Origin of the sequence: Microcoleus sp. FACHB-672, assembly GCF_014695725.1 — a bacterium.
GTDB lineage: Bacteria > Cyanobacteriota > Cyanobacteriia > Cyanobacteriales > Oscillatoriaceae > FACHB-68.
Genome location: NZ_JACJOU010000026.1, coordinates 1 through 115,343 on the forward strand (window position 1 = coordinate 1; position 115,343 = coordinate 115,343).

The 115,343-nt window shown below is 46.2% G+C and carries 85 protein-coding genes and 2 pseudogenes (1 of these 87 running past the window's edge); 41 read left to right on the top strand and 46 right to left on the bottom strand.

What is annotated here, in order from left to right:
- Positions 1 to 112, bottom strand: a pseudogene (locus H6F56_RS20170) (photosystem II D2 protein (photosystem q(a) protein)); the annotation flags it as partial.
- Between the two features lie 334 nt (positions 113 to 446).
- Here H6F56_RS20170 and H6F56_RS20175 point away from each other — a divergent pair.
- The 3 genes from H6F56_RS20175 (at position 447) to nblS (ending at position 3,629) form a co-directional block, all read left to right on the top strand.
- Positions 447 to 719, top strand: coding sequence for a hypothetical protein (locus tag H6F56_RS20175; protein ID WP_190671759.1), 273 nt, complete (start codon positions 447 to 449; stop codon positions 717 to 719).
- Positions 716 to 1,417, top strand: a complete 702-nt coding sequence (locus H6F56_RS20180; protein ID WP_190671762.1) for an ABC transporter ATP-binding protein — start codon at positions 716 to 718, stop codon at positions 1,415 to 1,417. The genes H6F56_RS20175 and H6F56_RS20180 overlap by 4 nt, the downstream gene beginning before the upstream one ends.
- Before the next feature lie 202 nt (positions 1,418 to 1,619).
- Positions 1,620 to 3,629, top strand: a complete 2,010-nt coding sequence (gene nblS / locus H6F56_RS20185) for a two-component system sensor histidine kinase NblS (protein WP_190671766.1) — start codon at positions 1,620 to 1,622, stop codon at positions 3,627 to 3,629.
- A 13-nt stretch (positions 3,630 to 3,642) separates the two neighbouring features.
- On the opposite strand, the gene H6F56_RS20190 is transcribed toward nblS, so the two are convergent.
- A complete protein-coding gene (locus tag H6F56_RS20190; RefSeq protein ID WP_190671768.1) occupies positions 3,643 to 4,002 on the bottom strand; it encodes a zinc ribbon domain-containing protein in 360 nt (119 codons plus the stop codon).
- 135 nt (positions 4,003 to 4,137) lie between these two features.
- Here H6F56_RS20190 and H6F56_RS20195 point away from each other — a divergent pair, with 135 nt between their 5' ends.
- A complete protein-coding gene (locus H6F56_RS20195) occupies positions 4,138 to 4,461 on the top strand; it encodes a phasin family protein (protein ID WP_190671769.1) in 324 nt (107 codons plus the stop codon).
- A 156-nt stretch (positions 4,462 to 4,617) separates the two neighbouring features.
- Here the strand turns inward: H6F56_RS20195 and H6F56_RS20200 are convergent, their stop codons facing one another.
- Complete coding sequence (locus H6F56_RS20200; protein WP_190671771.1) at positions 4,618 to 6,363, bottom strand: serine/threonine-protein kinase; 1,746 nt, start codon at positions 6,361 to 6,363, stop codon at positions 4,618 to 4,620.
- Positions 6,364 to 6,816: 453 nt separating this feature from the next.
- Here H6F56_RS20200 and H6F56_RS20205 point away from each other — a divergent pair, with 453 nt between their 5' ends.
- A complete protein-coding gene (locus H6F56_RS20205) occupies positions 6,817 to 7,890 on the top strand; it encodes a radical SAM protein (protein ID WP_190671773.1) in 1,074 nt (357 codons plus the stop codon).
- Positions 7,891 to 8,113: 223 nt separating this feature from the next.
- Here H6F56_RS20205 and H6F56_RS20210 read toward each other — a convergent pair whose 3' ends face one another.
- Both H6F56_RS20210 and H6F56_RS20215 read right to left on the bottom strand, forming a co-directional pair.
- Positions 8,114 to 8,659: a GIY-YIG nuclease family protein gene (locus H6F56_RS20210; RefSeq protein ID WP_190671775.1), complete on the bottom strand. Its 546-nt coding sequence runs from the start codon at positions 8,657 to 8,659 to the stop codon at positions 8,114 to 8,116.
- A gap of 102 nt (positions 8,660 to 8,761) precedes the next feature.
- Positions 8,762 to 9,085, bottom strand: coding sequence for a hypothetical protein (locus tag H6F56_RS20215; RefSeq protein WP_190671777.1), 324 nt, complete (start codon positions 9,083 to 9,085; stop codon positions 8,762 to 8,764).
- 235 nt (positions 9,086 to 9,320) lie between these two features.
- On the opposite strand from H6F56_RS20215, the gene H6F56_RS20220 reads away from it, so the two are divergent.
- Together H6F56_RS20220 and H6F56_RS20225 are read left to right on the top strand one after the other, a co-directional pair.
- A complete protein-coding gene (locus tag H6F56_RS20220) occupies positions 9,321 to 11,735 on the top strand; it encodes a GH116 family glycosyl hydrolase (protein WP_190671778.1) in 2,415 nt (804 codons plus the stop codon).
- 1,144 nt (positions 11,736 to 12,879) lie between these two features.
- A complete protein-coding gene (locus H6F56_RS20225; RefSeq protein WP_190671780.1) occupies positions 12,880 to 13,242 on the top strand; it encodes a HetP family heterocyst commitment protein in 363 nt (120 codons plus the stop codon).
- A gap of 171 nt (positions 13,243 to 13,413) precedes the next feature.
- Here the strand turns inward: H6F56_RS20225 and H6F56_RS20230 are convergent, their stop codons facing one another.
- On the bottom strand, positions 13,414 to 13,581 hold the full coding sequence (locus H6F56_RS20230; protein ID WP_190671785.1) for a hypothetical protein: 168 nt from the start codon (positions 13,579 to 13,581) through the stop codon (positions 13,414 to 13,416).
- Between the two features lie 718 nt (positions 13,582 to 14,299).
- Between H6F56_RS20230 and H6F56_RS20235 the strand changes: the two genes are divergently transcribed.
- Positions 14,300 to 17,182: a zinc-dependent metalloprotease gene (locus tag H6F56_RS20235; protein ID WP_242032100.1), complete on the top strand. Its 2,883-nt coding sequence runs from the start codon at positions 14,300 to 14,302 to the stop codon at positions 17,180 to 17,182.
- A gap of 74 nt (positions 17,183 to 17,256) precedes the next feature.
- Here the strand turns inward: H6F56_RS20235 and H6F56_RS20240 are convergent, their stop codons facing one another.
- The 3 genes from H6F56_RS20240 to H6F56_RS20250 all read right to left on the bottom strand — a co-directional run bounded on the left by H6F56_RS20240 (position 17,257) and on the right by H6F56_RS20250 (position 22,081).
- Positions 17,257 to 18,171: a hypothetical protein gene (locus tag H6F56_RS20240; protein ID WP_190671788.1), complete on the bottom strand. Its 915-nt coding sequence runs from the start codon at positions 18,169 to 18,171 to the stop codon at positions 17,257 to 17,259.
- A 688-nt stretch (positions 18,172 to 18,859) separates the two neighbouring features.
- Positions 18,860 to 20,278, bottom strand: coding sequence for a M16 family metallopeptidase (locus H6F56_RS20245; RefSeq protein WP_242032105.1), 1,419 nt, complete (start codon positions 20,276 to 20,278; stop codon positions 18,860 to 18,862).
- 219 nt (positions 20,279 to 20,497) lie between these two features.
- Entirely contained in the window at positions 20,498 to 22,081 is a 1,584-nt protein-coding gene (locus tag H6F56_RS20250; RefSeq protein ID WP_190671791.1) for a M16 family metallopeptidase, read from the bottom strand.
- A gap of 169 nt (positions 22,082 to 22,250) precedes the next feature.
- Between H6F56_RS20250 and H6F56_RS20255 the strand changes: the two genes are divergently transcribed.
- Together H6F56_RS20255 and H6F56_RS20260 are read left to right on the top strand one after the other, a co-directional pair.
- Positions 22,251 to 22,868: a TetR/AcrR family transcriptional regulator gene (locus tag H6F56_RS20255; RefSeq protein WP_190671794.1), complete on the top strand. Its 618-nt coding sequence runs from the start codon at positions 22,251 to 22,253 to the stop codon at positions 22,866 to 22,868.
- 175 nt (positions 22,869 to 23,043) lie between these two features.
- Entirely contained in the window at positions 23,044 to 27,561 is a 4,518-nt protein-coding gene (locus H6F56_RS20260; RefSeq protein WP_190671797.1) for a beta strand repeat-containing protein, read from the top strand.
- Positions 27,562 to 27,594: 33 nt separating this feature from the next.
- Here the strand turns inward: H6F56_RS20260 and H6F56_RS20265 are convergent, their stop codons facing one another.
- Positions 27,595 to 30,162: a tetratricopeptide repeat protein gene (locus tag H6F56_RS20265; protein ID WP_199313108.1), complete on the bottom strand. Its 2,568-nt coding sequence runs from the start codon at positions 30,160 to 30,162 to the stop codon at positions 27,595 to 27,597.
- A gap of 89 nt (positions 30,163 to 30,251) precedes the next feature.
- Between H6F56_RS20265 and H6F56_RS20270 the strand changes: the two genes are divergently transcribed.
- Entirely contained in the window at positions 30,252 to 30,437 is a 186-nt protein-coding gene (locus H6F56_RS20270; protein WP_190671800.1) for a hypothetical protein, read from the top strand.
- Positions 30,438 to 30,440: 3 nt separating this feature from the next.
- On the opposite strand, the gene H6F56_RS20275 is transcribed toward H6F56_RS20270, so the two are convergent.
- Together H6F56_RS20275 and H6F56_RS20280 are read right to left on the bottom strand one after the other, a co-directional pair.
- Complete coding sequence (locus H6F56_RS20275; RefSeq protein WP_206753419.1) at positions 30,441 to 30,584, bottom strand: hypothetical protein; 144 nt, start codon at positions 30,582 to 30,584, stop codon at positions 30,441 to 30,443.
- Positions 30,581 to 31,015 carry a DUF4332 domain-containing protein gene (locus tag H6F56_RS20280; RefSeq protein ID WP_190671807.1) on the bottom strand — a complete coding sequence of 145 codons (435 nt, stop codon included), beginning with the start codon at positions 31,013 to 31,015 and terminating at the stop codon, positions 30,581 to 30,583. Before H6F56_RS20280 ends, H6F56_RS20275 begins: the two co-directional genes overlap by 4 nt.
- Before the next feature lie 69 nt (positions 31,016 to 31,084).
- Here H6F56_RS20280 and H6F56_RS20285 point away from each other — a divergent pair, with 69 nt between their 5' ends.
- The gene (locus H6F56_RS20285; RefSeq protein ID WP_190671810.1) at positions 31,085 to 32,467 is read left to right on the top strand and encodes an aminopeptidase P family protein; all 1,383 of its coding nucleotides are present in this window, start codon (positions 31,085 to 31,087) and stop codon (positions 32,465 to 32,467) included.
- 224 nt (positions 32,468 to 32,691) lie between these two features.
- Here the strand turns inward: H6F56_RS20285 and H6F56_RS20290 are convergent, their stop codons facing one another.
- The 6 genes from H6F56_RS20290 to H6F56_RS20315 form a co-directional block, all read right to left on the bottom strand.
- Positions 32,692 to 33,324, bottom strand: a complete 633-nt coding sequence (locus tag H6F56_RS20290; RefSeq protein WP_190671813.1) for a Uma2 family endonuclease — start codon at positions 33,322 to 33,324, stop codon at positions 32,692 to 32,694.
- A gap of 180 nt (positions 33,325 to 33,504) precedes the next feature.
- Positions 33,505 to 34,551, bottom strand: a complete 1,047-nt coding sequence (locus tag H6F56_RS20295) for a pentapeptide repeat-containing protein (RefSeq protein ID WP_190671817.1) — start codon at positions 34,549 to 34,551, stop codon at positions 33,505 to 33,507.
- Positions 34,552 to 34,590: 39 nt separating this feature from the next.
- On the bottom strand, positions 34,591 to 35,838 hold the full coding sequence (locus tag H6F56_RS20300) for a pentapeptide repeat-containing protein (protein ID WP_242032101.1): 1,248 nt from the start codon (positions 35,836 to 35,838) through the stop codon (positions 34,591 to 34,593).
- Positions 35,839 to 36,135: 297 nt separating this feature from the next.
- On the bottom strand, positions 36,136 to 36,279 hold the full coding sequence (locus H6F56_RS20305) for a hypothetical protein (RefSeq protein ID WP_190671821.1): 144 nt from the start codon (positions 36,277 to 36,279) through the stop codon (positions 36,136 to 36,138).
- A 48-nt stretch (positions 36,280 to 36,327) separates the two neighbouring features.
- Positions 36,328 to 36,522: a hypothetical protein gene (locus H6F56_RS20310; RefSeq protein ID WP_190671825.1), complete on the bottom strand. Its 195-nt coding sequence runs from the start codon at positions 36,520 to 36,522 to the stop codon at positions 36,328 to 36,330.
- Between the two features lie 288 nt (positions 36,523 to 36,810).
- Positions 36,811 to 38,400, bottom strand: coding sequence for a glycoside hydrolase family 57 protein (locus H6F56_RS20315; protein ID WP_190671828.1), 1,590 nt, complete (start codon positions 38,398 to 38,400; stop codon positions 36,811 to 36,813).
- A 323-nt stretch (positions 38,401 to 38,723) separates the two neighbouring features.
- On the opposite strand from H6F56_RS20315, the gene H6F56_RS20320 reads away from it, so the two are divergent.
- Positions 38,724 to 40,004 (top strand): hypothetical protein, encoded by a 1,281-nt coding sequence (locus H6F56_RS20320; protein ID WP_199313110.1) that lies wholly within the window; start codon positions 38,724 to 38,726, stop codon positions 40,002 to 40,004.
- Positions 40,005 to 40,220: 216 nt separating this feature from the next.
- Positions 40,221 to 40,424, top strand: coding sequence for a hypothetical protein (locus tag H6F56_RS20325; protein WP_190671832.1), 204 nt, complete (start codon positions 40,221 to 40,223; stop codon positions 40,422 to 40,424).
- Positions 40,425 to 40,944: 520 nt separating this feature from the next.
- Here the strand turns inward: H6F56_RS20325 and H6F56_RS20330 are convergent.
- The 3 genes from H6F56_RS20330 to H6F56_RS20340 all read right to left on the bottom strand — a co-directional run bounded on the left by H6F56_RS20330 (position 40,945) and on the right by H6F56_RS20340 (position 46,872).
- On the bottom strand, positions 40,945 to 41,127 hold the full coding sequence (locus tag H6F56_RS20330; protein WP_190671835.1) for a hypothetical protein: 183 nt from the start codon (positions 41,125 to 41,127) through the stop codon (positions 40,945 to 40,947).
- Between the two features lie 224 nt (positions 41,128 to 41,351).
- Positions 41,352 to 44,525, bottom strand: coding sequence for a CHAT domain-containing protein (locus H6F56_RS20335; protein WP_190671839.1), 3,174 nt, complete (start codon positions 44,523 to 44,525; stop codon positions 41,352 to 41,354).
- 154 nt (positions 44,526 to 44,679) lie between these two features.
- The gene (locus tag H6F56_RS20340; protein WP_190671842.1) at positions 44,680 to 46,872 is read right to left on the bottom strand and encodes a caspase family protein; all 2,193 of its coding nucleotides are present in this window, start codon (positions 46,870 to 46,872) and stop codon (positions 44,680 to 44,682) included.
- Between the two features lie 186 nt (positions 46,873 to 47,058).
- Between H6F56_RS20340 and H6F56_RS20345 the strand changes: the two genes are divergently transcribed.
- Complete coding sequence (locus H6F56_RS20345) at positions 47,059 to 48,015, top strand: potassium channel family protein (RefSeq protein ID WP_190671845.1); 957 nt, start codon at positions 47,059 to 47,061, stop codon at positions 48,013 to 48,015.
- Between the two features lie 68 nt (positions 48,016 to 48,083).
- Here H6F56_RS20345 and H6F56_RS20350 read toward each other — a convergent pair whose 3' ends face one another.
- A complete protein-coding gene (locus tag H6F56_RS20350; protein WP_190671848.1) occupies positions 48,084 to 51,080 on the bottom strand; it encodes a VIT domain-containing protein in 2,997 nt (998 codons plus the stop codon).
- 538 nt (positions 51,081 to 51,618) lie between these two features.
- Between H6F56_RS20350 and H6F56_RS20355 the strand changes: the two genes are divergently transcribed.
- Together H6F56_RS20355 and chrA are read left to right on the top strand one after the other, a co-directional pair.
- Positions 51,619 to 52,425, top strand: coding sequence for a pentapeptide repeat-containing protein (locus tag H6F56_RS20355; RefSeq protein ID WP_190671851.1), 807 nt, complete (start codon positions 51,619 to 51,621; stop codon positions 52,423 to 52,425).
- Positions 52,426 to 52,590: 165 nt separating this feature from the next.
- Positions 52,591 to 53,799 carry a chromate efflux transporter gene (gene chrA / locus H6F56_RS20360; RefSeq protein ID WP_190671855.1) on the top strand — a complete coding sequence of 403 codons (1,209 nt, stop codon included), beginning with the start codon at positions 52,591 to 52,593 and terminating at the stop codon, positions 53,797 to 53,799.
- A gap of 61 nt (positions 53,800 to 53,860) precedes the next feature.
- On the opposite strand, the gene H6F56_RS20365 is transcribed toward chrA, so the two are convergent.
- From H6F56_RS20365 to lepA, 3 genes are all read right to left on the bottom strand, one after another.
- Entirely contained in the window at positions 53,861 to 55,255 is a 1,395-nt protein-coding gene (locus H6F56_RS20365; protein ID WP_190671858.1) for a UDP-glucose dehydrogenase family protein, read from the bottom strand.
- A gap of 199 nt (positions 55,256 to 55,454) precedes the next feature.
- Positions 55,455 to 56,387 carry a UDP-glucuronic acid decarboxylase family protein gene (locus tag H6F56_RS20370; protein WP_190671862.1) on the bottom strand — a complete coding sequence of 311 codons (933 nt, stop codon included), beginning with the start codon at positions 56,385 to 56,387 and terminating at the stop codon, positions 55,455 to 55,457.
- A 428-nt stretch (positions 56,388 to 56,815) separates the two neighbouring features.
- Positions 56,816 to 58,627, bottom strand: a complete 1,812-nt coding sequence (lepA, locus tag H6F56_RS20375) for a translation elongation factor 4 (protein ID WP_190671865.1) — start codon at positions 58,625 to 58,627, stop codon at positions 56,816 to 56,818.
- Positions 58,628 to 58,935: 308 nt separating this feature from the next.
- On the opposite strand from lepA, the gene H6F56_RS20380 reads away from it, so the two are divergent.
- From H6F56_RS20380 to H6F56_RS20390, 4 genes are all read left to right on the top strand, one after another.
- Positions 58,936 to 59,166, top strand: a complete 231-nt coding sequence (locus tag H6F56_RS20380) for a type II toxin-antitoxin system CcdA family antitoxin (protein ID WP_190672253.1) — start codon at positions 58,936 to 58,938, stop codon at positions 59,164 to 59,166.
- Positions 59,167 to 59,186: 20 nt separating this feature from the next.
- On the top strand, positions 59,187 to 59,312 hold the full coding sequence (locus H6F56_RS26965) for a hypothetical protein (protein ID WP_255513761.1): 126 nt from the start codon (positions 59,187 to 59,189) through the stop codon (positions 59,310 to 59,312).
- A gap of 407 nt (positions 59,313 to 59,719) precedes the next feature.
- The gene (locus tag H6F56_RS20385; protein ID WP_190672255.1) at positions 59,720 to 61,546 is read left to right on the top strand and encodes an ATP-binding protein; all 1,827 of its coding nucleotides are present in this window, start codon (positions 59,720 to 59,722) and stop codon (positions 61,544 to 61,546) included.
- A 180-nt stretch (positions 61,547 to 61,726) separates the two neighbouring features.
- Positions 61,727 to 62,290: an FKBP-type peptidyl-prolyl cis-trans isomerase gene (locus H6F56_RS20390; RefSeq protein ID WP_190671868.1), complete on the top strand. Its 564-nt coding sequence runs from the start codon at positions 61,727 to 61,729 to the stop codon at positions 62,288 to 62,290.
- A 35-nt stretch (positions 62,291 to 62,325) separates the two neighbouring features.
- Here the strand turns inward: H6F56_RS20390 and H6F56_RS27385 are convergent, their stop codons facing one another.
- Positions 62,326 to 62,439 (bottom strand): DnaB-like helicase C-terminal domain-containing protein, encoded by a 114-nt coding sequence (locus tag H6F56_RS27385; protein WP_416361003.1) that lies wholly within the window; start codon positions 62,437 to 62,439, stop codon positions 62,326 to 62,328.
- A 109-nt stretch (positions 62,440 to 62,548) separates the two neighbouring features.
- On the opposite strand from H6F56_RS27385, the gene H6F56_RS20400 reads away from it, so the two are divergent.
- Positions 62,549 to 62,863: an FKBP-type peptidyl-prolyl cis-trans isomerase gene (locus H6F56_RS20400; RefSeq protein ID WP_309236593.1), complete on the top strand. Its 315-nt coding sequence runs from the start codon at positions 62,549 to 62,551 to the stop codon at positions 62,861 to 62,863.
- A gap of 35 nt (positions 62,864 to 62,898) precedes the next feature.
- Here H6F56_RS20400 and H6F56_RS20405 read toward each other — a convergent pair whose 3' ends face one another.
- The 3 genes from H6F56_RS20405 to gloB form a co-directional block, all read right to left on the bottom strand.
- Positions 62,899 to 65,553: a replicative DNA helicase gene (locus H6F56_RS20405; RefSeq protein WP_190672257.1), complete on the bottom strand. Its 2,655-nt coding sequence runs from the start codon at positions 65,551 to 65,553 to the stop codon at positions 62,899 to 62,901.
- Between the two features lie 107 nt (positions 65,554 to 65,660).
- Positions 65,661 to 66,119 carry a 50S ribosomal protein L9 gene (rplI, locus tag H6F56_RS20410; protein ID WP_190671871.1) on the bottom strand — a complete coding sequence of 153 codons (459 nt, stop codon included), beginning with the start codon at positions 66,117 to 66,119 and terminating at the stop codon, positions 65,661 to 65,663.
- A 174-nt stretch (positions 66,120 to 66,293) separates the two neighbouring features.
- Positions 66,294 to 67,067: a hydroxyacylglutathione hydrolase gene (gene gloB / locus H6F56_RS20415; RefSeq protein WP_190672259.1), complete on the bottom strand. Its 774-nt coding sequence runs from the start codon at positions 67,065 to 67,067 to the stop codon at positions 66,294 to 66,296.
- Positions 67,068 to 67,217: 150 nt separating this feature from the next.
- Between gloB and H6F56_RS20420 the strand changes: the two genes are divergently transcribed.
- From H6F56_RS20420 to H6F56_RS20435, 4 genes are all read left to right on the top strand, one after another.
- Complete coding sequence (locus H6F56_RS20420) at positions 67,218 to 67,424, top strand: hypothetical protein (RefSeq protein ID WP_190671874.1); 207 nt, start codon at positions 67,218 to 67,220, stop codon at positions 67,422 to 67,424.
- Positions 67,425 to 67,505: 81 nt separating this feature from the next.
- Positions 67,506 to 68,858 (top strand): glycosyltransferase, encoded by a 1,353-nt coding sequence (locus tag H6F56_RS20425; protein ID WP_190671878.1) that lies wholly within the window; start codon positions 67,506 to 67,508, stop codon positions 68,856 to 68,858.
- 99 nt (positions 68,859 to 68,957) lie between these two features.
- Positions 68,958 to 70,121, top strand: coding sequence for a glycosyltransferase family 4 protein (locus tag H6F56_RS20430; RefSeq protein ID WP_190671880.1), 1,164 nt, complete (start codon positions 68,958 to 68,960; stop codon positions 70,119 to 70,121).
- A 182-nt stretch (positions 70,122 to 70,303) separates the two neighbouring features.
- Positions 70,304 to 72,304 carry an ABC transporter ATP-binding protein gene (locus H6F56_RS20435; RefSeq protein WP_190671883.1) on the top strand — a complete coding sequence of 667 codons (2,001 nt, stop codon included), beginning with the start codon at positions 70,304 to 70,306 and terminating at the stop codon, positions 72,302 to 72,304.
- Positions 72,305 to 72,438: 134 nt separating this feature from the next.
- On the opposite strand, the gene H6F56_RS20440 is transcribed toward H6F56_RS20435, so the two are convergent.
- From H6F56_RS20440 to H6F56_RS20450, 3 genes are all read right to left on the bottom strand, one after another.
- The gene (locus H6F56_RS20440; RefSeq protein WP_190671886.1) at positions 72,439 to 73,440 is read right to left on the bottom strand and encodes a glycosyltransferase family 10 domain-containing protein; all 1,002 of its coding nucleotides are present in this window, start codon (positions 73,438 to 73,440) and stop codon (positions 72,439 to 72,441) included.
- 266 nt (positions 73,441 to 73,706) lie between these two features.
- On the bottom strand, positions 73,707 to 74,078 hold the full coding sequence (locus tag H6F56_RS20445; protein WP_190671889.1) for a hypothetical protein: 372 nt from the start codon (positions 74,076 to 74,078) through the stop codon (positions 73,707 to 73,709).
- 88 nt (positions 74,079 to 74,166) lie between these two features.
- Positions 74,167 to 75,894, bottom strand: coding sequence for an AarF/ABC1/UbiB kinase family protein (locus tag H6F56_RS20450; RefSeq protein WP_309236594.1), 1,728 nt, complete (start codon positions 75,892 to 75,894; stop codon positions 74,167 to 74,169).
- Positions 75,895 to 76,417: 523 nt separating this feature from the next.
- Between H6F56_RS20450 and H6F56_RS20455 the strand changes: the two genes are divergently transcribed.
- Together H6F56_RS20455 and H6F56_RS20460 are read left to right on the top strand one after the other, a co-directional pair.
- The gene (locus tag H6F56_RS20455) at positions 76,418 to 76,807 is read left to right on the top strand and encodes a hypothetical protein (protein ID WP_199313149.1); all 390 of its coding nucleotides are present in this window, start codon (positions 76,418 to 76,420) and stop codon (positions 76,805 to 76,807) included.
- A 2-nt stretch (positions 76,808 to 76,809) separates the two neighbouring features.
- Positions 76,810 to 77,151, top strand: a complete 342-nt coding sequence (locus tag H6F56_RS20460) for a hypothetical protein (RefSeq protein ID WP_190671892.1) — start codon at positions 76,810 to 76,812, stop codon at positions 77,149 to 77,151.
- A gap of 352 nt (positions 77,152 to 77,503) precedes the next feature.
- On the opposite strand, the gene H6F56_RS20465 is transcribed toward H6F56_RS20460, so the two are convergent.
- The 3 genes from H6F56_RS20465 to H6F56_RS20475 form a co-directional block, all read right to left on the bottom strand.
- Positions 77,504 to 78,013 (bottom strand): phycobilisome protein, encoded by a 510-nt coding sequence (locus H6F56_RS20465; RefSeq protein WP_190671895.1) that lies wholly within the window; start codon positions 78,011 to 78,013, stop codon positions 77,504 to 77,506.
- Between the two features lie 239 nt (positions 78,014 to 78,252).
- Positions 78,253 to 80,118, bottom strand: coding sequence for a serine/threonine-protein kinase (locus H6F56_RS20470; protein WP_309236595.1), 1,866 nt, complete (start codon positions 80,116 to 80,118; stop codon positions 78,253 to 78,255).
- Between the two features lie 247 nt (positions 80,119 to 80,365).
- On the bottom strand, positions 80,366 to 82,615 hold the full coding sequence (locus H6F56_RS20475; RefSeq protein WP_190671901.1) for a GumC family protein: 2,250 nt from the start codon (positions 82,613 to 82,615) through the stop codon (positions 80,366 to 80,368).
- A gap of 1,055 nt (positions 82,616 to 83,670) precedes the next feature.
- Here H6F56_RS20475 and H6F56_RS20480 point away from each other — a divergent pair.
- The 6 genes and pseudogenes from H6F56_RS20480 (at position 83,671) to H6F56_RS20500 (ending at position 92,667) form a co-directional block, all read left to right on the top strand.
- Entirely contained in the window at positions 83,671 to 85,131 is a 1,461-nt protein-coding gene (locus H6F56_RS20480) for a polysaccharide biosynthesis/export family protein (protein WP_190671905.1), read from the top strand.
- A 186-nt stretch (positions 85,132 to 85,317) separates the two neighbouring features.
- Positions 85,318 to 86,718: an O-antigen ligase family protein gene (locus H6F56_RS20485; protein WP_190671909.1), complete on the top strand. Its 1,401-nt coding sequence runs from the start codon at positions 85,318 to 85,320 to the stop codon at positions 86,716 to 86,718.
- Between the two features lie 256 nt (positions 86,719 to 86,974).
- On the top strand, positions 86,975 to 90,691 hold the full coding sequence (locus H6F56_RS20490; protein WP_199313112.1) for a glycoside hydrolase family 2 TIM barrel-domain containing protein: 3,717 nt from the start codon (positions 86,975 to 86,977) through the stop codon (positions 90,689 to 90,691).
- A 31-nt stretch (positions 90,692 to 90,722) separates the two neighbouring features.
- Complete coding sequence (locus H6F56_RS20495) at positions 90,723 to 90,875, top strand: hypothetical protein (protein WP_190671915.1); 153 nt, start codon at positions 90,723 to 90,725, stop codon at positions 90,873 to 90,875.
- 22 nt (positions 90,876 to 90,897) lie between these two features.
- Positions 90,898 to 91,049 (top strand): annotated as a pseudogene (locus H6F56_RS27390) (DUF6753 family protein).
- A gap of 100 nt (positions 91,050 to 91,149) precedes the next feature.
- Positions 91,150 to 92,667, top strand: coding sequence for a hypothetical protein (locus tag H6F56_RS20500; RefSeq protein ID WP_190671918.1), 1,518 nt, complete (start codon positions 91,150 to 91,152; stop codon positions 92,665 to 92,667).
- Positions 92,668 to 92,928: 261 nt separating this feature from the next.
- Here the strand turns inward: H6F56_RS20500 and H6F56_RS20505 are convergent, their stop codons facing one another.
- Complete coding sequence (locus tag H6F56_RS20505; RefSeq protein ID WP_190671922.1) at positions 92,929 to 93,531, bottom strand: hypothetical protein; 603 nt, start codon at positions 93,529 to 93,531, stop codon at positions 92,929 to 92,931.
- 199 nt (positions 93,532 to 93,730) lie between these two features.
- On the opposite strand from H6F56_RS20505, the gene H6F56_RS20510 reads away from it, so the two are divergent.
- Positions 93,731 to 94,213, top strand: a complete 483-nt coding sequence (locus tag H6F56_RS20510; RefSeq protein WP_190671925.1) for a 2Fe-2S iron-sulfur cluster-binding protein — start codon at positions 93,731 to 93,733, stop codon at positions 94,211 to 94,213.
- 81 nt (positions 94,214 to 94,294) lie between these two features.
- Positions 94,295 to 94,759 (top strand): phycobilisome protein, encoded by a 465-nt coding sequence (locus H6F56_RS20515; protein WP_190671928.1) that lies wholly within the window; start codon positions 94,295 to 94,297, stop codon positions 94,757 to 94,759.
- 194 nt (positions 94,760 to 94,953) lie between these two features.
- Here H6F56_RS20515 and H6F56_RS20520 read toward each other — a convergent pair whose 3' ends face one another.
- The 4 genes from H6F56_RS20520 to H6F56_RS20535 all read right to left on the bottom strand — a co-directional run bounded on the left by H6F56_RS20520 (position 94,954) and on the right by H6F56_RS20535 (position 97,343).
- Positions 94,954 to 95,610 (bottom strand): V4R domain-containing protein, encoded by a 657-nt coding sequence (locus tag H6F56_RS20520; RefSeq protein WP_190671930.1) that lies wholly within the window; start codon positions 95,608 to 95,610, stop codon positions 94,954 to 94,956.
- Between the two features lie 78 nt (positions 95,611 to 95,688).
- Positions 95,689 to 96,159 (bottom strand): phycobilisome protein, encoded by a 471-nt coding sequence (locus H6F56_RS20525; protein WP_190671933.1) that lies wholly within the window; start codon positions 96,157 to 96,159, stop codon positions 95,689 to 95,691.
- A 105-nt stretch (positions 96,160 to 96,264) separates the two neighbouring features.
- Complete coding sequence (locus tag H6F56_RS20530) at positions 96,265 to 96,615, bottom strand: hypothetical protein (RefSeq protein ID WP_242032102.1); 351 nt, start codon at positions 96,613 to 96,615, stop codon at positions 96,265 to 96,267.
- On the bottom strand, positions 96,612 to 97,343 hold the full coding sequence (locus H6F56_RS20535) for a V4R domain-containing protein (protein WP_190671936.1): 732 nt from the start codon (positions 97,341 to 97,343) through the stop codon (positions 96,612 to 96,614). The genes H6F56_RS20530 and H6F56_RS20535 overlap by 4 nt, the downstream gene beginning before the upstream one ends.
- A gap of 359 nt (positions 97,344 to 97,702) precedes the next feature.
- Between H6F56_RS20535 and H6F56_RS20540 the strand changes: the two genes are divergently transcribed.
- Positions 97,703 to 99,547, top strand: coding sequence for a caspase family protein (locus H6F56_RS20540; protein ID WP_190672271.1), 1,845 nt, complete (start codon positions 97,703 to 97,705; stop codon positions 99,545 to 99,547).
- A gap of 84 nt (positions 99,548 to 99,631) precedes the next feature.
- Here the strand turns inward: H6F56_RS20540 and H6F56_RS20545 are convergent, their stop codons facing one another.
- From H6F56_RS20545 to H6F56_RS20565, 5 genes are all read right to left on the bottom strand, one after another.
- On the bottom strand, positions 99,632 to 102,154 hold the full coding sequence (locus H6F56_RS20545) for an ATP-binding protein (RefSeq protein ID WP_190671939.1): 2,523 nt from the start codon (positions 102,152 to 102,154) through the stop codon (positions 99,632 to 99,634).
- Positions 102,155 to 102,626: 472 nt separating this feature from the next.
- Entirely contained in the window at positions 102,627 to 105,071 is a 2,445-nt protein-coding gene (locus H6F56_RS20550) for a GAF domain-containing protein (RefSeq protein WP_190671942.1), read from the bottom strand.
- A 243-nt stretch (positions 105,072 to 105,314) separates the two neighbouring features.
- Entirely contained in the window at positions 105,315 to 105,485 is a 171-nt protein-coding gene (locus H6F56_RS20555) for a hypothetical protein (RefSeq protein ID WP_206753420.1), read from the bottom strand.
- A 596-nt stretch (positions 105,486 to 106,081) separates the two neighbouring features.
- Positions 106,082 to 108,934, bottom strand: coding sequence for a GAF domain-containing protein (locus tag H6F56_RS20560; protein WP_190671948.1), 2,853 nt, complete (start codon positions 108,932 to 108,934; stop codon positions 106,082 to 106,084).
- A gap of 496 nt (positions 108,935 to 109,430) precedes the next feature.
- Positions 109,431 to 109,889 (bottom strand): NADAR family protein, encoded by a 459-nt coding sequence (locus H6F56_RS20565; protein ID WP_190671950.1) that lies wholly within the window; start codon positions 109,887 to 109,889, stop codon positions 109,431 to 109,433.
- Positions 109,890 to 110,116: 227 nt separating this feature from the next.
- Here H6F56_RS20565 and H6F56_RS20570 point away from each other — a divergent pair, with 227 nt between their 5' ends.
- The 4 genes from H6F56_RS20570 (at position 110,117) to H6F56_RS20585 (ending at position 114,387) form a co-directional block, all read left to right on the top strand.
- Positions 110,117 to 110,803 (top strand): DUF4129 domain-containing protein, encoded by a 687-nt coding sequence (locus tag H6F56_RS20570; protein WP_190671953.1) that lies wholly within the window; start codon positions 110,117 to 110,119, stop codon positions 110,801 to 110,803.
- A complete protein-coding gene (locus H6F56_RS20575; protein ID WP_190671956.1) occupies positions 110,770 to 111,996 on the top strand; it encodes a DUF4350 domain-containing protein in 1,227 nt (408 codons plus the stop codon). The genes H6F56_RS20570 and H6F56_RS20575 overlap by 34 nt, the downstream gene beginning before the upstream one ends.
- A gap of 97 nt (positions 111,997 to 112,093) precedes the next feature.
- On the top strand, positions 112,094 to 113,044 hold the full coding sequence (locus tag H6F56_RS20580) for an AAA family ATPase (RefSeq protein ID WP_190671959.1): 951 nt from the start codon (positions 112,094 to 112,096) through the stop codon (positions 113,042 to 113,044).
- A 17-nt stretch (positions 113,045 to 113,061) separates the two neighbouring features.
- Positions 113,062 to 114,387: a DUF58 domain-containing protein gene (locus tag H6F56_RS20585; protein ID WP_190671962.1), complete on the top strand. Its 1,326-nt coding sequence runs from the start codon at positions 113,062 to 113,064 to the stop codon at positions 114,385 to 114,387.
- A 140-nt stretch (positions 114,388 to 114,527) separates the two neighbouring features.
- Here H6F56_RS20585 and H6F56_RS20590 read toward each other — a convergent pair whose 3' ends face one another.
- Positions 114,528 to 115,343, bottom strand: the 3' portion of a protein-coding gene (locus tag H6F56_RS20590) for a stage II sporulation protein M (RefSeq protein WP_190671965.1). 141 nt of this gene lie beyond the right edge of the window; only the last 816 of its 957 coding nucleotides appear in the window; its start codon lies beyond the right edge, outside the window; its stop codon occupies positions 114,528 to 114,530.

Below are 115,343 nucleotides of genomic sequence, written 5' to 3' on the forward strand. Positions count from 1 at the left end.
ATAACAACAGGCCCGACCAGCCGATGAATACGAAGCGATCACGCTTGAGCCAGTCATCGAGGACGTCAAACCATCCTCTCTCTGCTGGGGCGCGTCCGACTGCTATGGTCATTACGCGAATCTCCAATGGGGATATAAGTACAGCGGTTGTCCGTTTGCTCGCTTGACTTGGACACGTGTCTGGTTCTATCAGAAAACCAGTCGCAACCAAAGTGAACTTTACGTTTCTTTACCGTGCTTCTCATTATAAAAGTAAGTTTCCTAATTTTGCACCCCTGACTTGAGATTATTTGCGTCAAAGTTCAGCATCTGCCTTAGGGAGGTTTTATATCTAAAGTCGAAATTAAAATTAAGTTACTGCGGATGAGGGATGGGTGCCGACGCAGCGGAAAGACGATAAAACTGAGATACTAAGAATTGGTACTCCACTTAACTTTTGATGCCTCATGTTCATCATTGACTTGTCTTTAAAGCTCACCCCCATGCCGATCTCGGTGCAACGTAAGTCAGCTGAGGACGCCGAGGCTGTGTACCAGCAAGTTCTCGAAGCGATGCGAACCGGCAACCCTCAAATATTAGAACTGACCTGCGAACAGGTGCCTGAGAAAAAAATCAGCCTACTCAGCAGTGAAATTTGTTCGGTTCAGATGTATCAGAAATCCAGTACAGCCGCCGCTTCAGGCAGAGCACCCGGTTTTGCAGGTATCTTGGGCGAATGAGCGCAGGTGCTGAGGGGGCTGCCGGCAACATGGCCATTACAGTACGGCATCTGTGCTTTAAATGGCCAAAAGGAGAGGAGGTTCTCAAAACCTGTTCCCTGGATGTACCCAAAGGCGAATTTTGGATGCTTTTAGGCACCAACGGCAGTGGGAAATCAACGTTGTTGAGATTGCTTGCCGGCCTGTTGCTTCCTCAAACTGGCAAAATTGGCATCGCAGGGCCGGTCGGTTTTGTCTTCCAAAACCCAGATCATCAGCTAGTGATGCCCAGTGTAGGCGCAGATGTGGCTTTTGGGCTGGTGGAGGAAAAGCTATCCCTGGAACAGATCCAAAGGCGGGTGGCAGAGGCGTTGACTGCAGTGAATTTACAGATGCTGCAACGACGCCCTATTTACGCCCTGAGTGGTGGCCAAAAACAGCGAGTGGCAATTGCCGGCGCAATCGCACGGCATTGCGAAGTCTTATTATTAGATGAACCCACCGCTTTACTCGATCCGGACAGCCAGCTAGACCTAGTGGCCCAAGTGCGGGCTTTAGTGAAAAGCCGGGGATTAACCGCCCTTTGGGTCACACACCGGCTTGATGAGCTGAACTATTGTGATGGAGCCTTCCTGCTAGAAAATGGCCAAGTCGTTGATCGTGGCGATCCGGGCCGGCTAAAGCAGCGCCTGATGCAAACTCAGATAGAAGAGGCTTAGGAGTTGATTCAGAATTCCTCAGCTATCGCCAGTGAAACCCTCGCACGATCTGCCGGCAGATCGTGCGACAATAAAGCGATACCTATATAATTTCGGTGAATCTGGGAAATAACCTCAGAGATAGCACCTTTTCCCGTTGAGGGAATAGATAACGACTTCGCACTTTTGCCCATATTCCTATTCTTTCGTTTGCAGACTTACCTTGCTGGCCCAACTGAAACGAATTAGAGAAATCATTGATCGTTGGTGGTCGGAATTCACACTGCGAACCCGACTGATGGCTGCCGCAACCTTAGTGTTTTCCTTAGTGATGAGCGGCCTAACCTTCTGGGCTGTCAATACCATTCAGCACGATGCCCGTCTGAATGACACCCGCTTTGGGAGCGATTTAGGTCTGCTTCTGGCTGCGAATGTTGCCCCACTGATCGCAGAAAACAATCGCACCGAAGTTGCCAAATTTTCTCACCGATTTTACAGCAGCACCTCTAGTGTGCGCTATATGCTTTACGCCGACGACGAAGGCAATATCTTCCTCGGAATTCCCTTTTCCGAAACAGAAGTGCAAAACTCCTTAACGATTCGCCGGCGAATTCAATTGCCAGAAAACTACGCAACCAATTCAGAACGCCCCCTCGTGCGGCAGCACCGGACGCCGGACGGAGAGGTGACAGATATCTTTGTTCCTCTCACCCATGAGGGCAATTATCTCGGAGTTTTGGCGATTGGGATTAACCCTAATCCCACTTTAGCCAGGTACTCGAATCTGACGCGAGATTTCACAATAGCGGTATTTGTGTCGATCTGGGTGATGGTAATTTTAGGGGCAGTGTTTAACGCACTCACGATCACTAAACCGATTAAAGAACTGCTCAAAGGAGTGACAAACATTACCGCCGGCAACTTCAAGCAGCGAATTGATTTGCCTTTAGGGGGAGAACTTGGCGAACTGATTGTCAGCTTTAATGAAATGGCAGAGCGGCTGGAGCGTTATGAAGAGCAAAATATTGAAGAGCTGACCGCTGAAAAGGCCAAATTAGAAACCTTGGTTTCCACCATTGCAGATGGAGCGGTGCTGCTTGACACGAACTTACAAGTCATTTTAGTGAATCCCACAGCACGGCGGATTTTTGGCTGGGAAGGTCAAAATTTAGCCGGCGAAAATATTCTGCATCACTTGCCCATGTCGGTGCAAGTAGAACTGACACGACCCCTGTATAAAATTGTCAGAGGCGAACGTGAGGGGGCGGAGTTTCGCATTACCCTTTCTGAACCGACAGAACGCACCGTCCGCATTTTGCTGACAACGGTTCTCGATCAGTACCGCGAAAGCATTAAAGGTATTGCGATGACCGTGCAAGATATTACTCGGGAGGTAGAACTGAATGAGGCAAAGAGCCAGTTTATCAGCAATGTCTCCCACGAACTGAGAACTCCCCTGTTTAACATCAAATCTTTTATCGAAACCCTGCATGAGTTTGGGGAGGATTTAAGTGAGGAACAGCGCCGGGAGTTTTTGGAAACGGCAAATAACGAAACCGATCGGCTCACCCGCCTGGTTAACGATGTTTTGGATCTCTCACGGCTGGAATCTTGCCGGATCTATCACTTAGAAGCGGTTGATATCGCCCAGCCGGTGGAACAGACCCTGCGTACCTACCAGCTAAATGCACGGGATAAAGGAATTGAACTGATCCAAGAGATTCAGCCTGATTTGCCTCAAGTGTTGGGTCATTACGATTTGCTGCTGCAAGTCTTTGCTAATTTGGTCGGCAATGCTTTGAAATTCACTGAAACCGGCGGGCGGGTGGCTATTCGCGCTTATGTGCTAGATGGGCCATCGCCCAATGCTCATTTCTTGCCGGCAGCCGATGAAGAACATAAGACAAACGACAAAGCGCAAATCGTGCGAATTGAAATTTCGGATACCGGCATCGGCATTGATCCAGAAGATCAAGAAGCAATTTTTGATCGCTTCTTCCGGGTAGAAAATCGGGTTCACACCTTAGAAGGCACGGGTTTGGGTTTATCCATTGTCAGAAATATTATTGACAAACACCACACAACTGTAAACTTGGTGAGTGAAGTGGGCGTAGGAACAACTTTCTGGTTTGATCTCAACGTGTTTCAAGAAGCCGCCGCGCCGGTGGAAAAAGTGCGAGTCGAGCCGGCATCTGAAGTAGACGCGAATTCTGCCATTGCCAGGGTGCTTTAACAATTCGCTGAAATTAACGACGAGCCAGCGCTAGCGCTAAACTGACGATCCCTAACGCCAGTAACAGCAGCCAAGCTGAATTGCGCTGTAGCCATGCTGTTACCGACCCCTGTTGGCTGCCGGCATAACGATTGACAGGCATTTCTAAGGGCATAGAACGGTCATGGTAGAGGGTGCAAGTCTTGGCGTAGGGGCGTTGCGGGAATGTGCAGGTGTCGTCGTCGTGATAAATGCAACTGTCACAGAGAAATTCATCTTTGCCGGCCCGATACAAGGGGATACCAGGGTGGCCATAAGCTTTCAGAGGAGTGCGGCAGTTGGGACAGGCAACAGCTTGGGCTTCAACGGATTGATGGCAGCGGGGACATAGCATTGATAATACAAAGGAAATCTCGCTTCCTTGATATTTTGACAGAATAGAAATATGGCTGGCAGGGTTGAGATTTTACCCGAAGGCTTGATGGCCGCATTTTAGCTGCCCTTTTTGATTAAGCGATAGGAAGACAGCATGAATAGCAACGATCTGCTCAAGCAACTGCTCATGATTGGTATCGGTACGACCTCCTTAGTGACAGAAAAAATCCGGGAAGTAAGTGAGGAGTGGGTAAAAGACGGCAAACTCAATTCCGATCAAGCCAAGAAGTTTGCTGACGATCTGATGCAGCAGCTCAAATCAGACCCCGGAAATTGGGAGGTGCAGATGCAGCGACAGTTGCGGAATGCGCTGCAAGATTTAGGGGTTCCTCGTCAATCAGAAATGGATGAGCTGCGGGGACGCCTTGACCGGCTAGAACGTCAGGTGCGTGATCTGGAAAACAAGCTCTGGCGTTAAGTTGTTTAAGCTTGATCGGGCTTCTCCATCTGAAGCCCAATCCATGATTATGGCCTCACAGGAAACCGCCTCTATTGCAAATAAACACAGATCGAGCATTGCTGTTCATCTGTGTTTATTCGTGAACGCATCTAAAAATGTCCGTTGGGCCGAAGTTTAATGTAAATCTTCTTCCCAAACAGCAATATAGATGCGGTCGCTCTCATTTCGCTGAATTACGCCTTCCAAGCCGCCGCTGGCAAAGGAATATTGACTCCACTGACGCTGCTGCACGCGTTGCAGTGCTTGTTGAACATCCTCACTCGCCCTGCCGCCGGTCATCCCATTTAACGTTGCCAGCATTTGCTCTGGTGGGATTGACTGGGCAAAGGAAACTTCTGTTTGGCGCAACCGGCGAGAATCCCGGTCAACAATAAAGCCTAAACCAATCTGATTTGGCTCCAACTCATAGAGAACCGATTCAGTATTGGGCCAATAGCCAGTGGCGACTCTAGTGGGTGTGCCGAAAGTTTGCGTCACTGCCCGTTCTGGTGTCCCTGGCGAAAATCCGGGCACACGAACATCACCGGCAGCAATATTCGTAGGATTTTCTGCTCTAGGTGGAGTGGCTGCGGGGGGACGAGACGGTGCCGGTGCAGGTATTTGTTCGACCGGCGTCGGGGAAGCGGAGGGGGCGGCTGTCGGAAATTCAGAGGGTTCAGGGTCTGGCTGTTCGGCTGCCGGCGGCACCGATGGAGAGTCTGCGGGTGTTGGTGTTACAGATGCCGGTGGCACCGATTGAGTGGGAGAGGGAACTGAACGAGTAGGGACAGGTGTCGGTGAACGAGTGGCAACAGGTGCCGGCGGATTGGGAACCGATGCCGGTCGGGACTGTTGGGCAACCGGATCGTTCGGTGCCGGGGATCGCAGCGCATTACGGATCAGTGCAATCGCAACGGCAACAGATGTTCCAAGTAAACCGCCAATAATCAGCGCTTTTAACCACGCATTATTAGAAGCAGCGGGGCGTGGGGCAGGAGGACGAACAACGCCTCCGGGCGACACTGCTACCGTCTCGCTTGATGACAATGCTGATTCAGGGGCAGCTTGCAGCGCCGCTTGCATTTCTTGGGCCGTGGTGTAGCGCTGGGAGGAATGAGAGTGAATTGCCTTATCCAGCACAGTAGCCAAAGCAGGACTAATATTGGGAGCATTATGACGCCAAATAATCTCACCCGTTTGCGGATCGCTTTGCAACTGTTGGGGAGTTTTGCCGGTGAGCAGATAAATCCCTGTCAGCCCCAGACTATATAGATCGCTGGAATAAGTCGGTCTGCCGGCAGCTTGCTCAGAAGGCATAAAACCAGGCGTTCCCACAACCACTGACTGAGTGGGATTACCTTGAGTATTGAGGGCAGTGGCCATAGATTCCTTCACCGCGCCGAAATCAATCAACACCGGCAAGCCATCCCGCTGCCGCATGATGATGTTATCCGGCTTAATATCCCGATGCACCATCCGGTTGCGATGCACATAATCCAAAACCGGCAAAATCTTTACAAGGATTTCCCTAACAGCATTTTCGTTGACGCGGCCTTCTGCGGCCACCTTTTGCGTCAGGGTTTGACCCTCGATGAATTCCTGCACTAAGAAAAATTTGCCCGCTTCCTCAAAGTAGGCATACAACCGGGGAATTTGGTTGTTGCCCTCGCCCAGAGTTTCCAGAATGGCCGCTTCTCGCTTAAATCGCTCTTGCACCAGCTGGTACATCTGGGGATCGTTAATGATCGGTTTGAGCTGCTTAATCACACACCGGCGTGCGGAAGGCGTGTGAGTGTCTTCGGCCAAAAAGGTTTCGCCAAAGCCGCCGGTGGCCAGCGACCGAAGAATGCGATAGCGATTGCCTATCAGGGTCGAACTCATAGAAATTTGGGTAGCCTATGCCTCAATTGTAGAGACATTTAGCTTACACCCATTGCAACCTTAAAAAATTGAATTCCAGAAATGAGACTATTTAAATAAGCGGCCTCATCCATAAAACCTTTTTCTCATAAGTTCTTGCAATAGCAAAACAAGTCAGGCAGCGAGCAATTGTTAAGATTAAAAAAGATATGCCAAAACGGCAACAAATTTAATTGTTTTTACGCTAATCTCTTGAGTCAAGAGTTTAATTAAACCTAAAATACATCGGCGAATTAATTCGCTGGCTTTCTGTTTTGTAACCTGCTAAAAATTCTGAATGGCATTAGCGCCGACGCGGCATAAGCTGGAATCGGCGAGAGCGCTTTGCTATCAATTTCTCATTGCGTAATTGCAATGCGTGGAGAATTAGCGGGTAGGAATTTTGTCATAAATTACATTCGAGAGGGATGACTTATGAACCCGTTAACATTGTCTAAACTGGCGGTCAAACATACTCAAAATGCAGTGGCAGAATCGGTTTACCGAAATACTGGCTACGACACTACCAAGCCAGTCACTTTTTACGGAATTATTAATGAGCATTGCAATGTGAAATGCCGGCAGTGTGAATATTGGCGGCTCAAGAATTACAAAAACGAAATGAGCATCGAAGAATGGAAAAATGCCCTATTGAGCATCAAAGCCTTTGTGGGTGAGTTTTCTATAAACTTTAGTGGTGGCGAACCTTTTATTAAAAAAGGATTTATAGATTTGCTTGCCTTTTGCGGCGAGAATGGCATCCACAGCGGCGTGACAACGAACGGCTCGTGCATGACGAAGGAAAATGCAGAGAAAACTGTAGCAGCGCGGCCTTTTAATGTCAATTTTTCAGTCGATGGCCCTAATGCAGAACTTCATGATTACCTTCGCGGTTATCCAGGACTATTTGCCAAGCTTTCTAACGGTATTAAATATCTGCGCGAAGAGTGTGACAAACAGGGCGTGAAGTTTCCGATTACTGTCAAACCGACGATTAATAAATTAAATTTCCGTTTGTTGCCTGATATCGTTGAGTGGGCAGAAAAAATGGGAGTTACAACTGTAAACTTCCAGCCGGTTAATCGGTGGACACAAGAAACTTATGAAGAACTGTGGGTTGAACAAGAAGATCAAGAAGAATTCGCCAAAGTTATTGAGCGCCTGATTGAAATGAAGAAAAACGGCGCACCCATTATGAATAGTGATGAAATCTTGCGCCTCATGCTACCCCATTTCCGTGAAGAAAAAGCGCCGGCGGAAAATATGCCTTGTCGGGTGGGACTTCGCAATTACTGGATTGAAACTGATGGAAATGTGAAATTGTGTAATGACTATCCCGTAATTGGCAATGTCAAAAACGAAAGTGCCAAAGAAATATGGTATGGCGAAAAAGCGCAGAACATTCGCCAGCAAACTTTGGCTTGTGGGAAACTTTGCCTGATTACCTGCGTCTCACAAAAAACTCTTATGGACAAAGTTAAGATGGGGCTGAAACTTCTGCATAACTGAGAAAAAAGCAGATTTTTGGAAAGTTGGCCGGTTCAAGACTCTTCACTTCTTGCAAAAACTATAAAAAATCACAGAAAAGAAGCACATCAAATGTTGATGTTTATCTGTGGTGAATAAAAATAATTTTTGCAAGAAGAGCAAGCAAAACTCAGGATTCGTTGATCAATCCAACCTGCGAGGTTTAAAAAGTTAAGCAAGAGAAAGAAAAATTGATAAATTGCTGCTACTTTAAATCGAGCAAACCGCTGTCTTTGAGTTTGGGGTTAAAGCGAACTTCTGTTTGCAAGCCACGGGTTGCAAGGGAAGCTAGAATGCCGGCTTCAACCCGTCTAGCGGCTTTTTTCAACACTTTTGACTGCTCCATTTCCTGACCGGCAGCCTTTTCGTAACTCGCCTGTTCTTCAGAAGTCATCAGGCTTTTCACATCAATCGGCTGAGTCCATTTCACTTCATCAGCTCCATTGCCTGCCGGTGTGCCCCCATTTTCAGCTATCCAAGATTCACGGATATTTTCTAAAATGGTGCGGCTAGGCCGGTCAATGGTTTGAACTTTCAGCCAGTAACAATTCTGGGGTTGGCGGACAAAGTGTTGTTTGAGGCTGAGATAAACATCACGCGAATAACCAACAAATTGCAGCACTTTTTCTGAATCAAAAATTGCGTAAACCCCAACTTTACCCTGCAAATTTTCGGGTAGTAGTCCAGCGCTATCAACGTAGGAAATGTATTCTAAACTCTGTAGAGAGGGAATGTCTGTTTCAGTGGTCATATTAATTGCTGAGTGCTGAGTTTGGAGTTTTCAGTTGGAGTAAAGTTGAAAAAGGCTTTTTTTCAAGAAGGGCCGGCATTAGGGGAATTGGATAAAGTTTTTCTATTTAATTTTGCGGTAAATCGCACAAAGCCGACTGGGTTTAAATATTTTAGCGGTGAACATAAAGTTAGGCGGAACGTTGATGATGATGTAATCTTCTGATTTGTGGTATGACTCGAATTCTGCCGGCATCCCTTTGGGGGTAGCCAAACTATAGGGAACGGGCTGAAAAAGTAATTCCGTAAATTCTATTTGTTCGCATTGCCCTTGTTGGGCGATTTGGTTGATAAAGGCTTCACCCGTTAATAAGTTAAACAGAGTTTGTTTTGCCGCAGGTTCAAGGGTAAAGCTGCTATCAAAGTTTTGAACGATTTTAAGAGCCATTTTCGGGATACTAACGAATTTGCAAGGGTGGGTTATAAAAGCGCAAAGGCAAAAATTGCCACTTCGATCAGCCTATTGGATTGTGTGCCCCCTGTCAGCTACAGGAGGAGGCGGAAAAGATTAAGAATTTTAAACGTAATAAAAGTGAATGTGGGTTGCCGGCAGTTCGGCAGAAACTCGGATGTTTCGCTTTTCGGTTGCCCCGACAATGCCGGTGAGCGGTAAAATCGAGGACATGATCGATCCAACTCCTCGTACCAAAATTCCTCCCTATACCTGGAATCGTCCCATTGGCCTCGGATGGGACAAGCCTTACACTGTTCGCTACGCCAGCAATCTTGATGATGGCCCTTGGCATGGAATGCCTTTGGGCGGCTTTGGTGCCGGCTGTATAGGCCGGTCTTCCCGTGGGGATTTTAATCTCTGGCATCTCGATGGGGGAGAACATATTTTTAACAATTTACCGGCTTGCCAGTTTAGCGTTTTTGAGGAAGCAGCCGGCAAAAAGCAAGCATTTGCCCTGTGTACCGAACCCCCGGCAGATGGTAGTCTTCCGGCGTGGCAGTGGTATCCCAAGACAAGAGGGGGAGACGGGGAGACGGGAACCGGCACTTACCATGCGCTTTATCCCCAAAGCTGGTTTGTTTATGAAGGGGTCTTTAAGGCAGAACTGACGTGTGAGCAATTTTCGCCAGTTTGGCCTGGTAATTACCAGGAAAGCAGTTATCCCCTGGCTATTTTTGAATGGACTGCCTACAATCCGACGGATGAACCAATCGTCGTCAGCATTATGCTCACTTGGCAGAATATGGTGGGTTGGTTTACCAATGCGATTAAATCGCCCCCGGTACAGGTGCGGGATGATGGCAGTCCAGTTTACGACTATCAGTCACGCTGGGGAGAAAGTGCCGGCAGTTTTAATCGCTGGGTTGAAGATCATTTCCGAGTTGGCTGCTTAATGAGCCGGCTGAGCACGAATGAGCAACCCGTGGAAGGGGAAGGACAGTTGGCGATCGCCACCGTGACTAACCCGGCTGTGGAAGTGTTTTACAATTCTCGCTGGCAATGTGCCGGCACCGGCGAGGACGTGTGGAGATACTTCGCCGATGATGGTTCCCTCTCTGATCAGGATAACGAAACACCGGCAGCCGAGGGAGAGCAAATTGGAGTCGCCCTTGCCGTTCGCTTTACCCTAAGACCTGGTAAAACCCGGAAAATTCCCTTTATCCTTGCATGGGACTTGCCGGTAACTGAATTTGGTTCAGGTGCCTGGTATTACCGGCGCTACACCGACTTTTTTGGCCGGCATGGCAAAAATGCTTGGTCAATGGTTCGCACCGCCCTCAAGCATTCAGACACTTGGAAAGAGAATATTCAAGCTTGGCAAAAACCGATTCTGGAACGCGAAGATTTGCCAGATTGGTTCAAAATGGCGTTGTTTAATGAGCTTTACGCCCTAACAGGCGGCGGGACGCTCTGGAGTGGCGCAGATGAACGCGACCCCAAAGGTCAGTTTGCGGTGCTTGAATGTATCGATTATCGCTGGTATGAAAGCTTGGATGTGCGGCTATACGGCTCGTTTGCGTTGCTGATGCTATGGCCAGAGTTAGAAAAATCTGTGCTGCAAGCGTTTGCCCGCGCGATTCCTGCCGGCGACGATACCCCGCGCATTATTGGCTATAACCAAGCGGCAGCAGTTCGTAAAATAGCCGGTGCTACCCCCCACGATCTCGGTGCACCGAATGAACATCCGTGGGAGCAAACGAATTATACGAGCTACCAAGACTGTAACCTGTGGAAAGATTTACCCTGCGATTTTGTCTTGCAGGTCTATCGGGATTTTCTACTTACAGGTGGCAGCGATATTGAATTTCTCACCGACTGCTGGCCGGCTGTGGTTGAAACTCTCGCCTATCTTAAGACGTTTGATAAGGACGGCGATGGCATTCCAGAAAATGCCGGTGCGCCGGATCAGACGTTTGATGATTGGCAGTTGCAAGGTGTTAGCGCTTACTGCGGCGGTTTGTGGTTAGCGGCCCTTGAGGCAGCCATTGCAATTGGCAAAGTTCTGATGAATCAACCTTTATCGCCAACTCCTCAAGAAACCGTTGCCACTTATCAAAGTTGGCTCGCTCAAGCCAAACCGATCTACCAAGAAAAACTCTGGAATGGCGAGTATTATCGGATCGACAGTGAAAGCGGTTCCCAGGTGGTGATGGCAGACCAATTGTGTGGCCAGTTTTACGCTCAATTGTTGGGACTGCCAGATATTGTGCCCCGTGATTGCGCCCTCACTGCCTTAAGAACGGTTTATGACGCCTGCTTTCTCAAGTTCCACGATGGCAAAATTGGGGCAGCAAATGGGGTGCTGCCTGATGGATCGCCGGTGAACCCCAAAGCCACTCATCCATTGGAAGTGTGGACCGGCATTAACTTTGGCATTGCAGCGTTTCTGGTGCAAATGGGAATGAAAGAGGAGGCATTTGCCCTCAGCGAAGCCGTGGTGCGGCAAATTTATGACAACGGGTTGCAATTTCGCACGCCTGAAGCGATCACTGCCGTTGGGACGTTCCGCGCTAGCCATTATCTCCGTGCTATGGCGATTTGGTCTATTTATGGGGTGATGACAAACTTTGGGAGTTCTCACTAAAAAGTTTGCTGTAAACAGTGCAAATTCGGTTAATTCCTTAATTATTTAGTGCAGTGATGAAAGCTGAAAACCTTTAATTAAGGGGGGTTCAGCTTTTAATTTTTTATGCAAATTTAGAATTGATGAGCCGGCTTCAGTAATCTTTTTTCTTTAACAGGCGTTTCTAAAATCTGCCTCAGAGAAGCTGTGATCCGTATTAACCCTTATATGAAGATTCTCTTAAAATTTAATTAAATAATGTTTAAGGTTTAATTAAATACTGCTGAGCTTAAAGTGATAATCTCCAGAAACATTTTTCCCCTAACGCTTTAAGCCTGGAATTGCGTTTTAAAAGCTATGGTTGATCGCTGCTTCGATCAAGCGATTCGCTTAGTTTAAAGATATTATGTGTAAAATCGAGAGAAATTAAAGTTTCAGTAAAATTCTCAAGCTATCTCAAGTTCGTGCTTGAGACGCCCTAAGCTTGAAGCAAGATCAATCAATCTGCTCAATCAGGATTGCGCTTGCGTGTCCTAGATTTGGTAATTAAAGCTTAAAAGGCTCTAGGTGAGGCACACTTGAGATAAATTACACTAGCCGGTGCAACGCTTAATCGCGGTTTGGAAGCCGGCTCAGAGGGTAAATAGAGCTGTCTGGGGTTTGCCGTACTCACCGCAGCACTGATGAAGGCTTTGTATGTCCTTCCAAGCGAGCGAGTCTGTATAAGGGGGTTATTGCTGAGTACGACTTTATACAAGCTTTAAAATCTTAAGGCACAAGCCAAGTCAAGCCACACAAGTTTAAAGAATCAGTAAACTTCACCTTTTACCCTTGCCATTCCTACTAAATATCTGCGTAAATTTAACAGTAGTGGATCTACATAAAACCTTCCTGATATGACGGTGCATTTACCAAAGGCTCTCAGTAGGATTTCAAGTTTACTTCGTTTGGCCGTACTAGAGCGTGATATCGGCAAGGCACTCAGTCAGTTTTCCGAGCAAATGTATCAAGGACAACAGCTTTTTCTGAGCAAGCGGGCATCAATATTGTAAATCTCATAGTCCACCGCCTTGCTGATATCCTAGCGAAATCTCTCAAGCAGCAGCAACCGAGTTGCAATCATTAGATAAAACTCAATTAAACTTACCTATCAGGAGCCACAATCATGTATCAACCATCTTCTTATTCAAATTCTAAAATTAATCGGACAATGAGTGCTGAGCAATTGGAAGAGATTATTGATTCCATCTTAGCCGGCAAGTATTCTTGGGCCTGTGTGTTACTGCTGCGCTTTGCCGGTTATAATCCTCTCCACTACATCCCTTACAGAACTTACAACCGGCTGGTAAAGGACAATTCCTCCGTTAGCAGAAACGGTGACAGCAACGTCGCTTCAATTGATGCCGGTTCTAGAAGCACAGCAACCTGTGCCGCAATATCCTCTTCACGCAAAGCCAAAGTTGACTACCTAGAAGTGGTTAGCTCACAACCCGCTCAAGTTTGCAATACCCATTTAGATGCCGGCTGATTCACTACGAAATTAAAAATATTAAAGCTTGAGGGTTTCAATTGGCTCAACCCATTCTCATGCCCACTTCCCACAGGCGCTTTTCCAAAAAGCGTCTCTATTTTTTTGCAAGTATTTTTTAATAAGCTTTTTTTTGAATATCGCGGTTTTTAATCGTATTAGAGAAAAATATTAGATTCCCACCCCAAAACAAGTAGGGAGCGAAATCTTAACCAGCAGCATCCCATTTCTGCCAATTTGTCGTGCCGACACCTTACCCTCATGGGCGGGAGCATCTTGCTCCCCCGAACAATATTTCGGCAAATCTGGGATGCACCCAGTATATAAACTGCTAGGCATTTAATTTTTCTGCCCGGATTGAGAGAGAGAGGGTGCAGAGGCAAAGGGGAAATTTTGTTCAGGGAAGGATGCCATTTGCTCAACTTCTAGCTTTTTGTGGAAGTTGAGAATTTTGCTGTAGTTTAAGTGACTTTATAGATTTAATAATCATAAAGAATTAATATTGCAACTTATTTAAAAGATTGAAATTAATAGCAAACTATCTTAAACAAATTTCAATAATAATCAGTAGTTTCTCTGAGAGTGGCTGGACAAAACATTCTTGATTTTACCTGTTTAAGCCGGCAGAACATCTCAGGAGCAACAAGTGCATTCAGTAAATATACGAGAACAAGTCATAATTTTGCAAGCGAGAGACTGTCCCCGGCATCATCCGATTCTGCTTATCCAAACCTTTATGGCTCAAGGTCTCCGGCTCACATAGAGCAGTTAGAGCCTAATTAAATTAAAAAGCTTATCATCACGTAAAGATTGACGTTCAATCCTTTATTTACCTGGCAAAATCTTATAAGAGGACGTAGCTTGGTATTAAGACTGAATATGCTGACGCACTTGTGCCGGTGCATCATCAAATAACCACCATCTGCTGAACCTGAAAGCCAAAGAGCAGCGGCTTCTTGCAAAAACGCCTTTTGCTGTGTCAGCTCGTTTTGCTCTGCTATGTCAGTTGAATGCACAGCCATTACCAACAGGATGACCCCGCCAGATGCAGAGGATTATGACAAAGTTGAGAGCCACTCGAACCCGAACCAAGCCATCTCGGGTGGATAAGATGAAAAAATTATGGAAATTCTGTCTATTTCTGCTGCATGGCCTGTTTTTAGCAATTCTCCTGCATGGCCTGTTTTTAGGAATCGCGCCCTTAGCACGCACTCAAACAGTGCCGGCTGCTGGGTTGGCATCCCAGCCGTCGGCTTGGGCGACTTTGGCGCAGAAAGTAGAATCTGGCACATCTAAAGAGAAACAGAAAAGTAGTGCCCTTTCCGATCTGCCGGCAGTTGAATCACTTGTCGCAGATGCAGAAAAATTGGAGGGACTATTCACCCTCTATAACAACCAAGACACGGGTGAAGTCTTCGCCGAAATTAGCCAAGAACAGCTTGATAAAAACTTTCTGTGCACCGTCACCATCGAATCGGGTATTGGGGAACGCGGTATTTATAGCGGGATGCCGGTCGGAGATTACCTGTTTTACTTCCGCCGCGTCAATAAAAATTTGCATTTTGTGATCCGTAACGTCAATTTCCGCACAGATCCCGATGATCCGCAAAGACGTTCCCTAGAGAGATCGTTTAGCGACTCCGTTCTCTACTCTCTGGAAATTAAAGGCTTCGATGCTGATCGCAACACCTTATTGGTGGATATGGGTGAGTTGTTGCTGGGAGACTTTCCGGGTTTAAGTTCTATCTTTCAGTGGGTTTTAGGTACGCCTTACGAACTTGATGCCGAGAAATCTTATTTCGGCAGTGCTAACTCTTTCCCGATGAACGTCGAGATCGAGTCGGTTTACAGTTTTTCCGTTACTGAGGGAGAAGAAAATGCCTATTTACCCAGCTTGCCAGATAGCCGTGCGTTTACCCTGCGCCTGCATTACAGCTTATCTCAGCTTAATGATACTAACGGCTACCGTCCGCGCTTAGCCGATGATCGAGTTGGCTATTTTATGACTGTTTACAAGGATTTTTCTAACGACTACAACAAAGATCCTTTTGTGCGTTATATCAACCGCTGGCATTTGGAAAAGCAGAATCCCAGCGCTTTAATTTCTCCGCCAAAAGAACCTATTGTGTTTTGGATAGATAACGCGGTGCCGGTGGAATATCGCGACTCTATTCGGGAGGGGGTGCTGCTGTGGAATAAAGCGTTTGAGAAAGCGGGATACCAAAATGCGATAGACGTGCGGCAGATGCCGGATGAGGCTGAGTGGGACCCGGCTGATGTGCGTTACAACACAATCCGCTGGATTAATTCTCTGGATGGTGCGTTTGCCATGGGTCCTTCGCGGGTTAACCCGCTTACCGGCCAAATATTGGACGCAGATATTATCGTAGATGCAAATTTCGTGCGAGCCATCAAGCGAGAGTATGGCACGCTTGTTGAACAAAACCCATCAAGCAGTTCTTCTTTGTTTTCTGGGGTTGCCGGCAACTCTGAGTTGTGTGCGTTTAATACAATTGCCCGCTATCTTCCTAACAAAGAAGGTAAAACCGGCACACCCAATCAAGCGCAAGAGATGGCTGTATTAGGCCGGCTCATGCAAAGTCACGATCTCTGCTATGGGATGCAATCTGCCGATCAGTTTTCCGTCGGGGCAATGTCGCTGTCGTTAATGAATAACCTCAGTCCTGACAGTTCGCAGATGAAAGAGTATGTGCATCAATTTGTGCGTTCGCTCATCGCCCATGAAGTCGGACATACCTTGGGGTTGAGACACAATTTCCACGCCAGTACGATGTTGATGCCTCAAGATTTGAATAACACCACTATTACCCAAAGCAAGGGGTTAGCGTCGTCTGTGATGGACTACTTGCCGGTCAATTTGGCACCCATTGGCGTAGAGCAAGGAGATTACTATCCAGCGGTGGTTGGCCCTTATGATGAGTGGGCGATCCAGTATGGCTACCAAACCGGCCCAGGGACAGCCCCACAAGATGAGGTGCGGTTCCTCGAAAAAATTGCCCAGCGTGCGCCTAACTCGGACTTGGCTTACGCCACGGACGAGGACATCTGGTTTGACGATATTAATCCCTTTGCTCACCCATTCGATCTCAGTGGAGACGTGCTGCTTTACTCGCAGCAGCAAATGGATAATGCCCGCTATATGTGGCAGCGTCTGGAAAAACGTTATTTGCCCAAGGGCGAGAGTTACAATGAGCTGCGCGTGTTGTTTAACACGGTGTTTGACTACTATTTCCAGCAGGCTTATTTTGTCTCGCAATATGTAGGGGGGCAGTCGTTCACCCGCAACCATGCCGGAGATCCCAACGGACGTGCTCCATTTATGCCGGTGCCGGCAGCCAAGCAGCGTCAGGCGCTAGCCACGTTGCAAACGTATGTCTTTAATGACAATGCGTTTAATTTTTCTCCAGAACTGCTCAATAATTTAGCACCGTCGCGCTGGGTTCATTGGGGTAACTACGCCCCGGTTTTCCGCTTAGATTATCCGATTTACGAGGAAATTTCTTTTCTACAGCGGGTGGTACTGCGAGTGCTAATGCATCCCCAACGTTTAGCACGTCTGCGGGATGCTGAAATTAAGGCGCAACCGGGAGTCTCGTTAACACTGCCGGAACTGTTTGACACGTTGCAGCAAGGTGTGTGGACAGAGGTAATGGTAGAGGGGATGCCGGTGGAGATTTCCAGCCTTCGCCGGTCTCTGCAGCGGGAATACTTGGATATTCTGACGCAGATGGTACTCCGCCAGTCGGAAACCCCTCAAGATGCCCGAACCCTGGCGTGGTATAAATTGCGGCAGTTGCGTGAATCGCTGGATACCACCCTTGCCAAGGGCGCGAAATTTGACACTTACACGCAAGCGCACTTAGAAGAAACTCGCGATCGCATTACCAAAACATTGGATGCTCAGCTACAGAGTAGTTAAATAGAGCAGGGGGCATTGGGAGTTGGGAATTTTCTATGTTTTCCCCTCTTCCCTAGCCCCTCGTTTCTAGTCCCTTAGAAGTTAAAACCTACCCCGAACTGACCCTCTATATCAACGTCATCCAGAAATAGGAAGTTCACCATTCCGGTTAAAGTTAAGTCTTCGGTAAACAGGTAATCCGCACCGCCAGTGAGCATGAAATCAAATTCAGTGTCTTCCTCACTGTCAATGGAAAGGGCAACGCCTGCGCCACCAAAAAAGCCTAACCTATCTGCCGGTTCTCCGGTATCAAGGGTTGGCTGCTTGAACTCGACGGTAGCCGGCACGCGAAGGTCTAAGATGCCATTGCTAAATGCAACTGAGGGACGCGCAGATACGCTAAACGCTTGCTCTCGAAATGGCAAGTCAAACAGTCTGATTTTGCTGAGAACGACTAAGTCCAGGATGTCTTCGTTGTCGCCAATGTTACCGCCAATCCCGATGAAGTTGTTTCCGGGAATTCTTGTCCGTGTTTCAATCTGGGCAATGGCATCGGGGGCCTTTTCAGTGAAACCGGCCCGTTGTGTATTCACCGGCGCTGGGTTTAAATCAGCCGCAGCAGTTGAGTACGAACGATCCAACACGGGTTCAGTTGAGATCCGGTGAGTCGGGATTGTGGATGCCGGCACAGTAACGTTGCCGGTGAACGAGTCAGCCTCAGACACAGGCGCTGGGGCGGTGTCTGTTAAGACTGTTAAGCTTTCCTCAACTTCTGCTTTTGGCTCAATTGCGCTCTTTTGAGTTCGCGCTTGCTTGTTCTTTAAGGACTCAGATACTTGCTCCCATCGGCTTGCTGCCGGCTCTTGCAGGGATTCTTCTGCAACCGGCGCTTTAACAGACAGTACCGCCGCGCCACTCCTTTCTGCCGCAGCTGGCAAGCTGCCAAACATGACGCTTAAGGCGGTGAAAGTTACGATGGAAGACACACGCCTATTAATTATTTGTTTCACGGTCACTCCTCTTTTCTGATTGATGGCTCAATTCGATGTTGCGCTGTTTTACATCTAATTGGTATAGCCTTTAGGCTTAATCTATCCCAAGGTAGATTTCTGCCTGTTTGCTAAATCACAATAGCTTACTGCTATTTTGAACCAATAATCTGCCACAACTCAAGTAGTTAGGACACTAAAAAAATAAAGGAGGGAGAGAGAAGGAGAGAGGCAGAGGGGGAGAGGGGGAGAAACAATTATTTAGAGCAATGCAAATTGCTAGCAATCGGTAAAGCGCTAACACATAATTAAGTTTCAGCACTTTACACGGGCTTTAAGTTCTTGCATAAGGACAGAATTTAATATAAAGTTAGGGATTAGCTTTTAATTAGCAAAATAAACGGTTAACAAATGAGGGTGAGCGCAGGCTGAGGATTGATCGCAAGTACGAGTTGCCGGCGCTCAGACTGTCGGGACGAGTGCAAGTTTCGCTGACGCCCCTACCCAGATGAATTTAACTGGGAATCAAGATAATTTTGCAGTAGAAAGCGAGTTCTAGTAGAAACAAAAAAGGTTGAGCTTTTTGCTCAACCCCTAGAAAAAAACTAATTTCTGAAACCGGCAACTTTTCCAGTTATCTGGATGATAGCCAAGAAAAAATTAAATTCTTTAATGCCTCAGTTGCCGGCTTAGACAGGTAAACCGACAGCTAACTCTGTGGTTCGGGAATCGTAATATCAATCCCTGTCACCTTCGTCCCATTCCCTAAACTTGTCAGAGACGGTTGAATCGCCTCGGCATTTCCCACCACCAAAGTCACGAGGTTTTCAGGCTTCAGGTAAGTTTGAGCAACCCGCTGCACATCTGCAATGGTTGTGGCTTCAACAGCCCGCCGGTATTGGAAGATAAAATCTTCTGGGTAGCCATAATACTCGTATCGCATCAGGCGCGATAGAGTCTGCACAGGATCGGCAAAATTGAAAATAAAGGAATTGAGGGTCGATTCCTTGGCATAAGCCAGTTCTGCGGGAGTCACCGGCTCAGTGCGGATGCGCTCAAGTTCGCCCATAATTGCCTTAATGAATGGCACTGTGGCATCAGAGCGAGTTTGACCGGCAGCGACAAACACGCCGGGGTAATCATAACGGGGACTCCAAAAGCCATAAACCGTATAAGCCAAACCTTGACGGGAACGAATTTGGTTAAACAGCCGGCCACCAAAGCCATTGAGAACATCGTTGAGCACACTTAAGGCGGCATAGTCGGGACTGTTGAGCTGCCCCCCTAAGTGGCCCATCTGCACATAACTCTGAGTCAGTTGGGGTTGATCCACCAAAAAGACGCCACCTTTATTTGCCTGAGACACCGGCGGCAGCGCCGGCACTTGCAGTTGTGGATTAGCCGGCCAATTGCCAAACTGTTTTTCGACCAGCGCTTGCATTTGCTTGGTGTCAAAATCACCGACAATACCCAAAATCATATTGTTGGGATGGAAATATTGGCGGTGAAACTGAACGAGATCGTCGCGGGTAATTTTATTGATGGTGGCATACTCGCTGGTGCGAGCGTAAGGGCTGGTTTGCCCGTAAATTAGTTTTTGGAATTCACGACCGGCAATTTCATCGGGATCGTCGTTGCGCCTTGCAATTCCGCCCTGGCGTTGTTTTTTCGCCAAATCCAACTTGTCGGGGGCGAACACCGGCTGGCGGATCACCTCCGCGAATAGCCCAAACACTTCATTCAAATCTTCACTTAAGGCGCTAAAGCTGGCACTGGCTGTACTGCTATCTACTCCAGTTTCCACAGAAGCCGCCCGTTGCTCTAACAGCCGGTTTAGCTCATCGGGTGTATGCTGTGTCGTGCCGCCGATCCGCATTACTTGGCCCATCACTTCCGCCAGACCAACTTTTTCTGCCGGCTCAAAGCGATCGCCGGTGCGAAATAGCGCTGTACCGCTGACTAGAGGTAGTTCGCGATCCTCCATTAAGAATACAGTCATGCCATTGTTCAGCTCGTAGCGCGTATAATCTGGCACCTGAATTTCTGGCAGTGGCGGAAACTGCAATTCTGTGTAATGTTTGGCTGCCTGCGCCGTTGCCGGCAAGCGAAACACCATCACGAACAGCATCGCCACCACAAGCAGCCACGCCCATCTACTAGCCTTTTTGCGCTTCATCAACCCAAAGCCTTGCATACTTAATATTTCTCCTGTTTCCTGATTATTTGGGGAATGGGGCATTGGGAATGGGGAATGGGGCATGGGGCATTGATTGTTAATTCTCCCACTCTCCTACTCTCCCCCTCTCCCACTCTCCACTCACCCACTCAGCACTCAGCACTTAAAATCCTATTTCGGCAGCAAACGCCCAACGGTGCGGTTTTCAGGCCGGAAGGTGGTTTGGGCGACTCGCTGAATATCTGCCGGCGTGATGGCGGCAATGGCTTCCAGTTCTTTGAATAGGTTGCGCCACGAGCCGGTTTTAGCCTCATATTCCAACAGCAATTCAGCCATGCCTTCGTTGGAATCGAGTGATCGCAACACGCTAGCACGGGCTTGAGTTTTGACGCGATCCAGGTCTTCAGCAGACACCGGCTCGGTTTTCAGTCGCTCGATTTCTTCGCTCAATGCGGCTGCGACTTCGTCTACTGTGTGATTTGGGGCGGTTAGGGCGTAAAACAACATTAAGTTGGGGTACTTCTCACCGGGAAACCCACTGAAACCTTGCGCGTTTAACGCTAACTGCTTTTCTTCGACCAGGGACTTATAAAGTCGAGAGGTGCGCCCATCGCTTAGCAAGGAGCCGATCATTTCATAAATGACATGATCCGGGTGATTCATGGCAGGCCGATGGTAGCCTTCCAAATACCAAGGTTGAGATTGCAGTTGCAAGGTTACTTCCTGGGTTTGGGTTTGGGCAGGTTCCACAAGCTCAACATCGGGAGGTGCCGGCATTGCTTTGTAGCGACCAAAATAAACCTGTGCTAGCCGTTGCACTTCGGCTGAATCGACATCCCCCACAATAGCAATCGTGATATTGCTGGGGACGTAGTAAGTGTTATAAAACTGCTGAACATCCTCGCGCGTCAGGTTTTGGAGGTCTTTCAGGTAGCCGATGACGGGGCGTTTGTAGGGATGTACTTGGTAAGCTTTATCGAGAAATGCTTCGATCATCTGCCCGATGGGCGAGTTGTCGGTACGCAGACGCCGTTCTTCGATAACGACTTGCTTTTCTTTATAAAATTCCCGAAAGACGGGGTCGAGAAATCGCTCCGACTCTAGCGACATCCACAGTTCTAGCTTATTGGACGGGAAACTGTAGAAGTAGCGTGTAGCATCTGTGGAAGTTGTGGCATTGAGTCCGACGCCACCGGCTTGTTCCACAATTTGACCAAGTTCATTTTGCTTGCTAATGCTATTAGCTTGCGCCTCGACTTTCTCAAATTCTGCCTGAAGTTTTGTGACTTCGGCTTCTTTACCGGCTGCTTTTGCGGCTCGAATCTGCTTCGCTAATTGATCGAGCGTATCAAGCAGTGGCTTTTCCGCTTGGTAGTTTTGTGTGCCGATGCGGGTTGTGCCTTTAAAGGCTAAATGCTCTAAAAAGTGTGCAACGCCGGTTTTCCCTTCTGGCTCATTGGCACCGCCGACATCAGCGTAGGTGAGAAAGGAAACCACCGGCGCTTGATGTCTTTCTAGGACAATAAATTTCATCCCGTTATCGAGCGTAAATTCATTCACCCGCTCAATTACGCGATCTAAATAAGGCTGGATCGATTGAGCCTGTGTGCTAGTTTGCGGGGTACGAGCGAAAGCCGGTGCCGGTGGCATCCCCCACCACAGCAGCACCATTGCCACAATTATGGCTATAATGCGCTGCCACCCACTCTTGGGTTGCCGGTTGCGAGACGACTCAAATGGATCGATTGGACTCATAGAATACAAATTCACACGCTGCTATTCTTAGGATAAGGAATTTCAGATGGCCTGGTTTATTTAAAAAATAGCCTTCAAGCTTAACGAACTATGAAAGTTTTGGCTATTCACGAGCTAAGCATAGGAGAATAACGCTACAGATACTCAGTCTCTCTATTAATAGATTTTTATGCGCTTGTTTAACCGGCAACCTCCGTCCGAAGCTCAAACGCGCACCCGCATCTTGCAATCAGCGCAGCGGTTGTTCGCTAATAAAGGTTACGAGGGCACCACAACCCGCGATTTGGCTGCTGACGCGGGGGTGGCTGAAGGCACCTTATTTCGCCATTTTTCTAATAAAAAAGCGATTTTGGTAGAAGTTGCCACTCAGGGATGGGTAGATATTCTTACTGATTTGCTCACGGAATTGAGCGAAATGGGCAGTTATAAAGCCGTAGGACAGGTGATGCGCCGGCGAATGTTGCATCTGCGAGATAATGCGGACATGATGCGGGTGTGTTTTCTGGAGGCTCAGTTTCATCCAGATTTACGGGAGCGCATTCAAGCAGAAGTGATTGGTAAAATGACGGACGTTGCAGAAGCGTTTTTTCAAACTGCAATGGATCGGGGTGTTTACCGGCAGAGTAATCCCCGGATTGTCGCACAAGTTTTTCTGGGAATGTTTGCCGTTGCAGGATTTAGTCAAAGTACGCTCCTAGAGGAAGATGCTTCTCCTCAAGCTTTGTTAGAGATGGCAGAAGTTTTGGCTGATATTTTCCTCAATGGTGTTTTAAATAAGGGTGAATAGCGGCACTAAGGTTAGGGGTTAGGGTGCCGGTTAAATTTTCTCTGGCGGTATTTATAAAAGCCACAAAGTAGAGTCAGGCAAATGCCGCGATGACGTAAGTCTAGACGGCTGAGCTTGCTTCTGTTTAAATAGATCCAAATTTGAATAAAAAACCCAAGCTATTTACGGAGGTATTATGGCTACTTTTAGCGTGACAAATATTAATGATACTGGTGCCGGCTCCCTCAGACAGGCGATTATAGATGCGAATATTACAGCCGGCGCGGATACGATTACGTTTAATATTGCCGGTGCCGGTGTGCAAACGATTCAGCCGGCAACTGCACTGCCAACGATTACAGATGCCGTTGTTATTGATGCAACGACGCAACCGGGATATACCGGCACGCCTTTAATTGAAATTAATGGCACGACTGCAGCGGGATTAGATGATGGTATCTTGCAAATCACTGCCGGCAACAGTACCGTGCGGGGATTGATTATCAATCGTGCCGGATTTAGTAATGCTGCAATTTTAATCAGTAGCAATGGTGGCAATGTTATTGAAAATAATTACCTAGGAACGGATGCTGCCGGCACCCTTTCTGGTGGAGATAGTGGTTCAGGAATTTTCATTCAAGATTCTCCCGATAACATTATTCGAGCTAACTTAATTTCTGGAAATACCAATACCTCTGCTGTGGGAATTCGTATTTTTGGGACAACGGCTACCAATAACCAAATTCAGGGTAATTTAATTGGAACGGATGCTAATGGAACCGCTGATCTAGGGAATGCCGGCAGTGGGATTGTTATCTCTAATGCTTCTAATAATATTATTGGCGGAACGACGGCGGCAACCCGTAACATTATTTCGGGAAACGATTCTGGCATTCAAATAATCGGCGTAACTGCTACGGGAAATCAAATCCTTGGCAATTATATTGGCACGGATATTACGGGCACTATTGCGCTACGAAATGTTTTTAGCGGAATTGGGATCTCCAATGCACCTAATAATATCATTGGCGGAAGTCCGGCGGCTTCTCGGAATCTAATTTCTGGCAATGGTTCAAGTGGAATTTATTTGGGAGATGGCAGCACCGGCACTCAAATTATTGGCAACTATATTGGCACCAATGTTACGGGTGATGCTGCTTTAGGAAATGGAGGATTATCGGGGGTAAGAATTGAAACTGCCGATAATGTGATTCAAAACAACTTGGTTGCCGGTAACACCTCCGATGGAATTCTCATTGGTAATAGCAGCGCCACTAACAACCGCGTTATTGGCAATTTAGTTGGGACAAATGCAAGCGGGACTGCTGCGATTGGTAATGGTGAAGTTGGAGTTTTTATTGTCCAAGGTGCAGCCAATAATATTATTGGTGGGGTAACTGCGGCTGAGCGTAATATTATTTCAGGTAATAATAGTTGGGGCGTTGGATTTCAGACAAATGCCACGAATAATCAACTGCTTGGCAATTTCATTGGCGTTGATATTAATGGCACGGCTGCTTTAGGAAATGGCAGTGATGGAGTCAGCGTATTTTCTGCACCTAATAATATTATTGGCGGAACTGTTGCGGGTTCTCGCAATATTATTTCAGGGAATGGTGCTTCAGGAATTGAGCTACCCTTGGCATCACCTAACACATTAATTGCCGGCAATTATATTGGCACGGATGTCACCGGCACCGTTACGATTGGTAATGAAGACAATGGTATTACTGTAGAGCAGTATGCAATTAATACCACAATTGGAGGAACGACTCCTGAAAGTCGCAATCTTATTTCTGGAAATAAAGGCAATGGGATTTCTTTAGATTCTCGTGATAATCAAGTTTTAGGAAATTATGTTGGCACTCAAGCAGATGGCATTAGTGCGCTAGGGAATGCTAACAGAGGTATTCACATTTCTTCTTTAGCGGGAAATAACCTCATTGGCGGCACAGCAGCCGGCGCAGGAAATGTGATTGCTTTTAATGGCAATGATGGGGTTTTCATTGGAGGGAGTGTCAATAACGGTATTTTAGGGAATACGTTTTTCTCCAATGGACAGTTAGGAATCGATCTGAATAGTCCATCGATTAATGATGCCGGCACCACTGCAAATGATGTGGGGGATGCCGACACCGGCAATAATAACTTACAGAATTTCCCGGTGATTACTTCGGCTGTTTCTAATGGGAATAATATTACCATTACCGGCTCTCTCAACAGCACAGCGAATACCGCATTTCGAGTTGAGTTTTTTGCCAATACAGCCTTAGATACTACTACCTTTGGCGAAGGGGAACGATTTCTTGGCTTTGTTAATGTCACAACCGATGCTGCCGGCAATGCCAGTTTTACTCAAAGTTTTACCACTGCCATTCCTGCCGGCCAGTTTATCACGGCAACTGCAACCGATCCGAATAATAATACCTCGGAATTTTCCGGTGGCGTTGCTGTGATTATTCCCAGCCTGACTATTAATGATGTCACCGTAGCTGAGGGAAATGCCGGCACCACGAATGCCACGTTTACGGTTACCTTAAATAGCGCGATTAATCAAACAGTAATGGTTGATTATGCGACGGCGAATGATACGGCAATTACGGGTGAAGATTATACGGCAACAACCGGAACGTTAACCTTTACGGCTGGAGAAACAACCCAAACAATTACGGTTCCTGTTAATGGCAATACGAGTGATCAATTAGATCGTCGCTTTTTTGTAAATTTATCAAATGCTACCATTGCCACGATTGCAGATAATCAAGGCATTGGTAATATTACCGATGACGATCCGACTCCGGCAATTTCGATTAATAATGTCACGGTGACAGAAGGAGATGCCGGCACAACGAATGCTATTTTTAACGTGGTTTTAAATAGCGCTTCTAGTCAAGTTATTACCCTTAACTATACGACGACGGATGATAGTGCAATTGCCGGCAGCGACTATACCACCACATCGGGAACGTTAACCTTTGCTGCCGGAGAAACAATAAAAACGATTATTGTGCCGATTTTGGGTAATACAGAAGATGAATCAGAAGAAAGCTTTTTTGTCAATCTTTCTAATGCTACCAACGGCATATTCACGACGAATTTAGGGACTGGTACGATTGCTAATGACGATACGCCGATTCCAACACCAACACCGATTCCAACGCCAACACCAACGCCGGTTCCAACACCAACCCCGATTCCAACGCCTACACCAACGCCGGTTCCAACGCCTAGACCAATAATACCAATTCTAGCATCTACACCAATACCTATGGCTACACAACCTATTGATCAAGAGTGCAATTGTCCCATAGTCACTATTCCTAACCCGATTACTCTACCGCTCGGTAATACATCTGAGACGATTTTTACCGCACCGCAAAGTGGCGATGTGGGGAGTGACACACTCCAGGGAAGCGCGAGTAATGATAGCATTGTCGGCGACAGTGGCAATGATTTTGTTTTGGGTGAAGCGGGTAACGATCACTTAATTGGTGGAGACGGAAACGATAGCCTACAAGGCGGTTTGGGAAGTAATGTTCCTGTGGGAAATGAACTTGATCGTGACTCGATTGAAGGGAACGCTGGCAATGATTCTTTGTTTGGTAATGAAGGTCAAGATACCATTTTTGGCGGCAACGGTGAGGATCTGATCTGGGGAGGTAAAGATAACGACTGGTTATGGGGTGAAGACGGTTATGATACCCTCTATGGAAATTTAGGAAACGATTTTATTTTTGGAGGTAAAGGGAATAGTGATTCTGTCGGAGATATTCTTGAACAGGATTTAATCTATGGTCAAGATGGTAACGATTATCTCAATGGCAATGAAGGCAATGATATTGTTGACGGTGGCAATGGTAATGACTGGATTCATGGGGGAAAAGATGACGATTTGATCGTGGGTGATCTTGACAATGATACTCTGTTCGGTGACATGGGAAATGATATCTTGCGTGGCCGAGGTGAGGCATCGGAATTCAATGATCCGGAAGGACGAGATTGGTTATTTGGCGGCAGTGGGGATGATTTTCTCGATGGCTACGAGGGGGATGATAGCCTTTTTGGCGGCGAAGGCAATGATACCCTGCGTGGCGAAGCTAGTAACATACCTGGCGCTCCAAATAGTGATCTGCTGATGGGAGAAGCCGGCAATGATCTCATATTCGGTGACACCGGAAATGATACGTTGTGTGGGGATGAAGGAGATGATACTTTAGTTGGCAAGAATGACAACAATCTGCTCAACTTATCCCCACTCACTGAACAAGATGATCTTTGTGGCGGCGCAGGGAATGATTTATTGGTTGCTAATGAGGGAATTGATACGCTGAATGGCGGAGATGGAAATGATTCTCTCTATGGAGGGAAACATAATGATACTCTCTATGGAAGTACCGGCAATGATTGGTTATCGGGTGATTTAGGGAAGGATTGGATAGCCGGCGGTTCGGGAAATGATAATTTTGTTTTCTCAGCTACAATTGCCGATCTTGAGACGGCTATTGAGTTTGGTCAAGATATGAGTGGCGATATAATAGCTGATTTTATTCAAGGTGAGGATAGAATTGCTTTAGCTGCCGGTTTAACGTTTGCTCAACTCACTCTTTCTGCAAGTGGGAATGATACCTTGGTGAAAGTTGGGGATGTGTCATTAGTAACCATTCAAGGAATCGCCTCAACTGCAATCAGTGCCGGTGATTTTATCTCAATTTAATTTGTATCAAGTGGGGTGCGTGACTTACGAACCCTACTCCTGTAAGCTTTTTAAAAATTCAATATTTTCTCTGACAGTAACAGTATACGGATGCTCTAATCGTAATCGGCTCTCAAAAATCTCTAGGGCTTCTTTGTATAAAGTTTCGGCTTTGGCGTAGCATCGTTGTGACTGGTAAAGGTCGGCCAAGTTGTTGAGACCTATGGCTAAAGATGGATGGTTTTCTGGCAAGCTTTGGCGGTCGATTTCCAAGACTTGCTGGTATAAAGGTTCCGCTTCGCTGTAGCGTCCTTGTTCGCGGTAAAGGATGGCTAAGTTGTTGAGGTGGGAGGCTAATTGTGGATGGTTTTCTGGCAAGCTGCGATGGACGATTTCCAGTGCTTGCTTGTATAAAGGTTCGGCTTCGCTATAGCGTCCTTGTTCGCGATAAAGTTCGGCTAAGTTGTTGAGGTGGGTGGCTAAAGATGGATGGTTTTCTGGCAAGCTGCGGCGAACGATTTTCAGCGCTTGCTTGTATAAAGGTTCCGCTTCGGCGTAGCGTCGTTGTGACTCGTAAAGGATGGCTAAGTTGTTGAGACCTATGGCTAAAGATGGATGGTTTTCTGGCAAGCTTTGGCGGTCGATTTCTAAGACTTGCTGGTATAAAGGTTCGGCTTCGCTGTAGCGTCCTTGTACACGGTAAAGTTCGGCTAAGTTATTGAGGCCGATAGCTACATCTGGATGTTCGGAACCCAAGCGATGTTGTATCACTGTTACACACTGCTTTTTCCAAAATTCTGCCGGCTCATACAATGCCTGACCTTCATAAAACTGGCCTAAACCAATAAACGGCCATCTTAAATCCTCATCCTCTAGATAGTCAAACAGGTGGGAAGCAGCGGCTTCCAGATGGGGAATGGCAGGACTGAAAAAGGCTACCTCATCGCGGGTAATTCGCTCAGGAATTCGTTCTGCCACACCCGCCAATGCGGTTACAAAGGCTTGTTTTAATCGTTGAGAAATTCCCTGACACGACTCAACTTGATCGAATTCTTCTAGCTTAAACAGGCAATATTCCCGAATCAAAGGATGTAGCCGATACATTCCCGCATTTGTGCGTTCCAATAAATGCAAATTCACCAAACTCTCATCTCGCGTTTCTTCTAACTCATCTGCCTCCGCATCTGGCAAACAGTTTTCTACCAACCACCAGGGAATCGCAGCTGGGGCAAACACCCCCAACAAACACGCCAACTGCTTCGCCGCTTCATCCAATTCTTGCCAACTTAAATCAATGGCAGCCTGTACGCCGAGAGAAGCTGTCATATCGGCTTCCGATTTAGGCTTTTGTAGGGCAGGTTGTTGCAAGCGCTTCTCTTCTAAACGCCGCAGCATTTCCGCCAGAGATAAATCCGGCTTGCGCCGCAGATATCGCCCCACCAATTCCAACCCCAAGGGCAAATATCCCAGCCACGCACACAAGTTTTCTGCTTCCCCCAATTGCTGTTGAATGCGTTCATCTCCCACCAGCAAGGTTAATAACGCCATCGCCTGATCTGGGCTAAGTACATCCAGCGTCAAAGTTTGCACCTTTGCCCCCAACTGCGCCCGCGTGGTGAGCAACACTTTAAAGCGGGGTGGCATGACATCAACACAATCTTTTACTGCGTTGTAATTAGAAACATCATCAAAAATCACCAGCACATTTCCCGGCAGACATTGCTGGAAGCAATACTCAACTTTACGAATCAAAGTATCGAGTTGATCGGGTATCGCAAAATTAGGAAAATAAGCGATAGCAAATTCCACCCACTGCGCCCTCACATCCCCGGCTTTTGCCGAGAACCAATAAACCCCACCCGGATAATCATCAAGATGGCGGCGAGCATATTGCAGGGCGAGTTCAGTTTTCCCTACTCCCCCCATGCCAGAAATTGCAGAGATCGCGACTCGACTTTCCTGCTGCAACAACTCGCGGATCTTGTCTAATTCTTCTTCCCGCCCAATAAATTCCTCTGGGTTAACAATACCTTTTTGCCCCAAATTGTTGAGAGGAGTGGCAGCAGAAAGATTAACAGTTGGCGGATTTGTGGGAAGCGGTGACGATTTTGCAGCCGCTTTCTTGGATTTTTCAGGACGTTTGGCTTCCCACTCAATATCAAACTGCCTGAGATTCTCTGCTTTATCTTTGTGCCACAGTTTCAGCGTAAAATGCCACTCTTCTGATCCTTGGGTGGCGCTGCGGTTATCTTCCAAAATTCCCAAGAAATCTTCTAAACGGTTGATTGCTTCCCGAACTTGGGCGGCAGTTAATTTGCCTTCGTAACTATCCTTTAGCGTCAATTCTTCCAGACATCTGCGCTTTCCCCGGATCACAACCTGCGTCTCGCACTGCCAGGTATGCTGAATGGATATTTTATCCTCATATTCATTATTGGCGTAAGCCAGTAAGGCTTCAAACAGACGCTTCACCCGTGCTTTGACTTCTTCACCGTAGGAACGCCGCGCCATAGAATAATTGGGGATTAAAGATTGGGGATTGGGGACTTGCAACACTACAAAGTTTGGGGATACCCTAAACCATTCATCTACCCCAAACTGCTGATTTCTCTGATTATACACAGCTTTTCAGAGTGGCAAGTGAGCAGTTGCTTTGCCTCACTACCCCAAAAATATCGTGAAATTCAACAACGAGAAAGAGGTTGAATTCCATGAACCCGCAACAACGCAAACCCAAATTTTCCCCGCACCAAATCTTTAGTGCCATTCTGATAATTAAATGTGCAATCGGTGTGGGTGCCGGCTACATTAATCCCGATTTAGGCACTGCAGTAGGTGTAGGAATGACAATTGTTGATATCGTTACTTACAAGGATAAAAATAATAAAGATGAATAATGCTTAATCTAAGGGTGCCGGCAGCGTGCCGGTATCCCTCCAAACTGTTATTTGAGGGAGCAAGATGCTCCCACTCCCCCAATCTTTTTGTAAATTTGTAGCGCCGGCAAGATGCCGGGTTCCTTTTCCCTTTCCCTCAATTCTCACAGTAATTTCGCCTGTTGAATCCACTGCGCCACTTCTTCAACAGAGGGACAAAGATCGCGGCGTTGCAGGGTTGCCACTTGCAGGCGCAGAATTTGTTGATGTAATCTGTGAGTCGGCGTTTGCGCTAATTGCGTCACAGAAGCGATGCCGGCGTGCAGCAAAAGTCCGCAATACCGGCAGCCAACGCTAGGAATGCGAGCGAGATTTGCCAGCGCCACCCATTTATTAACATATTGAATGTGAATTTGCAATTGATTTGCCAGCGCTAACCGGCTTGCAGGAGTGCCGGCTTTTTTAATCAGTTGTGCTGTGGTGGTAATGCCGCATTCTTCAAGTTGAGATTGATTTTGAGCGCTCAATCCCGGCAATTGATCAATGGGCCAATTCCGCCCTTGGCTCGCACTTTGATGAGTTTGCTTAGAAGTTTTCATAAAATTTTTGACTAAATGACCTATCTAAAATCTACAATCTAAAATACCCAATCTGTCATTGACATTATTATGCACATTCCTAAAGATTTCTCTATGGCACCGGCACTACGTCGCCGCCGGCAGCAGTTAGCCAAATTAATTGATTTTCCGGTTATTCTTTGGTCAGGACGCAGTTGTTCCCGCAATTTTCCCGCCAATACTTATCCTTTTCGCGCCAGCAGTCACTTTCTTTATTTTGCCGGCTTGCCAATAGAAAATGCCGCAATTCGCTTAGAAGCCGGTAAATTAGAACTGTTTATGGATGATGCGCCGACTGATAGTGCGCTATGGCATGGAGAAATGCCCAAACGTGATGAAATTGCTGCCGTTATTGGTGCAGATGCCGCATTTCCCATGACAGAATTGCCATCCCGCGCTAATGATGCCGGCACCATTGCTGTGCAAAATATGGCAACCCAACAGCAACAGTCTCAAGTATTAAATCGGCCTATTTTTCCTGCCAATTCTCCCGAAGGAATTGATTTAGAATTAACCAAAGCAATCATCTCTCTGCGCCTCACTCATGATGATGCTGCCTTAGCCGAATTGCGACAAGCCGGTGTTGTCACAGTGGAAGCGCACAAAGCCGGAATGAGAGCAACACAGACGGCCAAAATAGAAGCCGGTGTTCGTTCTGCAATGGAGAGCCATATTATATCACAGAATATGGGCTGTTCTTATTCCAGCATTGTCACTGTCTGCGGAGAAGTTTTGCACAATGATCAATATCACCACCCCCTACAACCGGGCGATTTAATGTTAGCAGATGTCGGCGCAGAAACAACTTTAGGCTGGGCAGCCGATGTCACTCGCACCTGGCCGGTTTCCGGCAAATTTTCCCCTACCCAGCGCGATATTTACGACATAGTTTTAGCCGCCCATGATGCCTGTATTGAAAAGATCCGCCCTGGCGTAGATTACCGGCATATACATCTCCTTGCTTGCCAAATTATCGCCCAAGGATTAGTCGATTTAGGGATTTTGCGCGGTTCCGCTGAATATTTAGTAGAAATGGATGTTCACGCCTTATTTTTCCCCCACGGAATCGGACATTTACTCGGTTTAGATGTCCACGATATGGAAGATTTGGGAGATTTGGCCGGTTACGAAGAAGATCGAGTCAGAAGTCATCGCTTTGGCTTAGGCTATCTCCGCTTAAATCGCCTGTTGAGTGCGGGAATGTTAGTTACGATTGAGCCAGGATTTTATCAAGTGCCGGCGATTTTAAATGATCCAACTTTACGCTCAAAACATCAGAATCTTGTGAATTGGGATAAGTTAGAAAAATTCGCCGATGTGCGCGGAATTCGGATAGAAGATGATGTGTTAGTCACACAAAAAGGCACTGAAATTTTGACAGCAGCTTTGCCGAATAAAGCCGAAGAAGTTGAGGATTTGATTGGAGCCAATTGACTTGATTAATTCAGAAAAATAACTTTAATTGGGTTGAAGAAAATAAAGTTATTTTTCCCTTCATGATTAGACAACAAACTTATAAAATCTAAAAAATATGATCCAAGTATAACCTAAGCAATTTGCCAAACAAGGCCCAATCTTCTCAGAACTCACAATCTCCCAAAGAGACGGCTACATTAGGATAAAGCTAAAAATCCTAAAAATTGACTTAACACTCCTACTCATTCCTGAATTTGACTCTTCACCCACTTGCGAAATGCCTGGATCAATTCTAAATAGTCTGTTGTTTCTGCTTCCTCTAAAAATCTGGAGATTTCCCCAACCGGCACATTAGGAAAGGCTAAACTCTGCCGGCTAGTAATATACTCCTGATTTTGTAAGATATTAATACTGAAAGCATTACCATCATATCGCCAAATTTCTAAGACTCCCATATCTGCATAGACTTGAAAGCGATTTTGAGAACTACTCGTAATATCAACTTCAATCACTAAATCTGGTGGCGGATCTTGATTTAAGTCAATTCTCTTTTTGCCTTTAACTGCGCTGATGTTCTGGATGTAGAAACATTCAGCGGGTTCGGCACCACTAATTTCAGGATATTTAAAAGTCGTAGAACCAAGAGGTTCAATTTTAACTTCTAATTCTTCAGCTAATGTTTCAACAAATCGACCTACTATTTTTTTGTAACGTTCATGTTCAGGGGACGGAACCATAATTTCAAGTGTGCCACGATTATAGGTGAGGCGCAAACGCCGGCTACTCAATTCAGTTAGCAGAGTTTCATAAGTTTTCCAACTGATATCTGATAGTTCAATTCTTTGTTCGGGTGGAGTGAGGGTGGTGCCGATCATAGTATTAATTTAAGTTAGTTTTATTAAAGGCTCACAAGAAAAACTTCAGCTAGATTCAGCGATAAACCTGGGAAACAAGGCAATAGTCATAGCTAGACAATCCGTGAAAGATTGAGAAGAGAATCTTTAACCCATAGTTTAACACCGGCATCCCAAGGCCATTGCAGCCCGAACACAAAATTACTCTTCAAAAATTGCGCCACGTTGGCTTAATTCTCGCTTCATTTCCTCAGAAACTCCTGAATTGCCGGCAAAGCGAGTTTTTTCCAGCCTTGCATTTGTGAAATTCACCCGCGTTAAATCAGCACCACTCAAATCAGCGCCGGCAAGATTCACCCCCGTCAGATCCGCATCCTTTAAATTAGCACCAAGCAAATGAGCACCGGCAAGATTTGCACGGCTTAAATAAGCACTGCTTAAATTTGCCTCATTCATCTGTGCGCCGGTAAGATTGGCGCTACTAAGATTTGTACGAAGATCAGCCCCAATTAAATTAGCCAAACTCAGATCCGCACTGGCAAGATTTGCATTTACCAATTGAGCATCCGATAAATTCGCCCCGCTTAAATTCGCGCCGGCAAGATCAGCTAATGTTAACTTCGCACCTGTTAAATTCGCACCCATTAAGTTAGCCCCACACAAATCGGCATAGTGCAAATTAAAACCGCTCAAATCAGCGCCGGCAAGATCCTCAGCCGCATTCAACCCCAAACTTTCCGCCAGCGCCACGAAATCCGTTTCTGTCCCTGCTAAAAACAACTCCCGTGCAATTTCTAGCTGCGCTTGATGACACTCCCTCGCCGGCTCATCCTCTCCCAAAGCCTGGTAAGTTAATCTTAGATTTCCCAGCGTTTGCCCCTCATCAAGCCGGTTTTGCATTTCCCGCGCCATTTCCAGCCGCCGCTGTTGGTATTCCATACCAGCGGCGAACTCTCCAAACGCATAAAAAGCATTTCCTAGGTTCAACAGCGCATTCGCCTCTCCGCGCCTGTCTTGAATTTCCAGGGCGATCTCCAGATGCCGGTGATAACAAGCGATCGCTTCTGTCAAATTTCCGACAGCCTGGTAAGCCGCCCCCAAATTTCCCATCGCCGCCCCTTCCTTACGGCGATCAGGAATGTTTTGATAGGCTGCCAGTGCTTGTTGCCAAGACTGTAATGCAGCTTCAAACTCTCCTGTTTGATATTGTGAAATCCCTTGTTTCAGCAATACATCGGCTTCATTCATATCTCACAAACACCCTAATAAAATCAGCAGTATCCCAATTTATAAATCCTCAAAAATCGCACCACGTTCTTGCAATGTTTCCTGCATTTGTCTGGAAATTCCAGAATCATTGCGAAATCTTGCCCCTTCTACATTGGCACCGGCAAGCTCAACATCGGCAAAATTTGTTAACACCAATCCCGCATGATTTAAATCAGCATCCGTCAGATTTGCCCCGCTAAGATTCGCCCCACTCAAATTTGCATTGCTCAAACTTGCCTCCCTCAAATTTGCGCCGGCAAGATTCGCCCCGCTCAAATTTGCTAAAGCTAACCCACACAGATGCAAATCCGCATTCATGATGTTTGCATCACTCAACAAAGCACCGCTGAGATCGGCACCGGCAAGATTTGCCCCGCTTAAATTTGCACTGCACAGATCCGCATCATTGAGCAGCGCGCCCCGCAGGTTTGCCCCAACAAGATTTGCCCCACTCAAATCCACACCCACTAAGGTTACGCCTAGCAAATTTGCACCGGCAAAATCTTCAGCGGGATTGAGTTCCGCCAGTTTTGCCAACTCTAAAAAATCATTGGTTTGAGTTGCAACAATCTTGTCAATAACTTCTGCAAGTTCAGCCGGCGCGATGGCAGAATCTTCACTGCCGTTACTACTCCAAGATGACTGTTCTTGCAGCGAAGTATATTGCAGCGCCGCCACCCGAATGAGAGAAGGCTTGAGGTTAAACTCAACAATTGCCCCTGTCAATTTTTTTTCTAAAATAGAAAGTTTGTTTGGGCTGATTTCAGGGGGCCACAATCCCTCAATTTCAGTAATTTGTGTATCTGCCGGCAACACATCAAAGATCGCTTGCACTTGGCAAGGCAAACTGGTGACTTGCAACGTTCCCAAATGGAAATTCTTGAGAGAACCTTGGAGCACAGCTTGGCTAGATGGAATCGCAAATATCCAGCTGGGTTCTGTCTCACCGCCGCCGGTGATCACCTGACACTGGCAGGGATTGGGCTTTTCCTCTGCCGGCTCGTCTATCAGCGTTACCAGGTCACTGCCGGCTTCCGGCTGCGACTCTTGCAGCATTTTGCAGTTTTCGAGCTTCAGTCTTAGCCGGCCCCGGAGCAGGCCAAATTTGAAGCGCCCCTCCAACACCGACTGCCACGATTCATCGAAGTTGAGGGTTACCGATAAGTCAATTTGCTCGGTGCCAGCTGAGCCGGTTTTTCTAGGGATGCCGGTTAAATTCATTGATAAGCAGTCTGGCTGAGGCATGGAGGAGAGAAGTTCTTGCATCGCCCATTCAAAATTTGTCTTTAGGACATCTTAGATATCCAAATTTAGCTTAATCCAAAAGCAGCCTCACACTTGATATGGACTGTGATCAGCTAGATCGTGAATTCTTGAAGACAAAAAAATTTAAGGGCGCTTCCTGCTGGAGAAGACGCCCTCGATTGGTTTTGTTATTCAATTGATCTGGGTGATTTAATTGTTTTTTTAGCTAGATGCATCAGCCGGCTGCCCGATCAAGATGCAAACCTAGGAGGCAAAATCCAAGCAACGATCCTACAACTGCATTACAGCAATTACAGCTTACTCAACAGCAGGCAGATTGTTGACTTGAGTTGCATCGAGTCCAACTTCTGCTGCTGAGCGCGAAAGCATCGACTGCTGCCGGTTTTTGATTTGGTGCTGGTGACGCATCATCAGGGCGCGAGCTTGATCTTGAGTAGACATTTTAAATTCCTCCGGTGTAGTCAATGTAATGCAATAAAGAGATAAAAATTAGCTCATCGTCGAATGAGAGCGGTCGTAGGAAACAGAGAAGCTGGAGTGAGGTTTGCCTTGAATGTTGCTCCAGTAGTCATCGGCTTCGAGTCCAACTTCTGCCGCTGCACGGGAGAGCATCGACTGCTGCCGGTTCTTGATCTGGTGGTGGTGACGCATCATCAACGCACGCGCTTGATCTTGAGTGGACATTCTCGGTTCCTCCTGATTTCCTGATAAAAAGATGGGCTTGTTTGCCTTCTCTATTTAAGATATCAGCAAATTCTGTATAAATTTTTACAGAATGTGTTTTTGCAACAAAACTTAATATTTTCTCAGGAAAGGGTAGGCAAACATGAAAGAGGCTCCCTCGCTGGTATTGAGGAAGCCTGAGCTTTTGAGTCCTGAGCTTTTGAGTCCTGAGTCCTAGTTTTGAGCGGGGGAGAGTGGAAGAACACTTAAATTTTCCCAATTCCCCATGCCCCATGCCCCATGCCCTTCTTACAAAGGCCGGTAAACGCGGTAGTTGATTTTGGGGAAGATATTGTCGATTTCTTCGACTTTTTCTAGCCAGCCGCTATCAATCTTGCCCATCTTGATTTCGTCGTAGAGCTTATTGAAGCGCATCAGGTGTGAACGCGTCCGGCGCACGGCATAGGGCACCATCGTGCCGGTTCGCATAATAAAGGCCCAGTCAGAAGATTGTGCTAGCAAGACTTCCCGCGCTGCTTGGTTAAGTGCTCGCCACTCCAGCTCATCTGCCGGCTCAAGCTTGCCCAGCTCAATCATCCGTTCTGCGGCTTTGTGCAAATGGGGATAAACCCAGGCATTGGTGTCATTGAGCCAGTATTCATGGAAACCCTTATAACCCCAACTCGATTGGGAAGGACGGGCGACTTGCTGAGCGGGGTTCTCGCGCAGGTAATCGGCCAAGTGGGTCATGCTGTATGTCCCTTGGTCATACCAACTCTTGCGGAACAGGTAATTGATAAACGAAGGGCCTTCGTACCACCAGTGACCGAATAATTCAGCGTCGTAGGGGGAAACGATGATGGGGGGACGCTGCATGATGCCGTGCAGGTGTTGCACTTGGCGTTCGCGGTTGAACATGAAGTTGCCGGCGTGTTCAGCAGTCTTTTCCCTTGCCCAGTAAGGATCGTAAAGCGCTTTATCTCCTAGACCTAGCCCTCGGCCTGTGATCTTGTGGTATTTGATGCCAACGTTCTTCCGCTGGCCGTTGGGCATGATGTAGGGTTTGATGTAATCGTATTCCGCTTCCCAACCCAAGTCTTTGTAAAATTCCCGATATTCTGCGGCACCGGGATAGCCGACTTCAGATGACCAAACTTGTTGTGAGGATTCATGATCGCGACCGAAGGCAGCGACGCCACACTCAGTATAGATGGGGGCGTAGGTGCCAAAGCGTGGGCGAGGACGTGCATATAGGATGCCGTGGCCATCAGTGAGGAAGTAACGCAAGCCGGCATCGGCAAGCATCCGTTCTAGCCCCTCATAGTAGGCGCATTCCGGCAGCCAAATTCCTCTAGGAGGCCGGCCAAAGTTTTCTTCGTAGTGTTCGCAGGCAACTTGAATTTGCGACCAAACTGCCTGGGGATACATTTTCATCAGCGGCAGGTAGCCGTGGGTTGCCCCGCAGGTGATGATTTCTAGATTGTTAGTGTCTGAGAACTGCTTGAAGGCGCTAACAAGATCGCCTTTATGATGCTCCCAATACTCGCGAGTTTCGTGAAACTCTGTGGCGTAGTGCTCGGCAAGGTAGCGGATATGGCCATTATGTTTGTTATGTTCGACTTCCTTCTCGGCCAGTTCTTCAAGTTGGGCCAAGTGTTTGTCGTAGCGTTCTTGTAGCAGTGGATCACGCAGCATCGACACCAATGGCGGTGTCATGCTCATGGTTATTTTGAAGTCAATGCCGTCTTGCTTTAATCCTTCAAATACTCGCAGTAAAGGGATGTAGGTTTCTGTGATGGCTTCATATAGCCATTCTTCTTCTAATACATAATCACTTTCAGGGTGTCGGACAAAGGGAAGATGGGCGTGTAAAACAAGGGCGAGGTAGCCAATAGCCATAAATTACTCAAGGATCGTGGTTAAATGCAGAACCGATTAGGAGCCGGGGGATTTTACAATATTTAAAGATTTTAAGATGAAAGGGGAACTAAAGAGCCATCACCGGCTGAAATTTCAGCTAAAAAATGTTTCCTAAGATAGATGACTCACTCTTAAATTGTGAGTGTTGTCAGCGAGGGATTTCCATCTATCAAATCAGGGGATAGCTAATAATATAAAATCCGATCAATTAATGTAATTTAGAAAACACAAAGCTGAGATCCTTCCCAACTAATGCTTGTAGCCATGAGACCAAATGTAAAACACACTCATCCAAAATTGATATGAGCGATAACCAGCATCCAGCATTTGAGCCAAATCAACCGGCAAACTCACCGGCAGATGATGAGATTCCCAATCGTAACAAGCCGGCAGACGAGTCTCGCAAAATTACTGAGGTGCCGGCAGATTCATCTTCAGATGAAAAAAACTCGGTTTGGGAGTCTGTCACGGAGAAAGTAACCGGCGTTGGAGGCGCAATCGGCAATAAAGCATCCCAGGCGGGTAAGGCGGTGGTGCAAACGGCTGCAAACGTAGGAGAAGCCATTGGAAATAAGGCATCTCAAGCGGGTAAGGCGGTTGCAAATGCGGGAGAAGCCGCTGCCAAACAAACACAACAGATGTTCTCTCAAGCGGCGCAAGGTGCCGGGGTTGCGGTTGCTTTTGTGGGAGATAACCCACTGTTGCGATATGCCACTCAGGTGTTGCAGGTGGATTGGTTGGTGAGAATTGTGGATCGCGTGGATGTGGTGAAAGCGCAGGAGGCAGTGCAACAGCTCAAGCAAAAACATCCGAATCAATCACCGAGTCAGATTGCCCATCATTTGATGCTGGAGAAGTCGTTTTATGCCGGCGGCATTGGATTGGTGACGAGTTTGGTGCCTGGGGTGGCGGCGGCAACCTTGGGGGTTGATTTAATGACAACGACGCTATTACAAGCGGAAATGGTGTATCAAATCGCTGCAGCTTATGGGATGGAGTTACAAGATCCGGCACGTAAGGGGGAAGTTTTGGCAATTTTCGGGCTGGCGCTAGGCGGATCACGGGCGATTAAAGCCGGCTTGGGGTTGTTGCGGACATTACCGGCAGCCGGTGCGGCAATTGGTGCGAGTGCGAATGCGGTGATGTTGTATTCACTGGGATATGCGGCGTGCCGGTTCTACGAAGCCAAGCAAAACCCACTGACTTCTAAAGAAACCATCTCGGAAACTCAGGCGGAGAGCGAGAAATATCAAGAGGTGGCGCTAGCGCAACAAGCGATTATGGATGGCATTTTGGCCCACCTGATTTTAGCCGGCAATCCGGGGAAATCTCCCGAAGACATTGTGCCGGAATTGCAACCGCTAAACCTCAGTCCCGCTTCCCTAGCGGTCATTTCTACCAATTTGCAATCCCCTCAACCTTTAGAGGCACTGCTTGAGCGGCTTAATCGTGATTTTGCGGTGGCGCTGCTAGGGCAGTGCGCCAAAATCGTTAAACTCGATCAAATTACTTCGCCGGCAGAAGCTGAAGTCATCGCCACCATTACAACAAAATTAAATACCAAAATTGATGCAATCCAGTAACTACACGGATGCGAAGCCTTGCGTAGAGATGAGCACAATAAGGAAGAGTGAAGAGTTAAGTTTGAAATGTGAAGGGTTAAGCAATTTCTCCTTGGCCCCAGCAAGCGTACTCCTCTTTCTTTCGCCTCTGTGCTGCACTACCGACTACCTAATCGGCAATCAGCGATGAGGAATATTTAATAAACGTAAGGATAACCTTAGTATTGCGGTAGTCCTATGCAAACTCAAGCGCATTTACCCGAATCTAGTCTCGAACAAGTCATCAAGAAAATTTTTACGTCTTACCGGATTACACGCGCCGATCAACAATTATTTATGAAGACGCTGCTATCCAAGGACACACTCACAGCACAAGAGCAACAGCAGATTGATCGTGTGTTCGACGCCTTACGCAGAGGGTTGCTCAGAGTTGTCGATTAAATGTGCCGATTTCTATTAAATTGTCAGCGCTTAAATTTGCTGGAAAGTTTAAGGAATTTGTAAAAGAGTTGGTTGTTTTCCCTAGGGCTGCGTTGAATTTTTAGGGAAATATTTTTGAGGCTGCAAGTAAACGATTATGGTTTCTTTTTGAATCGAGTACGATTGCAGCCGGCACTCTTATTTTTTTCTTAGTACGTTTGAGCGCCAAGTGTTAGATCGACGTTAAATAGACTTGATAATTTTTTTAACCGCAGGTGAAACTGGAATGTGCTTTGCTGCTCATTAAAGTTCCACCTGCCGACGTAGATAAACGCAGATGATAGTGCACAGTGCCGGCAGGCATATACAGATATCAAGATAAAATGTATGACATTAATCATACAAAGTAAAAAGTAACTTTAAGCTTAATCAACCAAGATTCACACAAAAAACTAGGGGCAAATGTATGGATAGCCCCTTGAAAACATTAGAACCAGCTAAGAAGCGAACTCAACAGCTTTTTAGGCAACTGTAGTATCCCTCAATAGCAGCGATATTTATAGACTGATATTGTTAACGACAGCAAAAGCGCTGTCCACATCCACTGTGGAATGCCCTCTAAAACCCCAAACACTTCCGGGAGTACAAGACATAACACTGCCATAATGTAAGCCGTTGCGATAGTGGCAATCACAGGGGTGAAAATGCTAAGAACTTCTCTCATCGTTGATTAACTCTCCTTCTGCTATGGTGTTGGGCAGCGCTCTCGCCAGTCTCTTGCGGTTTTCTATTTCACGTCCTCTTTTCGATAATGTCAACAATTTTACATAAAAATCCATACTGGGTGTGGCAATTTCTAGTCTGGCTGTGTTAAATTTGGCAATTTGCCACCTAGGCTAGTGGCACCAAACTCGGTTAAGGAAGAAGAAATTGAAGGTGAAATCGGCCTTATAATGCCTCACCGATCAGGGTAAAAGCAGCCCAGTCTTTGGGATTGGGGTATTGTTGCATTGTGGTAAGCATGGCGCTGCGGAGGGCTTGGGCTTTGTCCTGCTTTTGCAGCAGATTCCGGTAAAATTCAGTCATTAAGGATGCGGTTGGGGCGTCTGGAACCGCCCACAGAGAGACAATCGTGCTAGGCACACCGGCAGCAATCAAAGCCCGAGATAATCCAATAACCCCATCGCCGGTGATCCGTCCCCCAGCCGTATCACAAGCACTGAGGACGACTAAATCAGCATTAAGTTTCAATTGGAGAATTTCACCGGCACTGAGCAAACCCGTATCCCCCTTGGAAGGGGCGAGTGCGATTGCCCCCGGTACGCCCGATCCTTGAAAATCATCCAGTAAGCCGTGGGTTGCTAAATGAATCAGCCGTGCCGCAGGCATTTGCTTCGTAATCGCCTCCTTCGTGGCAGCAGCGCCGGTGATTGCTTGAGTGTTGAGCATTTGAGCAATTGCCAAGGCTTCCCGTTCTGCCCCTGGTAAACTCGATAACTGCTGGGGCCGATCTCCTGGTTTTAACGAAATACTTGGCATCGTGGGATTGCCGACAACCAGCGTATTTGTCCCTGAAATTTGTTGCCGTTGTCGGTGGGTTAAATCCAGCACTTGAATTGCCGGCGCTACGACTATTGTGTGTTTTTCAATGAGGTATTTGCCGGCTTGATCTTGTAGCGCGGAGAAAGGAACCAGAAATAGTTGTTTTTGTGGGATAAATGTTACACGGGCTTCTGGATCTGCCGGCAAAAGATCCGCAATCGGTGAAATAAGTAACTGATGGAGTTGTTGCAGCCGATTTGCTTGCTCAGTTTCACTCACTCTCGCAATGGTTCCCAAGCCGCGACCCCGAACACCTATAGACTCTCGGCTGTTAGTAACAAGTTGGGAAAGAGACGTATTTTGTTGTTGCCATAGCGGTTTGAGATCGCTTCGACGAAATGCCACCTCACCTGTTGGCTTAATCACCCAAATAAATAATTCTGATTCTTGATAACTTTGTTTATTTTTAACGTTGAAATCATCATTAATAATTGAATATTCCACAAGCGTCGCATTTTGCTGCTTAGCTATTTGTTTAATTTGCTCGATATTCGGCGGCGCAATTTGATCAGCAGTTTCAGGAGATAGCCGGCCTGCCAGTAATTCTACAAATGCTCTAGCTCGCCCCCGCTCTGCCATTTCTAACGCTTCTTCGGGTTTGTTTTGAGCGATTAAAACTTGTTCTAAAGTCGTGTAAGTATTTCTTTGGGTTTCAAAGATTGACACTTTAAACGCATCATTATCTTTTAAACCGGCTCTGAGAGATTCTAAAACTTGAATGCCGGCAAGCAGCGTTTTTTCGGCTTCAGGTAAATTTCCTGATCGAAAGAGGGACAGCCCTAAATTATTTAGAATAGACCCTTCTGAAATCGGATTTTTAATCTCCCTGACAATCTCCAAACTCTGCCGATCATATTCTATAGCTTTCTGATAATCATTTAAGAAATGATAAGCCAATCCCATATTTCCTAGCGCCTTTGCTTCCCCCAGCCGGTTACCAACTTCTCGCGCCACCGCCAAATGTTGCTTATAGTAATTAATAGCTTGGGCGTACTCACTCTGGTCATCGTAAACAAGACCGATCTGTCCCAAAGCCGTCCCCTCTGCGCTGCGATTGCCAATTTCTTTAGCAATCGCCAATTGTTCCTCGTGGTAATCAATCGCTTTAGCATACTCGCCTATCTTGCGGTAAACAATTCCCAAATTTCCCAGCGCGGTTCCCTGCCCATTGCGATCGCCAATTTCCTTAGCAATCGCTAAGTGTTGGTTGTACTTTTCAATTGCTTTGGCATAGTCTCCCACTTCAAAATAGACTGTTCCGAGATTGCCCAGCACTGTTGCCTCTTCCTGGCGAGCGCTTAGGGATTGCATAATTGATAAAGTCTGCTCGTATTGTTCAATTGCCTTGGCATACTCGCCCAACTCCTGGTAAGCAATTGCCAAATTTCCCAGAACAGTGCCCTCACTAGAAGGATTGCGGATTTCTCGCGCAATGATCAAACTCTGCTGATATAAATTAATCGCTTGAGTCACATCACCTTGATCGTGGTAAACCGTTCCCAACAAGTTGAGTGTCGTTGCCTCACCACTGCGATAGCCAATTTCTCGCGAGATATCTAAAGTCTGCCGGTAAAATTCTATTGCCTTGGGATAGTTGCTTTGTGCTTTGTAGGTGCGTCCTAAATTTCCCAAAGCGTTCGCTTCTCCCAGCCGATGTTTAATAAATTGAAAGATCGCTAAACTTTGCTCATACATTTCAATCGCCTTGGGATAATTGCTTAGTGCATAGTAATCATCGCCTAAGTTTGATAAAATGATAGCTTCTCCTCTCTGATTGCCAATTTCTCGCATAATTATGAGCGTCTGCTCGTTATTTTCAATTGCTTTGGTATAATTGCCAAAATTCTTGTAAACAACTGCAAGACTGCCCAACGCATTCGCTTCGCCCTGGCGATCTTTGACTTCTCGTGCAAATGCTAAACTTTGCTCGTACGCCTCAAGGGCTTTGACATAGTCTCCCAAAGCTTTGTATACATTTCCCAAATCATTAAGTGCCGATCCCTCACCCGATTTATCTCCAAGCTTTCGGGCCAGCGCTAAATCTTGCTCGTGATACTCCATCGCCTTTTCATAATTGCCCAAATCCTTGTAAGCAATTCCTAAATTTCCAAGAGCGTATAGTTGCCCCTTTGGGTCATTGATTTCTTGGGCAATGGCTAAACTTTGCTGATAATATTCAATTGCTTTATTGTAGTTATTAATACTGTAGTAAGCAGCTCCGAGGTTACCTACAGCCCATCCCTCTCCTTGTCGGTTTTTAAGTTGCCGATAGATAGTTAGGGCTTGCTGCCAAGATTCAATCGCCGCTTCAACTTGATTAGCTTTTAACTGCTGAGTACCTTGCTCCAGAAGTTGTGATGCTTCTGCTTCACGGTTATTAGGAATTTGTGCTAAAATTATACCATTTTGAAGTTTTAAATGGGAATTTTGGGTTAATTGAGCGCTCAGCGATTCAGGAGTGAGCGTAAGAGTAGATAGAAGAGTGATGATGGCACTACAAACTATTTTTTGGGGTTGCATACAAAAGTTAATCTTTAAGGGTTAAAAGCAAAGTAGTCATGAAAAATCGCGTAAAAACCTTAAACTCTCAATTTATTTTAGACACACCATAACTCATCTGTTGGCCGTTAGGCATATACAGATTAATTTGTTTTTTCGTAGAGAAATTTATGGTTTAAACGACTTCAAAAGTGATTGAGAGTGCTGCCATTTGGGTTGTATCGATGCCACGAACGGCAGGATTAATTGCCGCCGGCAGACCGCGAGTGGTTTCTCCTAAGTCATCCAATAAATCGCCCATTACTTCTGTCGGCTGATTTAAAGCTACAGGGCCGCGATCTACTCCTGTTTGGGAGGATAATTGGCGCAATGCTTGAAGTGCTTTTCGTAGAGGAAAACTACTGGCAACAATCAACACTTCAGTCATCCCCTTGGGTTCCTGGGTAATCAGTTTAAATCCATCTTTATTTGCATCGGGAATTGCCAGAGTTTGGCCGGCACTCACCCGCGTTACGTCATCAGATGCTGTCCACTGATTGGGGAAAACAACTGAGATTTCACCGCTAGAATCAATCACCAATACACTGAGATAAAGATCGCGCGATTCTTTATTCTCGATCTGAAATTGAATCGGGGTTTGTAGTGGTAATTGCGTAACAGTTGACGTAACTTTTGGCTGAACTCTGGTTTGTCCCCCACCCCGCGCCGTGAATGACTGCGCTAAAACTTGGCTTTGATTTTCTGGTGTCATGGAGACAACTAAATTCAGCCGCGAGGAATTACTATTAAGGGTGAGTTTGACAATTCGGGCAGCGAGGAGTGATTTGAGTTTAGCTTGCAACCGGCTCACCGCAGCACTCACCGACTCACCGGCAGCCCCAAAGGAACCAGGAATCACTTCTAAACTGGGGGAAAATAAGCCAATACTGTCAATGGCTGGAAGATTGGGAATTTGCCTGGACTGTAACTCTTGGCGATAGGTGCCGGTCATTCGTCCTAAAATGTAGTCCACCTCTTTTTGTTGCACCGGCACGACTTCAATCCGTCTGATCGCGTCGATGGCTTGTTTGGCGCTGCCGGCATCGTTACCGATAGACAAATCCAAACCGATACGGAGACTGACATCGGCGGGAATTCCCCGTGCACGTTCCTGCAAGAGTGATCCCGCTTGGGCGTTTTGCAGCAATTTTCCTCGCCCAATTAATCCATTTCGAGATTCTAGCTGTACCAATCCTTGTTCGCCACCACGGGCGTCCATCACAGTGAGAACTGCCCCTTTTCCAAATGCGGCAAGGCTTTGAGGATCGAGTCCTCCCAGCCATAATGTGGCTTGATCGCCGCTAACGTTGGTGACAACTGCTTCCGCCGGCTGCGTTTGTCGGTTGATAAAATACAGGGGTTTGTTATCGTTACCGCTTGCCGGTTTAACTTCAAAAATCGGTTCTTGCCGGCTGAAGGAAAGCTGTGTGGTACTGCGGGCAATATTCGGAACCGCACTAGCCAACACTTCTGTGCCGGTTTGCTGCCAAAGATATTGCGTCATTAAATAAGTAAATGCGCCGGCGAAAAAGTCGCTAAACGGCGCATCAGCGGCTAATTGATTGCGTTTTGTAGAGGCAATTACTGCCCCTTTTGCTACGCCGGCGCGACGCTGTTTGATAAATTCTTCTGGAGAAAGATTCAGTCGTGAAAGCCATTGTTGCTGATATTCAAACTCAGCCGGACTGGCTTCGAGTTGTCTGCCGCCATTACGGGATCTCACCCGGAAATTCCCCCGTGTCCCCCCGCCAGAGTAGCAGCTATCGAGCACTGCCGTCACATTTTCTGTTTGCAATGCCGACATTAATAAAAATAGCGTGTGCCCCATAATGTCTTGCACGGCACCGCCTTTCACGGGATAATCGGGCGGCAGTTTACTATCTGCCGGCACAAAGGTACTATTCAACCCATCGGGATAATCTTTATCTGGATCGACAACTTGAGAACCGTGTCCGGAGTAGTGAAATACCACCACATCTCCCGGTTTGGCTTGTTTAATTAAATGTTCTTCAAACGCCTCTAAAATGCTGGTTCGTGTGGCTTGCGCGTCTGTTAGCGTCAGGATATCCTTCGGCTTAAAACCAAATCGGTAGGTCAACAGTTGACGCTGTAATTCTACATCTGTGACGCAGCCTTGTAAATGTGAAAACCCGGCATCTTCAGCATATTGATTAATTCCCACTAGCAAGGCAAGTTTTCGCGGGGTGCTTTGAGCCAGCAATTGACCCATTTTGTCGCCTTGCTGCTGTATATCTAGCTGGCTTAAGCCTAAACTTGTGAGAAAAGAGCCGGTGAATTGCAAAAACTGACGGCGGTTGATGCGGGACATCGTTCCTCCTCAGGAATTTCGATTTCAGATTTTCGACACACCCATTTGAAATTTTGAATTTAAGGAGTTTTATTAAGTATTAATACTGAGTTAGGATTATTTTAGATTTAACCGGGATTTATAATTGCTGATTTTTGGTGTTTAACTGATTAACTTTTGCTTTTATTTAATAGCAGAATTTAAAACATGAGTCAAGAAATTAAGAGTAGAGTTTATAAAATTTTAGAATCATCCGATTCTGAGGACTGGCTGAGCCGGTTCGATGATATTAGCGTAACTGTGCTAGTAATTTTAGATGTGACTGATTTTGTTTTGGCGACTTCTCAAGAAATTTACTCCAAGTATGAGGTATTTTTATCAAATATTGAATTAATTGCCGTTATCTATTTTACAATTTTGTATATTTTGCAGCTTTGGTCATGCACAGCAGATGCTAGATACTCACATCGTTTTTGGGGAAGATTGCAATATGCCGTGAGTCCTTTAGTAGTAATCGACTTAATGGCGATTATTCCTTTTTTCTTGCGCGTGATGTTTCCCCATGTGCAATTAATCGAATCAACAGAAATTTTGCGATTGTTGCGATTATTAAAATTAATTAGATATTCAGCCTCTCTACAAACTATTTTAAAAGTTATCAACGGCAAAAAAGACGAATTAATTATGACGGTTGTGGCGGTAATTATTTTGTTAATATTTGCATCTAGTATCATGTTTCTGGTAGAAAATGAAGCGCAACCAGAAGCATTTCCCAGCATTTCAGCGGCGATGTGGTGGGCAGTGGTGACATTAACAACGGTGGGGTATGGAGATATTTACCCGGTGACGCCGGTGGGAAAATTATTTGGTGCAGCACTTGCTTTTATTGGAATTGGATTGTTTGCGCTGCCGGCAGGGATTATTGCTTCAGGGTTTTCTGAAGAAATTCAAAAAAGAAAGCGTCCTGAACTTGATGCACAACCGTGGACAACCGAACAGCAACAGGCAATGACAACCCATATTGAACAATCAGCAGAGTTGATGAAATTCTGCATAGAGACAGCGAAGAAAAAGTTTGGCGATAGTTTTGAGAATGAAGAAGTTATCCGAGACTTAGCTATTTCCCTGTATAAGGAAGCGGTGGGTAAGTTTAAGATTTTTTGAAGCCGGCATTAGGGCATTTAATACCGGCTTCAAAAGCAAGGAACTTAGCGAACTTTTCAATTAGTTAGTTAATCAACAGGAAATTTACTCCGACGACGCTTCCGAGAATAACCAATTCCTAACAAAAGAAATCCCGCCGCCATACCCAAAACTTGGCTGGGTTCCGGCACATCCGCATTTGCCGGCAATGAACCCGAACTTAATTGTTTGTTCATCCTTTTCGGAATTACAACCGGCACAACCTCTTGCCGTTTAGGATTCTTGGAATCAACTCGCACCTCTTCAGACACCGCGACAAATGCTGTGTATTGAGATAGCAACCGATAGGCAAGTGCAGTATCCGTAACTGCCTTAACACCGGCAAGATTTTCAGCGCCATACATTTGATTCATTAAATCTTTAATTCGTGCCCTTCCCCACAGTTGTGAAATTGCAGAATTGCCACTCACTTGATCGAAATTCACATTGAGAATCTTCTCATAACGCTGACCTCCTGCGATAGTGCCGGTGATGCGAATTTGCCCATTTTTGCGGTCTTGTTTACGCCCAAATAAGACTAAAGGTTGACTTGCAAATAAATCTGCTGCCTTGAGGGGATAAATTTCTGCCGGCTTCCCAGAACCGACCCAAGTTATTTCAATATTTGTTAAAACCGGATTGTTAATTTCTCGGAAAAACTTCTGTGCGACAGCCTTGCCAGATTCATGGGGAGGCACAATTTCAGCCGTTCCTCGTCCCAACTCTGCCAGCCGGTTAATTAAAAACCGATTCGTTGAAGAACCTACACCAAAACTGTACAGCCGGTTTCCAGCTTTTAGTCGCTTCTGAACTTCTGCAATTACTTGAAAGTCATTGCCAATCAATCCGTCTGTCAACAAAACCACGCTTCGCAAGCGTCCTTTAGGTGCCGGTGGAAAATCTAGAACCTTATTCATTCCATTCATTAACTCACTGCCACCATTTGCACTCAAACCATTAACATAAGCAATTGCTTTCTGACGGTTTGACGGCGTATTTGGTAAAGGGTTAGAGGACAGTTGCGTTGTGGTACTGGCAAAATCTATAATCGTAAACGTGTCTTCAGGATTGAGACCATTAATAAACTGCCGCATCAATTCCTGAGATTGCTGAATAGCCGCACCCGCTTGAGATCCAGATGTATCCATCAAGAACACAACATCTTTAGGCACAATCTGATTCGGATCGTACTTCACGGCTGGAATTAAATAAGTTGCAAAATGACCGCCTTTTTCATCCGATTGAGTTAATACCGTCGCCTGAGTGGAAGCACCGGCAACTTTGTAACGCAGAATCAAATCTTTATTGGGAATCGTCTTTTCCCCAGCAAGTTTCACCTCCATCGTTGAACCGGCACGTTGAATCGCCATTTGATGGGAAGGTGAACGTACTTCAGTAATTGGAACGCCGGCATCAATATCCACTGTGACATTAATATCTTGCCCAGAACGAGTTGCAGAAATCGGTGGATTCAGTTTCGCGGCATCTGCTACACTGTTTCCAGGAATATAACGCGGCCCTACTACCATTGGGAAGACAAATTCATAGTCGCCTCCCTCAAACTTTAAACTTTCGGTGTAGCGAATCGTAACATCAATTTTTTCACCGGGTTTAATATTCGCCAAAGATTGGGTAAAAATATTATCCCGTTCTTGTTCAAGCAAGCCTGCAGTTTTTCCCTGCTGTTTCGCTTGCCGATAAATTTGCTTGGCTTCTTCGCGCTTTTTAATTAAGCCACGAATCACGCGATTTCCCACCCGAATTTCCATATCATCCACCGCCGCCTCATCTGGCAGGGGAAAGGTATAAATCGCTTCTAAAGGTTCTTTGTAGGGATTAGCAAATGTCTGCGTCACTTCAACGCGCGACACATTGCCAGAAATTTTGGCTTTCACTTCTGTGTGTTGCAAGGGAAATGTTTTTTGCTGATTATCCGCAGTAAATAAGCCTGCCGACTGTGGAGGTGCTATTGGCTTCACCGGCACGTTATATTCTTGCGATACTGGGCTATTGTAATAAGTTGGCTGCGGCGGGAATAATGTATTCAATAGATTCATGCCGGCAGTCCATCCCACGACGATAACCGTACCCCCTAGCAGCACCTTATTCTTTGTCTTTGACAGCGCTGAGGGGGTAGCATTTAAATCGGTGAGAATTTCAGTCGTTGATTCGTAGCGCCGCTTCGTTGCACTTTGCAGCATTTTGTCAAGAACTTTCCCTAACTGAGGACTCACCGGCTTCCTCAAATAATCTCGCCAAACCCAACGATCTTCTCCACTATCAAACAAATCAAAGGGTGCAACTTGAGTCATTAAGTGGATGCAAGTGACACCCAAGCTGTAGATATCACTAGCAAAAATTGCCTTGCCTTTGGTTTGTTCTGGCGCTGTGTAGGCAGCAGAACCGATCATCGTGCCGGTTTTCGCCAAAGCCGTCTCCGTAGCCAATTTTGCCGCCCCAAAATCAACTAAAACCAGCTTGCTATCTGCCTGTCGGCGAATAATATTTTCTGGCTTTATATCTCGGTGAATAATTTGGTGATTGTGAACAAACCCCAACACCGGCAGCAAATCATTTAACAGTTGACGAATTTTAGTTTCGTTAAAAGATCCTTCCTCTGCTAATTCTTGCGCCAAATTGCAACCGGCAATCCACTCCTGCACAAGATACTGATGCCCGTTTCGCTCAAAATACCCCAACATTTGCGGAATTTGCGGATAGTTACCCAGTTGTTTGAGTCGCTGTGCTTCTTCACGAAAGAGTTCTGAAGCTTTCTGAGTATTGCCGGTTTGCTGAGGAAAAAACTGCTTGATCGCGCATCGCTTTTGTGCCGGCTGCAATTCATCCACAGCCAGAAAAGTGCGCCCAAATCCCCCAGCACCGATAGGTTCAATTGCCCGATATTGCCCTTGCAGCAGTAATTGAGCGCCGCAACTGTTACAAATTTCGTCAGAGGAAAAGTTTTGCGGATGTTGACAGTTGGGATTGAGGCAGTAGCACCCATCGAAGTTGGCGGTGGGTTTTTTTTGAGGAGTGAATTGACTCATAAACGCCTGATTTTTAAGACTTAATGGAGTTGCCAGGGTGGCACATGAGGTGCCCAAGCGAGGAAGCTTGAATAGCCGCTACAGTTTTCGCGAGGTGAAATACGGATAAGCGGCTTGATCAGAGCAAAAAAAGCTGCCGGTGGGGGTTGCTAAGCTTCAGACAATGCCGGTTAACCAGCGATCAAGAGCCGGCGCGTCTTTTAAAGCAGCATAATTGACGTGATTCTAGCTAATCTTTCTTGAGAGGGATTGACACAGATCACTTTTCACTCAAAAGACTGAATGCACCACCCCTGTAAGCCTAGGGTTTAAACGCCTAGCCGTTGAGTGTAGAGGTGTGCCGGCAAATACTAGGCGTTTGGGCAGGGATCTGTTATTTTTTGGGATAATATTCGTTGAGTTATTTCGATTCAGCGAAGTAATTTGATTGCTGCGGTTGCTGGGATTGAACATCACAGGTAGCAAGAGCGCTTTCACAACTGTCGATCCCAGGTTTCTGAATTGAAGAAATTAGGGTGCTGTCATCAAGGCAAAGAACATGGCTGGGAATCCCGCACACGTCAAACGGTTGCTAGAAACGAAACAATGTCAGGGAGGCGATCTCAGGGATGCCAACCTGAGCCGGTTCAATCTCAGTGGTGCCGACCTCAGCGGTGCCAAGTTGATGTTTGCCAATCTCAATAATGCCAAGCTCAGCAAGGCCAATTTGAGTGGTGCCGATTTAAGTTTTGCTAACTTGGTGGCTGCCGATCTCGTGAGTGCTGATTTAAGCGGTTTAGACGCCAAGGGAATTAATCTGTTTGAGTCTCATCTCAACAGTGCCAACCTCAGCGGTGCTGACTTAAGAGTGGCAAATCTGGTTAACTGCGATCTCAGTGATGCCAACTTAAGCGGATCAGATATGGGAGGGGCGAATTTAATCGGCACCCAGATGACGAGAGCCAACCTAAGTGGGGCAAACTTGGGAGGGACAAATATGGGGAAAGCGAATTTAGTTGCAGCGAACTTGCTAAATGCCAACCTCAGTGATGCGCGGTTAGTGGAAGTTGATCTGAGTGATGCTAACCTCAGCGGTGCTAACTTGAGTAGCGCCAACCTGTTGAATGCCAACCTCAGCGGCGCAAATCTTAGTGGTGCCAATTTGAATGGTGCAAACTTGGCAAATGCAAAGCTGGACGGTGCAATTGGACTTGAGAGCGACAGCCCAAATATAAGGCGACCAAATGTGGAGACAACAGCAAGTGCGCCGCCGGTGGGAATGTCTTACTTGAGTTTGCCTCATGCAGGGCCGTATTATTCTGATTCCCCAGGTTCTGCCGGCAAGCCACGCTTCGGTACGCCCTAGAAATCGATTTTTCTTAGTCGTAAATTGCCGGTTAGCACTATTAGTTTGCCTAACGTGTAAACGTCCCTGTGCTGGAACTTGTACAAGTTCTTATACGAGTTCACCAAATTCTTGATAAAAATAATGCCTCCAGAATAAAACCCTATCCCGTGACCGAGGCAACTAATGGATTCTTCAGCCCCACACCGGCTGACTCAATTAGCCAAAGTGTTCTTCAAGCTCGGCGCAATCGGATTTGGTGGCCCTGCGGCTCACATCGCCATGATGGAGGATGAGGTTGTCCACCGGCACAAGTGGCTGACGCGAGAGCAATTTCTCGATCTTGTCGGTGCAACAAACTTGATTCCCGGCCCGAACTCTACAGAAATGGCGATTCATGTGGGATACATCTACGCCGGCTGGTTGGGGTTAATTGTCGCCGGCATCTGTTTTATCGGGCCGGCAGTTGTGATCACCGGCGCATTTGCCTGGGCTTATGTCGTGTTTGGCCAACTGCCGCAAGTCTCGCCTTTGCTCTATGGCATCAAGCCGGCAGTCCTCGCCATCATCTTGGGCGCTATCTGGAAACTGGGAAAAACCGCTGTTAAAAACCGCAAACTCCTGCTGATCGCGGTTGCAGTTACGGTTGCCTTATTTTTAGGGCTAAATGAGGTGATTGCCCTGTTACTCGGAGGCTTACTGGGAATGCTTTGGCTGCGTTTATCCCAAGGACACAACGACGGAACCGGCACGGGATTTAACGGATGGCTGATTGGCGTTTCCTTCCATCCTTTACTCTCCCAAATTTCTACCGCTTCCCCGCTTGCCTCGCCTACTGCCCCGACTTTGTGGCAACTTGGATTATTTTTCCTAAAAGTCGGCTCAGTTTTATTTGGCAGCGGCTATGTGCTGATAGCCTTTCTAGAAGAGGGATTAGTCGGGCAAGGCTGGCTAACTCAACAGCAGCTACTGGATGCCATTGCTATTGGCCAATTCACACCAGGGCCGGTGTCATCAACCGCTACATTTATTGGTTATGTGATTGCCGGCTGGCCTGGAGCCGTGGTGGCCACACTGGGCATTTTCCTGCCTTCGTTTCTGTTTGTTGCTGCATTAAACCCCTTGCTCCCGCGTCTACGTTCCAGTCCTTGGGCTTCAGCATTTTTAGATGCGGTGAATGTTAGTGCTATCGCCCTGATGGCGGCAGTGACTGTGCAACTCGCCAGAGGCATCCTGATCGTCTCAACCGGCACTCAACTCAACATTGATTGGTCGGCACTCTTCATTGCAATCATTGCTGCCGTTGCTGCCATTCGCTTTCGCCTCACCACCATCTGGCTAGTCTTAGGGGGCGCATTGATGGGCTGGCTTGCCAATTTTATCTTGAGCAACTGATCGGAGAGGAAGGGCCAGGAAACGACTTCCTAGCCCCTAACCCCTAGTCCCTAACCTCTAATTACCGGCCAATGCCAACGTAACGGAAGCCGGCTTTTTCCACCGCCTCCCGATCAAGGAAATTGCGGCCATCAATGATCACGCGGTTGTTCATCAGCTTAGCCATTTTTTCATAGTCAAGCGTGCGGAACTGCTGCCATTCCGTCACCACCAGCAGGGCATCGCAGCCATCGGCCAGCCGTTCTGGATCAGTTTCTACAAGCACGCCAGATAGACCATGACGAATGCCGGTTTGAGACACAATCGGGTCATAAGCTTTCACTTTTGCCCCCAGCCGGTTTAATTGCTCAATCACGTTGAGTGCCGGCGCATCGCGCATATCATCCGTATCGGGTTTGAAGGTCAGACCTAACAAACCTACGGTTTTACCCTTGAGGATTTTAAGTTCGTGCTGAAGTTTTTCAATGGCGAGTAACCGCTGACGCTGGTTGACGCTGACTGCAGCTTTGAGAAGTTGAGCCTCATAGTTGTAGTCATCAGCAGTGTGAATTAACGCGGAAACATCTTTAGGAAAGCAGGAACCGCCCCAACCAATGCCGGCATTCAAAAATTTGCTGCCAATTCGGGAGTCCAGACCGATTCCTTTCGCAATCTGCACCACATCTGCACCGACGCGGTCACAAATATTAGCAATTTCATTGATAAAGCTGATTTTGGTTGCCAAGAACGCATTTGCAGCGTACTTGATCATCTCAGCAGAACTAATATCGGTGACAACCACCGGCACCGGCTGCAACGACTGATCTTCAGCAAACTTACGCTCAATGATCGGCGTGTAAAGTTCCTGCATCATTGAGATGGCTTTGGGGCTGTTGCTTCCCAAAACGATCCGATCTGGGTTAAAGGTGTCGTAAACTGCTGAGCCTTCGCGCAAAAACTCTGGATTACTGACAACGTCAAACTTAACACCGCTCTCAACGGCAACCTCTTCATTTGTTGTGCCGCCACCGACTCCCACCAGCGTCTTCTGACGTTCGGCGAGGCCATCAAGCACAATCATTCGCACCCAGTCACCTGAACCGATGGGCACGGTTGATTTATTCACGATTACCTTATATCCGCCATCTAGGTGGGCACCAATGCCACGGGCAACGGCTTCGACATAGCGGGTATCGCTTTCGCCCGTTGCCAGTGCCGGCGTCCCCACCGCCACAAACAAGATCTCACCGTGAGCCACCCCGGCTGCCAAATCTGAGGTAAATTCCAGATTCCCAGTCTGATAGGCTGCCTGCATAATCTCTGTCAGTCCCGGTTCAAAGATTGGCGACTGCCCAGACTTTAGCAGAATAACTTTTTGTTCGTTGTTGTCTACGCACACGACATGATGCCCAATATGGGCCAAGCAAGCGCCGGTTACTAAGCCAACATATCCAGTACCAATGACACAAACACGCATAATCGTAGATCCTCAAAAATAAAGGTTTGGGGTTTGGGGAAAGAAAAGTAAGAGGTGGGCAGCGTGAACCCAGTTAATTGTGCCCAGACAAGCGGCAGAAATTGCGCCGGTGTGAAATTTGTTTGAGCGCTTTTTTGTTCTGCCTTCTCTCTTTACTTCTTGTGCCTGTTCGCCACAGTGTTATTTAATGCAAAGGTTGCTAGTTTGAAGTGACACGGTCGCGGAAGTCCTGCACCGTCATCTTTAAACCTTCTGCTAGAGGCACTGTGGGCTGCCACGACAGCCAAGTTTTAGCTAGGGTAATATTCGGCTGCCGCTGCTTGGGGTCGTCTTCGGGCAAGGGTTTAAATATAATTTCTGCCTCTGGATTGACCATGTGCTGGATTTTCTGAGCCAATTCTAAGATAGTGTATTCATCCGGGTTACCCAGATTGATCGGCCCGATGTGTTCGCCATTCATCAACCGAATCAGCCCTTCCACTAAATCAGAAACGTAGCAGAAACTGCGAGTTTGCGAGCCATCGCCATAAACGGTTAGGGGAATTCCTTTTAAGGACTGCACGATAAAGTTGCTCACAACTCGACCGTCATTTTCTAACATCCGAGTTCCGTAGGTATTAAAGATGCGAGCCACTCGAATGTCAACGCCATTTTGCCGATGATAGTCAAATGCTAGGGTTTCGGCAACCCGCTTGCCTTCGTCATAACAGCTGCGAATGCCGATGGGGTTAACGTTGCCGCGATAGTCTTCTGTTTGCGGGTGAACTTCTGGATCTCCATACACTTCCGAGGTGGAAGCTAGCAGAATTCGTGCTTTGACACGCTTTGCCAGTCCCAGCATATTCATGGTTCCCAAGACATTCGTTTTGATAGTCTTGACGGGATTGTACTGGTAATGCACCGGCGACGCAGGGCAAGCCAAATGGTAAATCTGATCTGCCTCTAACCGAATCGGTTCGGTGATGTCATGCCGGATGAGTTCAAAGTAGGGATGATTGAACCATTTCAAGATGTTGCGCTTGTGCCCTGTATAGAAGTTATCCAAACAGATCACTTCGTGGCCATCGGCCATCAATCGGTCGATGAGATGGGAACCAATAAACCCAGCGCCACCTGTAACCAAAATTCTCATCGTTTCCTACTCCCGCTCTGTTGATATAAAATCCGGTTGAACACTCTGAATCTTGTCTGCTCCTTAAACAAGCTGAAAATTTGAGTATGCTTAGTTTTCAGCCGTAATTATCAGCGTGATTGATCGCGCCTTGACACCCTAAAACCCTGAACTACAAAATTTAAACTCGATTAGGTCTGAAATCGCGCCTAAAGGAATTATTCCCCTGTTGCTGCGCGTTCTATCTTCTGTGTTCCTAGAGTTTTTGGCATTCCAGTCTTGAATCAAGGCAGGGTAACTCGCTGCAAGTGAATAAGGCTTTGCTACAAAAGGCGTCCTCAAAACCAAATCAACTAGCAAGTTAACAAAAACTGCGGCTGAAGCGGGACTTCAGCACGCAGAATTTATCAAATCTTTAACTCTCTAGGGGCGCGCCAAACACTTTAGCGTTAGCCCTGATCCAGCTTAAGCACTGCCATGAAAGCTTCTTGGGGTACATCCACGGTTCCCACTGACTTCATCCGCTTTTTACCTTTTGCTTGCTTCTGTAGCAGTTTTTTCTTCCGGCTGATGTCACCGCCGTAACATTTTGCTAACACGTCTTTGCGAATGGCGGGGATTTGTTCGCTAGCGATCACCCGACTGCCGATGGTGGCTTGAATCGGAACTTTAAACTGATGGCGAGGAATCAGTTCTTTAAGTTTTTCGACCATTGCCCGCCCGACGTTATAAGCTTTGTCACGGTGGACAATCATCGCCAAGGCATCCACGGGATCGTTGTTAATCAGGATATCGAGCTTGACGAGGGGATTTTCGCGGTAGCCAATTAGGTGATATTCCATGCTGGCATAACCACGCGAACGGGACTTCATTTGATCAAAAAAGTCCGTTACCACTTCTGCCAAAGGCAATTCATAAATTAATGTGGTTCGCCCTTGGGTCAGATATTTCATATCTTTAAAAACGCCGCGCCGGTTTTGAGACAGTTCCATCAGGGCACCGACGTAGGTTTCCGGGGTAATCATCTCCACCTTGACAAAAGGTTCTTCGATTTTTTCCCGGTGGTTGGGATCTGGCAAGTGGCTGGGATTATCGATATCAATGATTTCGCCACTGTTGGTTGTCACCCGAAACACCACAGAAGGCGCGGTGACAATCAAATTCAGATTGTATTCCCGCTCTAAGCGCTCTTGCACAATTTCCATGTGCAGCAAGCCTAAGAAGCCACAGCGGAAACCAAATCCCATTGCACTCGATGTTTCCGGTTCGTAGTGTAGGGAAGCATCATTTAATTTCAGCTTTTCTAGAGCTTCGCGCAAGTCGGGAAATTGGTCGGCATCAATGGGAAATAATCCACAAAACACCATCGGTTTGGCTTCGGTGTAACCGGGAAGTGGTTCAGATGCCGGCACTTTCGCCAAGGTAATCGTATCACCGACACGGGCATCTTCTACGGCCTTGATCGCAGCACCCAGATACCCCACCTCACCGGCATGAAGTTCATTGACTTGGACTTGTGTGGGGGAAAGCACACCCAATTCGTCAATTTCGTACTCTTTACCCGATGCCATCAGACGGACGCGATCCCCTTTTTTCACCGTGCCATCCATGACACGGAAATAGACAATTACGCCGCGATAAGCATCGTAGTAGCTATCAAAAATCAGCGCCCGCAAAGGTTGAGAGACGGTATCTTTGGGTGCCGGCACCAAATGGACAATGGACTCTAGAATTTCATCAATCCCAATGCCTTCTTTCGCAGAAGTATGAATCGCACCAGAGCAATCTAAGCCAATAATTTCTTCGATTTCTCCCTTAACTCGTTCTGGTTCAGCGCCTGGTAAGTCAATTTTATTGAGAACCGGGATAATTTCTAGGTTATGGTCTAGGGCAAGATAGACGTTCGCCAAAGTTTGCGCCTCAACACCTTGGGACGCATCTACCACTAAAAGCGCTCCTTCGCAAGCGGCCAGACTTCTTGACACCTCATAGGAAAAGTCTACATGGCCGGGAGTGTCAATTAAATTCAGGACGTACTGCTGGCCATCCTTGGCTGTGTAATTCATCCGGGCCGCTTGCAGCTTGATAGTGATGCCGCGTTCCCGTTCGAGTTCCATGTTGTCGAGGAACTGTTCCTTCATCTGCCGGACATCGACTGTGCCGGTGGTTTGCAGAAGCCGGTCTGCGAGGGTTGATTTGCCGTGGTCAATGTGGGCAATAATAGAAAAATTCCGAATACGAGAGACCGGAACGTCAGTCATACGCTTAGCTTTAGCTGCCTGCGAGAAAAAACAAAAAATAGGGGGTCGAGAATCTGCACCCAAAGACTGGGCTGCTTAACGCATTTTAATGCTTTACCAGCAAGAGCGGGTGATTCTAGTTTTATTGCTTTGCTCTGATAAATCAGCGTCGTACAATAAGGATTAGGGAATGCCGGTGCAACCGGTTGTCGGTTGTTGCTGCCTGACTGACAGGAGCGAGTGTTTTCCTAAACAGCGCGTTATTCCATCTGCCGTCTGCATATCGGCTGCAAAGCCCGTTCTTAACTTTTTAATAGGATTTTTTGATGATGAATGAGCCTGCTGTTGATACCCGTCGCTCAGCCGATAAGGTAGAAGTTTCTATCCAGATCGATCCTGCCCTCCTTGATGAAATTAAGCACCTGACGAACGATCCAAGCAAGGTCGTTGAAACCGCCTTGCGGCAGTGGCTAAGAGGTGAAAGCCATCGGGATGACGAACTAACTCGCAACCTCCCGAGAAACCCGCCAGTGCCGCCTAGAGGGGAGTGGAATGATTGAGTGAGCGATAACCGGCTGGGGTGGCACTGGAAGTTAAGGCGCTTTTGCCAGTTGTGCCGGCAGATCAGGTAGGCAGGGTCTTGATTCAATACCCTGCGAAACTTATCATCATGGCCGGTAAAGGCGCAGTCGCTTCTGTGATTTAACCCCCAACGAAAGAGGTGAGCAACGCATCTCAATCTTTGTCAAAACAGACCGGCAGGATATGTGTCTTTAAACGTTAACCCTAATGACTGTTTGGTTCTTGCGCCAAGGGTTTTGCACAAGTCAAGGGTGGTAAGCCTTTACAATAGGAAGTTATAAAGGCCATATTAAAAGCAGTCTTAAAAGTAGTAAGAATCGGTGTGAAGTGTTAGGGTTCAGGCAGATTTTAGTAGAAATCTTTGATTGTTTTGTTGCCCCTGCTTTCTCTTTTTCCTTCTTAAAAACGTGTGTGAGATTGCTGTTTGCATATTTGAGCGGCACCCTCTGTCTCTGCATGGTGCCTCAATTAGCCTAATTTTTTGGGCCAACGCTTCGGGTTTAACTCTGGCAGTTTCCCATTGTGACGATGATGACCTCTCCCGCTGATTTTCAGTCCCCGCTTGCAGACTCTCCAGCCCTGGCATCTGGGGCAGAAGAGAATTCTGCCTGGTTGCAAGGGCTGGGCGCAGAGTTGGCATTCACTCAAGACGCAGCAGGCGTCTATCTTTCTTTTTACTGGCACAGTGCTGGGCGTTACGGTCTTTTACCGGCACAAGTTACAGGGCAATTGATGCGCGACACATTTGGGCCAGTAGCGCTGACGCCTTATCTAGAACGGGTGGGGCGGGTTGTGGAGAGTTTAATCCCAGAACGTTTTAGCTATCCGTTTCGCTTTAGGGAGCAATATTTTCTCTTCGATCTGGTCGTTAGCCCGATTATGGCGGTTGATTCTGAGGTAAAAACAGTTTTGGTGATGGGCCGGCTGTTGCCCAATGAGCGTAGCAAGAATTTGGAGAAAAATGCGCCGGCGCAAGAGGATTCTACGGTTTTGGCGTCGAGTCTGGATCTACACCAGAAGTTGCTCAGCAAAATTGTCGGGATTATTCGCCGCACGCTGCCACCAAGCTCGGAATTATACCAAAAGTTGCTGAGCAAAATCGCTCACAATATTCGCCGCACTTTGGATTTAACGACGATTTGCCAGCAGACAGTAAACGGTTTGGGACAGGCGCTGAATGTGAGTCGCTGTATTATCTGCCTGTATAAAAGTTCGACTCCTGCGGTGCCGGTGGTGGCTGAATTCTGCCAAGAACCTTATTGTGAGATGCTGGGTCTGGAACTGTCTGTGGTGGATGATGCTTACCTGCAACAAGCGCTGACAACCCTGGAACCCGTGGCAATTGAAAAGATGCCGGTGAATGCCTTTGGGCAACAGTCGATGATTGTAGCGGCGACTTTCTACCAAGACCGGCCTAATGGCGTAATCTGCCTGCATCAGTGTGATCGAACTCGTCCGTGGAGTGCGGCAGAAATGGAGTTCGTGCAGGAGTTGGCGGATCAAGTTGGCACGGCCATCGCCCATGCAACACTTTATCAAGAATTGGAAGAAGCGCGCAAACAAGCCGAGGAAGCGTCCCGCCTAAAAAGCGAGTTTCTAGCAAATACTTCCCATGAATTGCGAACGCCCCTAAATGGCATGATTGGGTTTCTGAGGCTAATCATGGATGGGATGGCAGATGATCCTGAAGAACAGCAAGAGTTTCTTAAGGAAGCCCATAACTCGGCGATACACCTGCTCAATGTGATTAACGATGTTTTGGATATTGCCAAAATAGAAGCCGGTAAAATGCAGCTCGATCTTGGCCCGGTGAAGCTAGATGAGCTGCTGAGTGCGGTTGAGGACTTGAGTGGGGCACAGGTACAGCAAAAAAATCTATACTTCCAAGTTCAAAGACCGGCAACCTGCGATGAAATTCTCGTTTTTGGTAACTACCAACGGCTGTTGCAGGTACTGCTGAACCTGGTCGGTAATGCGATCAAATTTACCCATGAGGGTGGAGTTACGGTTAGCGCCGAAGTGATTGTGCAGAAGGTAATCATTCACAACCAAGAACTCCCGGGTATGGTACTCGTGCGCGTAGCAGACACCGGCATCGGAGTTTCTCTGGATAAACAAGACAGATTATTTCAATCGTTCTCTCAAGTCGATAGTTCTCGCACTCGCCAGTATGGGGGCACCGGCTTGGGATTGGCCATTTCTCAACGGCTTGTGGAAGCGATGGGGGGTGTGGTGAATTTTTACAGTATGGGCGAGGGACTTGGCTCAACGGTTACGTTTACAGTGCCGTTGTTTCAAGAGCCGGTGATGATTTCGACGCCATCCCTCGAAACTATTGACATTTTTGATGAAATATGAAATGGCTATCAAGTAGGTGCCGGCAGTCTCTTGCTCAAGGTAGCCGTTTGGAGGGCCGGTTAAAACAGCTTAATCTCAGGGTATAGAGACTCAGGGTTAGCTCTGGCATTAAACTGAGGATCGTACTTCCACCTTTCCCCGACTGGTAAATTTCACTCACCGCACTCAGGAGGAATAATTTTGCGAGCAATTCTTATTAGCTTGGGGGTGATGCTGGCTTGTTGTGCCGTGCTGGTTGTGGCTCAAATTACCGGCAGCCGGCCAGAAGCCATTGCAGCAGAACTGCCATTAACCCAAGCTCAAACGGTTGTGGCTGCTCAAATTAACAACCCACTCGCTCAAAAGCCAACCCCCACTAAGCCCGATAGCAATACTGAAAACAACGAGACGGAGACAAATAAGATGATTACGACCCCTTCCGGACTGCAGTATGTTGATGTGCAGGAGGGAACCGGCGCAAGTCCCCAACGCGGTCAAACCGTGGTGGTTCATTACACCGGCACCTTGGAGGATGGCACCAAGTTTGACAGTTCCCGTGATCGCGGCCAGCCTTTCCAATTTAAGATTGGTGTTGGCCAAGTGATTAAAGGCTGGGATGAAGGCGTTGGCACGATGAAAGTTGGCGGACGCCGCGAGTTAATTATCCCTGCAGAATTGGGTTACGGTGCACGGGGTGCCGGCGGCGTGATTCCTCCCAATGCCACGTTGAAATTTGATGTGGAATTGCTAAAAATTGGCGGTTAAAAAGCTTAAATTTGGCCTTTCCCTGCCGGTTGAAATTAAGGCCGGTTGGGAGAGGCTAGATTACGAAAGCGAGTGAACTGCGGATCGAACAGTAATTTAACCGTGCCGGTGGGTCCGTTGCGGTGTTTTGTAATAATAATTTCTGCAATTCCCCTCGCTCAAAAGACAACTCCCATCCTGCCTTATAATACTGAAAACAACGAGACGGAGACAAGTAACAAGATGATTACGACCCCTTCCGGACTGTAGTATGTTGATGTGCAGGAGGGAACCGGCCCGACTGCGCAACCCGGTCAAACCGTTACAATTGATTACACCGGCACCTTAGAGAATGGCAAAGATAAGGGCAAGGTTTTTGACAGTTCCTGTGGTCGCGGCGGTTTCGTTATTCCCATTGGTGTTGGCAAACTGATTAAAGGCTGGGATGAAGGCATTGTCGGCATGAAAGTTGGCGGACGCCGCCAGTTAATTATCCCCCCAGAATTGGGTTACGGTAAAGCGGGTTTCCCCGGCGCGATTCCTCCCAATGCCACGTTGAAATTTGATGTAGAATTGCTACATATTCACGCTTAAGAAGCTAAAATTTCGCCTTTCCCTGTCGGTTTAAATCAAGGCCGGTTGGGAGAGGCTAGATTACGAAAGCGAGTGAACTGCGGATCGAACAGTAATTTAACCGTGCCGGTGGGTCCGTTTCGATGTTTCGTAATAATGATTTCTGCAATTCCCCTATCGGGTGTATCCGGGTTATAGTATTCATCCCGGTAAAGCATGATCACAATATCCGCATCTTGTTCAATGCTATTGTGAACTACTAGATTATTGGCGATAAAATTGTGAAAATCCGGAACAGTCAAATCGTAAACTTCAGTTTCGCCATCAGCCTCGATTGAGACAATTTCATCCCAATAAATATCGCTATTCGCTAAACAATCAATCTGATCAGATTTGACGACTTGAGCTAATCTTGCTGCCCTCTCCCGACTCACGTTTTGTTTATAAAGAGTGGTTCCACAGTGAGCCATACCTAGCTCAGCCTGCATTTGACGAACAGTTAAACTTATTTGTTGCATCGCTGGCGTTGCATACATTCTCCAAATATCATGGGGTATGATATCTCTGTTGGTGTTGGCAGCACGTACTGAAATGTGGCTAGCTATATCCATCAGACTTTGTTTTTTATAGCTTCCTACTGCACCAATCAGCTCAATGAATTTTTCTAAATCGTGTTTGCCAGATACCCAAACGTGATATTGATCTCGTCCTTTACACGGTTGTGGGATTAGAGATAATCGAGCATTTATACCAACTCTCAGCAATAGTGACTGTACATCTCCAGCTAATTGCTTGCTACTCGAAGCATAGTAAACATTAGGGTAGTGTTGTTTTCCTTTGCTGAGATTGATGCAACCGTCGGTACTCCAGAGATGACGCAAGAAAAGGGCTATAGCCTCTTGAGGTTGCGCAAAGATTTTGCTTGGGACAAATTTTTTATAGGATCTCAGCCCAAAGACTCCCATAGAGTCTAGCCATTTAGCAACAGGAGTACGGACGTTGTGCGTTAAAGTATCAGATGTTGGGAGATAAACTTGATACCAGTTACGCTCTTTATTAATGCGAGGTCTTACTCTATTGGTAAAGGTTTCAATGGCAAGAGATACAACCGTATTTGCTAAATCTTCCTCTCTTGTTGTGTACTGAATAGCGTGCCGAGGCAGAGTACATCCGTCGCCGATGAGATGACCAAGCAATGCAATTTCAGCATTACTCATAGACGAAACAGAGGAACTGGGTAAGGATCGGGGAATTGCAAGGCGATCACCAGCTTTTAACTCATCCAGCCGCTTCCAGCCGTGAATCATCAGAAATTTATGATTGCCGGTGGCTCTAATTGTACGCCCCAAGCGAGTTTTTAACTGAAAAACCGGCTTAACACCTGTTGCAAAGGCATTGCTAACAACCGCCTTTTCTAACTTCATCGTGGCTTCATTCAGTGCCAAGACTGCAAAACCAGATTTTCCGACTAATTCACGAATCGGCACCGAGACGCCACTATCGGCTAATGTCACTAAACTATCACCGGCTAAGCAGCCAGATTCGCGTAAATCTGACATCATCGGGCGCTTGTTTGTGCGAGCTTCAACGCCCCGACTTAGCTGTGATAAAGCAATAATGGGTACATTTAATTCGCGAGCTAACCCTTTAAGAGAACGGGTAATTTTTGACAGTTCTTGTACTCGGTTATCTGGGGTACTTCCTTCCATTAACTGCAAGTAATCTATCAAAATTAATCCCAGTGCGCCGCCACTTTCAGCTTGGAGACGACGCGCTTGTGAACGCATTTCAGTCACCGTTACGTTAGCAGTATCATCAATAAAAATAGGCAATTCAGAGAGCGTGCCGATGGCGTGACTGAGCGGTTCCCACTCATTTTGACTAATCCGCCCAGCCCGCAGCCGGTTGCTTTCAATTTGCGCTTCACTTGCTAGCAGCCGTTGCACAAGCTGTTCTTTCGACATTTCTAAGCTAAAAATGGCAACCGGCAACTTATGATAAGCCGCAATATTGCGAGCAATTGACACTGAGACTGCGGTTTTTCCCATTGAAGGACGACCGGCAACGATCACCAAATCGGAACGCTGGAAACCGCCGGTCATTGCATCTAAATCGTAAAACCCACAAGGTAAACCAGGCAGTGCAATTCCCTGATTGCGTGTTTCAATATCTTGGAAGGTATGAATTAGGGTGTCAGAGACTGGAATTAGACCTTGCTGGGGGCGAGATTGGGTGATATTGAAAACTTTTTGCTCTGCGCGATCAAGAACAATTGCCAGATCGGTTGCCGTATCAAATCCTAACTGAGCAACTTCATTGCCGGTTTTTATTAACTGCCGGCGCACATATTTATCTACCACCAATCCTGCTAAAGCGTCAATATTCACGGCTGACACCGTGCGCTCTACTAACTGCGCTAGCTTGCTTTGTCCACCGATTTTCTCTAGCAAATTGTGATCAGAAAGCCAAGCATGAACTGCGAGCAAATCCGTCGGCTTTCCCTTACTGTGGAGTGTGAGTGCTGCTTTATAAATTTCTTGGTGTGCTAAGAGTGAAAAAATGTCTGGCCGGAGAAGTTCAGCAACTCGATTAATGGCATCTGGATCGAGGAGAATGCCGCCGAGAATACTTTCTTCAGCCTCAATATTTTGAGGAGGGAGGCGTGAAGCGTAGCTATCGTTAAAGCTTTGAGAATTCACTTCATTAATCATAACAGCTAGCACCCGCCCTAGTATGCGTTTAGCTATCAACGTGTCAATTCTGAATTTTGAATTTTGAATTCCTTAAAAATTCAAAATCCAAAATCCAAAATTATTTATTAAAGAGGCAGCACTTGAATTTCAACGACTGCCGTTACATCAGGATGCAATTTGACTTCTGCTTTGTAGGAGCCAATTTTGCGAATGTCGGGAAGGGTAATTCCGCGCCGATCAACTTCTTGATTGGTCGTTGCTGTAATCACATCTGCCACTTCTTGCGCGGTGACGCTGCCGAAGATGGTATCGCCTTCACCGGCTTGCTTTTGAATCGTAAAGCGGCCCACCGATTCCACTGCGCTCTTGCGAACTTCGGCTTGTTGCTTCTCTTCCAGAAGCCGCTGCCGCTCTTGCTCTCTGCGTCTTTCGACTTGCTTGAGAATGCCTGGGGTCGTGCGAACGGCCATTTTTTGAGGAATCAAAAAGTTGCGGGCGTAACCAGGGGCGACTTCAACCAGATCGCCATTTTTCCCTAGCTTTTTCACATCTTGTGTCAAAACTAATTGAACACGTTTGCTCATAGTGTTTACCTGTTGTCAACTGCGCGGATTTTGTCAGGGATGAGGCGCTTAATTATAAGCCAGAACATCCTATGGTAGCGAAATCTGCTGATCGATTGCAACAGCTTGATCTAAGATTAATCGGGAATTTAGGGGCTAGGGGCGCTGAAATGGGACGGTTAAAGGGTGATTCGCTTAAAACCGATCCCGCATACCTCGCAAACGCCCAAAAGTTTCTTCAGGATGGGAGCTTTTCACCGCAGCTTGCAGAGCCGGCTCATCCCAGCGTAAAAATGGATTGGTGCGCTTCTCAACACCCAGCACAGAGGGGATCGTCGCCTCTAACCGGCTTCTGGCTTCCTTGACCTCCTGAAAGCGATTTTGCAAGTCGTCATTGTTGCCATCCACCGTTAGGGCAAATTCCAGATTTGTCAGCGTGTACTCATGGGCACACCAAATCTTGGTACTGTCGGGTAAATTTCGCAACTTGCTGAGAGAGGACAGCATTTGCGCCGGCGTCCCTTCAAACAGTCTGCCGCAACCGCCGGCAAACAGAGTATCCCCGCAGAATAAATCGCCTATCTCCTCACCGGCAGCCGGTGGAAAATAGTAGGCAATATGGGCGTAAGTATGACCGGGTACAAAGAAAACTTCCCCAGTGCGATCTGCAAATTCCACCTGATCGCCTTCTCGCAAAAATACCTGCTGTCCGGGAATCCTCCCCTGATCCTCCGCGCCGGCATAAACCGGGATATTGGGAAAGCGTTCTAGGAGTTGCCGGTTGCCACCCACATGATCTCTGTGGTGATGGGTATTAAAAATAGTAACCAACTCCGCACCCAATGCCTGCAGTTGTTGCAGCACGGGTTCCGCCTCAGCCGGATCTACCACAGCGGCAATATTTCGAGCGGGGTCATGCAGTACAAAAATGTAATTGTTCTCTAATACTGGAAGCCGGTAAACCTGCATAAAAAACTGTCTCCATAACGGCATAATTGGTGAGCGATGTGAAAAAGTCAGACGGCAGAAAAACAGTAGATGTGATGAGTTCCTTACAATATTGTTAGTGGCAGCTTTGTCGAACTCTCAATCCACTGCTTTAAGCGTGACTATTTACTTATGGTAAAGACAGCTCAGGGTAAATCAACCGTAACACTTCATCAACTAATCGAGCGTATTCTTGCTGCCGAGCAAATTACTCCGCAGGAGCATTTGCAACTAACCTCAGCAATTCTTGCCGATCACCAGATGACGGAGGAAGATCGACGCCAGATCAATCGCATTTTTGACCAAATCCAAATCGGACGCCTGAAAATTGGTAATTAAGTTTTGAGTTTTGATGAGGCCGGTTTTAGAAGATTTCAGGGTGAGGAAGCTGAAAATTAAATCTTACTGATTGATAGCAAAATGCGATTAATTCACACCCTTAGCTGGTATTTTCCCGATACTTCTGGCGGCTGTGAGGTTTATGTGGATGGACTGGTACAGGGGTTGTGTGCTTATGGCATCACCGGCACGGTTGCGGCTTCTCGCCACGGAACACAGGAAGCAGTTTACCGGCACAACGGGGTAGAAGTCTATCGCTATCCCCTCTATCCCCAACCAACGAAAGCCCAGCAGCGTCAGCAGTTGCTCCCAAGCGGGTTTGAATATTTTTCGCGGTGGCTAGAGGCGCACCCAGCAGATATCTATCACCAACATTCTTGGCGTTTTGGTTGCGGGTTACACCATCTTCGGTTAGCGCGTCAGTTGGGGATGCCGGCTATCGTGACGGTTCATCTGCCGGAGGCGGTGTGTCTACGCGGTACGATGATGTTGCACGGGCAAACGGCTTGCGATGGCTGGATCGATCCGGCACGCTGTGGGCATTGTATCGGGGTTCCAGAACGGGTGTCGCCGGCATTGGCGCGGGCGTTGAGTTATGTTCCTCTCAGGGTGGGAACGGCGACGGAAAGCGAATTATTGAATTCTGATTCAATTCGGCTGCGGCAGTTAGCAAGAGCAGTTGGGATTCCGCCTTGGGTGCGCCGGCACCGGCATCTACTTTTAGAAATGGCGAATTTGGCTGATCGAATTGTGGCGGTGTGCCAGTGGCTTTATGATGCGTTGTTAATTAATGGGGTGCCGGAAGAAAAATTAGTGCTGTGCCGGCAAGGCGTTGGGGATGCCGGCAGCCGGACGATAGCGCGGCGCAACCGGCATCCAGACGATCCGCTCAGGATAGGCTTTTTAGGACGCTGGCAAGACACAAAGGGCGCACAAGTGCTCGCGGGGGCGATTGAGCGTTTGCCGGCACATATCCCTGTCGAACTGGTGATTCATGGCATGGTGCATGGGGAGGCGGACAAGGTGAATCGGGATTTGGTGTTGGCGATAGCGCAAAAAGATCCTCGCATTCAAGTTGCCGAGAAGCTTTCACGAGAGGAAGTGCCGGCAGCGGTTGCTGGTTTCGATTTGCTGGCTGTCCCCTCCCAAGGGTTTGAAACCGGGCCATTAGTGGTTCTGGAAGCTCATGCGGTTGGGACGCCCGTAATTGGTTCGGATGTGGGGGGTGTCAATGAGTTAGTCCATCACGGTGTGGATGGTTGGCTGGTGCCGGCGGCTGATGTGAATGCGTGGAGTGAAGCGATCGCTCAGTTGGCGACGGATGTCGGTCTTTTGCCTAAACTGCGCCAGGGGATAAAGCCGGTGCGGACGATGGAGGATGCTGTAGCAGATATGGCCAAAGTCTATGAAGATGTAATTGGGCATGGGGCATAGGGCATGGGGGATTGGGCATGGGGCATGGGAAGAGGGAAGTAGGGAAGGGAGGTTTGGTTAGGCGGAGATGTTGGAAAGTTAAAGGGTCGTTAGCTTACCATGACTAAAAAGTTAAAGGTTTCCATCCTCTCGCCTACTTTATCTAAAGGTGGCCTTGACCGAGCTTATTTGCTGGGTCAAGTGTTGCGAGAATTAAATTATGAAGTGGCAATTCTAGGCTTTTTATTTGGAGAATGTATTTATCCACTTCCCCCTGCCGAGTTGCCGGTTGATTCGGTTCCCGGCGCAATTTATCCGCAACTGTTCACTTCAGCTAAGCAACTTCTCAAAAAAATTGATGGAGATATTATTTATGCGGTAAAACCCAAACCTACGAGCTTTGGCATCGCTTTACTCAAGAAGATTAGCACTCGCCGGCCTGTTGTTCTCGACATTGACGATTGGGAACTCAGCTGGTGTGGGGGAGATGAGTGGCGCTATCGTCCTTCCTTGAAACAGCTAGCTAGAGACATCCTGAAGCAAGACGGTGCTCTCAGAGACGCCTCTCATCCAGTTTATCTACAGTGGATGGAGAAATTGGTACAGCGTGCCAATGCCATCACGGTAGACACACACTTCCTACAACAGCGCTTTGGTGGTATTTATCTACCCAATGGGAAAGATACTTCACTGTTTGACCCTGCTAAATTTAATTCAGAAGCAAGCCGAGTCCGCTATGGGTTGGCGAATTATCGAGTGCTGATGTTTCCGGGTGCACCACGCCCCCATAAGGGGCTTGAGGATGTTTTGATGGCACTTGATCGGCTGAATCAATCTGATTTAAGACTGGTGATTGTTGGCGGCAATCCCTATGATGACTACGATGATAAGCTGATTTCACGGTGGGGGCGCTGGATTGTCAAGCTGCCGCCTGCGCCGATGGATCAGATGCCCGAAATTGTGGCAGCGGCACACGTTGTCGTTGTTCCCCAGCGGGATACGGTTACAGCTCGCGCTCAATTTCCGATTAAACTAACGGAGGGTATGGCAATGGCAAAGCCGGTTTTGGCAACACGTGTGGGTGATATTCCTGAAATCTTATCTGAAACCGGCTATCTCGCGGCTCCGGGCTGTCCAGAGGAACTCGCTGAGAAAATTCAATATATCTTTCAGGATTTTAAAACAGCAAATATTCAAGGCATGAAAGCTAGAAATCGCTGCCTAGAACGCTACAGTGTGCCGGCAATGGCCTCTATTTTATCCAAAGTTTTGGCATCTTTGTAATTAAGTCTATGTAGTTTTGGATGGGATAATGGGATAAATAAATACAGATATATTGAGGCAAGCGTCCTCTAAAAACGGCACAGTTATTCATCATGAAAACTCACCCGATAGGTCGGTTAAAACAAAGTTTTAACTTCTATAAAAACAATCATTTAGAACCTGAGCGGCTTAGGAATCACTTCATGGTAGCCAATAATTTAATCCTAAAATTTACCAGAAACTATCCTAAGGAAATAATCTTAACGATAATTCTTGGCTTCTCAGGTGCTTTTTTTAATGGCGTGAGTACAACCTTAATTGTGCCGATTGTATTTAGCCTTTTAAACCAAGCCATTGATTTAAAAGGAGCGCCGCCGATTATCCAAACTTTGATGTATCCCTTTGCCGGGGTTCCTGAAAGCTATCGTTTAATCGTGATGGCTAGCACAATTGTCTTTGCCATTGCTTTAAAAAACGCGGCTTCCTATGCCAGTATTTTAGTTTCGACATCACTAACCCGGAGTCTGACGGCTGATTTACGAGAAGCCGGTTTAAAGTTATTACTAGATGTAGATATCGATTTTTATTCCAAAATGAAAGTGGGAGATCTGATCAACCGCTTGGGGGCAGAAGTCAACCGAACGGCTAATGCGATCAGCACCACCATCCAAATTTTAATTACATCTATCACTGTTTTAGTTTTCGTTCTGTTGCTGCTAGCAATTTCCTGGGAACTCACCCTCGCTTCCACGGTGTTACTATCTCTAGTAATTTTAGTAAATCAGTACGCCATTGCCCGTTCCCGATTTTTTGGCCGGCTACTGTCAGAGGCATCTAAATCCTATTCTGTGAGAGTGTTGGAAACTCTCAGTGGAATTCGGCTGGTGAAAGCAACGAGCAATGAAGAAACAGAATACGAACAAATTAAGCATTTAATTCGGGAACGAGAAAAAGCAGATTTTCAATCGGAAGCGAATTATGCAGCCATTGCACCGCTAACTGAAGTAACCAGTATTATCGCTTTATTATTAATTGTATTTTTAGGTAGGACTTTTTTTGCAGATGAGTTGAGGTCAATTTCAACCGTTCTCCTCACATATTTATTAGTGCTGTTTCGACTTCTACCGCTGATTTCTCAACTTAATAGTTCTCGCAGCCAACTGGCTAATAATTCCGCTAGTGTGGATGTAGTGGATGACTTTCTGCGGCGCGATAATAAACATTTTATGGTGAATGGCACGCTGCCCTACAGAAAGTTACGTGAAGGCATTCATTTCAAACAACTCTCTTTTGCTTATCCCGATCATCATGATTTGGTTCTCAAGGATATCGATCTATTTCTTCCGCAGGGAACAACCTTAGCTTTAGTTGGCGGAACGGGTGCCGGTAAGTCAACTTTAGCAGAACTTTTACCCAGATTTTACGATCCCACAGAAGGCCGCATTTTGATAGATGGCGTTGATTTGCGGCAGTTCGATCTCAAGGCATTAAGACCGGCAATGGGTATTGTTAGTCAGGATACATTTTTGTTTAATGACTCCGTCCGCCATAATATTGCCTATGCTAAGCCTAATGCCACGGAAGAAGAAATTATTGAAGCGGCAAATCGCGCAAATGCTTATGAGTTTATTGTGGATCTGCCAGAAGGTTTCAATACTATTATTGGTGATCGCGGGGTGCTCCTATCTGGAGGGCAGCGTCAGCGAATAGCAATTGCCCGCGCTTTACTGCAAAACCCGGAAATATTAATCTTAGATGAAGCGACAAGTGCTTTAGATACGGTGACTGAACGCCTTGTCCAGTTAGCCCTTGAAGAACTGTCTCGGAATCGCACAACTTTGGTGATCGCCCACCGGCTTTCAACCGTGCAAAAAGCCGATCAAATTGCTGTCATCGATCAAGGACGGGTTGTTGAGGTGGGTTCTCATGATGAACTGGTTCGCAAAGGTGGTTATTACACGCGTTTATATTCTCTGCAATTTCTAGAACAAGTAACGCGCGATGAAGCTTTAATTCGAGCTTCTTATGAAGTTCGGACTCGCCTGAATCCGATGATTGGTTTTCTGAAGTTGTTGGTTGATGATATGATCGATTCTCAAGAAGAACGAGAGGAGTTACTAAAGGAATCCTACCACTCTGCTACGTGCATTTTGAAAATTATTGAGTTAATTGAAGATCATGTGAGAATGCGGATTCGTTCGTAAGTTTTAGATTTATGGCAAGTGGCGGATTTTTGATTTTTTAATCGCAGATAAACGCAGATAAATGTATGTTGGCTTGATAAATACAACATTCGGAATATTTGTCAACGTCTCAAATATTTGTACCTGTTATTTAATTATGATGAAACTTTGCCAACGAAGTTTGACAGCCAATTGAGTAAATTTAATTCGTTTAAAATAATTTGTCTTGCTTCCGCAATGGCATCTCTCGCTGCATACCAGTAATCTGGGGTGGAGGTGATTTCTTTAATAAATTCCAATCCTTTTTGATCAAGGCTGGGTAGGCGGATAAAACTCCCCGGTGGTAGTAGCTTATCAGCAGCCGGCCCTCCATAATAAATTGGCAAGCACCAAGCTAGCAGCGCATCCCAAAGTTTTTCGGTGACATACCAATCGTTGTCAGCATAGTTTTCAATGGCTAAATTGTAGTAATAGGGAGCCATCGCGTGCCATTTATTGCTCAATGCCCCATAGTTCTTTGCCCAATCTGGCAAATTACGCCCATAAAGATCGAAATCTAAACCTTGCTCTTGCAACATTTTTAAGAAATCTAAACGCCGCAGATGGTTGGCACTACGATCAACTCCTGATGTTACCCAAGAGCAAGGTTTTATTTTTTCTGGGGAACCCATTTCACTAAGTTCTCGAAAAGAGTTGCCAATATACCAAATTGCCGGCATATAATCGGGTGCCGGTGCTAAATCATCTGGGGAAGAAACATAACCGCAATACTTTTTTGATGCTTCATAATTTTCTTGATAAACTGCTGCATATTCTTCTAAAGGTGGTTCCCTGAGTAAAGAAATGATGCGCTCTTTGGGAACTCCTCGAAATTGAGCAATAATATCTTGTTCTGGATTGGAAGCCGGCTGCCACAAGCGCGTTACCTGAGACTTTAAATGTCCCTTCCAAGTTTTCTTTCTCGAACGCGGAAATTCAAACTGATAGAGCAGTAAAAAATCGGGTTCTGGGGCATTTGCTAACATTTGAATGTTGCCCCACTTGCCAAAGTTATGGGGGGTTTGATGCCATAACCAATCACTCTGGCTAGCTGCCAGTGGCTTATTGGTAAACATCGCTGGATAGCTTGTTACCATGCCGACAACTTTTGGGGTCATATTGATTTTAGATTTTAAATTTTACGTGTAGTAATAAAGTTAAAATACTATAACTTTTGCAAAAGTGGATATTTTTTACGGCCTCTATAGAAAAATTAGATTTATCTACATTTTAGGCAGAGGGTCTTATCCGTTTAAATAAGTGGGTTATTCTGAGCCAAATCTTGTATTTTTGAAATTTTACTTGGCAAGTTGGCTCAGAATCACATTAGCGCGGTCAATGAGCAGTGTTCAAAAACCAATAATATTAGGCACTGACTTCTTTTTTAGTTAATAGAATCTAAGTCCAACGCTTGTGAGCCACCGCGATCAAGCTGAACCAAAAGTTTGCCAAGCTGATACCAAATTAGCCAGCTACTGAGGACGGTGAGGGGCAAAGAGATGACATAGGAGACGGGAAAGGGAAAGCCAAAAATTTCTAAGCCGGCAGCGAGAAAGACGCATACACCGACAGCAATTCCTAGAAAAGGAACAAAAAGTTGAGTTCCTTGCAAATTCATTAAAGTTCGGGTGGAGCGGTTCTTTGCCCACTCGCGCACCAATTGTTTGAGGGTTGTGTCAAATGCTGAGCCACAAGCCATGCCGACTAGCAAACCTGCCACGAGTAAAAAATATGGGGGTTCGGAATAGTAATACACAAACAACTCCTTGAGTGGGGAATTAGAAATTGGGCTGGGATTTGGGGATTTGGGATTTGTCCCGCTTCCCCGCTCCAACTGCCTTTAATTAGAATAGGGGCTTTTGGGATCGCCAGCTTTGAAATGCGGGGATCTTGGAAGCAGCACCCTCTGTAGAGAATTCCGCCAAAGCGCCCAGCGCGGCGTTTAAGAGGCGATTGGGCTGCAAATCCTCTTTAACAAGGTTCCAAATCCGTTGCACTTCTTCGGTGTGGAGTCGGTTATCTTCTGTGAGGGCAAGCAGCAGTTGCCGGCGCAAAAAATTACCTTCATCGGAGAGAAGATACTGCAATCCCAACTGAGCGGTGGGGAGCAGATCAAAGCTTTTATCTCCTCGCGCAATTTCAATTAAGTTTTCTAGCCGCTCCCACTGGAGTTTGCCATCTTTAAACAGCACTTCAATTAACCGGCGACGAAGTTCAGGAGATTCGCCGGTAAGCAGACGCCGCGCCACGTAGGGATAGGCAACTTCTACAATTTTGAAATCGGGATTGAGGGTAAGTGCTAACCCTTCTTGTGTCACAAGGGAGCGAATAATTAGGGCAAATTTTGCCGGCACTCGGAAGGGATAATCATACATCAATTCCGAGAAGCGATCAGTGATGGTTTTGAAGTTGAAATTCCCCACACTTTCGCCGATAATATCGCCCAAAACTGATTCTAAAGCCGGCATGATTGGCATAATATCAGTGTCGGGCGTTAAAAATCCTAACTTGACAAAATCTTCAGCTAATGAAGCGTAGTTTTGGTCAATAAGATGCACGATTGAATCCACAAGGGTTTCTTTGGTGCTTTGCTCTAGCTGATCCATCATGCCGAAGTCGATGTAAGCCATTCGGCCATCTGCCAAGGCAAACAAGTTACCTGGATGGGGGTCAGCGTGGAAAAATCCGTGTTCTAATAGCTGTTGCAAGCCGGCTTCCACACCCGTGCGAATTAAAGCATCAGTGTTAAGACCAGCTTCTTGAATTCGTTGAGTGTCCGTCAGTTTAAAGCCATCAATCCACTCAAGTGTTAGGACGTGCTGGGTGCTGTAGCGCCAGTAAATCGCTGGAACTTTGACACTTGGGTTATTGTAAAAATTACTTGCGAATTGTTCGGCGTTACGCCCTTCGTTAAGATAATCAATCTCTTCAAAAAGCTTGATGCCAAATTCGTCAACAATTAAGGTGAGCTCATGCCCTAAGTTGAGAGGCAGCCAAGGACCAAGCCAGCCGGCAGCCCAACGCATTAAATAAAGATCAAGGGTCAGTGTTGGTTTTAAATTCGGGCGCTGTACCTTCACCGCGACTTCTTCGCCGGTGTGGAGGCGTCCGCGATAAACTTGACCCAAGCTAGCCGCAGCAACTGGATTATCGGACAATTGGCTAAAGCATTCTACGACTGAACGATCAAGTTCTGTCTCAAGAATGCGTAAAGCAATTTCATTGGGAAATGGCGGCAACTGATCCTGTAGCTTGATCAGTTCTTCTAAAAAGTCTTTGTGAATAAGGTCGGGTCGGGTAGAAAGGGCTTGACCGACTTTAATGAATGTAGGACCCAGATCAGTCAGTATATGTCGCAGCTGTTCTGCTCTTTGCGACTTATTTTCTGCGCTTTGGGTCTGCCATCGATCCCACTGCAAACCTAGGACAAAGCCGGCAAAGAACCAGATGATTTTAATAGCACGCCAGATGACTAGCCAGGGACGGAAGCGATAATAGTTGTCAATCGCTTTCGGATCGTAGCGCCGCAGCGGCGCAAGACCTCGCGCCACCTCGATTTTGTGCTGACCCACGCTTTTATTTGCCTCTTCAACTCAGAAACTAACAATGTGAAAGTTGACGATATTAACCCCTATTTGGGTGATCGCCACTTAGGCTCGCTTCTTGTCCTTAAAGATTGACCGACGAGCCGACTTTAAGGACTGTTTATAGATTGGTCATTTAGCTGACCGATCTAACGATTGAGCTAAATTTTTATCTTTTTCTTAACTATAGTATATAAAAGTACAAGTAAATCCTTTTAGAGGGTAGAAGCTAGAGGCATTAGGGACGCAATGCTTTGCGCCTGGAAAGAGAAGCCCCAATCAGGATAAACGTTGGCCCGGGTTGGATCAGCTTTGGGCCGGTAGAGATTCAATGCCGGCTAGCAGAATCGGTTGATCGCCTCAAAAGCGCTATGTAGCGGTTCTCAATTGGATGAAAGACTAGGAAAGTCAGAAAGACCTTGTGAAGGCAAACTCAGATGCCGGTAAACACTGCCGGTGCCATATATTATAAAGCTGCAGAAATAAAACTTAAAATATCAAAGCGTATCATGTGGATAGAGATGCTCTAATTGCAGAACTACAAGCAGCCGGTGTTAGGCACAATCCTGATGAGATCCTGCAAATTGCTAAAAAGCTGGATGGTAGTATCGTCTTTTTGGAGACGGGTAATGATAGATCGGGTTGGCAACACATTCGACGAGAACACACAGAAGATTTTGCCAACAGAGGAATTCCTGAAGACCAAATTCAAGATGCGATTATGGCTGGTGTGACTAGAGGGAGAATTATTGGGACTCAAGGAACTAGCCGAAGTGTGTGTGAGGTCGTGTTTAATAGCGAAACTCAATACATTTCTGTCGAGGTGGCTAGTAATGGGTATATTGTCGGTGCAAATGCAAAACCCAAGCGCTTAATCCGTCGTTTTATCGAAGAGAGATAGTCATGATTAAACAGATTAAGTTAATGCCTGACTTTGGATGCTGGCCACTGTGGGAATATGAAGATAGGGATTTAGTTGATAATCCTCATCCATCAGAGTTTCCCCTGAATGAGGAGACGGTTAAACGGTTACTGCAGTGGCAACAAACTTATGAGGGAATTATGAATTGGGACGATCCTCATTCAGCCGGCTTTGCAAGTGAAGCAGATCGGGTTGCTTTTGAAGAAGAGGGAATTCGTCTGTGGCAACAACTTCAAAAGGAACTTGGGAATGATTGGGAAGTTTCTTATTTCAGTGAGTTGCAAGGAAAGTTGTTAAAAACTCCCGCAGAATTATTGAGCTGACAGTAAGGATAAAATCGGCTTTTATTGTCTTCTACTAATAACTTTAGTTCACATTTTCCGATTAAGAATGCAGACGCATTGTGTTCGTATAACGATTTTAGGTAAACCGGCGAGACAGCCAAACTTTTTAGGAAGTGTCGAATACCCGTTTTACCTTTAATAAAATCTCGCTCCAAATTAGCAAGATGCCGGCGTTCAAAAGTATATGGAATTCTCTCCAACGTTTAACGGTAAATTTGGATGAGAAACTGACCTCGTTTTTCAGCCAAGGCATTATCGAGTGGTAACGGCTTCCTGTAACAGCCTATTTGAATTGATTACAGCGTTCATCGGCACGCTTGTTTAAAACTGCTTAACTCGCACTCGCTCTTTGGGCACTTGCCATCAGTTTTGGCGGCAAATCTAGCGTTTGCATAATGATAGAGATGTAAGGTTCTATCAACTGATATGCCTGTGCCGGCAAATATTCGTTTAGTGTTTCTTGAAGGCAGCGATAAGCCACTACACAAGCCCCGTTTTGACGATAAGCTGTGAGAATATTTGCCTGCCAAAATATTAAACTTTCTTTGAAAAACCGCTCGTCATCTCGTAGCACGGCGAGGGCGATATAGCGCATTACTTCGCTCATATCATACTGACACCGGCTCCCATGTTTCCGCATCACTTCTGGCTGAAGAGACATAAATTTTCTTAGCGCCAGATTCACCAATTTATCTGCCCGCTCTCGTATAATGTCATAGGTTTTTAACCGCACCGAAAAAGTTTTTAGATAGCGCTGCACCGGCTGAAGTTCTGTCTTCGTTAGATAGCGCCCTTCACTTTCATTCGCTAACTCTTCAAGCGTGGAGTTAATTGTACGCATTTTATTAAAATTTCAGTAATTCCCATTCATAGTTTGGGCTAAACGGGAAAGTCTGACAAGTCATTGATGTAATTTGTAACAAAAAACGCACCACAAGCATGAAGTTTTATCAAGATTTATATGAATAAGTTAAACAACACGCTTTGAATTGAGATCATCTTCTCTATTGGGGTTCTAACCGGCAACATCTGCAATAAAATCAGGAAACAAAGGTTCCACAAACCCAACTCCCAGTGATATTAGCCCAATCTTGCTCCTTCTACCTCTAAGGAGTATAAATAGCCTTGGTCATTAACACGCGTGGCAATCGCTAACCCGTTTGCGCCCCAACCGGCAATTGCTAAGGGTGCCTTCGTTCCCTTCAATGTTCCCACGCGCCGCCCTTGGAGATCGAGAAACAAAATTTCACCTTGAGCATTTGCTATAACGCACCCGCCTTGAACCGCCGCCCAGCACACCGGCACAGTTTCTAAGGGAATGCGCGTCATGTGCAAAGGGTGCAGCCGAATTCGCAACACGGTCGGTTTTGGTGTTTGCTCAATCCCAAACAGAGTGTAAGGTTCTTCGGTGAGCGTCCAAAGGCGACCGTAAGAATTTTCTTTGCAAACCACCGGCAGCGAGAGCGAACCCAACTGTGTGCCGCGACGCGTGTAAACTCTAAACAGCGTTTGATTTTTTTTCAGGTCTTGCCAAACGGCTAGCAGATGCCGCCGGTCGAGAAACATGATTTCTGGCAAAGTTTCCTCACCCAAAGCCAGCATCCTCACCGGCAACTGTGACAGTTCGTCGGGTTTGGCGCTTTGCAATGCTGCCAGGGAGTAAAATCGCAACTGTCCTCCCATTGCGACTGCCAACCATCGGCTATCGAGATCAATCGCAGCTTTGTAGGCAGATGAGGCACCGGCATGGTCACCCAAGCTTTCCTGATCCGGCATCCCCAAATTTAAGAGAGATCGCGGCTGCCACTCATCGGCACCCAACCAGTAAAGTTGTTGGAGAGTATGAACTAAGCAGCCTTGGGATTGGGGCTGCAATTGGGTTACAGGAGCCGGTAAGCTGACTTTAATCAGTGGTTGGCGGTTTGCCGGCCAGATTCGCACCTCTGTCGCCAGCGCCCCGTAAACAAAGGTTTCTGATGAGGCTAAGCAGGTTAAAGGTGCCGGTAAAAGCGCTCGATTCGCTCCGGGTAATGGCTTGATAATGACCGATTCATGCACGTCGTCTAAAGGCAGTCGGCGATCTTTAAATTTTTTAACGAGAGGATCTTCCATCGCCTGTCGCAACGCTTTAGCCATTTCAGCCGCTGTGGTAAACCGGCGGGCGGGCAGTTTTTCCAAAGACTGTTTCACAATTGCCTGCAACGATTGGGGAATGGTTGTCGGCAACTCTAAGCGCTGATTCATGTGCGCCCACATCAGCTTGCCTGGATAGCCGGTAAATGGACGCTGCCCAATTAAAAGTTCAAATAGTAAAATTCCCACGGCATAGACATCTGATGCCGGTGAATAAAGGCCGTAAAATCGTTCGGGTGCCATGTATGCCGGTGAACCCATCGAGGCATCTGGGGAAGGCACACCGCGAGGTGCACTCTTTGCCTCGCGCACTCGCTGGGCGATGCCAAAGTCAGACAGTCGCGGCAACCAGCCGGCATTCCCCAAATTTAAAAGAATATTTTCCGGTTTAATATCGCAGTGAATAATCCCTCGCTGATGGCTGTAATCTAATCCAGCTAAAATGCCAATTGCCAGACGCAAGCCTTCTCCTAAATTTAGGGCGCTGTCTTGTTCTAGTAAGCTGCGGAGTGTTCCTCCCTCGCAATAGTCCATTACCAAATACCGGCCTGTTGCCGTGTGTTCTAAGGCTTGGCAAGCAACAATATTGGGATGTTGCAGGGTAAGCAGCGATCCGAGTTCTTGTAAAAATTTATGGGTGGGTGCGCGTTGGTGGCTGAGTTCTTTGAGGGCAACTAACTGGCCGGTTGTGCGATCAATGCCGCAAAAAACTCGCCCAAATTGGCCTTGACCGATGAGTCCGATAATGCCGTACTTAGAGTGCTGCGGTACGATTTTGTGGGCCGGCGTTCGATGCAGAGTCAAGTCCTTCACCTTCATTATCCTTCCCCGCTTTGGGTCGGTAGGTAGACATCAATAAACGCCACAGGTTTCGGTTTAATGCCCCATGCCCTTTCCCTCGTCTGCGGTGAATTATTATATCTCTTTTCCTCCGCCCGGTTGATGCGTCCCTCACAGACTAGGCTGTTTTCTTTGAGGTTATTCAACTTCACAGAATTCAACTGGAATACAGTTGAAAATCACAGTCTTTAAGGAAGTGTAGAGATTAGGCTTTTGGCATTTATCCCTTAACCCCATTCGCCACAATTCCTAAGATTGAAGCCCCAGAAATTTTTAATCCATCTAATGATTTGCTCAGCATCGAGCGGTCTGTTTTGTCAAGCCCCACAACCATCACGATTCCATCAGTATGAGCGGCTAAAATATTACCGTCTGCTAAGCCGATAAGGGGGGGCGTATCATAAATAACCAAGTCGAAAAACGCTTGAAATTGCTCCATTAAATAAAGCATTTTTTTCGATGAAAGCAGTTTGATTGGGTCGGGTGCCAACGAGCCGGCGCTCAGCACAAATAGGTTATCCTCCCACCAGGATGCTTCATCGCTGCCGGTGTTTTGAGATCGCTGGATTACATCATTCAGCCCAATATCTGTTGCAATCGCATCGCTGAGACCTCGCTCGTTTGACAAGCCTAATTTTGTATGAATTTTTGGAGAGCGCAGATCCGCATCCACCAGCAAGACACGCTGCCCGATTGCGGCTGCTGCTTGTGCCAAATGGATCGCTACTGTAGACTTTCCATCACCTGATGCCGCCGATCCAATTGCAAAAGAGCGAATCGGCGTATGAGGACTCAGCAACCGGATATTGGTATATAAAGTTCGGAAAGCTTCCAAAACTGGAGAAGCCATGTATTGCTGTTGAGCAGTAGCCGCGTTTCCCAGCATCAAACTCGGTCCGCCGGCTCCCTTGCCTAAACCGGAAGTTGCGGGAACCGCAGCGCTTTTCTGAAGGCTTTTTGCAAATGGAATAACCCCTAGTAATGGCAGTTTCGTTGCTGCTTTCGCTTCTTCCGGAGTGTGGAATACTGTGTTCAGCACCTCTACCAAAAAGCCCACGACAATGCCTAATAAACTGCACAGAATGATCGCTAAAATTAACTGTTTCTTTGTTTCTTTAATGGTGGCCGGTATTAGCCATCCCCTACCATCTTTCGGGATTTTAGGTGGATCGATTAATACCCAAGGCTCTTGTTTCTGAGCCGCATCGATTCGCAAGGCTTCTAGTTTGGATAAAAGTTGCTGTAGACTCTTGGTGACAACTTCTAACTCACTTTGTAAAGCAACATACTGACGCGTATTGGCCGCATAATCAGTAATTCTTAGATCTAACCTTTGTTCAGATTCAGCCAGCGATTGATCACGAGCTTCCAAGTCGCGGATGCTCATGGCAACTTTGGCCATGATGACATTTTTGGCTTCTTGATTCACCATCGACATTAATTGTTTCTCTTTATCGCGCAGAGCGCGAACGGGGGCGCTATCCTCCCGATATCTGGCTCGCTTCATTGCTAGCTCAGTGTTGACTTTCTGGAGCTGGCCGAGTAAAGTTTCGTAGGCTTTAGGCTCAGTCATAATAATTGCTAGACCATCGCTTTCATCTAGCTGTCTTTGCAAATTTTCGTAGCTGGCTCGCTGTGAGTCTAGTTGAGTTCGGATATCTACGCGATCATTCTGAATGGATTGCCCTTGCTCAGTTAGGGATCTTCCCTCCAAGGCAGGGTCGAGTAAGTTAGTATTCGCTCGCAGTTGTTGCATTTGGGCTTGAAGCCGGTCAACTCGCTCCTGCTGGGAAGGCAACTTGCTCTCAATAAATTGAATTCCTTGATTAATACTGATTAGGCGTTGCTGAAGACTGTAGTCTAAATATTCTTTAGCAAGGTTTTCTAATACATACACAACTTTTTTCGGATCTGGATCGGTATATTCAACAGCTAAAATTTTGGTGCCTTGCTGTTTGCCATCTTTTAAAAAAGTGCTGCGGCTAATCACCAAGTTTTCTATAAGTGAACTATAAGTTAATTTTGGATACTGTTTTTGTAGTTTTTCAATCACCGGCATCATAATTTTTGGACTTCTTAAAACTCGAATTTGAGTTTCATAATCCAAAAAACTACTTTCTTCTGTTCTTTTATCTAAACTTTCTGAGTTGCCATTTTGAGCCAGCAAAAATTGCTTGGCTAAGCGATCTTCAGCAGTCGGGGCTTCAACTAAAAGTTTAAAGGAGCCTTCATACTGAAGTACAATTTGGCGCGAACTCGATAATATTAAACTCCCTGCAGCCGCACTCAAGGCGATGGCAACACCAGCCATCACAAAGAATCTTCGCCGAACGACGCCGAACACCCAAAATAAATCTAACTTCTCGGTGGCCCCTCCCTCAGACGCCTCGGCGTCAAACTGAGGCGGAAATTGATGCGGCTTGCCCTTAGCTTTAGCTGAAAATGCCTTAAATTCGTGTTCAGTATCCATTTTAGTTTGGCGATTATTGCTAGAAGTTACCGCTCCGAACAAATCCTAAACGGAAGTCTTTCTATTTTTCCTCAAATTCTAAATCGTGATACAAAATTTAACATTTAAACTTATACGGAGCGTGCTATTACATCGAAATCATCAATACAGGCTTTGTACCTTTAGTCCGTGCGGCAGAGAGAAGAACGTCATTTTATGCCCTCACTTCTGTTGCTAAACCGGCACATCACCTACACCCGTTAAAGTAGCTTAGCATCACTCACAGACTGGCCTTTGTTAGACCAGCAGCACCCTGATAGCGGTGTTGGGGGGAGATTTGGGGATTGTAGGAGCTAGAACGTTTGACCCGTGACGGACAAGTTAACAGTCTGAAAATTTTATCGCAGACCCAGTAATATTGTGCTGCCTACTTTTAATAGTATGCCCGTGTTTGTGAAGTTTTGCACACTGCACAAGGGACACTTCCTCACGGTCGAGAAAAGGTTGAGCGCCGGCAGATCAATCGTGTTCTTCTATTTTACTATGTTAAAGTTCTCCATTCTCCTTCTAAATTTTTGCCTCGTCCGTCATTTTTTCTGACCCGGTTCACTTGATCTGGCATCTGAGGGCAAAAGGAATCGAGTTCCAGCCTGCTCACCCAAAGTCTGGGATGAGGTCATTTGAAAGTTTTCTCTCGGACTTTTATTGCATTTTCGCTCAGGCAGGGAAGAACTTGCCAATTTTAAGAGGCTTGTTTAACAACCGATCAATTGTTTGAGTAAGGATCTAAATCTGCGCTAAGATTGACGACCGGCAACCTCTACTATAGAAGCAATCTTAAAAATATTTAGGTACTTTTACGGTTATTGAAGAGTGCTGTGCTGAGGTTGATAAATATGGCTAAAATTTAGAAGCTATGTTTAGCAGAGTTTGGGTGTACTCAAGTCTGTATTTAAAATCAACGGGTCGGCAATTAACAAAAGTTTGAGAATTCACGGGTGCTGCTTGAGAGTTTTGACATGGGTAAGAAAATGGCCGCAGCGCCTATAAATAATCGTTGAGGCACTAAGTAGCGTATGGTTTATGTTAATTTTTTCAAACAAATCACCCTGCCGGTGGTCAGTTTGACCCTTGTGGCGGTGGCATTCATGGCCTCTCCATTTCCTAGTATCGCTCAAGTGTCGGAAGACGCAGACGCTGCCGGTTTTTCATCAGGAACCGCTTACAAATTAGGCGGCGGGGATCGCATTCTGATTGAGATCGTGGAAGTTCCCGAATTAAGCGGGGAGTACGAAATTTTGTCAGATGGAAGCGTTGTTTTGCGGCTTGCCGGCAGTGTGGATGTCAGGGGGATGACCCTAGAACAAGCAGCCGCAGCCATTACAGCGAAATACGAAAGCGTTCTTAACGAGCCGGTGATTTCAGTAACTCTGTCTGCCATTCGTCCCCTTAATGTTGGCGTCACTGGCGAAGTCACCCGTCCAGGAATTTACTCATTAAATCTAATTCCTGGCGTAGGTGTCAGACCTGGGGTTCAGTATCCAACGGTGACTCAGGCAATAGAAAAGGCTGGAGGAATTACACAAGCGGCGAATATTCGAGAGGTTCAAGTGCGCCGGCCTCAAAGATCCGGGCCAGATCGAATTATTAATATTAATCTGTGGGAAATGTTGCAGGGTGGCGATTACAGTCGAGATATGATTTTGCAGGATGGAGACGCGATTTTTATCCCCTCATCAACTAGCACCAACTTAGCAGAAGCCCGTCAAATTGCAACCGCTAGTTTTTCACAACAGTCCGAGCAACCCCGCACTGTGACGGTGGTGGGTGAAGTTTACACTCCCGGAAGTTATGTGGTCATTGGCGGAAACACCACGTTAGATTTGAGAAACCAAGGTTTACCTACTGTCACTCGTGCAATTCAGCTAGCAGGAGGAATTAAACCGTTAGCGGATATCCGCCAAGTCCAGTTGCGCCGGCCTACAAAAGCCGGCGGAGAACAAGTCATTAATGTCAATCTTTGGCAGCTCTTACAGACAGGTGATACGACTCAAGACACAATTGTGCAAGACGGAGATACGATTATTATTCCTACGGTAACTGAAGTTAATCCAGCAGAAGCCGCTGACTTAGCCACGGCTAATTTTTCTCCAACTGCTATTAGAGTTTATGTCGTGGGAGAAGTGAGAGTGGGGGGAGCCGGCTCAGTTTTACAAGTTCCCGCCAATACCACTTTAAATCAAGCTTTGTTATCTGGAGGATTCGGTTACGATAATCCGAGAGCGCGTAGAGATAGCGTTAAACTCATTCGCCTGAATCCTGATGGCACTGTTGCCGAACGTGAAGTGAGTGTTGATTTAACGCAAGGAATTAATGATCAAACAAATCCTTTGCTTCGCAATAACGATATCATCGTTATAGAGCGAAATCGGATGACAGCATTTTCAGACCGGCTCGGTTCTGCAATTGATCCCATTGTTAAAGTTTACCCGCTGTTTAATTTTTTAGGAGTGTTGCGCTCACTCTTCAGATTTTAGTTAACGTTGGGTGATTCAAGTTCAACAGACAACTAATTTGAAAGTTAGACAGAAGAATTGCTCAACATTTTCTAGCTACTAAAGGAAAGGCTGTCATTCTCAAACGAGCCGGTTTTGCTAATAGCGAAACGGAAAAAATAATGGGCAGCCTTGGCAAAGTTTTATTAGCGATCAATAACAAAAAATATGAAAGCCATTCAAATCATGATTTTCCGCAGTCCCTTGCTGACTGCAATTCTGGCTGGATTTTTAATTATCTTAATTGCTTTATTATTTCATTCTTCCAGTTACAAGAAAATTTCTTACTATTACCAAAGAGGATTTGCAATTTTATTTTTATTCCTGTCGCCGGCTTTAGAGGGAAGACCCCCGTTAAATTACTTGCACCCAACCAAGCTGGCCGAGACGAACAAAACAAATATGCATTACCTCTGGATTCCTTTTATGGTCTTCTGTTGCCTTATTTTATTTCCTAGAATTAGTCATTTTTTTAAATATTCAATCAGTATTTTTTCCTTACTTTTATCAAAAAATCCATGTTTTTGGATTTACGCAACCCTGCCATTTTTCTCAATGTTTTGGTCAGAAACTCCTGAGATCGCCTTTGACCACTTTTTAGGCTACATATTAATCACGCCGATTGCGATTTACTTGGCTGTGCAATATGATTGGCAAGACCTCGCCCGGTTTATGCGTTGGAGCCATATTATGCTAGGCATAGGTAGTTACATCCACCAACGACCCGGTAGTGTGGTTGATTGGTCGGGTTTAACAAAATCCAAAAATAAACTGGGTGGCATTATGTGTTTATCCACAGCCTTTTGGTATGTCAATTACTCCCAGGCTGTACAGAGTAAGGCAAGCCGCTGGTTGTCTCTTTTGATGACTTTAGTTTCATTTTATTTAATGAGAACCGGCAAATCAGGTGGAGCGCTTGTTGCCGTAATATTATTAATTGGGATGGTATTATCGCTTAATTTTATAAAACGTTTAAGTTTTCAATGGGCATTTGCTTGTATTGCAACATTTATCATTATTAGTATTGCCTCAACCCTTGTAATTACAGATAACTTAGAAGCCATCGTAGTTGAGGGTTTAGGAAAAGATATGACCTTAACCGGACGTACAGAATTTTGGCCCCAAATCTTCGCACGTGTTGTTGAAAAGCGCCTCTTATTTGGGTTTGGGTACTACAGTTTTTGGCAACCTGAGCGGGGAATTAACAATCCCGCCAAAGGAATCTTTACTACAACCGGCTTTATTCCCCCCCACTCCCATAATGGTTATTTAGAAATATTAGTTTATTTTGGCTTGTTTGGATTAATTTTATTTGCGATTTCTTTCGTGATTAATCTTGTCATGGCAGTTCAGTATTTAATGAAAGAAAGGCTAGAGCTTTCAGCTATACCCATGATATTTTTGATGTATTTAACCTTAAACAATATCACAGAAACCACAATTATTGAACCAACAAACGTTTGGGTTTATTATGTAATGCTAACAGTACGCTTAAGCATAGACACATCTTTCAACAACACAACAATAGCTCCAAAACCCAAACGACAAACGCCATCCTTCTCATCCTAAAACCAACGCAGCTTACCCCAAAAAACTATAACTTTCATAAAAATCTGACACCAACCCTGAACCCATCTGTATTTATCTGTGTGGATCAGTGGTTAAAAAAATCCAAAAATCTCAACTTTCCTAGAAAACCAGCCAAGCGCCCAAATTCGTGATAAAAAAAATAGCCAAAATAATCGGAATATTTTTACTAACAATATTTATTTTTGCAGCAATAGGTAGCCAAATTCACAAAGGCAACTCGGCCAATTGCCCTGTCTTGCAAATTGCTAAAAATACAGCTGGCCAATCCCTTAAAATCCTCAACAGTAAACGAAGCGAAATTTACCTTAACGGCATTTGGGAATTTATCCCCGCACTCGGTGGATCGCAGCAATTGCCACCACAAAACGGCTGGGGTTCCATCTGGGTTCCGGGAGATTGGCAGGGCGAAAACCACGCCTCAGTACCCGGACTTATTTCACGGGGAACCGGCACCGCATGGCAAAACTTTAACGGCAAACAACTCTCAAAAGCCTGGTATCAAAGCACCATCAACATCCCCGCCGAATGGCAAGGACGAACGATCCTGCTTGACCTCACACGCCTCAGCACCGATGCCGAAGTGTATGTGAACGGCATCCAGTGCGGCCAAATTCAGTGGCCCTACGGCGCAGCAGATATCACCACAGCCGTTAAACCAGGCAGTAGTGCAGTTTTGAGCCTATTAGTAACCGCTGCCGCTGATGAAAAAGAAAAAGCCGTAATTATGGGGCCAAATGAAATTTATACAACCGAAAGCAAGCTGGAATCACGTGGATTAATAGGCGAAGTGCGGTTACTCAGCCGGCCTGCAAAATCCCACATCAGCGATGTATTTGTGCAACCATCTACGCGCACAAATCAAATTAAATTAGACATAGAACTTACCGATATTAACGGGGCCGGCAAAACTGAAATTATTGCCCAAATGCTCAACGAAAAAGGCAAGATTGAGCGAGAATTCACCGGCACCACAAACGTCGCAGCTAAAGCAACCCAAACCGTACAAATCGCCTGGGACTGGCCCGATCCGCGACTGTGGGACATTGGCCGGCCCAACCTTTATACCCTACGGCTGCAAGTGCGAGGCAGTGGCATTGATGATGAATACGACCAAGAATTTGGCTTCCGTGAATTTTGGATAGAAGGGCGGAAATTTTACTTAAACGGCACAGAATTGCGCCTGCGACCGATTCTTTACAGTGAAGAATGGGCCAACGGCATCCCCGAAGTTGCGAACCGAACCATCGACAGTTACCTGTGGGCCGGCTTTAATATCGCTGAACTGTGGCCTTGGAACCACAATGAACGCGGCAAATCGCACTTTCGCGAACTTTTTGCAGGTTTCGCTGACCAAAAAGGGTTTCCCCTAATCGGGCCGGCATTAGATATGACAAACCTTGCTTGGTCTGGTAAGTGGAAAAACCCAGAAAATCGGGAACGCTGGGAACAGCAAATGACAACAGAATTGCGCCGGTATCGCAACCATCCCTCAATTTTATTGTGGGGAAGTAATTCTAATTTTTTCGGCTATAACGATGATCAAAACCCGCGTCGCATTGGCAAAAAAAAGGTAGAAGGAACCCTCGGAAAAGAAGAAGACAAGCGTTTTCAGGAAATCTTTCCAGTCGGCGAAGCAGTGGTTGCCACGATTAAAAAGTACGATCCCACCCGTCCCGTCCTGGTTCATCAAGGGGCCGCTGTTGGCGATGTTTATGCCTTAAACTGCTACTTAAATATGATTCCCCTGCAAGAACGGGAAGAGTGGCTTTCCCAGTGGACGCAGCAGGGAGATATGCCTTATATGGCTGTGGAATTTGGCACACCCCTGCACACAACCATGATGCGAGGTCGCAAGGGTTTTGGTAATGCAATTGTCAGTGAACCGCTAATGACTGAGTTCAGCGCGATTTACTTGGGTAAAGAAGCTTACGAATTAGAAGCTCCCGCTTATCGAGCAAAAATCCGTGAGTTATTTGTGGGGGATGGCGAGTATAAAAGTTGGCATTTTAACCCGCAACTTGATTTCGCACCGGCATTCCAAAAGTTGCAGCAGTTATTCATTACAAATACCTGGCGCAGTTGGCGCACCTTTGGCATGACAGGTGGGATGATTCCCTGGAACAATGGCCACGGCTGGCAGGTTTCAGATGCCGGCAAACAAAAAATGGATCTTGGCCCTTTTAAACCGGGACGGCGTGGCCCTTACTTGCAGCAGGTACCAAAATCGTTATGGCACGCTTTCCAGATGGAAGCGAATACGATCCACCCAGCCGGCATTGCGCTATTAGAAAACAATGGCCCAACATTGGCTTGGATCGCCGGTTCTGAGCCGGCTTTTACGGCAAAAGACCATAGTTTTAAAGTAGGGGAAACTCTGCAAAAGCAAGTGGTATTGATTAACGATCTTCGGGAAAAGCAAACGTTTTCCTTTGAGTGGCAGGTAACGGTTCAGGGGCAAAAAGTGGGAAGTGGCCAAAATCAGGGCAGTATCGAGCCGGCACAAACGCTATCTTTTCCCATAGCAGTCGATTTGCCAAAAACCCTGGCGACAGAAAAAGTGGATGGAGAAATTCGCCTCAGTGCTCAAATTGGCAGCCGGCAGCATCAAGACCGATTTGCCTTCCGGGTTTTTACTTCGTCTTTAGCCACCGGCAAAGGAGAAATTGCGGTCTTTGATCCTGCCGGCAAAACCACTAAAATGCTACAACAGATGGGTTATACCGTTGTGCCGTGGGCCGGTTCTGACACTCCCCAGCTTTTAGTAATCGGTCGTGAAGCATTATCCAGTGAGGACAAGCGGCCTGGAAACTTAGAAGCCTTTGTCCGCAAGGGTGGCAGAGCGATTATTTTTGCTCAAAACCCGGAATGGTTGCAGCGTACAGGACTGCGCGTTTCTCCCCATCTGAGCCGGCGCGTCTTCCCGGTTGATGAAACGCATCCGGTGGTGAAAGGATTGGATGAGCTGGATCTGCGGGACTGGCGGGGCGAAAGTTCCCTCGTTGAAGCGTATCCAGACACCACTCAAGGTGGCATGAGGCTGAGTCCCAGCGGGTTGCCGTGGTATGGTTGGCACTGGGGAAATCGGGGCGCAGTCAGTTCTGTGCCGGTGGAAAAGCCTCATCACAGTTCTTGGCGTCCGATTTTGGAGTCGGAGTTTGATCTGGCTTATACAGCGCTAATGGAACTTGATTATGGCAAAGGCCGGCTAATTTGGAATGGGTTAGATCTTGAGGATCATTATGCGATAGACGCGCCGGCAGCGAAACTCGCTCAGCAAATTATCGAATACGCCCAGACTGCGCCGCTATCTCCCAAGGCAAATAAGGTGATTTTAATTGGCAGCGAGGCGGATGCGGCTAAACTGGATGCGCTGGGTGCAATTTACCGGCAAGCAGATTCACTCGAAACTAACCCGGATTTAGCCATTATCGGTTCAGAGGCGAAGGTTAAAGATGAGGATTTGCAGACTTATTTAAATGCCGGTGGCAAAGTGTTTTTCTTGCCGGCAGCCAAAGCGACTGCTACTTTGGGCGTGCGTGTGCAGGAGGTGAAAAACTTCGGCGGTTCCCTTGAGGTTCCCAATTGGCCAGAAGTTCGCGGCATCAGTGCTTCTGATTTGCGCTGGCGTTCTTTCCACGACGCTTGGTTAATACAATCTGGCGGTGAAGTCGCAGCCGATGGTTTATTAAGTCGCGTGGTTGCCGGCAAAGGGGTGGCGATTTTCTCGCAAATCAACCCCGATGCGCTAGATGCAGATACAAATACCTATTTTCGTTATAGCCGGTGGCGGCAAACGCGGGCAATCTCCCAGATCCTTGCCAATATGGGAGTTAGTTTTAAAGTGGACAGGCAAATTTTCAAGCCGGTGAATAACCTCAATCGCTTCTATCACCCCGATTATCGAACAGATTTCGAGCAAGGCGATGACCCCTATCGTTATTACCGCTGGTAATAGCCGGTGATTTGATCACGCTAAGCCGGTAATGGCTGAGGTTACTGTTGTTAACGACATTGGGTGCCGATGCTTTGATGGGATGGATGGGTTTGCTTTGGTTGCAAGGAGGCTTTGCGCCGGGGGACGCAGTTCATCTGACTTAGGTGCCGGTGGAGGCTTTGCGGTGGGCAACGAGCGCTAAGGGCAAGTTTGCTCGAAATTTGATGAAGTGGAATTCGGATAGTTTGACTAATTGGAATGTAAAAAAGATGTTCAGCCTTTGGGGGTGACTTTGGAAGTTGCGGGTAGGCCAGCTACATCAGGATTTTGTACTATATGGGTAGAACAGGTAGAAAAGCGTAGGTTTAAGGATTGAAAATTAGTGTGACTCTATCCTGAAGTTAATCAATTTTTATCCAAAATTGTGGTTAACAAGTAAAATAGTAAATACCAAATTTTAGTTTCTCTAGAAAATTATGGGATTTCCGATAAAAAGTAATATATTTAATGCAGGTTCGCCTTCACAGAGATATTTTGCGCGTTTTCCAATCCAAGTTGCGATTCTTTTTAAACCAAATGATACCTCATTCACTGAATATTTAAAAGCTGAATTTGCAGGTCTTGATAGAAATACAGGTGAGAATCTTGCTTTCTTTGCTGTGTTAGATCCTCCAGACGAATGGCTGCAAGAACACTATAATTCACGATGGTGGCAAACTTATCAGCAAACTGCTGGGAGGTCATCGTTTACGACTAACGAGCGCCCCCTGATGCTGGAAATTGCACGTTTATTTGGACTACCTTGGCATTCCCTTCCTGCAATTGTTGTATCAACAAATCTTTGGCAAGTAGAACACGTCAGTTGTCCTACTTCCTCAAAACATCTTGATATTCAATTAAATGAACTTGCAAGACTTCCTAAAATATATGGAGTTCCCAATATTGGGCATATAGTTACTACGCTTGAAGCAATCTGTGGCGATCAAGTAGATTACCACCCACCAAATGAGTCAAGCCGTGAAAGGTTAAGGACTTTTTATAATATTTTGAACACTTTTGCTCCGGAGCGAGGTCTAGAAGGTACAGACTATCGTTATGAACTTGGTAGACAATTAGATGTAGTTGAAAATAGCCTCGATTTATTAAGACGAAACTCTCGTTTTCAGCAATTTGAAGAGCCGGATTTTGCAGAAATAGGGTCAGTAGATGCTGTAATTGAGGATGTGGCGGGGAGACTCATTGCTCCAGCATCTGTTGCGGCAAGAGTCCTTCAGGATTTGCAAAATTCAGTCGAGCTTCCAGAACTTTTACATGATGAATCTGCCGCAATGATTGAAACATCGCTTCTAGTTGGCTCTTTTCTTGAAAATTTAGCAGAAAACTCCCTTGGTGGTTTGGGTCCTCTTGGTAGAAGACAACCTCAAGGAGGATATGGACAGAATCCAGCTAGACGCAGAACAAATCAAATGCTTGATATTGACTTTACACCTAGTGCTCAAGGTGCATGGAAAGCTTTTGAGCTAGAAGTCAACTTGTCTATGATTCAAGCTGCAAGAGCAGCGCGCGATATTGCTATGCCGACTTATTTTACTCTATATGATCCAGCACTTCCGCCCCAACGAGGAACTGTAGAAACAGGGCGTAGAAGAAGTAGAGTCATCACTGTTGATATCAATCAGTTAGATTGGTCTGATCGTTCAAGCGGTCGTCATCGCTTTATTTCTCTCGGAGATGCTTTGTATTTGGTTAGAGCTATGATCGATTCACCAAAGGAAAACTTAGATTTAGTGATTCAAAAAGCAATTGGCAAATCCCTACCAGAGCGAGTTCTAGATGCCTGGGAAGAAATTTTTAGGGTTCGCAATCGAGGTTCCCACGTCCATCGTCTGGATCGGCAAGATTATGAAAGAGTACTTGAATTAGCTCTTGCACCCGATGTTTTAAGACCTCTTTTGAAAATTAAGGATGCTATTTTGCAAGGACGAATACTGTGACTAAGCTGAGTACGAGTTAAAACAATTTCCCTGCTAGTTGTAAGAAGGGATAGGAGTTTCAGCCAACGATATAATCATGGTTTCAGCTTATCCTGAACTCAAGCTGTCCCTCTTGAATGATTGAGGATAAATCGGAAAGGTCTACCTCTACCAGTATCCTGACGATCCATATAAGTACAGAGAAACGGGGAAGGAGGACGCTTTTCCTGAGCATATTAGGGAGAGCGATGCTTGCAGAGGTAGCGAGCGCAAATTCCCTCCCTATACCCCTATCTGCAAATATTCCCAAAGCGCAGGATACTTAGCTTTCACCACATCTGGCAGTAAATCACACGACAGCAGAAAAAGTTGACGCTCAAGTATCGGGTTCCTCAAGCTATCAGCTTCAATTTCATCTACTGATAACAGCCGGGGACTGGGCAAAACCGGCTGTAAAAACTCCATCGGCAATTGATAAGCAGAAATTTGCTCGGTTGTCAACATAAAAAAAATATTCGCTCCCGTCGCCAACCGCCGTTTTATAGTAAATAAATCCTTCAACTTCAAAGGCTGCTCTTGAGAACTCACCCTATCAGACACCAACCCAAACTTAGTCCACTTAGCTGCAGCGCGTAACGACTCCACCGACATCATCAGAGACATCTTCGGTTCTGTCAGACTTCCCCCGTAGGTAAAATCAATCCCGACGCGTTGGATGCGGATACAAATACCTATTTTCGGTATAGCCGGTGGCGGCAAACGCGGGCAATCTCGCAGATTCTTGCCAATATGGGAACCAGTTTTAAAGCGGACAGGCAAATTTTCAAGCCGGCTAATAACCCGAATCGCTTCTATCACCCCGATTATCGAACAGATTTCGAGCAAGGCGATGAACCCTATCGTTATTACTGCTGGTAATAGCCGGTGATTTCAACCCCGCAGCCTAAACTCATCGACTGTTTACTCCTTCACGGAATAAAATTACCTCACTTTCTCTGCCACTCTCCCTCTCAGCACTCAGCACTCCCTGCCAGTCTGTGCCATCCTAGATTTTAAGACTCAAACCCTCACGACACAAACCAACATGGTCAAGACGATTCGCTTAGATCCCCTTGCCTACGAAGCCGCAGTTCAAACCAATACCAACATCCTCTCAGCACTGTTGGCCCATGAACTGAACGTACTCAAAGAATGTGGAGGGCGGGGGATGTGCGCCACCTGCCATGTTTTCATCAAACAGGGGATGAACAGCCTCTCTCCCATGAACCGGCGGGAACAGCGAACCCTAGAAATTATTACCACATCTACGACAAATTCTCGGCTCGCCTGTCAGGCACGAGTCATGGATGAAGGGGTGGTTGTGGAAGTCCCCACGGGGATGTACCTCAACGCGATTCAAGATGTTAACGCCCTCATTGGTCGCCGCGCCGAACAAAATTTGCTCCACCCGATTACCGGCCAGGTTGTCGTGGAAGCCGGCAAGTTAATTACTCGTTCCATCATTACCCAACTTGAAGAAACTCGCTTCCAAGTTGGGGAATACCTCGTTCACACGCGAGATGCTTAAAAACGGCTACAATCACTAGGATTTTAGATTTTAATTTTTATCTAAAATCGTTTAAAAATCTGGTGTTGCAGGAAGTGATTTATGTTAAGCAAACTGACCCGCTTGAGTGCGACAACGGATGGTCGTTATGCTACGGCTGCTGAATTGCAGTTTTTGAAAGATTATTTTAAGACGTTTAATTTACGCTTAAATGCTTACAAAAAAATTCAAGCGGCTGAAGCAGAAATTCTTCGGAAAGTGCAAGCAAAAGTTCTGTCAATTGACCCAAATTTATTTCGCAGCGGTTCCGAGGATGCGACGGCTAAATGGCGACTCGACACAGTGCGGGTTTTGCGATATACGTCTGCTGCTTTGTTAACGAATGATGTCGAGCGGCTGCGAAACGGCTTTATCCTTTGGTTCCACACGATTCTGCGTGCGCTGGAGGCGGATCACAGCGCAGAAATTACTTATAAAGTGATGCTTGATGTTATTAACCAGTATTTAACGTCTGAAGAAGCGGCGATTTTTTCTCCGATTTGGGAATTGCACCGACTTAAAAAATAATCTTGCCAAACTAAATGTATTTATTTTATGTTTTTAGCTCTGAAGATGAGGTTCAGAGATTATTAATACTTTGCCAAGATTATTTTTTAACCGCAGATTCCGCAGGTAGATCCAGGTGAAGATGATTTTACTGAGATTAACCAAGTGTGAGTTTATCTCAGTAAAATAGTTCTGTTTTTAATAAATTGCCCTTTTCAGTCGCACAAAATAGCCAGGATCTTCTCATGGCTTTGCCCTTCTGCCACCCAAGATTCTGCCGGCTTGAGACGTTCTGTTAAGCCAATAATAAATTGGTTGGTTTCTGCACCCATTGACTCGCAGGTGGTTTGCAGGGAGTAAATATCTCGACCTGTAAGCTGACTAAAAAAGGCGCTTAAGATGCCGGCTTCTAAAAAACACACGGGACGATTGGTTTTAGGCGCACTTTCAGCAAAAGGAGAGTTGCTAATTCTCACTTCTAAAAATCCCTGCTGATAATACGTTTGGTCAAATTCAAAGGTTCCCCAACCAAGGGTTTTCCAACACTGCTGGAAACATTGGAGAAATTCAACCATTTCCATTTCAGCTAAAGGCTTGCCGTAGTATTCACTCACTTCTTCACAAAAACGGACGTAGAAGTTTTTGCCCCACCAGCGACCACAATTGAACAGTACCAAGCGTGCAGCTTGGCCGGTTTCTTGGTCAAGACCTTGGTAAATTGCCTTTATTAAAGTATCTGGCAAAGCTAGGAAACGATCACCCCGACGATTTTCTAACAAACCCAGCTCAAGATCGCCTCGAATATAGGTAGCGGGGGCAAAGTAATTTCCAGGGAGGCGTTTGGACTCAAGTAAATCAGCGATCGCAATCATGTTAATAATTAATTGTTAGCTAAAATTTTCAATTTTTTCAAAATTCAAAATCGTAAGTTCTGAATTTTCAGGGCGAGTTCAGGACTGCGTACCCTCTAAAAGGGCGGTCTGAGCTTGGGTTAAATACGGCTGCAACAGGGCTAGCGCCTGGGGTGATAGCAATCCCTTTAAACGCACTTGCAGCAGATGGTAGAGCTTTGTTTCAACGGCTATCATCTGGTGGGTTTGCACTAAACCTTTCAGCCAGTCAAGCAGATTTTGTTGTAAAAAGTCTCGGTCATTCAAAAGCATTGCCATCGCACAGTGACGCAAGATTAGCAACCAGTTCTTTAAGGATCGCTCTAAGATTTCTTGGTTGGTATCTGGAAATTCTTTAATCAGTTGATCGGCAACAGGTTGAAAAATTGCGACTTCTTGCTCTCGCAGGAGTTCATAAGTTTTTAAGCTTTGAGCGAGGGAAACCGCATAATGCTTAAAAGCGTCAAGTTCTTCTGACTTTAAATAGCGACTTTCTGCCTGATCGAGTAAGACTTCAATCTTGGGATGCATCGGTTTACACGGATTGGGGAAGGTTTAAAAAAGATGAAGGATGAAGGAAAAACTTTGCTTAATTTCAAAACTTTTTCCCGGCTCCCTTCAGGTTAAAAATGTTGATTAAAACAAATCGACAAGATCCGCTAATGTGGTTTCTGCCGGCTCGGAAGGTGCGCTCACCGGCACGCTAGCAGATGGCTTTGGCAGCGAACCGACTGCCGGCTTTCCTTCCCAAGGTAATGCCCGGAAAAATTCTGCCACCGGCACGGTTAAAGGCAGGGGCTGGCCGTCTTGCTGCGCGTCTTGAAACGCTAGGGGTTGACCTTGCCAATTACAATTGCTAAAAAAATCTTGAACCGACTGTTGCAACCAATCAGAATGAACGGTAAAAAATGAAGCCTCAGCCGGAGAATTTTTGGTTTGTTTTTTTTTGCCTGTTGCCTTTCCTTGCCCGGAAGTTTTAGCGGTCATTTCAATCGCTCTCCATCCAGCAAACGCTTCTGAATATCGCGAGCGGTGGCTCCTTCATTGAGCCAGAAAGATGCGGCATCAATTCGGTCTTTATTCCCTAGCAAAAACTTACAGTAGGTTTCTCCCATTGAATAACATTGAATTTCAATGCAGTTCAGAGATTTTTTCACCAGACTGCTGAAGAAACCGGCAAATAGGCCGGCATAAAGATAACAAACGGGTTTACCGACATCTCCTAATGTGCGAGCCACCGCTGAATCAAAAAGATTGATAAAGATAAATCCCTGTTTGCGATCACTCATGTCTACCTCCCACCGGCCCCATCCCTGAGCCGTAAAAGGCCACCACCAAGTTTCTAACAAAAACATTAAATTAGAGCTGTGGATATCCCGTTCAAATTCTTTTTCAAACCACTCTCGAAAAACGACGGCATCCTTGGCTCCCCATTCGCAACCAATGGTGTACATGATCACGCCAGAAGCGTTGCCCACTTCTTCTTCTAAACCCTCTTGCAAGCCGATAATAAAATCTTCACTGGTGAAAATATTTCGGCTGTCATTCCAGTCGGTAATAATGCCAGATTTGGGCTGCATCTGAAAAAAATCCTGAAACCCATAATGGTTATGTTTTTTAGGATACTTGCCTTTCTGGGAGTGTTTTTGGCCAGATGTCTGGGGTGCGGATGAGGCGGGTGTGAGCGCAAACTCCCTATCAGTGGGGGTGGCCATGTATGGACTCCTTGTTCGCTAACGGTTCCAGTGGGTTGAGCGTTAAATTTGGTGGCCGGAAAAGTGACTGCTGCAACTTTAGTTTATTCTCCCACAATGTCTTGTACAAGACAGACTTGGGAAGGGGCGAAGCGTCGCACAGCCAGCATTTTTTTGAGGTAACTCGCTACCGGCACTAGGCGGGTGAGCAGTTATACCGACCCCTTGCTACAGTCGAGACGTTGCCGGCAACATCTCTAGACTAACTAATTAAAAGTTGCCGGTTAACTGTGCAAAATTTAAGTTTTTTGACGGTAACTGATACCCTATCTGTGCTATGTTTTGTGCACGCAATCTAGTACGGATTTCAAGCAGCTGTGGTGAAAAATCAGGCTTGCATCGCAATTGGTATTAACCAATATCAGTTCTTCCAGCCTTTAAGCTACGCCCAGCAGGATGCACAGGCGTTAGGAAATTTTTTGGTGGATGAAGCTCGCTTGCCGGCAGAGCGGTGTGTATTGCTCACAGACACTTCACCACCGGCATCTGATCACTCAACCTATCCGAGTAAAGAAAATATTCTGGCATGGCTGGACCGGCAGTGCCGGGAGCAAGTGCAACCAGGTGATTTATTGTGGTGCTTTTTCAGTGGCTATGGGATGAGCTGGGAAGGTCAAGATTTCTTGATGCCAGTAGAAGGCGACCCCACGGATATCCCCGCCACCGGCATCCCCATGCGAGAGCTGTTCGCCACGCTGAAGGCAGCGCCGGCAGAGATGGTCGTGGTTTTGCTAGATATGAACCGCGCTTCTAGTATGCGAAGCCATGATGCGATTGGCACCGAGACGGTGGAATTGGCCAAACGCTTGGAAATTCCAACGCTGCTTTCTTGCCGGCCTGGTCAGTTTTCCCGCGAAGTAAGTGCACTCCATCACGGCTTGTTTACCGCAGCGCTTCTAGAAGGTTTGCGCTACAACCGCTGCATCGATCTCGACAGTTTGGAACGCTATCTCAACCACCGCTTGCCAGAGTTAAGCGAACACCACTGGCTGCCGGTGCAAGAACCGCTGATGGTGGTTCACCCGCGTGAAAAAATCCACCAGGTAATTTGGCCGCAAAATGACGCTGTGACCGCCAGTAAGGCAGCCGCAAGCGGGTTTTCATCTTCCAGTGAACCATACCTCGGCAATGGCTTTGTGACGCCTTCGGTCGAGTATTCACCACTAAACGGTAATGGGTTTAATGGCAGTCGTCACGAACCGGGTAATTTTGCTCTGCCGTCGGATGTTCCCTTAAAATCTGCTCGTGCGGGTTCGCAGATGGGGAAACCGGCTGCTGAACCGGCTGATGCTGCACCTGTACTATCAGACAATTCCTCGGCAACTCCCAAATCTCAAGAGCCGGTGTCGTCCCAAAAATGGGTGCTGTGGGGAGGCGCGGCGGCGTTGGTGTTGCTGTTGGGTGTGGCGGTAAGTCGGGTGGCAACTGTGAACAAATCAGCACCGGAGACGAGCGCAATGGTTGCCGGCACTGATGAAATAAGCCAGCCGACAGTCGTACCAAAAGAGACCACTCCCGCTGCTCAGAAGCCACAGGCAGCAGCGCCACCTGCTCAGCCGGTGCCGAGTCAAACGCTTCTCGACAAAGCCATACTGACCATTCAGCCGGTTCAAGCCACGCATTTTAGTTCGGCGATCACCACTGCCGGCCAGATCCCCCCCAATGATCCGCTCTACGCCGAAGCGCAGCAGAATATTGAGCGTTGGGGTGGGGTGATTTTGGATATTGCCATTGGACGCGCTAAACAGGGAAACTTTCAGGGAGCGATCGCAGCGGCTAAGCTGGTGCCGAAAGATCGGCCAGAATTAAACGCTCAAGCGCAAAAGCTGGTCGGCCAATGGCAACAGCTATTCAAAGTGCAGCAGGCAAATCAGAAATTGCTGAATCAGGCAGTCGGCTCGATTCGTCGGGGACAGCTTGATTCTTACACCCTGGCAATTGCGACTGCCGGTCAAATTCCTGCCGGCCAACCGAAATACGGGGAAGCTCAGAAATTAATCGCGCAGTGGAGTGAAGCTATTTTTAAGGAAATTGCCCAGTATCGAGCAGCACGCGGTCGCTTCAGTGCGGCGATTGAAGCGGCCAATTTAGTGCCGGCTTCTACCCCAACTTATGCGAAAGCTCAAAAAGCGATCATCCAGTGGAAACAAAAAGTGAAGCGATAAAAGATCAGGCATGAGGGAGGAGTCAGCAGTTGTCTTCAATTCTCATCCCTTGAGGTTGGCGCAAGCTTCTCCATGCCCCCTATTTTATTTGAGGGGAATTTCAATCCAAAATTCTGTTCCCCCGTTGGGTTGGGAAACGCATTTAAAATTCCCGCCGTGCTTTTCCACAACAATTTGATAGCTAATTGCTAAGCCAATTCCCGCGCCTTTACCAACTGCTTTTGTGGTAAAGAAAGGGTCGAAGACTTGCTGCTGTAATTCCTCCGGAATACCAGGGCCATTGTCGGCAATTCGGATCGCAACGAATTGGGAATTGAGCTTGGACAATTCCTTTTCCTCGCTCCCCTTTCTTGGCTCTGCAGTTATTAGAGAAGTGCTAATTGTAATTTGACTTGGATTTGCTCGAATCTGCGCCAGTGAGCGATGTTTATCGTACTCTTCTAAGGCGTCAATTGCATTGGCTAAAACATTCATAAATACTTGGTTTAACTGGCCGGCATAGCACTCTATTAGCGGCAGTTCACCATATTCTTTAATGATTTGAATGCTAGGCCGCTCTGGTTTAGGTTTGAGCCGATTGCTCAAAATTAGCAGCGTACTATCTAACCCATCGTGAATATTCACTGGCTTCATTTCCGCTTCATCAACGCGGGAAAATGTTCGCAATGACTGCACAATCGAGCGGATGCGGTCAGCTCCCACTTTCATCGATTTTAACAGTTTGGGTAGGTCTTCAATTACAAACTTTAGATCCCTACGCTCAGTTTCCTCCTGAATTTCAGGCACCGCTTGGGGATAGTGTTTTGTGTAAAGATTTAAAAGCTCAACCAAGTCTTGGGTGTAGTTATCTGCATGAGTCAGATTTCCGTAGATGAAGTTAACCGGGTTATTAATTTCGTGCGCCATACCGGCAACCAGTTGGCCGAGAGAAGACATTTTTTCGGTTTGAACCAGTTGAGTTTGAGTGCGTTTCAATTCATCTAAAGTAATTTCTAATTGATTTGCTTTTTCGCGCTCTCTTGATTCTGATTCTTGCAAAGCTTCATTTAATTTTGCCAGTTCATCGGCTTTCCGTAGCACAATTTTAATCATGCCGTTTCTGAGTTCAAGTGCCGCCTCGGTTTCACACTTTTTCCAGGGTAAAGATTTGTACTTTACCGTTTCTTGCCACAGCTTAAACGATCCCCTAGGCGAAAGGCGCAAGGTTCCATCATTTGCTACTTCAACTGGTTTATGGGGATTGCCGGCCCAATTTACGGTTTGAATTTCTTCCGATCTAAACCAGATGACGTAATTATGTTGAGTCTGGGAAATAGAAATCGCCAGTAACCCACTTGCTGTGTCTTTAAACGCTTCTGCTTCTGGATAAATTTTTGCTAACGAATCTGTATAAATAATTTCTTCAGTAAAGTTTTTTGTCAGCCAAGTGAGCAAGCGATTGAGATCCTCTGCTGCCGGCGTTTCACCAATGAGCCGGCATTCACCCCCTAAACATACAGCAGCGCCTTGAGCGCTCACTAAGTCCAGCAAGTTTGGAGATTCTTCGTTACACAATCCCTCAACAAACTTACTTTCAAGTGACATTCTCTCAATTAGCTTAGCCGTGATTGATTTTAAGGCTATTTTATAATCATAATCTTCATTTTCTTCTTTAGCTGATAAATCTAAAGACATCACTTGCCCGAGAAATTCACAAGCTTTACGCACTTCATAACAAACGTACTTGGGTGATTGATGGTGACACGCAATCAGTCCCCATAGTTTCTGCCCTTTCATTAAGGATATGGACATGGAGGCGCTAACGCCCATGTTGTTCAAATACTCTATATGAATTGGCGAAACACTTCGGAGAACAGAAAAGCTTAAATCAAGCGGCTTTTCAGTAACTGGATTAATTTGGGGAGTAATTTCCACAGGAAGATAATTTACATTTGCAATTAATCTTAACCAATTGGAACAATAGAGAAGTCGGGCTTGTTTGGGAATATCTGAGACAGGGTAGTGCAACCCTAAAAAAGGTGGCAAACTCTCTTGTTTCTCTTCAGCAATAATTTCTCCATTCCCTTCTTCATCGAATTTATAGACCATAACTCGGTCAAACCCACTAATTTGTCGCACTTCTCTAACAATAATTTGGCACAGGTTATGCAGATTTGACGCGCTTTGAATTTTAGATGATGATGATCTCACCAAATTATAAAAACTAAAAAAACTATTTTCTGGTTGATAGGAAATCGGTTCTAATTCAAGAATGACACAACCATCTATCCGATGAGCGATTCCATCAAAATGCTGAGTTTTATAAGGAAGAATAGCTGATACTCTAAATGGATTGACTATCTTTAATTCCCGCTGAGATAAGATTTTTTTTAAATCTTCAACTTGAGATTCACCTAATAAAAAGCTTAAATTTTTATTAATTAATTTATGGCTGGGGACGTTAAAGACTTGTAACGTATTATTGCTAACTTGTAAAATTTCTAAATTAGGTTCTTGCAAGACAAAAAGAACTCCGTGAGGCTGAATAGCTCCAGGAATTTGAATGGGTTCTGTATCACAATTCGTTAAATCAACTTTTTGTGAGGTTTTAAGTTGGCGGCTACTCATGTTCTTAACTGCTCCTTGTATAACTTCCGTAAAACTGTGTTCCTGTCACCGGCATCACCCCAATTGTTACCAACCGGCACCATTCATATAAACAAAGAAATTGACGCTATAGGTTAACAGACAATCTCCCGTCATTTTAAATGCTGATACTACCAGCAACTCCTTGGGCTTCGCAAACTTTCTTGCTTCCTTACCAAATGTAGCTAGAATGCCCCACCGGCATCTGTCATTCCCTGATTTGATCAAACTTATAAGTCTATTGTGTACTTCTGAAATCAGAAGTGACCCCTGTAAGAATAAGTATAAAAGATTTAAGAAAAATTTGCCTGAATGGGACTCAATGGACAAAGTCTTAGAGGTTGCTTCAGCAGAGAACGTTAAACTCCTTTAGTTCCGTATATTTACTGAACTAATGCTTTGAGATCGATGCCGGCGCAACCACAACCCGCTAGGTCCTTGAGCTTAACCTTGATTATTTAGCGTCGATAGGAATTTCAATCCAAAATTCTGTCCCTTCGCCGGCAACAGAAACACATTTGAGGGTGCCGCCGTGGTTCTCAACAACGATTTGATAGCTGATAAATAACCCCATACCCGTTGCTCCCTTAGCTTGTTTTGTGGTAAAAAAGGCATCAAAAATGCGCTGACGCAAGGCGTCTGGTATCCCAGGGCCATTATCGCAAATACGAATCACAACCGAGCCAGTCTGTTGAGCATTTCCCCCGTCCCCTAGCGATGTGCGAATTGAGATCGTGCGCTGGGAAGAGACTGTTTCCAGTGAGTCGATGGCATTGCTGAGAATATTCATAAATACCTGATTTATTTGGGCGGCAAAGCACTTCACCGCCGGCAAATCCCCATATTCTTTAACCACCTCAATTCCTGCCCGCTGAGTCTTCGCCTTCAGCCGGTGTTGTAAGAGTAATAGGGTGGTGTCGATGCCTTCATGAATATTCACCGGCTTCTTCTGAGCTTGATCAACTTGAGAAAATTTCTGCAACGACAACACCAGTGCTTGAATACGTTTTGCCCCCACCCCCATAGAAGACAAGATGCTTGGCAAATCTTCTTGAATAAACTCAAATTCAATTGCCGCTAAATAGTCTTGAATTGCGGATGCCGGCAATGGATAATGCTGCTGATAAAGTCGCACCAACTCCAGCAAATTGTGCGAATAATCGCTGGTATGACTAAGGTTGCCAGAAATAAAATTAATCGGGTTACTAATCTCGTGCGCCACCCCAGCAACTAATTGCCCCAGACTTGCCAACTTTTCTGTTTGCATCATCCGTTGAGTTTGCTGCAAATACCGCAACGTCTGGGTAAGTTCTTCTGCTTGATGCCTGGTTTGCGCTAGTAATTGAGCTTGTTGCAGGGCAACTCCAAATTGTGCGCCAATCTTGACGAGCAACTCGATTTCATCGGCTTCCCAGTGACGCGCTCCTGAGTTTTGATAAGCTGCGAGTAATCCCCAAAGTTTTTCTCCTTCAAAGATCGGAACAATCACATAAGCTTTGGCTTGAAATTGTTCTAAGAGGGCGATATGACAGTCTCTGTGTCCGGCTGTATAAATATCGTCAATTGCCAATGTTTCATGATTGCGATAACGCCCGCCTTGAGTTTCTTGCAAGTGGGTATCTTCAATAATCGGCAGCGTTCCAACCAGTTGATTCCAGCCGGCGGCGACAGATTCGGCAACAAACTCACCGTACCAATCTGAGTTAAATTGATAGACTGCTACGCGATCAGCTTGCAGCAATTGCCGCACTTCATCTGTGGTAATTTTAAAAATTGTGTTGGGATCGAGAGACTGGCGAATTTTGTCGATGGTTGTAGCTAAAGCTTTTTCTCGTTTCGCCGCCTTTTGCACTTGCCCGATAGACTGAGTGTGTTGTAGCGCTACCCCCAGGTGTTCTGCCATTTGGGTGATAAACTCAATTTCACCGGCTTGCCAGTGACGCAGGCTACTGCATTGATCAACGCATAGCAATCCCCACAAATCCTCCCCCATAAATAGCGGCACAATTAAGCTGGCGCGGATGTGCAATTTGGTTAAAATCTGAATGTGAGTATCACTGAAACCGGCATTATAAATGTTAGAGATTGCTTGAATTTCACCCTGCCGGTATTGCGCCGCATACTCTCGCCCAAAACTGCTGTCGTGTCTCCCAATGGCTAAGGCTGAATTCAAAGCCGGTAAGGCATCCTCACACACAAATTCTCCATCATGCAGGCCCGCATTTGGAGAGAAACGAAATATTTTTACCCGATCCGCATTCAGCAGGTTTCGCACTTCAGCCGCGCTTGCCTTGAAGATGCTATCGAGATCCCAAGATTTCCGAATTCGGGTGATTACTTCTGACAGTATCTTGTACTGTTCTATTTGTAATTGGAGTGATGCCACGTGCGCCCCCTCTCGTGTGTTCGCTTGTGGTAAAGGCTTCTCTAAATCTATGGCAGTTGTGGCTTCGCAGGCTACCCCAATGATGCCGGTAATTGTTCCCGCATTATCTCTCACCGGCGTGTAAATACAATGATAAATGGAAGTGCCGATGAGTAGGGGAATTTTGTGACTAACTTGAACTTGCTGTCCACTTTCTAAGGCGTGTCTCACCGGCACTTCCATTTCATCGGCTTCGCGCCCAAAAATTTCTCGATTGGTTTTCCCAATCGCATCTACCAGATTTATCCCCAGCCGCGCCGCACCGGCTGGATTAATCCAGACATAGCGCAACTCTCGGTCATACTCAACAAAGATATCATCGGTTTTGCAAACCAACTGCAGGAATTGTGCATCTGGTTTGCTTTCAAAGGTTGCCGGCACGGCTGCATCCACAGTCAAGAATTGCTTCAGTTGCTCAAATGCTGCATTGTCACGACAACAATTACGCAACTGTTCCAAGCGATAAGAATCCATAAGTTTTAGGTAAAGATTCAAAAGAAAATCAACAATTTACTCGGGAGATTTTTTAATCTAGCCTCTCTTTCAACCTCTCGATTTAACCCTTCTTCCAGTCAGCTCTCTTATAAATTTTTCCAGTTAAGTTATTATTTTAGGAAATTTTACAGTTAAGAGAATGACTCTTCTCCCGTCTATTGCTTTATTTTAAATTCTATTTTTATTTTCAACAAGTACCCAATTCTAATTATTTTATATAAATTATTGTTCTTTTTGTCGGGATAAAGCCACCTCCCCCAAACACTTCTCGAATGCCGGCGGTAACTGTCCCGCTTCTAGCTTTAACTTAGTAAGTTTTTTACCAATAACAATAATTTTTTGCTTGTTATGGGGGGTTTTATTAGCAATTAACCACCCGCTGAAGCGTTGCAAAAGCTCAAGCGTCAGGCATCCCACCAAACCTGTTTAACAAAGCGGTATGCCTAAGCCCTAACTCGACAACTGTTTAACGAACAGTCAGTTCAATTAAATTCTTGGCAGAAACAGTCAGATGTGATCTCATACCCTAGGATCTTCTAACTCAAAGTTTCTATCCCTTTAAACATATTTCTTAAGATAGTTGCCCTTGTAACTTTACTTACTTTTCTGCAATTTATCTGTTTTTAGCAAAGGTTATATCTGTCTAAAGAGCGAAATAAATATAAAGTTTATTTGTATTAATTAATACTAAAAATTGGCAATCAAAGATCAGTGAGGGGCGGGCGCAGGAGATCAGCTTTTTTATTCAAAGCTATTTTGCCAGACATTTGCAGAGTTAGGCAAGCGCACGACTTGTCAGGAATATTTTTTTGCCCAATTATATGCTTTAAAATGTTCTTATTGAGTTGACAATTTTCAGTAAATTAGTTAACAAAATTGCGAATTTTATAATAAACAAAAATTAGAAAAAACTGGCATTTTTAGAAAGGCTTTCAAGGCATTTCAAAATACCAGTTATACAAGTAACCACTGCATTTAAAACAAACTTGCTAAAAAACTGACTCAACTTGTTGTTGAGAAAGCATTTGCGTGTGCAGAACTGGAATTTCTATCCAAAACTGGGTGCCTTGCCCCGATTGAGATGTACATCTGAATACGCCGCCATGTTTCTCCACCACAATTTGCCGGCTAATTGATAATCCAATGCCCGTACCTTTACCGGCATCCTTCGTAGTAAAGAATGGGTCAAAAATTCGATCTCTGACCGATTCTGGCATTCCCGGCCCATTGTCAGCAATGCAGATTGCCACAAATTGAGAATTAGAGGCTGATCCTTGCGTTTTCCCGATTCCTTCTCCCATGTCCCCACTCTTGAGAAAAGTAGAAATCGTAATTTGATTAGGAGTCGCTTCCATCTCTTCTTGAGGGCGAAGCTTGTCATACTCATCTAAAGCGTCAATCGCATTACTGAGGACGTTCATAAATACTTGATTTAACTGGCCGGCATAGCACTCTACCTGCGGCAATGGCGCATACTCCTTGATAATTTGAATGGGTGGCCGATCTGAACGAGCTTTCACACGATGGTGCAGAATTAACAGAGTGCTGTCAATGCCTTCATGAATATCCACCGGCTTCATTTCTGATTGATCAATTCTGGAAAAATTGCGTAAAGACAAGACAATCTGGCGGATACGATCAGCACCCAGTTGCATTGAGGACAACATTTTAGGTAGATCTTCAAGGATAAAATCGAGTTCCACCTGTTCCATCAGATCGAGGATTTCTGCATTCGGGTTGGGGTAATGTTGCTGGTAACTTTCTAGCAGTTCCAGCAAATCTTGCGTGTATTGGGTGGTGTGAAGTAGGTTGCCGGTGATGAAATTAACCGGATTGTTAATTTCGTGCGCCACGCCGGCAACTAACTGGCCCAGAGAAGACATTTTCTCGCTTTGAATGAGTTGGGTTTGCATCTGCTGCACTTCGTCAAGCGCCATAGCCAACTGTTGAGCGTGAGCATTCGCAGAAAGAGCTGATTGTAGACTTTGTTGGTAGAGTTCCGCTTGCTGAATCGCCAAAGCCGCTTGAATTGCTAAATGTTGCAACAATTCCACTTCTGCCGGCTGCCAATTACGTGGTTCCTGACACTGATGAGCAATCAGTAATCCCCACAACTCTGAATCTATCTGGATCGGGACAATTAAATTGGCTTGAATTTGAAGACTGTCTAAAAACTCTCGGTGACAGGCGCTAATCTCTTCTTGCGCGACATTATTAATCGCCCGCGTCCTTCCGTTCAGGTAGAGTCGGGCACAATCATCGGGAATGCACTCACTCGCCGCTTGGATGCCTAAAACCGAACGCCAATTACCTATAACTTCTTCAACCGTCACTTCCCCACTGCCGTTTGTCTTAAGTTGGTAAATTACCACCCGATCTGCATTTAATAAATTTCGCACCTCCCGCACAATGGTTTGAAGGATAGTTTTTAAATCCAGTGTACTGCGGATTTGCTCTGTCACTTGTTGGACAACTTTGGTATAGTCTAATGACTGTTGAAGTTGGGCTGTCCGCTCTAAAACTTGACGCTCCAGATTAGTATTTAAAGTCCGCACTTCTTGGTATAAAAGATACTGCTGAATTGCCATTGAAAAATGAACATTTAACGCTTGAGCGAGTTCGATTTCTTCAGCAGTCCACTCTTGACACTGACCTTTTTTCAACTCTCGCCATACTTCAAAAGAGTGCCTAGGAAACTCTTGTTTTTGGTTCGTGTCAAAGCATCCCGCCCACAATCGTTCTGTATCAATTTCATTGCGAAAAATACTTAGAATTCCTAAAAACTGCTGCCGGTAATAGAGGGGAACGACTAGCAGCCCCCGAATTGCCGTGGGCTTAAATGCCGGCGTCAAAACACGGAACTGTGGTTCTTTATAGAGATCCGAAAGCGCCCAAATGTTGGGATTACTTTGCCCAGATGCTTGTGAATGAGTGGGTTTAAAACCGGCTCTCATCCATTGCTGCCACAGGGGGTGTTCTTCAAGCAGCCCGTTGTTTCCCAGCTTTGAAAGCGCCGGTTGCTCGCCGCAGGTGAACAGTTTCGTCGTACAAGCAAAAGCCGTGTTACTTTGCGAGGCGTTTTCTGGGGTGATGTAAATCCTGCCACCGGCTCCTTGAAAGGCGGCAACGGCGGCTTCTAAGGCGGCTTCTAGTTGAATGCTGGGCTGAGCGTGGAGGAGGGCGGAAATTTGGTTAATTGTTGCTTCTCGTGCTTGCTTTTCACGAGCTTGACTAAGCAGAATGGAATGGGTGATGGCGATTGAGACTTGATCGGCGATTTGCTGAAGCACCTGTAGCTGTTGCTCAGAAATCTCTAGGGTTTCCGAGTGATGGGAGACGAGCAATCCCCAAAGCCTATCACCATCCACGATCGGCACCACAACAGACGACTGCACGCCCATTGCCGTTAGATAGGTGGCATGACAAGGATCTAGCGATTGATAGCGGATATTTTCAGTTTCCAAGAATTTGCCGGTTTCGGCGCAATCCAAAGGGCTTAAACCGATTTGCTGCTGCCCGACATTCACAATTGATCGCACACGCGCCGTGCGAAACAACTCGCGAGCGTGAGGGGGAATGTCATCGGCTGGAAAATGCAGCCCTAATAGAGATGGCAGGCGATTGTTATAAATTGATTCGGCAATAACTTCTCCACTCTCATCTCTATTAAAGCGATAGATTTTCACCCGATCCGTATTTAAAAATGCTCGAACTTCGGCGACGGTTGCCGTTAAAACTTCTTCTAAATCCAAAGACTGACGGATTCGCTGGGTGATCCGGTAAAGTAAAATTTCCCGATCTAGACGCTCTTGGAGTAATTCTGTATTGTCTGTAAAACTCATTTTTTTATCTGCGAAGCGTAATTGATTTGGCAGTTACCAGATTGTCTGTATTTTTTTATCCAACTCAGGCATCAGTAGGATTCGGGAAACGGTGTTTAAAAATAAACAAGCAAGTGAGTTCAGTTAACTGTTTATTCAAATAAGTTAACAAACCTAGAAGTTTACCTGAAAAAGTCGGGGGAATCATCAAAGGTGGATCTCACCTCAATGGTTCTAAAAGATGCTTCGCTGGAAGTCTGCTCACTCATCAGGCCAACATTTAAGTTTTCGGGTTAAAGTTAAAGCAACCGGATCTTCTGGGCTTTACAATTGAGTTTCAAAGTATGGGCCACTTCGACTAAAGGGCAAATCGCGCTGTAAATTTTTGAACCGGCTCTGGGAAAGGGGAATTTGGAACAAGCGTGAAAAACCTACGTTTTTCTTTTATTTTATAGTTTTTCCTCCTGGCTTGTAAAAAGTTAGAGTCGGTCAATATACAAATTATTATAATCTCAGTTTAGCTGGCTGCCAAATGCTGCCGGATTTGCTGGCGGACACTCATCAAAATTTTCCCTAAATGATTTTGGCCGGTTTTATCAGCACCGCAGCCCCAGTAGCAATCAGTGGGTGAATCTTCTACAATTTCTGCCTCGCCGGTGGCTAGTAGCAAGGTTTGGATATCGGCATGAGTGAAAAATTTGGTTAAGACGGCTTCTCGCATAATCAGATATTTGGCAGATTCCCAGTCGGGGCGAAGTTTACGATTTTTATCGCGCCCGATTGCAGCGGCTTCCTCTGGTGTCGCAGCGCTATGAATTAAGGGGATAATAAATTCATCTTCGCTGCCAACAAATTTTTGCGATTGATAGTAATGCTCTACAGTTGGCCAGTCTTTGCCGGCTAAGCGAATTCCGTGGGGGGAGAAATTGGAAAAGCACCCGTAAGTATCGTCAGCTTTGTAAAAGTAAATGACCATAACTGAGTTTAGATTTTAGATTTTAGATGCGCCTGTCAAATTGAAAGCCGGGGTGAGCGCTGAAATTAGAAAAAGATGTTCATAAGGTTTTAATTTTGACCGCTGAGGGTAAAAACTGGTAAAATTCATAAGTTGATCGAGTTTGAGCTTATGGTAAATTCATTCAGACTTGAGAAGAATCAACCGGATAGGATGTTGCTAATTCGTTTGGCACAACTCCAACTTCTATGATGCCTTTAAATGGCGGCAGAGAGTTTGCCGATTTAAATTCAATTGCAATGGGCGAACACGGGCGAGCTTTGATAATGTCTGCTGGGACTTTTGAAAAAACCAACCTTGGCTGGCAAATTCAGCAATTCCAACAACAGGTGGGAGAGTGGCTGGCGTTGCAATTTTCTAAATTATTCTCCAATCTCCCGGAGGTAAATTGGCCCTCTACGGCACTTGAGTGGGGCTGGTTATATTGGTTATTTAAAGGGTTATTCTGGATAATACTGGTCATGCTGGTGAGTTGGCTGGTTTTGCAACTGTTAGGGCAATGGCCGGCACTCCTCGATAGATTCCACTTACGACGCAGAAATGGGGATTTAGAGCCGGCAGCCAGAGCGGATCGCCCATTAACAGCGGATCTGTGGCTGGTACAAGCGCAAGAATTTCAGCGGCAAGGGAACTACCGGCAAGCTTGTCGAGCACTTTATATGGCAATGTTGCAGCGCTTAAACGACACGGGTGTGGTTCCGGGCGAACCCAGCCGCACCGATGGAGAATACCGGCAATTATTGCAGCAGTTGGGACAAGTCCAGCCCTATCAAGTTCTGATCGCAACTCACGAGGCTCAGTGTTTTGGCGATGCCGATGCAACACTTGATGACTTTAACCGATGCCAGCAAGCTTATCGAGAGATGGAGTCGTGAGAAAACTTTCAAAGCGCCGGTTGTGGATGCTGGGGGCGATCGCCATTGCCGTAATTGCGCTGCTCACCTTATTTTTAGCACCGAGTGCCAGCAAGCAGAGCGCGGGTTCTACTTACAGTCGTTCTCCAGATGGCTACGGCGCTTGGTACGCTTTTATGGAAAAACGGGGAACGCCGGTTCAGCGATGGAAAAAACCCTTAGAAGATTTACTGGTATTTCCCACTCAAAGTTCAGAATTGATTTCTCAAGAACGGCTGGAGAGATCTCAAATTCAAAATCCTATCACCCTGGTGCAAGTTAACAGCCAGATGAGTGAGGTGAAAATTAGCAAAGACGAAAAAGAATGGCTTAAAAAAGGTAATACGCTGGTAATTTTGGGAGTTCCCAGTGGAATAACAGAAGCCGCTTTTACGACACGGCAAGAATCTGCTGCCGGTCCAGTTAAAATTGAAACGCGACGCCGCCGACAACTGAGAGATCAAAAAAATCAGCCCTATCTGCCGGTACAACAAGAAGGAAACATCGCTGAACCTCTCCTAGGCGATGGCTTCGGGGCAGTCGTTTGGCAACAAAAAATAGGCAAAGGCCGACTAGTTTGGTCAGTCACCCCCCATTTAGCAGCCAATGCCTATCAAGATGAGCCAGGAAATTATCAATTTCTAGCACAATTACTGGCTCAAGATAATAATAAAATCTGGGTAGATGAATATATTCACGGCTACCAAGAATTATCGGCAGATCAAGGTAAAAAAGCGCAGCATAGCCTGTTGAGTTATTTGGCGAACACACCTTTGTTTCCTGTTATCCTACAAACGGTAATTGTGCTGATAATTGCGATTTTGGCTGCAAACCGACGATTTGGAGTGCCTCAATCTTTAGGGGTGCCGGTGGTTGACAATAGCGAGGCGTACATTAAAGCCACTGCCGGCATTTTGGAAAAAGCAAATAGCAGTGAATTTGTCCTCGATATTGTAGGCAAAGAAGAACAGATTCAATTGCAAAAAGCTTTAGGATTAGGGGCGGCGTTGCTTGAACCCGATTCTCTGATCAATGCTTGGGTGCAGCAAACGGGACAACCGCCGATTGAACTTGAAAAACTTCTCCATCTGCATTCTCAAAAGCGGCGAATTCGTGAGAAAGAGTTGCTAAGCTGGTTGAGTAAATGGCAAACAATTCGTCGAAATTTAGGCTAAAATAAGCCGCCCCTAGGAAATAGAAGTTAGCGCTTACCCAATTTCCTGATCCTTCTCTTTCCAATTTATTTAATAACTAATCACTGACAGAGATTTAATGAGCGACTCAAACACTGTATTTACTCGTTTAAGCCAAACCCTCAACCAGATCGTTGTCGGTCAATCAACACTGGTGCAGCAGTTGCTAGTGGCAATGCTTGCCGGAGGTCATGTGATTTTAGAAGGCGTGCCAGGAACGGGAAAAACGCTTTTAGCTCAAGTCCTTGCTAGATTGGTGCAAGCAGACTTCCGGCGAATTCAGCTAACGCCAGATATTTTGCCGGCGGATATTTTAGGGACAAATATTTTTGATCTCAACACCCGTAATTTTACCCTAAAAAAAGGGCCGGTTTTCACTCAGGTATTATTGGCTGATGAAATTAACCGGACACCGCCAAAAACCCAAGCAGCACTCTTAGAAGCTATGGAGGAGCAGCAGGTCACTTTGGATGGAGAAAGTTTACCTTTGCCTGACTTATTTTGGGTGATGGCAACCCAAAATTCCCTCGAATTTGAAGGGACTTATCCGCTACCAGAAGCGCAGTTAGATCGGTTTTTATTTAAGCTGATTGTCGGGTATCCAGATGCGGCGGCAGAAAAGCAAATGTTGCTCAATTCTCAAGCCGGTTCGCCGTCGAGACGTTTTGATTTAGGACGTTTAAAACCTTTGGCAACGGTGGAACAAGTTTTGCAAGCGCGTCAAGCAGTGAGAGTGATTAAAGTTGCGGATAATGTGATGGATTATCTATTGAATTTGGTACAGCGTTCGCGACAGCATCCTGATTTAGCGTTGGGCGCATCCCCCCGTTCTGCTGTAGCTTGGTTGCAGGCAAGTAAAGCTCATGCTTGGCTAAATGATCGCGATTTTGTAACGCCAGATAATATTAAGGCAATCGCTGCACCTTTGCTGCGTCATCGGCTGATTTTGAAGCCTGAAGCGCAATTAGATGGGTTGCAAATTGATGCGGTTGTGGGCACGCTGTTAAATCAGGTGCCGGTGCCTAGATAAGTTCAGCATTTAAAACAATGATTCCCTCTCAAAGAGTTTATTTACTGTTACTTCTAGGCATTGCCATTGCACCGGCACTCGCCATAACTTTTAACAATGAGGTCAGCATTATCGGCACTTTGCTCTATGATGCCGGCATCTTGTTGTTGATGCTTTTAGATAACTTACGGGTAAAAAGTTACCGTGTAGAAATCACACGCACTCCCCTTGGACGCCTCTCGATTGGGCGAGGTAATCCGGTTGTTCTGTCCGTGAAATCGCTTCAGCAGCCGGCAACGATTCAAATTCGTGACGGCTACCCCGTTGATTTTGAAGTTTCCCTGCCGGCACTCCAGGCTTCCTTGCCGGCAAACACGACTCAAGAACTTACTTACACCGTTAAGCCGGCGCAGCGAGGTGAGTATCCGTGGGGAGACATTCAAGTGCGGCAGTTGGGTGCTTGGGGTTTGGCTTGGCATAATTGGAAAATTCCAGCAGCTCAAAAGGTGGCTGTTTATCCTGATTTGTTGGCATTGCGGGCACTTTCGATTCGCCTGACACTGCTATCCACCGGCAATATGCCGCAAGCACGTAAATTTGGCATGGGGACGGAGTTTGCAGAATTGCGGGAATACAGCAGTGGCGACGATCCCCGCATGATCGATTGGAAAGCCTCCGCGCGCCGGTTTAGCGCACCTAACCGGATGCCTCTCCAAATCAGGGTTTTAGAGCCAGAACATGAGCAAACTCTGATGATTTTACTGGATCGGGGACGCCTCATGACAGCACGGGTGCAAGGATTGAAGCGGTTTGATTGGGGGTTAAATGCGACGTTGGCGCTGGCTTTGGCTGGGTTAAATCGGGGTGATCGGGTGGGGGTTGGTGTGTTTGATCGCGAAGTAACCACCTGGATTCCTCCAGAACGGGGTCAGCATCATCTCAGCCGGCTCATTGAGCGACTCACACCGATTCAGCCGGTGTTATTAGAACCCGATTATATAGGTGCGGTAACAAATCTCGTAAAGCAGCAAACTCGGCGAGCACTGGTGGTGTTAATTACAGATATTGTTGATGTGACTGCTTCTGCCGAACTTCTTGCCGGTTTGGCACGCCTAACGCCGCGCTATTTGCCATTTTGTGTGACTCTGCGCGATCCTCAAGTTGACTCTCTCGCCCATACTTTCACCGAGGATGTGTCGGCAACTTATACCCGTGCGGTTGCTTTAGATTTACTCTCTCAACGACAAGTTGCCTTTGCGAATTTAAAGCAGAAAGGCGTGCTGGTTTTAGATGCGCCGGCTCATCAGATTAGCGATCAATTAGTCGAACGTTATTTGCAATTAAAGGCGCGAAATCAACTTTAATTTTAAAAGAGTAATGGCTGAGTGATTTAGCATCACTTATTCTTTCTCTTTCAAAAAATTTTCGGTAATAAATAATTTTAATTGCGGGAACATTAAGCATAAATCTGAGGATATCCCCTTGATAACTAATTTGTAAATGACTAGCTTACCGGCTTGCGGCTACAATAGTTGATCAATAGGGCAAACAAACCTATCCCGACAATGTATTTAAGTGGGTCTGGAATTATTGGATTAGGTGAGAAAAACCCTTCAATGGTGCCGGCAATAATCAGCATTGGCACAATACCAAATACTAATTGCGCTGCCTGAGAACCGTAAAACCTTAGGGCATCGGCGCGGCGGTATTTACCGGGAAAAACAATCGCTCTGGCTATCAAAAGACCGGCACCTCCTGCAAAAAATATTGCCGGCAATTCCAGAGAACCGTGAGGAAATACAAACGCCCAAAAAGGATACGCTAAATTATTTTGACCAACCAGAGTGGCGAGTGCGCCGATGTGGAGTCCGTTAGATGCGAGAATAAAAACTGTTAATAGGCCGGCAGTGATTCCACCCGCAACCGCTGTAAATGATACTTTTAAGTTGTTAATCATAATTCCACTGGATGCCAAAGGTTCGATGCCAACAATTGAACCCATCCATAACTCATGGCGATCTCGCACCTTTTCAATTATCTCTTCCGGCACCATCAGCGACAGGAACAAGGGATCTTGCCACGCAAACCACCAAGCAATTAAAATGCCGGCCATAAAGATAGCCGTGGCAATGGCAATATAGGCCCAATTCTGCTGGATAACTGCCGGCAAACCCCAGCGATAAAATTCCACCACTGCTTGCCATTCCTGCCGGCGTGAACCCTGATAAATTTGGTTGTAGCTGCGGGAAGTCAAAATTTGCAAGTCTCGCACCAAACTCTCTCCCACTTGGTGGGTTCGCGCCCGCGCTAAATCCGCAGA

Coding starts and splice junctions, on each gene's coding strand:
- H6F56_RS20310 (WP_190671825.1), bottom strand. CDS start 36,522: ATGTCCACTCAAGATCAAGCGCGTGCGTTGATGATGCGTCACCACCAC.
- H6F56_RS20280 (WP_190671807.1), bottom strand. CDS start 31,015: ATGAAAACTTCTAAGCAAACTCATCAAAGTGCGAGCCAAGGGCGGAAT.
- H6F56_RS20220 (WP_190671778.1), top strand. CDS start 9,321: ATGATCGATCCAACTCCTCGTACCAAAATTCCTCCCTATACCTGGAAT.
- H6F56_RS20485 (WP_190671909.1), top strand. CDS start 85,318: ATGAAAGCCATTCAAATCATGATTTTCCGCAGTCCCTTGCTGACTGCA.
- H6F56_RS20515 (WP_190671928.1), top strand. CDS start 94,295: ATGTTAAGCAAACTGACCCGCTTGAGTGCGACAACGGATGGTCGTTAT.
- H6F56_RS20205 (WP_190671773.1), top strand. CDS start 6,817: ATGAACCCGTTAACATTGTCTAAACTGGCGGTCAAACATACTCAAAAT.
- H6F56_RS20440 (WP_190671886.1), bottom strand. CDS start 73,440: ATGACCCCAAAAGTTGTCGGCATGGTAACAAGCTATCCAGCGATGTTT.
- H6F56_RS20435 (WP_190671883.1), top strand. CDS start 70,304: ATGGTAGCCAATAATTTAATCCTAAAATTTACCAGAAACTATCCTAAG.
- lepA (WP_190671865.1), bottom strand. CDS start 58,627: ATGACTGACGTTCCGGTCTCTCGTATTCGGAATTTTTCTATTATTGCC.
- H6F56_RS20330 (WP_190671835.1), bottom strand. CDS start 41,127: ATGAGAGAAGTTCTTAGCATTTTCACCCCTGTGATTGCCACTATCGCA.
- H6F56_RS20285 (WP_190671810.1), top strand. CDS start 31,085: ATGCACATTCCTAAAGATTTCTCTATGGCACCGGCACTACGTCGCCGC.
- H6F56_RS20195 (WP_190671769.1), top strand. CDS start 4,138: ATGAATAGCAACGATCTGCTCAAGCAACTGCTCATGATTGGTATCGGT.
- rplI (WP_190671871.1), bottom strand. CDS start 66,119: ATGAGCAAACGTGTTCAATTAGTTTTGACACAAGATGTGAAAAAGCTA.
- H6F56_RS20545 (WP_190671939.1), bottom strand. CDS start 102,154: ATGAGTAGCCGCCAACTTAAAACCTCACAAAAAGTTGATTTAACGAAT.
- H6F56_RS20550 (WP_190671942.1), bottom strand. CDS start 105,071: ATGGATTCTTATCGCTTGGAACAGTTGCGTAATTGTTGTCGTGACAAT.
- H6F56_RS20430 (WP_190671880.1), top strand. CDS start 68,958: ATGACTAAAAAGTTAAAGGTTTCCATCCTCTCGCCTACTTTATCTAAA.
- H6F56_RS20175 (WP_190671759.1), top strand. CDS start 447: ATGTTCATCATTGACTTGTCTTTAAAGCTCACCCCCATGCCGATCTCG.
- H6F56_RS20580 (WP_190671959.1), top strand. CDS start 112,094: ATGAGCGACTCAAACACTGTATTTACTCGTTTAAGCCAAACCCTCAAC.
- H6F56_RS20425 (WP_190671878.1), top strand. CDS start 67,506: ATGCGATTAATTCACACCCTTAGCTGGTATTTTCCCGATACTTCTGGC.
- H6F56_RS20520 (WP_190671930.1), bottom strand. CDS start 95,610: ATGATTGCGATCGCTGATTTACTTGAGTCCAAACGCCTCCCTGGAAAT.
- H6F56_RS20350 (WP_190671848.1), bottom strand. CDS start 51,080: ATGAGTCAATTCACTCCTCAAAAAAAACCCACCGCCAACTTCGATGGG.
- H6F56_RS20465 (WP_190671895.1), bottom strand. CDS start 78,013: ATGCGTACAATTAACTCCACGCTTGAAGAGTTAGCGAATGAAAGTGAA.
- H6F56_RS20530 (WP_242032102.1), bottom strand. CDS start 96,615: ATGACCGCTAAAACTTCCGGGCAAGGAAAGGCAACAGGCAAAAAAAAA.
- H6F56_RS20255 (WP_190671794.1), top strand. CDS start 22,251: ATGCGCTTGTTTAACCGGCAACCTCCGTCCGAAGCTCAAACGCGCACC.
- H6F56_RS20365 (WP_190671858.1), bottom strand. CDS start 55,255: ATGCGTGTTTGTGTCATTGGTACTGGATATGTTGGCTTAGTAACCGGC.
- H6F56_RS20180 (WP_190671762.1), top strand. CDS start 716: ATGAGCGCAGGTGCTGAGGGGGCTGCCGGCAACATGGCCATTACAGTA.
- H6F56_RS20565 (WP_190671950.1), bottom strand. CDS start 109,889: ATGGTCATTTACTTTTACAAAGCTGACGATACTTACGGGTGCTTTTCC.
- H6F56_RS20340 (WP_190671842.1), bottom strand. CDS start 46,872: ATGTCCCGCATCAACCGCCGTCAGTTTTTGCAATTCACCGGCTCTTTT.
- H6F56_RS20235 (WP_242032100.1), top strand. CDS start 14,300: ATGACAAAGTTGAGAGCCACTCGAACCCGAACCAAGCCATCTCGGGTG.
- H6F56_RS20270 (WP_190671800.1), top strand. CDS start 30,252: ATGAACCCGCAACAACGCAAACCCAAATTTTCCCCGCACCAAATCTTT.
- H6F56_RS20355 (WP_190671851.1), top strand. CDS start 51,619: ATGGCTGGGAATCCCGCACACGTCAAACGGTTGCTAGAAACGAAACAA.
- H6F56_RS20570 (WP_190671953.1), top strand. CDS start 110,117: ATGATGCCTTTAAATGGCGGCAGAGAGTTTGCCGATTTAAATTCAATT.
- H6F56_RS20335 (WP_190671839.1), bottom strand. CDS start 44,525: ATGCAACCCCAAAAAATAGTTTGTAGTGCCATCATCACTCTTCTATCT.
- H6F56_RS20245 (WP_242032105.1), bottom strand. CDS start 20,278: ATGCTGTTCGTGATGGTGTTTCGCTTGCCGGCAACGGCGCAGGCAGCC.
- H6F56_RS20210 (WP_190671775.1), bottom strand. CDS start 8,659: ATGACCACTGAAACAGACATTCCCTCTCTACAGAGTTTAGAATACATT.
- chrA (WP_190671855.1), top strand. CDS start 52,591: ATGGATTCTTCAGCCCCACACCGGCTGACTCAATTAGCCAAAGTGTTC.
- H6F56_RS20225 (WP_190671780.1), top strand. CDS start 12,880: ATGTATCAACCATCTTCTTATTCAAATTCTAAAATTAATCGGACAATG.
- H6F56_RS20260 (WP_190671797.1), top strand. CDS start 23,044: ATGGCTACTTTTAGCGTGACAAATATTAATGATACTGGTGCCGGCTCC.
- H6F56_RS20585 (WP_190671962.1), top strand. CDS start 113,062: ATGATTCCCTCTCAAAGAGTTTATTTACTGTTACTTCTAGGCATTGCC.
- H6F56_RS20510 (WP_190671925.1), top strand. CDS start 93,731: ATGGTCAAGACGATTCGCTTAGATCCCCTTGCCTACGAAGCCGCAGTT.
- H6F56_RS20385 (WP_190672255.1), top strand. CDS start 59,720: ATGACCTCTCCCGCTGATTTTCAGTCCCCGCTTGCAGACTCTCCAGCC.
- H6F56_RS20345 (WP_190671845.1), top strand. CDS start 47,059: ATGAGTCAAGAAATTAAGAGTAGAGTTTATAAAATTTTAGAATCATCC.
- H6F56_RS20300 (WP_242032101.1), bottom strand. CDS start 35,838: ATGCAAGAACTTCTCTCCTCCATGCCTCAGCCAGACTGCTTATCAATG.
- H6F56_RS20535 (WP_190671936.1), bottom strand. CDS start 97,343: ATGGCCACCCCCACTGATAGGGAGTTTGCGCTCACACCCGCCTCATCC.
- H6F56_RS20320 (WP_199313110.1), top strand. CDS start 38,724: ATGAGCGATAACCAGCATCCAGCATTTGAGCCAAATCAACCGGCAAAC.
- H6F56_RS20500 (WP_190671918.1), top strand. CDS start 91,150: ATGGGATTTCCGATAAAAAGTAATATATTTAATGCAGGTTCGCCTTCA.
- H6F56_RS20190 (WP_190671768.1), bottom strand. CDS start 4,002: ATGCTATGTCCCCGCTGCCATCAATCCGTTGAAGCCCAAGCTGTTGCC.
- H6F56_RS20480 (WP_190671905.1), top strand. CDS start 83,671: ATGGTTTATGTTAATTTTTTCAAACAAATCACCCTGCCGGTGGTCAGT.
- H6F56_RS20405 (WP_190672257.1), bottom strand. CDS start 65,553: ATGATTAATGAAGTGAATTCTCAAAGCTTTAACGATAGCTACGCTTCA.
- H6F56_RS20575 (WP_190671956.1), top strand. CDS start 110,770: ATGCCAGCAAGCTTATCGAGAGATGGAGTCGTGAGAAAACTTTCAAAG.
- H6F56_RS20525 (WP_190671933.1), bottom strand. CDS start 96,159: ATGCATCCCAAGATTGAAGTCTTACTCGATCAGGCAGAAAGTCGCTAT.
- H6F56_RS20495 (WP_190671915.1), top strand. CDS start 90,723: ATGGCTGAGGTTACTGTTGTTAACGACATTGGGTGCCGATGCTTTGAT.
- H6F56_RS20380 (WP_190672253.1), top strand. CDS start 58,936: ATGAATGAGCCTGCTGTTGATACCCGTCGCTCAGCCGATAAGGTAGAA.
- H6F56_RS20200 (WP_190671771.1), bottom strand. CDS start 6,363: ATGAGTTCGACCCTGATAGGCAATCGCTATCGCATTCTTCGGTCGCTG.
- H6F56_RS20325 (WP_190671832.1), top strand. CDS start 40,221: ATGCAAACTCAAGCGCATTTACCCGAATCTAGTCTCGAACAAGTCATC.
- H6F56_RS20290 (WP_190671813.1), bottom strand. CDS start 33,324: ATGATCGGCACCACCCTCACTCCACCCGAACAAAGAATTGAACTATCA.
- H6F56_RS20315 (WP_190671828.1), bottom strand. CDS start 38,400: ATGGCTATTGGCTACCTCGCCCTTGTTTTACACGCCCATCTTCCCTTT.
- gloB (WP_190672259.1), bottom strand. CDS start 67,067: ATGCAGGTTTACCGGCTTCCAGTATTAGAGAACAATTACATTTTTGTA.
- H6F56_RS20475 (WP_190671901.1), bottom strand. CDS start 82,615: ATGGATACTGAACACGAATTTAAGGCATTTTCAGCTAAAGCTAAGGGC.
- H6F56_RS20420 (WP_190671874.1), top strand. CDS start 67,218: ATGGTAAAGACAGCTCAGGGTAAATCAACCGTAACACTTCATCAACTA.
- H6F56_RS20370 (WP_190671862.1), bottom strand. CDS start 56,387: ATGAGAATTTTGGTTACAGGTGGCGCTGGGTTTATTGGTTCCCATCTC.
- H6F56_RS20295 (WP_190671817.1), bottom strand. CDS start 34,551: ATGAATGAAGCCGATGTATTGCTGAAACAAGGGATTTCACAATATCAA.
- H6F56_RS20560 (WP_190671948.1), bottom strand. CDS start 108,934: ATGAGTTTTACAGACAATACAGAATTACTCCAAGAGCGTCTAGATCGG.
- H6F56_RS20305 (WP_190671821.1), bottom strand. CDS start 36,279: ATGTCTACTCAAGATCAAGCTCGCGCCCTGATGATGCGTCACCAGCAC.
- H6F56_RS20215 (WP_190671777.1), bottom strand. CDS start 9,085: ATGGCTCTTAAAATCGTTCAAAACTTTGATAGCAGCTTTACCCTTGAA.
- H6F56_RS20250 (WP_190671791.1), bottom strand. CDS start 22,081: ATGAGTCCAATCGATCCATTTGAGTCGTCTCGCAACCGGCAACCCAAG.
- H6F56_RS20460 (WP_190671892.1), top strand. CDS start 76,810: ATGATTAAACAGATTAAGTTAATGCCTGACTTTGGATGCTGGCCACTG.
- H6F56_RS20230 (WP_190671785.1), bottom strand. CDS start 13,581: ATGCCTAGCAGTTTATATACTGGGTGCATCCCAGATTTGCCGAAATAT.